Origin of the sequence: Ectopseudomonas chengduensis, assembly GCF_900102635.1 — a bacterium.
Classification (GTDB): Bacteria; Pseudomonadota; Gammaproteobacteria; order Pseudomonadales; family Pseudomonadaceae; genus Aquipseudomonas; species Aquipseudomonas chengduensis.
In genome coordinates, this window is the sequence record NZ_FMZQ01000012.1 from 1 (window position 1) to 111,658 (window position 111,658).

The following is a 111,658-nucleotide window of genomic DNA, read 5'->3' on the forward strand; positions in this document are numbered from 1 at the left end:
GTGCAGACGACTCCTGATATTGGGCTGTCAGGAGCCGTATGCACACCAGGCGTTACATCCAGTCAGATGGTGCGGTCGTCTTCTGAAAACGACATTTCTCATCGGGACGGAGCTGGCTGTATAGCTCGGAGAGGTAACGCTTCTTTGCTGCGGCCAGCTTTGAAATCTGGGCCGCAGCACTGCGTAGATGTTGCGGAATCGGGTTGCCAGAGCTTTTCTCAACGGCGTTTAGTAGAACGGCCCCCATCGGCGCGATCAAGCTCGATTGATAGGTGCTTTCGGACTCTACGCTCTCTGGAGCTGTGAGCAGCAGTTGGCTCGACCACTGAAGATAGACGCCTGACATGATGGTGCAGAGCTCGATGTACCGGTCGACTTCGGAATCGTATGTGGCTCGCTCCGCTTCTGTTAAACCTTCGAGGAACGCTTGGTACGCCCGATCATCAAGGCCGAGAATGTCCTTGATGCTCTGGAGAGCACGACCCTTTCGGGCCAGCTCTCCATCAGCGAGTTTTTGTGCTCCTTTGTCGTTCATAGCTTAAGACCGTGAGTGGTTAGTAGGCTGGAGCCGCTACAGGCAGCGCTTCGAGAATGGCGCGAGTGCGTTTGCCCAGCTCCTGACCGCCGAGTACGCCTAGAGTGTAATCGTCGATGGCGATAGCTTCGCGCATGGCATCACGGAAGCAGGTTTCAGGTTTTACCTCCTGGATCGCCTGGGCAAGAGCGTTCAGGTAGTCGGGCTCAGGGAAGTTCTGTCGAGCCTGCTGCAGGTGATAGGAGTCTTTTAGTGCAGACCAGCCAGTTGAAGCGGATTTACGGATCATGGATTTACCTCGGGGTTAGCGTGGGTTGTTGTTGCCCTCAGAGTGTCCATCGATCCAGCAACGACCTTCGAGCAAGGAATCCGATTTAATTTTCAGGCACCTTTCACATGCCAAGATCTAAGCTCTGACCGGTCCAAGGTGAGCCCGATGTCGAGAGGATTTCTGCTTTGGTACGTCTGCGTAATGATTCACAAACCGCACGTTAACGCTGCTTCCGGGCTTAATGCGTCGAATGTGGGTGTCAAACATTTTGTGCTGTAAGACCTGACGTGCTCTGGTAGATCTGTCAAACCTCCTCTTGATTGGCGTCATTTTTTGTCAATCAATGGGGTTGAGTTTGACGGTCAATGGAGAGTCGCCGAAATAGCATCATAGGTAGGGATTACGGGCGATTGGGCGGTGTCAATCGATGGAACGTAATTTGATACCACCCACTACTGGCCTGACGACCCGCTGATTGCCGAACCCACCGCGCGGGCCAAACCGAGAAAATGAGAAGTCTATGCTGACCCTGGACGTCGGGCCCTTGGCCCTTGGTGTTTCCCATGTGCTGCTGTTCGGCAGCCTGCTGCTGGCCACACTGGTTGGCTGGTTGATCGGTCGTCGCCACGGCTGCAATCCGGAAAGTCAGTTGTTTCGCATGCTGATGCTGGGGTTGCTGGTGGCGCGGCTGGCGTTCGTGCTGGTGTATGCCGAGTATTTCCGCGATGAGCCGTGGCGGGTGGTGGATATCCGTGATGGCGGCTTCATCGCCTGGCCGGGTGTGCTCGCGGGACTTGCGCTGGGCGTCTGGTATCTCTGGCGCCAGGCACAATTGCGCCGGCCGTTGGGCGTGGCGATGGGCGTGGCGATGGGCGTCGGTCTGGCGCTGTGGCTGGGTGGCAACCTGCTGTTGCATGCGCTGGAGCAGGGCACGCGACTGCCTGATCTGCAGGTGCGGGATATGCAGGGCAATCCGGTGAACCTGCGTGACTACGCCGGCCAGCCGCTGGTGGTCAACCTGTGGGCCACCTGGTGCCCGCCATGTCGACGTGAGATGCCGGTGCTGATGCAGGCGCAGCAGCGTGAGGCTGCTATCACCATCCTGTTCGTCAATCAGGGGGAAAGTGCTGCGCTGGTGGGTGAGTTCCTCGCCGCGCAGCAACTGAGTCTGGACAATCTGCTGCTCGACGAGCAGGTGCAGCTGGGTCAGTTGGTGGGCTCGCGGGCGTTACCCACCACGCTGTTCTACGATGCCGAGGGCCGGCAGGTCGGCAGTCACCTGGGCGAGCTGTCGCACGCCAGCCTGGAGCGTGCGCTGGCCAGGCTGCGCGGCGATTGAAGGGTCAGTACAGCTGCAGATCCTCGCCGGCATCCTGCAAGCGCTGATAGGCCCGGTCCAGATCATCGCGCAGGCGCTCGGCATCAGGCGCACGTCGCGAATAGATCAGCCGCAGCGGCAGACGCTGTACCTCGACGAAGGGCAGTTCACCCATGCCCAGTGTGCGTTTGGCCTGTTCGACGGGGGCCTCATAGTCCAGCAGGTAGTCACCGCGTCGGCGCTGGAGCATTTCCAGGGCCGAGGTGTGGTTGGCGGTACGGTGATGAGTGATATTGCGCGCCGGATCTGTCAGCCATTGATTGACGTCCTGCCAGTAGCTGTAGCCGGTGATCAGGATCACCCCACGATCCTGCAGATCATCCGGAATGCGCGGTGCAGGTGTGTCGTGGCGAAAATACAGGTTGAGGGTGATCTCCCCCAGCAGGTGCTTGCCTTCGAGGGTGTGCTCGACCAGCTCCGGCTTGCCTGAGGCGCCGGCCCAGATATGTATGCTGCCGTCGAGCAGACCGCTGTAGAGGCGGGCGCCGGGGTAGGAGCGAAAGTCTGCCTGGTATCCCGCTTCGTCGAGCAGGCGAGCGGCCAGCTCCAGGCCTGAGCCGCTGGGCTGGCCTTGCGCGTCGGTATAGGAATAGGGCGGAAACTCGTAGTAACCCACGTGAACGCGTTGCCTGGCCTCGGCAGCATGAGCGGCGTGTAGCCATAGCAGGGCGATGAATATCAGGCAGAAGCGTCTTGGCATCCGGTTATCGCGGCTCTTCGCCGTCTTTTCGTTGTTATCGAGTGGTGCCTAACGAGCATGGACAAGTCGCGGTGGATTTGTCCAGTCCTGCACGGTTTATTCCTGAGTTGGCAGGAAAAAGCGACCGATCACCGGCAAATGATCGGAGATCGCCAAGGTATCGCGCTGGCGAACCTGGCTGGCGAGCGGGGTCAGGCGTGGGCTGTAGAACAGGTAGTCGAGGGTGCGATCCGGGCCGCTGGCGGCTGGATCGTTGGGGTAATGGGTGTACCACTGCGCCTGCTGTGCGCCGCTGGCCTGTTGCAGGCTGGGGATCATCGGGTAGCGACGGGCCAGGTCCTGCAGTTCGCTGTCGGCGGCGTACCAGCTACGTTGATCCTCCGGCAGAGGCTGGAACTGACCGGGTGGCAGCAGGTTGAGGTCGCCGCCCAGCACCCAGGTTTTGTCGCTGGTTTGCAGCTGCTGGAGCAGGCCGTCGGTCATCTCCACCTGGCGCTGCATGGTGTCCTCGCCCTGGGCGAAGGCATCGAAATGGGTGTTGATCGCCACCAGTTCGTCGCCACCACGAATCGGCAGGTAGCTGACCAGCAAGGCGCGCTTGAGCTGGAACTGACGGCTCAGCAGGTCGCTCTCGAGCATGGGCAATTGCAGGCGTTCGGCGCGGGCGATCTGGAAGCGACTGAGGGTGCCGAGTTTCATGCCGACGCTGCCGAGGATGCGCGGGTGCGGAACGAAACCGGCCTTCCAGTAGAAGGCCTCGGTGCTGCAGGGGTAAAGGTCGCTGAGGCGCGCTTGCAGCAGGGCCAGCTGATCCTGGTAGTCGCTGGCCTTGGCCTTGTCGTGCAGCTCCTGCAGCAGTACGACATCCGGTTGTTCGTCGCGCAGCACGCGCACCACTTCATCCAGGGTGACGGCCAGGTCGGCGCTGCTCGGGCGCTCGTCCGGTCCATCGCCGCCGGGCAGGTCGTACCAGAACACGTAGCGCTTGCCGGCCAGGTACTGCACGTTCCAGGTCATCAGCTTGAGTGCCTGGCCGGGCTGCAGCTGCGCCACCTGCCCGCTGCATGACACGGCTGCTTCTTCATGGGGCAGCGGGCGCCAGGTCAGGCTGTACACCAGCGCAATCAGCACAGCGAGCAATGGCAACACAATGAGCAGGAGCAGGCGAAGCGGGCGAGGCAGGGACATGGCGAAACGGGCGACTATGCTGGAAGGAGGCGAGGATACCTGACTGCGGCCTGTCGGCCCAGGCATGCGCGATCCTGCCGGGAGGTTGCGATGAACCAGCCGCTGATCGCTCAGCGTGGCCCCTACGCGGTGGATGTGGAGGCCGGTCGGGATTATTTCTGGTGCCGTTGTGGGCGCAGCGCCAGCCAGCCATTCTGCGATGGCAGCCACAAGGGCAGCGGACTGACGCCACTGAAGTACCATGCCGAGCGCGCCGAACAGGTATTTTTCTGTGGCTGCAAGCACACAGCCACGCCGCCCTGTTGCGATGGCAGCCATAACAGGTTGTAGTGTCGCCGAGGCCAGGGTAGCGGGAGCAACGCATGTATCGCAAGGTATTCGCCAACAAGGTGTTCGACCGCAAGGTCGTACTCATCACGGGTGGATGTGCCGGCATCGGTCGCGCCTTGGCGATGCGCCTGGCCCAGGCTGGTGCGCGCCTGGTGATTCTCGATCTGCAGCAGGCAGCGCTGGACAGCCTGGTGCAGCACCTGGCCGATCATCACAACGCCGAGGCGCTGGGGCTGCTCTGCGACGTGGCTGACGCCGAGGCGGTGCAGCGCGCGGTGGCGCTGGCGGTGGAACGTTTCGGCGGTATCGATGTGTTGGTCAACAATGCCGGCATCACTCATCGCAGCACCTTCGCCGAGACCAGTCTGGAAGTGTTCCAGCGGGTCATGGCGGTCAACTATTTCGGCGCGCTCTACTGCACCCAGGCAGCGCTGCCCAGCCTGATTGCCCGCGGCGGGCAGATCATCGTCCTCAGCTCACTATCGGGTATCGCGCCGTTGCTCTATCGCAGCGCTTACAACGCCAGCAAGCACGCGCTGCATGGCTTGTTCGAGACGCTGCGCTTTGAGCTCAAGGGCTCGGGTGTGAACGTGATGCTGGTGTGCCCAGGTTTTACCGCGACCGACCTGCGCAAGAACGCTCTGGTCGGTGACGGCTCGGTGGCTGCCCAACCGCCCTTGGCGATGGGCAAGGTGGCCTCGCCGCAGGATGTCGCCGAGGCCATCTATCATGGGGCACTCAAGCGTCGGCGGCTGCTGGTGTTGTCCAACGTCGATTGGCGCGCCCGGGTGCTGGCGCGCTTCTTCCCGAGGTTGTTCGAGCGGGTGTTGCTACCGCGGCTTTCCGGGTTGCGGCCACAGCGTTCGGGGCGCAATTGATGCGTCTTTGGCTACTCGCACTGTTGATTCTGACGCCTCTGTGCCGGGCTGGCGAAGGCGAACCCCTACGGGTGATGACCGACCTCTGGCCGCCCTTTCGCATGGAGGACGAGAACGGTCAGTTGCAGGGGCTGGATATCGATCTGCTGGCCGAACTGTCACGGCGCTATGGGCTGCGTTTCGAGGTGGAGCGCGCGCCCTGGGCGAGAGGTCTGGCTGCGCTGGAGCAGGGCAAGGCCGATCTGATGACCGGGTTGGCCAGGACGGTGGAGCGTGAGCGCTATATCCAGTATCTGGAGGCGCCGTACTACGCCTGCTCGCCGCGTTTCTACGCCAATCCGGCGCTGGCCACGCGCCTGGATAGCTACGAGAAACTTCGCGGGCTGCGCATCGGCCATGTGCTGGAGTCGGTGTAGTTCCAGCGGTTCGATGGCGATCAGCAGTTGAACAAGGTCGGTGTCAGTAACGAGAGCCAGTTGCTGCAGATGCTCGCACGTGGCCGCATCGACGTACTGGTGGGCACCGACTGTCAGGTCGACTACGCCTTGCTTACCCCCGAACTGGGCGGTCGCATCGTCAAGGCAGCCTACCGTCCCGAGGCGCGCACCGAACTCTATATCGGCTTTTCCCGTCAGCGCCTGGAGCGTCTGCCGCAGCTTGCGGCGGCGCTGGAGACCCTGCTACGCGAGGGCTGGGTAGCGCGAGCGGCACGGCGCTATCAAACGGTGGTTGCGCATCAATAGCAGACCTTTGAAAACTACCTGCGTTGGCAATACTGCGTTAAAAACAGCCTCGCGTGCGAGCCCAGTCAAAATGCTCATTTACAGCACGTAAAGTCGAGCGCGACTCCGACCGTTTTTCGGCTGTTTTTGCGGGGCCGCCATCGGTATTGTCTTGCCTGCCTCGCCTACGTTTTTCAAAGGCCTGCTTGCTAGTGCCGTGTCAGCCATGCTCGTGCGGCTCGACGTACAGCTCGTACATCAGCTCCATATCCCAGTAAGCCGCCTCGATCTTGTGACCGTCGAGGTCCCTGACGAAACACCCGTAGTAGGGCTCGCCGTAGTCCGGGCGTGGGCCTGGCTGGCCTTCGTCCTGGCCGCCGGCTGCCAAAGCTGCCTCGTGAAAAGCATGCACCGAGGCCTTGTCCGGGGCGACGAAGCCGAAGTGACTGCCGTTGCCGAGGGTCGCCGGCTGACCATTGATTGGCGTCTGCACCCAGAACTCCGGGTAATCGCGGCCGAAGGCCACCGCCCCAGGATGGCGCATGATTTCCCGACAACCGAGGGTGGCCAGCACCTTGGCGTAGAAGGCGCTGGCGGCATCGAAATCGTTGGTGCCGATGGACACGTGGGACAGGATGCTGGGGTTCGTTTCGCTCATGGCGCTCTCCTTACACTGGCCAAAGCTGCAAGCCTAGTCGCTGTTATCACTATTCGCCGCCTGCTGCGGTTCGAGCAGCATGAACAGGCGGAACAGCACCACGATGGCGAACAACTGCAGGAAGCCGTTGCCGGTCTGATGCAGCACCCATAGCAGGGTGTCGCTCTGGCTTGGCTGTGTCCACCAGTCGAGCAGCCACAATGGCACCAGCACGTTGGCCAGGCAGGTGAACACCGGCCAGAAGCGCCCCTCGGTTAACGTGAAGCTGGCCTGCAACGCGCGTAGCGGCGGCTCCTGGCGCAGTACCAGAATCAGTTCGGAGAAGGCCAGGCGCATCATGATCCAGATGCCCGGCACGATGAACAGCGACAGGCCGAGCATGATTGCCAGGGTGCTCAATCCGGTCATCAGGGCGAAGGTCGGCCATAGTTGCAGGCCGGCCGCGAACAGCTGCGCGTTGCCGGGCGTCTGGCCGATGCTGCGTGCATGCAGGAAGAGAATCAGCGGTGCGGCATACAGCGGGTAGAAGAGAATGCCGAGCAGCACACCATAGGCCGGGTTGGCGCCTTCGCCGAGCTGGGCGGCGAGGATCGTCTGGGCGATGGCTTCGAGCAGCAATAGCGGCAGGGTCAGGCGGGCAATGGCCAGCAGGTTGTGGCTGGAGAAAAACCAGGCGTCGCGCAGGACGGACAGAGGCTTCATCGGCAGGTTACCAGGTGTGAGGGCGTGGGCGCTCTGGCCGTTCGCCGGGGCAGTCGAATGGGTTCAAGAGTACTCCAGCTGCGCATTGGGCTGCGCCTTGAGCAGACGCGGCAGTTCGCTGCCGGGCACTTCCAGGGTCAGTTCGGGTGGGCCGGGTGAATACAGCAGGAAGTCGCAGGCCAGCACCGCGCGGTCGATCAGCAGGGTGATGCCGGCGTCATGGCCGAACGGACAGGCACACATCGGTACGCAGCCGGTTTGCTCGATCAGCTCCTCGTCGCTGGCGATGCGCGGGCGACTGCCGAGCAGCGCTTTGAGCCTGGCCCAGTCGGCGCGAGCGCCCTCGAGGCTGATCAGCATGGCGTAGCGCTGAGCACCGGTGCGCAGGAACAGGCTCTTGCTCTCCACGCCGAGCAGGCCGAAACGTTGGCGCACGGCATGGGCGGTGGGGTAATCCAGCACCGGCTCATGCTCGACCAGGCGGTGGCTGATTCCCTGGCTCTGGAGCAGGTCGAGGTTACGCTGGCACAGCTGTTGTAGAGGCGTCATGGCGCCAAGGATAGGGGCTGCGCCACGCCTGGGCCAGCCCCGGCCGCATCCGCGGCCCAGCTCTGGCATACTGGTGCCTTCGTCGCCCCCGAGGACTCCCGGTGAAGAAGATCGCCGTATTCGCCGATGTGCAGAACCTCTATTACACGGTGCGCCAGGTCTATGGCTGCCACTTCGACTACAGCGTGCTGTGGGCCGAGGTCAGCCGCCGTGGCGTAATCGTCGAGGCGTACGCCTATGCCATCGACCGCGGCGACGCCAAGCAGCAGCAGTTCCAGCAGATCCTGCGCAAGCTGGGCTTCACCGTGAAGCTCAAGCCCTACATCCAGCGCAGCGACGGTTCGGCCAAGGGCGACTGGGATGTCGGCATCACCATCGACGTGCTCGACGCGGTCGAGCGGGTCGACGAGATCGTCCTGGCCTCCGGTGACGGTGATTTCGACTTGCTGCTCGAGCGCGTGCGCAGTCGTGGCGTCGAGGCCATCGCCTATGGCGCGCCGGGGCTGACGGCGCAGTCGCTGATCCGTGCCGCCAGTCTGTACGTGCCCATCGAAGGTGACCTTCTGTTGCGCAATCACTGAAGTTCTGAGGTTTTACGTGGAATCCATTGCAGTAATCGACTTCGAAACCACTGGCGTGTCGCCGACCCAGGCGCGGGCCACCGAGATCGGCGTGGCGATCATCGAGGACGGGTGCATCGTCGACCGCTACCAGAGCCTCATGAATAGCGGCGCCTGGGTGCCGCCATTCATCGAGCAGCTCACAGGTATCAGCAACGCCATGCTGCGCAAGGCGCCGCCGTCGGATCAGGTGATGAACGAGGTGGCCGACTTCATCGGCGAAAGGCCGCTGCTGGCGCATAACGCGTCCTTCGACCAGAAGTTCTGGGATGCCGAACTGGCGCGCGTACGCCGTCGTCGTGCGCAGCCCTTCGCCTGTTCACTGCTGCTGTCGCGCCGTCTGCTGCCCGAGGCGCCGAGCCACAAGCTGGGCAACCTCAACGCCTGGGCCGGTCTGCCGGACACCGGCCGCGCTCACCGCGCCCTGGCCGATGCCGAAATGGCAGCGAACCTGACATTGCACCTGTTCGGTCTGTTGCGCGAGCGCCATGGCCGGCACCAGGCCGATCATGCCTTTCTCTGCCAGTTGCAGAACCTCTCCGCCGCCAAGGTGCGTGCGCTATTGGCCGCGGCTTAGCCGTTGTAGCCCGGATGCAATCCGGGGGCCGCTATTCCCGGATTACATCCGGGCTACAGAGCGGTGCTTTACGGGCACGAACGGGTAAACTACGCGCCAGCTTTCCTACTTCCTTCGGTTACCTTCCATGACCTTTGCCTCCCTCGGTTTGATCGAGCCGCTGCTGCGCACCCTCACCGAACTCGACTACCAGACCCCGACCCCGGTACAGAGCCAGGCCATCCCGGCCGTGCTCAAGGGCCGTGATCTGATGGCCGCGGCGCAGACCGGCACCGGCAAAACCGCTGGTTTCGCCCTGCCGCTGCTGCAGCGCCTGACCCTGGAAGGCCCGCAGGTCGCCAGCAACAGCGTGCGCGCGCTGGTGCTGACGCCGACCCGCGAGTTGGCCGAGCAGGTGCTGCAGAGCCTTTTGAGCTACGGCCAGCACCTGCCGCTGACCAGCTATGCGGTGTACGGCGGGGTCAGCATCAACCCGCAGATGATGAAGCTGCGCAAGGGCGTCGATGTGCTGGTGGCCACGCCGGGGCGACTGCTCGACCTGTATCGGCAGAACGCGGTGAAGTTCTCCCAGTTGCAGACCCTGGTGCTGGATGAGGCCGACCGCATGCTCGACCTGGGTTTTGCCCGCGAGCTGGACGAGCTGTTCAGTGCACTGCCGAAAAAGCGCCAGACCCTGCTGTTCTCCGCCACCTTTTCCGATGCCATCCGGCAGATGGCCGGCGAGCTGCTGCGCGACCCGCTGTCGGTGGAAGTGAGCCCGCGCAACGCTGCTGCCAAGACCGTCAAGCAATGGCTGATCCCGGTGGACAAGAAGCGCAAGAGCGAGCTGTTCCTGCACCTGCTGCAGGAAAAACGCTGGGGCCAGGTGCTGGTGTTCGCCAAGACCCGCAAGGGAGTCGATCAGCTCGAACAGGAGCTGCTGGCCATGGGCGTGTCAGCCGATTCGATTCACGGCGACAAGCCACAGCCGAGCCGCCTGCGCGCACTGGAACGCTTCAAGGCTGGCGAGGTGCAGATTCTGGTGGCCACCGACGTGGCCGCGCGTGGCCTGGATATCGATGACCTGCCGCTGGTGGTCAACCTCGACCTGCCGATCAACGCCGAAGACTACGTGCACCGTATCGGTCGTACCGGCCGCGCCGGCAGTACGGGCGAGGCGATCTCCCTGGTCTGCGCTGACGAGGTGGATCAACTGGCGGCGATCGAGAACCTGACCCAGCAATTGATCAAGCGTGTCGATGAGCCGGACTTCATCCCCGATCACCGCGTACCGCTGACGGCGGTCGGTGGCCAGGTGCTGAAAAAACCGAAGAAACCCAAGCAGAAGCTGATCCCCGGTGCGGGCACCGCGAAGAGCGGCGGCAGGGGCAATATTCACCTCGGCCGCTGGTTCGAGGAAGAGGACGCCAAGCCCAAGGCCAAGGCGGTGCGCAAGGTGCCAAGTTTTGGCAGCAAGCCCAAGGGTGGCAAGAAGTAGTTGGAATCTCTGTTGGCGGGTTGCACCCGCCCTACGGCACGCCGCAGTCGTCTCGTAGGGCGGGGGCACCCCGCCATTGCTCTCAACTATTCTGCGCTATTCGCCACAGCACGCCGCTGGGATCGAACACCATGAACTCGTGCATGCCCCAGGGCTGATCCTGCGGCGCGATCAGTCGCGTGCCGAACCGCTCATCCAGGCGGGCTGCCTGAATCTGCTGCCACCACGCATCGACTTCTTCCACCAGCAGGTGCATGACGAAGTTCTCCGCCTGTTCCTTCACGTAGAAGTTCTGCAGCAGAAAGGCGCAGTGCTCGCCATGGCTGAAATAGGCCATCTGTTCGTCCGACCAACCGCGCTTGAAGCCCATGGCCTGGTAGAAATCCATGCTCAGGGCGAAGTCCCGTGCCGGGACGAAGGTTTTCAGTTCAACGCTGCGCAGCATGTAAATCCCTTTTTCGTCAGAACCGTAGCCCGGATGCAATCCGGGAGCACCTGGCACCGGCCCCGGATTGCATCCGGGCTAAGGCGTTTTTATCGAGCCGGTTGCGCCAGTGCCGCCACAGCTGCAGCGGTCATATCGTAGATCACCAGGCACACATGCTCCACCGGCTGGCCGGCCAGCGGCAGCAGGGTGACGTTCTGGTACATGAAATCGGCCTGGCCGGTGATCGGCTGGTAACTCTTGAAGCGCATCAGGTAGGGGCGTTGCTGCCACAGGCTGAAGGCACGGGTGCCCAATTGCACTACGCTTTCCACCTTGCGCTCCAGCCAGGGGCGGTCAATGTCCGGGAACAGCTCGAACAACGAACGCCCCTGTACCTGGTCCGGCCCCAGCCCGGAGTGGTTCTCCATGAAGGCATTCCACACTTCGACGCGGTATTGGCGGTCGAGCACCACCACGCCGACGTCGATGCATTGCACGATGTCGAGCAGCCAGTGAACTTCCTTGATATCGATCTGTGCGGGCATCGCCTCACTCCATCAGGTAGCCGATCTTGTCGGTCAGGCGTTTGATCGAATCTTCGGTGAACAACAACAGCAGGTCGAAGTGGATGGCATGGCCTTCCAGGCTGTAGCTGATCTCCACGGCCAGGGTCTTGCGCCAGCGCTGGCGGTTGACCTGGATCAGCTGGTCGAGACTGGCATGCTGGCCGAGCAACTGCGGGTGGCCCTGGGAGAAGCGCAGGTCGAGTTGCTCGGCGACGCCGGCCAGGCAGGCACCGATCAGAATGCTGGCCAGATCCAACAACATCTCCGAGGTTTGCGCTTCGTTCTCCGGCTGCCAGCCGAGCAGGCGCGCCATGTCGTCCACTTCCGAGTCATGGAACAGCAGCAGCGCCTCTCCGGCGATGGCCTCGCCGATGAAACCCTGGCAGATGGCGCTGAAGCGCTCGCCGCGTTGGGCGTCGAGCAGGGTCATGTGCAGCTCGCTGACTTCGAAGATATTCACCTGCGGCACCGGCAACTGCACGAATACACCCAGTACCTTGGCCAGCAACGCGGCGGCGCGGCCCATGGCGACGTTGCTGACTTCGCGCAGGGCATCGCGGAAGCTGACCTTGAGTTCTGACAGCGCAGCGGCCTGGGCCTGTGCCGCTGGCGTGGCCTGCGGGTCGAACAGCTTCAGGTCGATCAGCGTCTGGCGCAGGATCTCGGGGTCGGCGGGTTTCTTGATGAAGGCCAGGGCGCCCAGCTCACGCACGCGGCGAACGGCTTCTTCCTGCACGTCGCCGGACACCACGATGACCTTGCTGCTGAGCCCTTCTGCGCGCAGCGCGGCCAGGGTCTGGTAGCCATCGAGCACCGGCATGGTCAGGTCGAGCAGCATGACCGGGCCCAGCCCCTGACGGATCAAGGCCAGCGCCTCCTCGCCGTTGTTGGCTTGGCTGAGGGAAACCGGCCATTCCGGCGGCAGGGCGCGGATCAGTTGCTTGCGCGCCATATTGGAGTCATCGCAGACCAACAGCGGGATCACGGCGGGGAATTACCTGTGTGGGAAGCGCCAATTCTGAGCATAGACGCAGCCCATGTGAGGGCACAGCGGTTTTTCAGGCGTAGGGCGGGTGCAACCCGCCAGTCCGTAGGGTGGGCTTCAGCCCACCAACAGCGGCCAGTCTTGGTGGGCTGAAGCGGAACGCCGCCCGGCCCACCCTACAGCTGTTACCTGTATTCGTTCGCGATGCTCGCTCCTGCAAGGTATGCAATCACTCCCTGTGCCGCCACCCGCCCGCTGGCGAAGCAGGCGGTGAGCAGGTAGCCGCCGGTGGGCGCTTCCCAGTCGAGCATCTCGCCGGCGCAGAACACGCCGGGCAGGGCCTTGAGCATCAGGCCTTCGTTCAGCGCCGCGAAGGGGACGCCGCCAGCGCTGCTGATCGCTTCGTCCAGTGGCCGGGGGCGCAGCAGGGTGATCGGCAGCGCCTTGATCCAGGGCGCCAGAGCAGCTGGTTCGGCAAATGCGGCAGCCGGCGCCAGCTCACGCAGCAGGGCAGCCTTAACGCCGTCCAGCCCGGCCTGGCGATGCAGGTGCTTGGCCATCGAGTGCTTGCCGCGTGGCTTGGCTAGCGCCTGCTGCAGCTTGACCAATGGCATCTGCGGCAACAGGTCGAGGTGAATCACGGCCTGGCCGTCAGCCTCGATGGCGCGGCGGATATCGGCGGAAAAGGCGTACACCAGGCTGCCTTCGATGCCGCCTGCAGTCAGCACGAACTCGCCGATGCGAGGCGCCTGGCCAGGCAGGCTCAGCGCTACGTTCTTCAGCGGCGCACCGGCGAATTTCTCCCTGAGATACTCGCTCCAGTTGGCGACCTCGAAACCGCAGTTGCTTGGCTTCAGAGCTGCCACTTCGATGCCGCGTGCCTGCAACAGGGGCACCCAGGCACCGTCGGAGCCCAGGCGCGCCCAACTGCCGCCGCCCAGTGCCAGCAGGCAGGCATCTGCAGCCAGTGCACGTTCGCCATCTGCGCCTGCGATACGCAGGCTGCCGTCCGCGTTCCAGCCCAGCCAGCGGCTGCGCGTGTGGATCGTTACGCCCAGTTCGCGCAGGCGGCGCAGCCAGGCGCGCAGCAGCGGCGCGGCCTTCATGTCGCTGGGGAATACGCGGCCGGAGGTGCCGACGAAGGTGTCGATGCCCAGGCCATGAATCCAGGTGCGTAGGGCATCGGCATCGAACTCGTGCAGCAGCGTCGCGACTTCGGCCTGGCGCTCGCCGTAACGGCCGATGAAGGTGTCCTTGGGCTCGGAGTGAGTGATGTTCATGCCGCCGACGCCGGCCAGCAGGAACTTGCGCCCCACCGAGGGCATGGCATCGAACAGCTCCACGCGCACGCCGCCTTGAGCCAGCACTTCGGCAGCCATCAGCCCGGCAGGGCCGCCGCCGATGATGGCGACGTGATGAACATTGGGCTGGGTGTTTGTGGTCATGGCGGTGAGCGGCAGGAGAAAGGCTGCGCATTCTACCCGAGTGCTCCCTGGCCTTGTCATTTGCACAGGGTTAGTGCAGGTTCTGGTCGAACCTTTTTGGCTGGAGTCCGTTATGTCCCAAATCTGCCCCGACATCGATCCTGATGGCCTGCTCGAATATTCGGTGGTCTACACCGACCGCTCGCTGAACCATATGTCGCAGTCGTTCCAGGGCGTGATGCGCGATATCTCCGCCACTTTGAAACAGGTCTACAACGCCCATGCCGCGGCAGTCGTGCCCGGCAGCGGCACCTACGGCATGGAGGCGGTGGCGCGGCAGTTGGCGACCGATCAGAAGTGCCTGGTGCTGCGCAACGGCTGGTTCAGCTACCGCTGGACGCAGATCTTCGAGATGGGCCGGATTCCCGCCGAGGCCCATGTGCTCAAGGCGCGTCCGGTCGCGGACGGCCCACAGGCGGCCTTCGCCCCGGCGCCGCTGGAGGAGGTGCTGGCCAGCATCGCCGAGCAGAAACCGCAGGTGGTGTTTGCCCCGCACGTGGAAACCTCCTCGGGCATGATTCTGCCGGACGACTACCTGCGCGCGGTGAGCGACGCGGTGCACGCCGTCGGCGGCCTGTTCGTGCTTGATTGCATTGCCTCCGGCACGTTGTGGGTGGACATGCAGGCCTGTGGTGTCGATGTGCTGATCAGCGCCCCGCAGAAGGGCTGGAGTGCCTCGCCGTGCTGCGCCCTGGTGATGCTGAGCGATGCGGCGCAGGCGCGCGTCGAAGCGACTCAGAGCAGCAGCTTCGCCTGCGATCTGAAGAAGTGGCTGCAGATCATGCAGGCCTATGAGCAGGGCGGCCATGCCTATCACGCCACCATGCCTAGCGACGCCCTGGCGCGTTTTCGCGATGCCATGCTGGAAGCCAAGGCTCTCGGTTTCGACCGTGTACGCCAGCAACAGCAGGAACTTGGCGACCGGGTGCGTGCGCTGCTGGCAGCGCACGGCTTCAAGAGCGTCGCCGCAAAGGGCTTCGAGGCACCGGGCGTGGTGGTCTGCTACACCGATGACGGGCAGATCAAGACCGGCGCCAAGTTCGCCGCCGTCGGCCTGCAGATCGCTGCTGGCGTGCCGCTGCAGTGCGACGAGCCGGCGGACTTCCAGACCTTCCGCCTGGGCCTGTTCGGGCTGGACAAGCTGGGCAATATCGGGCGTACCGTGATGACCCTGGAGCAGGCGTTGGACAAGGTGCTGGCCGGCTAACCAAGGCTCGGCTCGTCAGCGTTTCTTCACGGCCTGCAGCGTGTAGCTCAGCGGCAGGCGCTCGGGCCGTGAACGCAGACGCCATTCGCCGTCAGCGCCTAGCTGCATCTGTCCGGGCAGCGCTTCCCAGGGCAGGCAGCCGTGTTCTTCCAGCGCGGTGAGCGTCATGCCGTGACGCAGCAGGGCCGAGATGATCTCACCCAGGCCGTGATTCCATTCGTGGGTAACGCTGGCTGTGAGCGTCGCTTCGGTCTGCACGTAGGTTTGCTCGTCATCCCAGACCAGTGGCTCGCGGTGTTCGAAGTACGGATGGGCGATGCGCAATTCATCCTCGCAGGTCTCGTCCAGGCTCAGCAGGATGGGATGTGCCTCGCGCAGAAACAGCCGCCCTCCCGGCTTGAGCAGGGCCGCGACGTTCTGTGCCCAATCATCGATGCGTGGTAGCCAGTTGAGGGCACGGATGCTCGTGTAGACCAGGTCGTAGCGCTGCTCGCCGAGCACCCGCGCCGCATCGTAGACCGAGGCTTCGACAAAGTGGATGCCCTGCTGGCAGGCCTCAGCCAGGCGGCGGGCCTGTTCCAGCGAGGCACAGGAAAAATCCAGGCCGGTGAGTTGCGCGCCCAGGCGAGCCAGCGACAAGGTGTCGGTGCCGATATGGCATTGCAGATGGAGCGCTTCCAGCCCGCGGATATCTCCGAGGCGATACAAGTCGAAGCGCACGACATCGGACAGGTGTTCGGCAGAGTCGATGAACTTCTGCACCTGATAGTCGGGTGAGTCCGCATGCAGGGCGGCGCGTTCGTTCCAGTTGGCCTTGTTCAGCTCGAATGAATCGTCCATCACGCTATTTCCATGAAGTGACAAAACGCGATTATGCCGAGGTGTCGCCAGACGTGCTGGTCAACCCAACCCGCGCGCAGCCCAAACCCTTGCCGCGCTGTGATGCAGGATACCGTGGCGGCGGGCGAGGGCGGCGTGGTCCTTGGAGTAGCCACCGCCAATCACCCCGAGTACCGGGATATCGCGGCCCAGGCAATGCTGCAGCACGGCTTCGTCACGCGCGGCCAGGCCGGCGTCGGTGAGTTGCAGGTAGCCCAGGGCATCGTCCTTGTGCACGTCGACGCCCGCATCGTAGAGCACCAGGTCCGGTTGGTAGATCGGCAGCAGGTAGTTGAGGATGTCGTCCACCACCTTCAGGTAATTCTCGTCGCCCATGCCGCGTGGCAGGGGGATATCCCAGTCGCTCTGCGCCTTGCGTGCCGGGAAGTTCTGCTCGCAATGCAGCGACACGGTCACGGCATCCGGTTCGTCTTCCAGCAGCCGCGCGGTGCCGTCGCCCTGGTGCACGTCGCAATCGAAGATCAGTACGCGGTGCACGCGGCCAGCTTCGAGCAGGTAGCGGGCGATCACCGCCAGGTCGTTGAAGATGCAGAAACCGGAGGGGAAGTCGTAGTGCGCGTGGTGCGTGCCGCCAGCCAGGTGGCAGGCCAGGCCGTGATGCAGCGCTAGTTCGGCGGTCAGTAGCGAGCCGCCCACGGCGCGCACGGTGCGTCGTGCCAGGGCATCGCTCCAGGGCAGGCCGAGGCGGCGCTGGTCCTCGTATGACAGCTCACCGGCCATGTAGCGGGCGATATAGTCCGGGCAGTGAACCAGGGCGAGAATCTCTGCCGGGCACAGCTCGGGACGTTGCAGTTCAGCATCGGTGGTCAGGCCGCTGTCGACCAGGTGATCGCGCAGCAGGCGGAATTTCTCCATGGGGAAACGGTGCCCGGCCGGGAAGGGCGGGCTGTAATCCTCGTGGTAGACCAGCGGTAGCGGCATACAGGCAGTGCTCATCGAATCGATGCCCTATGGTCGCAGCCAATCGAGGCAATCGCCATGCCCCCTGATCGAAACCTGCTCCGAGCCTGGCCCACAGTACTGGCTAGTGTCAGCGCTGTGGGCGTGGCCTGGTGGGCAGCGACTCAAGTGGTGCAATCGGCGATCAAACCGTCAGAGCACTGATAGTGGGGTCGCTTATTCTCCCGGCCACACGCGCATCACGCGATAAGGCGGTGTGCCGCTGTCGGCGCCACCGGTGAAGGCCGGGGTTTTGTACAGCTGATTGACCGAGATATACAGCCAGCCGTCGTGACCTACATGTACGCTGTCCGGCCAGTCCAGTCGGGCATCACGTACCAGCGGCTTGAGCGTGCCATCGGTATCTAGCAGGTCGATGCCATTGTCGTTGAGGTTGGTAAAAAAATGCCGGCCCTTGGCGTCGGTGGCGGCACCGTCGGAAACCGGCTTGGCACCGACTCGCTGGATGGCGGCCGCGATTTGCTCGTCGCTGGCGCCGTCACGCAGCAACTTGCTGGGCAATGAGTACCAGGTCTTGCCGTTCATGGCGCCGAAGTACAGGGTGGCATGGTCGGCCGACAGGGTGATCGGATTGACCGCCACGTTGGCAGGCTTGCCCTGGAACTGAATCGGCACGCCGCCGATGACCATCCTGGCGTCGGGCTCGGCTTGCAGCGCGGCATGACCGCTGAAACGCCGTGTCTTGCCGCTGCTGATTTCTACGACGATCAGGCCAGGGTTGGCAATGTCCGCCAGGTAGATCCAGCCCTCTTTGTCGTCCACGGCCAGGTCCTGGATAAAGCTGCCTTTGGGCGCGATATCGGCAGGCAGTTCGATGCGATACAGCTCATCGCCAGTCGCAACATCGAAGCCCCACAGACGGGTTTTGCCCAGGTTCAGGCCCATGTCGGTTATCCACAGGCGGTTCTTGCCATCGATGGCGATGCCCAGGGGTGTATCGATCTGTGCATCATTGGCAGCGGCAGTGCCGCGTTGCACCGCGCTGGTAGGCCAGGGTTTGTAGCTGTCGCGGCCGGTGATTTCGATCAGTTGAGCGGCAGCGGGCGCGCCGAAGGGATGGACGGTGGCAAACACCCGGTTGTCCGCGCTGGGGGCGACGTTGCCGGGGCGGATAGGCAGTTCGGCGACCACTTCCAGGTCGCCGACCTTGGCAGCAAGGGCCGGGTTGAACAATGGTATGGAAAGAGCCAGCAGTGTGGCGCTGGCCGCACGGCGGATGGGGCGAGAAAGAGACGTCATTGCAGGTGTCCTGTGGTGCGCTGGGAAGGGCGAATGCGCTATACAAGCGTTATCCGCCGTTGCGGCTGCCTCGGTGATCAATAGCGGCGAACATTCACCCTGAGGCCGGCAGGCAGTGAGGCTCAGTGTGGCTTTATCAGCAAAGGCGAAAAAGACTGGCCATGTTGAACGTCTTTCAATCGGCGCAAGAAAGTCATCACAGCACATAGAGCAGGATCGCCACGAAGTGCAGCAGGCTGCCGGCCATGACGAACAGGTGCCAGATGCCATGCCAATGGCGAAAGCGGCTGTCGTAGGCGAAGAAGATGATGCCCACGGTGTAGAGCACGCCACCAGCCGCCAGCCATTTGAAGCCAGTCATACCCAGGGCGGCGATCAAGGGCTTTACCGCCACCAGCACGATCCAGCCCATCACCGCGTAGATGATCAACGACAGCACGCGTGCTTCGGAGCGAGGTTTGATTTCCTGCAGCATGCCGATCAGCGCAAGGCTCCATACGATGCCGAACAAGGTCCAGCCCCAGGGGCCGCGCAGGGTTATCAGGCAGAACGGGGTGTAACTGCCGGCAATCAGCAGGTAGATCGACAGGTGATCGAGTTTTTGCATCACCCGTTTCGCCGGGCCGCGCATGCTGTGGTAGAGGGTGGAGATGCTGTACAGCAATAGCAGGGTGACGCCGTAGATGGCCACTGCGACGATCTTCCACAGGTCGCCCGTGGAACTGGCCAGTGCCAGCAGCCATACCGCACCGATGGCCGCCAGAACGGCGCCGATCAGGTGGCTCCAGGCGTTGAATTTTTCTCCGTGGTACATGCTATCTGTCGTCGTCCGTTATGCCTGGCTTTGCCAGATCTTTTCTGCGCGGGTTCTCGTATGACAGCTCGCCAGCCATGTAGCAAGCGATGTAGTCGAAGGGCGAGGGCCTCGGCCGGAGACAGTTCGGGCCGATGCAGCTCGGCATCGGTGCTCAGGCCGCGGTCACCCAGGTGATCACGCAGCGGGCGGAATTTCTCCATGAGGAAGGAGGCCTGGCCGCGAAGGGCGGGCTGTATGCGGCATACAATAAGTGTCATCGAGTCGACGCCATATGGTCGCAGCCAATCGAGACAATCGCCATGCCCCTGATCGAAACCTCCACCGAGCGCCTCTTGCTGCGTGTCTGGCGCGACAGTGACCTGCCGGCGCTGGTCGCACTCAATGCCGATGCCGAGGTGATGCGCCATTTTCCCGCGCCTATGGACGCCGAGCAGAGCGCACAACTGCTGGCGCGCATCCGGGCGCATTTCGATGAGCACGGCTTTGGCTTCTGGGCGCTGGAGCGGCGCGATACGGGCGAGCTGATCGGTGTCACCGGGCTGGCACAGGTCGGCTTCGACGCGTTGTTCGTACCGGCTGTGGAGATCGGCTGGCGTCTGGCGCGGGCGCACTGGCGTCAGGGTTATGCCAGTGAGGCGGCGCGCGCTTCACTGGCCGTGGCCTTCGAGCAGCTTGGGTTGGACGAGGTATTGAGTTTCACCGTGCCGGCCAACCTGCCATCGCAGGCGGTGATGCGTAGCATCGGCATGCAGCGCGACGAGAGCGGCGATTTTCTCCATCCGCGCGTGTCGTCTGGTCATCCCTTGCAGCCGCACGTGCTCTACCGCATACGCTGCGAGCAGTGGGAGGCGCAGCGATGACGGACGTGCTCGCCTATCACCAGCTCAGCAAACACGCCCCCGAGCGCTTCGCACCGGGGCCGGGGCAGTTGGATTGGGCGACTCAGCCGGCACCGTTTCGTCGCTACGACGGTGCCCGGCTGATCGAGCTGTACCACCGCCCGCTGGAAGAGGGGCCGGCTTACGATGTTGCATTCGCCGGACCGCAGACGCCGCCCGCACCATTGAATCGAGCCAGCGTCTCGCAACTGCTGTACGACAGCCTGGCCATTTCCGCCTGGAAAGAGGCTGGCGGTAGCCGCTGGGCGCTGCGGGTCAATCCGTCATCCGGCAATCTGCACCCGACAGAAGCCTATCTATTGCTGCCGCCGGGTATCGTGGATGAGGACGGTGTGCTGGCCCACTACGCGCCGGATGTCCATGCCCTGGAGGTACGTAGCGAACTACCGCCGCCGCTCTGCCAGCAACTTGCCGACTGCCTGCCGCCGGGCGGTTTTCTCCTCGGCCTGAGCAGCATTGTCTGGCGCGAAGCCTGGAAGTACGGCGAGCGGGCTTATCGTTATTGCCAGCACGATCTGGGGCACGCCCTGGCGGCGCTGGCCATCGCCGCCAGCGTGCAGGGCTGGCAGGTGCGTATGCTCCACGGCGTGGCCGAAGTGCGTCTGGACGGCCTGCTGGGGCTGGATGATGAGGGCTTTCACGAGGCCGAACACGGCGACTGTCTGCTATGGATAGGTCCGGCGCAGAAGCTGGAGTTTGCGCTGCCCGAGACCCTGCTGACGGCGTTGGCACAGCTTGAGCGGAGCGGTGCGCCCAATCGCCTGTCCCGTGAGTATCGCCACTGGCCCGAGTTGCAGCGTATACATGGGCTATGCCGTGCGCCGGCACGTCCTCGCGCCGCCTGGAGCGTAGATGCTGCTGGTGTTCGCAATGACAACCCCGGCCTGCCCTTGAGGCCCATCCTGCATCGCCGGCGCAGTGCGCAAAGCATGGACGGCCGCAGCGGTATTCAGGCTGCACTGCTGCTGGCCTGGCTGCGCCGCCTGATGCCGCAGCAGTCACCAGTACCGTTCGCCGTGACTGGTGAGCCGAGCGAGATCGACCTGCTGCTGTTCATCCATCGCGTGCAGGGGGTTGCGCCTGGCCTGTACTGGCTGGATCGCACGGGCAGCGGTGTGCAGCCGCTACGCGAGGATTACCTGTGGCAGCGGGTGGACGAGGAACTGCCGCTGTATCGTCTGCTTGAAGGCGATGCGCGTAGTCTGGCGGGGTTTCTCAGCTGCGGCCAGGACATTGCCGCCGACGGCTGTGTCGCCTTGGCCATGCTGGCACGGGTGGAGCGCGCCGTGGCGGATGGCGCCTGGCGTTATCCACGGCTCTACTGGGAATGTGGCCAGATTGGTCAGTTGCTCTATCTGGAAGCCGAGGCGGCCGGGCTTTCGGGTACTGGCATCGGTTGTTATTTCGACGACGCTTTGCGGGAATTGCTCGGCGATGCCGACAGCGGCTGGCAAAGTCTTTACCATTTCACCCTTGGCCGCGCTGTATGGGATGAACGCCTGACGTCCCTGCCGGCCTATTCCCAACCGCGATTACCAACCCCTGCACAAGGAGAGACTCCATGACCCAGGTACTCGACGATCTGGTCGCGCTGCTGAGCCTGGAACAGATCGAGGAAAACCTGTTCCGTGGCCGCAGCCAGGATCTTGGTTTTCGCCAGCTGTTCGGCGGCCAGGTGCTTGGCCAATGCATTTCCGCCGCCAGCCAGACGGTCGAGGAGGCGCGCCACGTGCACTCCATGCACGGTTACTTCCTGCGCCCGGGCGATGCCAGCCTGCCGGTGGTCTATCAGGTCGAGCGCACCCGCGATGGTGGCAGCTTCAGCACCCGCCGCGTGGTGGCGGTGCAGAAGGGCCAGCCGATCTTCTTCTGCAGTGCGTCCTTCCAGTACGACGAGGAAGGCTTTCATCACCAGAACCAGATGCCGGACGTTCCCGGCCCCGAGGGCCTGAAGTCGGAAACCGAGCTGGCGCGCATGGTGGCGCCGATGATTCCCGAGCGCATGCGTGAGCGCTTGACCAGCGACAAGCCGATCGAAATTCGCCCGGTCACTCTGATCAACCCCTTTGCCCCGCAGCCCTGCGAACCGGTCAAGTACGTGTGGTTCCGCGCCGCCGGCGAGCTGCCGGACGACCCGCAACTGCACAAGTACCTGCTGGCCTATGCCAGCGACTTCAACCTGCTGACCACCTCGATGCAGCCCCACGGCGTGTCGGTGTTCCAGAAGTTCATGCAGGTCGCCAGCCTCGACCATTCGCTGTGGTTCCACCGCAACCTGCGCATGGATGACTGGCTGCTGTACGCCATGGACAGCCCCTGGGCCGGCAACGCCCGCGGCTTCTCCCGCGCCAGCATCTACAACCGCCAGGGCGAGCTGGTGGCCTCGGCAGCCCAGGAAGGTCTGACGCGCGTGCGTGAGGACTGGAAGTGAGAACACTGCGCGAAGCACGTCACTGGGTGTTCGATATGGACGGCACCCTGACCCTGGCAGTGCATGATTTCCCGGCGATCAAGCGGGCGCTGGGCATTCCCCAGGAGGAGGACATCCTGCATCACCTGGCGGCGCTACCGGCAGAGGAGGCCGCGGCCAAGCATGCCTGGCTGCTCGAGCACGAGCGCGAACTAGCGGTGGCCTCGCGCCCGGCGCCGGGCGCCATCGAGCTGGTGCGCACCCTGTGCGAGCGTGGCTGCCAGCTCGGCATCCTCACGCGCAATGCTCACTCGCTGGCGTTGCTGACATTGCAGGCCATCGGCCTGGATGACTGCTTTGCCAGGGCGGACATTCTTGGCCGCGACGAGGCTCCACCCAAACCGCATCCGGGTGGGCTGCTGCACCTGGCCGAGCGCTGGAGCGTTACGCCGCGTGAGCTGGTAATGGTCGGCGACTACCGCTTCGACCTGGAGTGCGCCCAGGCCGCCGGTGCGCGCAGCGTGCTGGTCAACCTGCCGGACAACCCCTGGCCGGAACTGACCGGGCTGCACGCGCAGGATTGCGCGCAGCTGTTGGCGGGGTTGGGCTGAGCGGCGAGGTCTCAGTTATTGACGGCGTGTTGTCGGCTTGTGACTGATGCGGTGTCCATGCCCCGAGCCTGAGCGAGGATGGGTTGCCAGTCGCTGCGCCACTGCGTCAGTGCCGCGCCATCGCCGCGAAATACCAGGTCGAGAAAAGCCAGGCTCAGGTCGGCCGTGGCTGCCTTGGTCTTGGCGTTGAGCGAGGGGCCGCCGGTGAACGAGCGATCGGTGAAGATGCTGTGGGAGCCATCGCGAAATACCGCCAGCAATTTGGTCGGGTTGGCCACCGCATCGTAGATTGCCAGGCGGTCATCCGCGCCAGAGCGATAACCCGGAATCTGGATCACGTCATCGGTGGCGGTCACATGCAGGGTCGGTACCGAAACCTGGCCGAGCACCGCTGCCAGGTTGTTTTCACCATAGAACGGCGGGGCCGAGATGATCACCGCGGCGGCAAAGCGAGGGTCGCGGTAGCTGATGACCTGGCCATCCCTGACCACCTGTGCCCCTGCCGTGAGCAGCGCCGTGTTGGCGCCGTAGGAGTGCCCGGCGATGACGATACGTTGTGGGTCGACCGCAGCGCCCATCTTCCCTGTCGCTGCGGAAAGCATCTGGTCGAGGGCGAAGCTCACATCGCTGGCACGGGCCATCGCTTCGCTTTCCTGAGCGGCATCGTGCAGGCGCTCCACCACGGCGAACGGGTTACCCCGCCACAGCGCGGAATCACTGCCGACATGCTGCACGTGCAGGCTGGCGACGCCGTGGCTCGACCAGTGCTTGCCGAGGTAGCTGTAGCCCTTGCGTGAGCCGCCGATGCCATGGGAGAACACAACCAGCGGCACGCTGGCGCCTGGCTGCACGTTGGCCGGCCAGTAAAGGCGTACCGGAACGGCGCGCGAGCGGGTCTGATCGAGCCAGTCGAAATCGCTGATTTCGTAGGCTGGCTCCTCTGCTTCGGTGGTGTTGGCCGTGGCCGTATTCGACACGGCCAGCATGGCCAGCAATGCGCTTGCCAGCATCTTCCAGCCTCTGCGTCGTGGTTGTGCGACGAAGTCGGCAAGGTCGTCGTTGCTGGCTTGGTATTTCAGAGTCGAGTTCATCGTGGTGCGGATTCCCTGGCGGCTGTTCAGGCTATGGAAAGAGTTGGTAGGGCTTGGTGACCCGCAAAGGCGCGGCGGGAAATGACATGCCGGTGAGGCGTTCGGATTCGTTCCACAGGCGTCTGGCCATACCCAGGTCCATTGCCTGCAGCGGCGTTCTGGCGAGGACGGGGTAACCGCGGGTTTCGCTCAGCCTGTTCGGGCCGTAGTAGGCGCCGCCCTGAGCTTGCGGGGCGGTCGCGGCGAACAGCGTCGGCAGCGCGCCCTGAGCCGCTGGCTGGAACAGGAACCAGAGCAGGCGCCGGGCACTGCCGGCTGCGCTCCACTTGCCGGCGCCATTGGGCAGCAGTTCGGTACGTGACACACCCGGATGCGCCGCGATACTGCGGATACCCCAGCCAGCCGCGTTGCTGCGGCGTTGCAGTTCCAGGGCGAACATCAGGCAGGCCAGTTTGGACTGGCTGTAGGCGACCATCGGCTTGTAGCCACGGGTGGATTGCAGGTCGCTCAGGTCGATGGCGCCTTGCCTGGCAGCGATGCTGGAGAGGCTGACGACGCGCGGCTGGTCGCCCTTGCGCAGCAGCGGCAACAGCTGGGCGGTCAGGGCGAAGTGACCGAGGTGGTTGGTGCCGAACTGCAGTTCGAAGCCGTCGGCCGTCTCCTGGCGCTGCGGCGGCGTCATCACCCCGGCGTTGTTGATCAGCAGGTCGATGTGGCCATCGGAGTCGCCAAGGCGTTTGGCGAAGGCGTCGATGGAATCGAGGCTGGCCAGGTCCAACTGCTCGAAGCAGACGTCGCAGCCCGGATTGAGTTGGCGGATCTGCTCGACGGCAGCCGCGCCACGCGAAGGGTTGCGGCCGGCGAGTATCACCCGCGCTCCCGCTTCGGCCAGGGCTTTTGCGTCTTCGAAGCCGAGCCCACCGGTGCCGGTGATGACGGCGGTGCGACCGTGTAGCGAGGGAATATCGGAAGTGGTCCAGTTGGCCATGATCGTTGCCTTGCCTCAGAATGGGGCGTTAATCTGAATGCATTAATAATTGCACTGGGTGCAAACATTAGTGCACTCAGTGCAATTATCGCAATAGGCTATTGGAATGACCGAATCTCTCCCTCCCGAGGGCCATGCACCTGCCGAAGGCCTGCGAGAGCGCAAGCGCCGGGCCACTCGGCAGCGTATCGCCGAAGTCGGGCTGCAGTTGTTTCTCACAAATGGTTACGAAAGCACCACGCTCGACGCGATCGCCGCCGAGGCGGGTATCTCGCGGCGTACCTTCTTTTCCTATTTCAAGTCGAAGGATGACGTCATCCTGTCCTGGCAGGAGGCCGGCTGGGCCAGCATCCATAGCGAGCTGCTGCAGGTGTCGCCGGATATCGCGCCGCTGGACGCCGTGCGCGATGTATTGGTGAGTCATATTTCCCGCTACACCACCGAGCAGATGGCGGCCATCGACCGCCTGATGCGCTCCAGCGAGTCGCTGCTGGCGCGCAAGCAGGCGTATTACGCCGAGCAGGAGAGGCAACTGTTCGCCACGCTCTGTGAGGTATGGCGCCAACCCGAGCGGCGCATGACCCTGCGCGTGGTGGCCATGGCGTCTCTGGGCGCCATGCGCCTGGCGATCCAGACCTGGCAGGAGCAGCTGGGTCAGCCCAAGCCCGTGGCCAGTTATCTCGAGGAAGCGTTCGAGACGCTCAAGTCCGAACTCTGACTGCACTGGCAAGCGCACGTCGGGCCGAATAAAAAAGATTCTCGTGGGGAGATACGCTTGATACCGGACTGGCAACTACGTGTTAGCTGTCGATGACTTGGCACTATCCGTTAGCGTGTCGTCTGATCTGATGGGTTTCGCCCCTTACGGGCGACTCACTTTCTTTGCTTGTGCAAAGAAAGTAAGCAAAGAAACACACCCCTACATACGGCCCCGGCTGCGCCGGGGTTCCCTCGCTCCATCACCACTACACGGGCACGCCGAGAAGGGCCATCCCTGGCCCATCACGGCTCTCGCGGCATCCATGCCGCTCAACCCCTTCCACGGCGATTCCACTCGGCCTCCTGAAGGGGATTTGGGCGTCGTCTGTGAGATCGCGCTTCAAGAGCAAAAACCAAACGCTACCGACTTTGATCTTCCGGAGATTTCGCAAGCTCGCGGCCCGGTCCCCTTCAGGAGGCCGAGCGGAGGTGTTGCGTAGGGGAGCGAGCCGCATGGATGCGGCGAAAGGCTTAAAGGGCCATGGATGGCCCTTGTAAGCCGGCCCCCGGAGCAGCGCCGGAGCGAGGGACGTTTCGCGTAGCGAAACCCGGATGTCGGGGTGCCCTTCTTTGGCACACCTTTCTTGGGCAAGCAAGAAAGGTGTGGCGCCCGTAAGGGGCGCAACCCAAACGCTCAGTGGACTCGGTAATGGATAGTGCCAAGTCAGTAAGCGATACGCACACAAACATGCCAGTCCGGTGTCAACCCGCACTTTCCCCAAACTGTGTGAAAAACCAAAAAAACGCCCCCGCAAAGACTGCGGGGGCGGCGCGTTGGATAAGGTCGTCCTTGAAGCGGGTTACGCGCGGTCAACCTTGTGGGGCGTTGCTCCCCGTATTGCTCCAGCCACCACCCAGGGCCTTGTACAGCTCCACTTCACTGCTGAGCTGGGCTAGGCGGTCGGCGATCAGTTGCTGGCGCACGCTGAACAGCTGACGCTGGGCATCGAGCAGGGTCAGGTAGCTGTCCACGCCGGTGCGGTAGCGCCGTTCGGCCAGGTCGTAATAGGTCTCGGTGGTTTCCAGCAGGGCGCGCTGGGCGTCCAGTTGCTGGCGGTAGGTGGTGCGCGCAGCCAGGCGGTCAGCGACCTCCTGGAAGGCCACCTGGATGGCTTTCTCGTACTGCGCGACCTGGATGTCACTCTGCAGTTCGGCATAGTCGAGGTTGGCGCGCAGACGGCCGGCGTTGAAGATCGGCAGGCTGATCTGCGGCTGGAACAGCCAGGTACCCGAGCCGCCGTCGAACAGACCGGACAGCTGGCTGCTGGCGGTGCCGGCATTGGCGGTCAGGCTGATGCTGGGGAAGAACGCCGCACGCGCCGCGCCGATATTGGCGTTGGCCGCCTTGAGCTGGTACTCGGCCTGCAGCAGGTCGGGGCGACGCTGCAGCAGGTCGGCGGGCAGGCCAGCCGGTACCTGCTCCAGCAGTTCGGCGTTCAATGCCAGACCTTGCGGCAGGTCGGCCGGCAGGCCGGTGCCGAGCAGTTGAATCAGGGCGTTGCGATCCTGAGCGACCAGGCGCTGGTACTGCGCCAGGCTGACGCGGGCGCTGTCCACCGAGCTGCGTGCCTGGCTCAGGGCCAGGGCATCGGCGACACCGACGTCGAAGCTGCGCTGGGTCAGCTGGTAGCTTTCCTCGAAGGTCTTCAGAGTGTCCTGGGTCAGTTGCAGCAGCGCCTGATCCGCCTGCCATTGCAGGTAGGCGTTGGCGACGCTGGCGACCAGGCTGATCTGCGTGCTGCGCTGGGCCTGTTCGGTGGCCAGGTACTGCTGCAGAGCCTGCTCGCTGAGGCTGCGGATACGACCGAAGAAGTCCAGCTCCCAGGCGTTGACGCCCAGGGTGGCGCTGTACTGACCGCTGGTACGGGCTTCACCGGTCTGGCTCAGATCGGCAGGCAGGCGCTGGCGAGTGCCGGCGCCGTCGGCGGAAACCGAAGGCAGCAGGTCGGCACGCTGGATGCGGTAAAGCGCGCGATAGGCTTCGACGTTCAGCGCAGCGACACGCAGGTCGCGGTTGTTCTCCAGTGCCACCTGCACCAGTTGCTGCAGCGCCGGGTCGCGGAAGAACTCGCGCCATTGCAGGTCGGCCGCCGCACGGCTGCCTTCGCTGGCGGCGCTGCCATAGGCTTCGCCTTGCGGCCAGTCGGCGGCCACCGGAGCGTCAGGGCGCTGATAGTCGGGAATCAGGCTGCAGCCGCTGAGCAGTGCGGCGGCCACGGCCAGGGACAACAGGGACTGCCTCATTGCAGTACCTCCTTCTCGTTTTCACGGGTCGGCTCGGGGCGCTTCTTCTCGAAAATCGAGCAGACCACGACGTAGAACAGTGGGATCCAGAAGATCGCCAGGATCATCGCGCTGAGCATGCCGCCGATCACCCCGGTACCGATGGCGTGCTTGCTGCCGGCGCCGGCACCACTGGCGATGGCCAGCGGCAGACAGCCGAGGATGAACGCCAGCGAAGTCATGATGATCGGGCGCAAGCGCATGCGGCAGGCTTCGATGGCCGCCTCGGCGAAGGTCATGCCCTGTTCGTACTGGGCTTTGGCGAACTCGACGATAAGGATCGCGTTACGCGCCGACAGACCGATGGTGGTGAGCAGGCCGACCTTGAAGAACACGTCGTTGGACAGGCCACGCAGCTCGGTGAACATCAAGGCGCCGATGATCCCCAGCGGCACCACCAGCATCACCGAGAACGGGATCGACCAGCTCTCGTACAGTGCTGCCAGGCACAGGAACACCACGATGGCGGAGATCACGAACAGTGCAGTGGTCTGCGAGCCTGCCAGGCGCTCCTCGTAGGACAACCCGGTCCAGGAGTAGCCGACGCCCTGTGGCAGCTGCGAGGCGATTTCCTCGACGGCGGCCATGGCATCACCAGTGCTGTAGCCGGGCGCCGGAGCACCGAGGATTTCCACTGCCGACACGCCGTTGTAGCGCGCCAGCTTCGGTGCGCCATAGGTCCATTCGCCACTGGCGAAAGCACTGAACGGCACCATGCGGCCCTGGTCGTTGCGCACGTACCACTTGTTCAGGTCTTCCGGGCTCATGCGCGCGTCGGAGACGCCTTGCAGGTAGACCTTCTTCACTCGACCGCGGTCGATGAAGTCGTTGACGTAGCTGGCCCCCCAGGCAATCGACAGGGTGCTGTTGATGTCCGCCAGCGACAGGCCGAGGGCGCGGGCGCGCTCGTCATCGATCAGCAACTGGTACTGCGCTTCGTCGCGCAGGCCGTTGGCACGCACGCTGTCGAGCACCGGGTGCTGGTTGGCCAGTTGCAGGAACTTGTCACGTGCCTCGTTCATCACCTCATGGCCAACACCCGCCTGATCCTGCAGGAAGAAGTTGAAGCCAGTGGCGTTACCCATCTCCATCACCGCCGGCGGGGCGAAGGCGAACACCATCGCATCGCGGAAGCTGAAGAAGTGCATCTGCGCACGTTGCGCCAGTGCGGCTACGCCATTCTCGGCGCCGGGACGTTCACCCCAAGGCTTGAGCATGATGAAGGCCATACCGGAGCTCTGACCACGGCCGGCGAAGTTGAAGCCGGTGACGGTGAATACCGATTTGACCGTGCTCGCCTCGTCCTCCAGCAGGTACTGGCGCATCTCGTCGACCACCACCTGGGTGCGCTCGGCACTGGAGCCGGACGGCGTCTGCACCTGGGCGAAGAGCACGCCCTGGTCTTCCTCGGGGAGGAAGGCGGTAGGGATGCGGGTGAACATCCAGGCCATGATGATGACGATCACCAGGTACAGCAGCAGGTACGGCGTCTTGCGCTTGATCATGCCCGCCACGCCACGTTGATAGGCGTTGCTGCCGCGCTCGAAGGTGCGGTTGAACCAGCCGAAGAAGCCGCGTTTGGCCTCGTGGTGGTCACTGTCGATGGGCTTGAGCAGGGTGGCGCACAAGGCAGGGGTGAAGATCAGCGCCACCAGTACCGACAGGGCCATGGCCGAGACGATGGTGATGGAGAACTGCCGATAGATCACCCCGGTGGAGCCGCCGAAGAACGCCATCGGCAGGAACACTGCCGAGAGCACCAGGCCAATACCCACCAATGCACCCTGGATTTGCCCCATGGACTTGCGCGTCGCTTCCTTGGGCGACAGTCCATCCTCGCGCATCACCCGCTCGACGTTCTCCACCACCACGATGGCATCGTCCACCAGCAGGCCGATGGCCAGGACCATGGCGAACATGGTCAGGGTGTTGATGGAGAAACCGAACGCGGCAAGTATGCCGAAGGTGCCGAGCAGTACCACCGGCACCGCCATGGTCGGGATGATGGTGGCGCGCAGGTTCTGCAGGAACAGGAACATCACCAGGAACACCAGCACGATGGCCTCGAACAGGGTGTGCACCACCCCTTCGATGGAGGCCGAGATTACCGGTGTGGTGTCGTAGGGGAAGACCACTTCCATGCCGGCCGGGAAGAACGGCTCGAGATTGGCGATGGTTTCACGCACCGCCTTGGCGGTGTCCAGGGCGTTGGCACCAGTGGCCAGACGAATCGCCAGACCGGAGGCCGGCAGGCCGTTGAACTGCGCGTTGATGGCGTAGTTCTCGCCGCCCAGCTCGACCTTGGCGATATCACCCAGACGCACCTGGGAGCCATCGGGCTGAACCTTGAGCAGAATCTTGCGGAACTCTTCCGGGGTCTGCAGGCGCGTCTTGCCGATGATGGTGGCGTTGAGCTGATTGCCCGGCGCCGCCGGCAGGCCGCCGAACTGGCCGGAGGAGATCTGCACGTTCTGCGCCTGGATGGCGCTGCGTACGTCAACCGGGGTCAGCTGGAAGCTGTTGAGCTTGGCCGGGTCGAGCCAGATGCGCATCGCATACTGCGCGCCGAACACCTGGAAGTCGCCGACGCCCTTGGTCCGCGAGATCGGGTCCTGCAGGTTGGAGACGATGTAGTCGGACAGGTCCTCACGGGTCATGCTGCCGTCTTTCGACACCACGCCGATGACCATCAGGAAGTTACGCACCGACTTGGTCACACGGATGCCCTGTTGCTGGACTTCCTGTGGCAGCAGCGGGGTGGCCAGTTGCAGCTTGTTCTGCACCTGAACCTGGGCAATATCCGGGTTCACCCCCTGTTCGAAGGTAACGATGATCTCCATGCTGCCGTCGGAGTTGCTCGACGAACTGACGTAGCGCAGGCCGTCGATACCGTTGAGCTGCTGCTCGATCACCTGCACCACGGTGTCCTGCACCGTCTGCGCCGAGGCGCCCGGGTAGGAAACCTGAATGGCAACGGCAGGCGGCGCGATGCTCGGGTACTGGTTGATCGGCAGCTTGAGGATGGACAGGCCACCCGCCAGCATGATCACCAGGGCGATCACCCAGGCGAAGATCGGCCGGTCGATAAAGAATCTGGACATTCAGTACTTCTCCGTTAGTCCTGGCCGCTGGCTTGTTCGGCGTCTTGGGCAGGCTGTTCGGTCTTGACGTTGCTGGCCGGCACGGCCTTGACCTCGGCGCCAGGCTGTACGAACTGCAGACCCTCGGTGATCAGGCGGTCGCCTTCGTTCAGGCCTTCCTCTACCAGCCAGGCACTGCCGGCGGTGCGATCAGCCTTGAGCACGCGCAGTTCAACCTTGTTGTCTGCACCCACCACCATCGCCGTGGGTTCGCCGCGCTGGTTGCGGGTCACACCTTGCTGAGGGGCGAGAATGGCGTTCTGCTTGACGCCGGAGAGCAGCTCGGCATGCACGAACATGCCCGGCAGCAGCAGGTGATCGGGGTTGGGGAACACCGCGCGCAGGGTCACCGAGCCGGTGCTTTCGTCCACTGCCACCTCGGAGAACTCCAGCGTGCCTTCATGGGCGTAGCGGCTGCCGTCTTCCAGTTTCAGCGCGACCTTGGCGGCGCTGTCGCTGGCCTTCTGCAGACGGCCCTCGGCCAGGTCACGGCGCAGGCGCAGCAGTTCCTTGCTCGATTGGGTGACGTCGACGTAGATCGGGTCGAGCTGCTGGATGGTGGCCATGGCGTTGGCTTGACCGTTGCTGACCAGTGCACCTTCGGTCACCGCGGAGCGGCCGATGCGACCGCTGATCGGCGCCATCACCTTGGTGTAGCGCAGGTCGATGCGCGCCTGCTCCAGTGCGGCATCGGCCTGCAGACCGGCAGCGCGGGCTTCGTCATAGGCCTGCTGGCTGACGGCCTTGTCGGCAACCAGCAGCTTGTAGCGATCAGCCAGGGACTTGGCGGAAAGCTGCGTGGCTTGCGCGCTCTTGAACGTTGCTTCGTAGGTGGCCGGGTCGATCTGGTACAGCTGCTGGCCCGCCTTGACCTCGCTGCCTTCGGTGAACAGGCGCTTCTGAATGATGCCGTTGACCTGTGGGCGCACCTCGGCGATGCGATAGGCGCTGGTGCGCCCCGGCACTTCACTGGTCAGTGCAAAGGGTTTGGCTTCGAGCGTGACCACTCCGACTTGCGGGGTTTGCTGGGTCTGTGGGGCGCTGGATTCCTGGCAGCCGGTGAGACTGAGCATTGCCACGGCGATGGCGGAAACCAAGACAGCGAAGGCTGGCTTCGAGTGCATCTGAGAACCTCGTTTTTATCGAATCATGGCCCAAGGGGCGCGAAGGGGACGAAGGCAGGGAAAAAATCGATGCAGGAATATACTTACGTACGTGAATGTTTGTAAATGCCTAAAGCTGCCTGCATACTCTCGCCCGTCCTTCCTTACCGAAGGGTTACGGCAATGCGACAGTAGGTGACAGATGGCCAGAAGAACCAAAGAGGAAGCGCAGGCGACGCGGGTGCAGATACTCGATGCCGCCGAGCGGGTGTTCCATGCCCAGGGCGTTTCCCGTGCGTCTCTGGCCGAGGTAGCGAAAGAAGCCGGCGTCAGCCGCGGCGCCATCTATTGGCATTTCGAGAACAAGATCGATCTGTTTCAGGCGATGCTCGAACGTCTGCGCCTGCCGCTCGAGGAACTGGCGCGTGCCAGCGAGAGCGAGGACGAGCCTGACCCGCTGGGCTGCATGCGTGAATTGCTGATCAAGGCACTGACGCGCCTCGCTTGCGAGCCGCAGACCCACCGCACCCACGACATCCTGCGTTACAAGTGCGAATACACCGGTGAGCTGCTCGGCCTGCGCGAGCGCATGCAGGCGCTGAGCATTGAGTGTGATCAGCGCATCGCCAAAGCGCTGAGCAACGCGGTCAACAAGGGCCAGTTGCCGAGCGACCTGGACTGCGCGCGGGCTGCCGTCTGTCTGCATGCCTATATGGAAGGTATCGAGTCCAACTGGTTGCTGGTGCCCAACTTCGACCTCGCGCAGCAGGCGCCAGCGCTGGTCGATACCGTGCTGGACATGCTGCGCAGTCCGGCGTTGCGCCTGATGCCGGTCAGTCAGGCGTCAGGCGAGAAGTAGGGTGCACTGTGCGCTCCAGGGGCTAGCCCGTTTTTTCGCTGCGCAGCGCACCCTACGACATTGCTATCAAGGCTGAGATTCAGCCCGCCTGACGCTGCACGGGCCAGTCGGGCAGCTTGTGTGGCGCGCGCAAGCGGGCTTCGAGCCTGGCGGCGAACTGGCGGGCCTCCTCTTCGCTGCGAAAACTCACGCAATGTTGATCCAGTCGTACCTGCCACAGGCATTCGCCGCCCTGATCACGCGGCTGAACGAGAACTTTCATGCGAACCACCTCCTTAAGCTGCGACGAGTCGCCGGTGCTTGTTGGGGACAATCAGGATAGTTCGCTTGCATGACCTTTTTCTGATCTAAATCAAATGGCCGACCAGCGTGATGGCCGCTTCGCGATAAGCGGTACCGCGAAGGAAACGTGACTGGGTCGGCCCACCACATCATCGCGCCTCAGAACCCTTCGAGCACGATCTTGCCCTTGGCTTTGCCACTCTCCAGCAGCGCATGAGCGCGACGCAGGTTGGCGGCATTGATGGTGCCGAAATGCTCACCGAGGGTGGTCTTGATCACGCCGGCGTCGACCAGATCGGAGACCCGCTCCAGCAGACGATGCTGCTCGATCATGTCTTCGGTCTGGTACAGCGAACGGGTGAACATCAGCTCCCAGTGCAGCGACAGGCTCTTGCGCTTGAGCTGCATCACATCCAGCGGTTGCAGCGGGTCGTCGATCAGCGCCAGGCGTCCCTGCGGCTCCAGGGATTCGACCAGTTGCGCGTAGTGCTGGTCGGTCTGGGTCAGGCTGGCGACATGGGTGACCTGGCCGATGCCAATGCGCGCCAGTTCCTCGCTCAGCGGCTTGCTGTGATCGATTACATGATGTGCGCCCAGATCACGGACCCAGGCTTGGGTTTCCGGGCGCGAGGCAGTACCGATCACGGTCAGGCCGGTCAGGTTGCGCGCCAGTTGGGTGAGAATCGAACCGACACCACCGGCGGCGCCGACGATCAGCAGGCTCTGGCCTTGATCGGCCGAGCCCTCGGCAACCTGCAGGCGCTCGAACAGCAGTTCCCAGGCGGTGATGGCAGTCAGCGGCAGGGCTGCAGCTTCGGCGAACGACAGGCTGCCCGGCATATGGCCAACGATGCGTTCATCGACCAGGTGCAGTTCGCTATTGGCGCCGGCACGGTCGATGGCGCCGGCGTAGAACACCCGGTCGCCGGGCTGGAACAGAGTGACTTCGCTGCCCACGGCCTTGACGACGCCGCTTGCATCCCAGCCCAGCACCTTGGCGGCACCATTCTCCGGCGTAACGCCGAGGCGGATCTTGGTATCGACCGGGTTGACCGAGATGGCCCGAACCTCGACCAGAAGATCGTGTGCACCCGGAGTGGGTTCGGCCAGCTGCACGTCCTGCAGTGCTTCGGGATGGTCGGCAGGCAGGGATTGGTAGTAAGCGACGGCTTTCATGGAAATGGTCCTCTGTGAGAAATCAGGTAAGGGGTTGCAGCGGGAGCAGATCGATACCCGCAAGCCGCTCGCCGAATGCGTTGGTGAAGTGTAGGAAGTGCGGCGCTGCACGATGCTGGTCCAATGCCTCGGCGTCGCGCCATTGTTCGATCATCACGAACTGGTGCGGGTCCAGCTTGTTGCGGTGCAGCGCGTACTGCAGGCAGCCGGGCTCCGCGCAGGTTGCAGTGACCAGACGTTGCAGGCCTGCGGCCACCGCCTCGGCATGACCAGGCAGGGCCTTGATGGTGGCGATCAGTGTGAGAGCAGTGGTCATGGCGGGCTCCGGTAGGTAATTGAAGCCATGCTCTTTTATTTGTGTGGAAAGAAAAAGAAGCGGGTAATAGAGTCTCTTTCATCATTATTTTGAAAGTGAGCGGCCATGCTGCGTTTCGACGACCTGCAACTCTTCGTGCGAACTGCCGAAACCGGCAGCCTGTCCGCTGCGGCGCGGCTGCTGGATGTTTCGCCAGCCGTGGCCAGCGCGGCCCTCAAGCGTCTTGAGCAGCAGCTGCAGGTGCGCCTGCTGGCGCGTTCGACGCGCAGCCTGCGCCTGACGCCCGAGGGCGAGCTGTATCTGGTGCATGCCCGGCTGGCGTTGCAGAGCCTCGAGGAGGGGCGCCAGCAACTGGTCGGCAGCCAGGAGGGGATTTGCGGTGTATTGCAGCTATCGGCGCCGTCGGATCTGGGGCGCAATACGTTGTTGCCCTGGCTCGACGCGTTCCAGGACGAGCATCCGCAACTGCAGCTGCGTCTGCTGCTGGCCGACCGGGTGACCGACCTGTTCCGTGAGCCGGTGGACATCGCCCTGCGCTACGGCGCACCGGAGGATTCCAGCCTGGTGGCACTGCCGGTGGCAGCGGACAATCGTCGGGTGCTCTGCGCTTCACCTTCCTATCTCGCCCGGCACGGTTCGCCGCGCAGCGTGGAGGAGCTGCATCAGCACAACTGCCTGCTCTATATGTTGCATGGCCGAGCGTATGATCGCTGGCGCTTTCAGGATGGCAAGCGCGAGGTACTGATGAACGTCGCGGGTGACCGGGTCTGCGACGATGCCGATGTCACTCGGCGCTGGGCCGTGGCCGGGCGGGGTGTGGTGTACAAGTCCTGGCTGGATGTCGCCGAAGACGTGCGCGAAGGGCGCCTGCAGGTGCTGCTGCCGAACTGGCTGGGCGAGCCGACGCCCCTGTATCTGGTGTGTGCGCACCGTGCTCAGCTGAGCAAGGCGGTGCATCTGCTGCGCGAATTCGTGCAACTGCGCTGCCAGCGTTTGCTGGACGCTGCGCCATGGCGTTAGCACTTGATGCGATAAAGCCAGCAAGCCCTGCTAGACTCTCGTACGCAGTGCCTGCGGCAACGCACCGCAGTGTCGCGCTGCCATCCTCTGTTTAGAGTCGCGCCCCATGAAACTGGCCCGCAATGACCGCTCACTGACCGCTTGGGTGCTGTACTTCAGCATCCTGTTCAGTGCGTTCGTCTGCGCGATCAGCCACGGCCAGATGGCCGGCATGCAGCTCAGCGGTCTGGATGGCCAGTACTGCTCGTTCGATGGCAACTTCGGCGCCGGCGCCGACCTCGACGGCTCCGGCATCGTTGCGCCCAACCCGGCTACCGGTACGGGCTGCGCCTTGGCCAGTTTGTTCAGTGCGCTCATCCTGGCGGCATTCTTCGGGCTGCTCGGCCTGCTCGTGGCCGAACGTGTGCGTCCGCTGGCGGCCCTGCATATTCCCCGTCTTACCCGCTATCGCTGGCCTCCCGCCAATCCCCGCGCTTCTCCCTTCCTGCTTCCTGCGCTCTGAAGTCGCCCGTTAAACCTGGCTTTGAGGCTAGGTCGCGTGCGGGCTTATCGAACAAAAGCCTGGAAGCCTTACATGTTTCGTATGACCACCCTGGCGCTGCTCGCCTGCAGCACCTCCCTTGCCTGGGCGCAAGATGACGCCTTGACGCTGCCTGCCAGCACCGTATCTGCCGTTGCTGCAGAGCCTGACGAGGCTACTGGCATCAACCTGGACAAAACCATCGAGAGTGGCTCGCGCCTCAACCTCAGCGCTCGTGAAAATCCGGCCTCGGTCAGCGTGGCGGATCGGGCGACCATGGAGCGTCTGGGCGTACGCAACTTTCAGGATGCTGCCAATGCCTTGCCCGGCGTGAACGCCTCGGCACCACCCGGCTGGGGCGGCTACGTGGCCTATCGAGGTTTCAATGGCGCACAGATCGGCCAACTGTTCAATGGCATCAACCTGCAATACGGCGGTTCGGCGCGTCCTGTTGGCGCCTGGATCTATGATCGCGTCGAACTGCTGGGCGGGCCGTCGTCCTTCCTCAATGGCAGTGGCGCGGTTGGCGGCAGCCTGAACTACATCACCAAGCTCGCCAGCCGCGATAAGGACAGCTTGGAAGGGCGCGTCAGCTACTCGCGCTACGACACCTGGGAAACCGCCATCGGCGTCAATCAGGCGCTCAATGAGGGCGACGGTCCGCGGCATTACGCGCGCCTGGATTACAGCCGCACTCACACCAACGGTTATATCGACCGCCAGGAAAACCAGGCCGGCAACCTGGCCTTCTCCCTGCTCAGCGACATCAACGACCAGCTCTCCCACACCCTGGCCATCGAGTACCTGGAGGAGCAGGAAGACAGCCCGTACTGGGGCTCGCCGGTGTTGCAGCCACTGAGTGGCAAGCTGCGTATCGACAAGCACAACCGCTTCAACAACTACAACGTCGAGGACGGCCGCTACGAGCAACGCACCCGCTGGCTGCGCTCGATTACCGACTACCGCCTCGATGACGCCACCCAGCTGCGCAACACCTTCTACCACTACAAGGGCCAGCGCGATTACCGCAACCTCGAGCGTTATCGCTACAACGCCGCCAATACCGAGGTGACCCGTTCTGCTGCTTACCGTCAGCGCCATGATCAGGAGGTCAATGGCGACCGCTTCGAGCTGACCCATGCCGGCGATCTGTTCGGTCTGGCCAGCGACTGGGCCTTCGGTCTGGAGTACAGCCGCAACCAGCAGACCAACTACCCGCTGTCGATCTCGGCGAACTTCGACACGGTAGACCCCAACGGTTTCGATCCAGGCGAGTTTCTCGACATCCCCGGCATGGACGCCCCGCGTACAAAGGGTCGCAGCACCTGGACCGATACCGCCTCGGCCTTCGTCGAGAACCGTACCCGGCTGACCGATCGCCTGGCGCTGATCAGCGCGCTGCGCTACGACCATATCGACTTCGAGGTGGTCGAACATGTAACCCGCGTCGAGCTGGATCGCCGCTGGGATGCCTTCACCGGACGCGTCGGTCTGGTCTATGACCTCACCGATGCCGTCAGCCTCTACACCCAATACAGCACCTCGGCCGAACCGCCAGGCGGCACCCTGACCAGCGCCTCGGTCGCCCAGGTCGCCGATTTCGACCTGAGCACCGGCCGCCAGATCGAGGTGGGCAGCAAGTTCGACTTCCTCGATGGTCGCGGCTCGGCGACGGCGGCGGCGTACCGCATCGTGCGCAAGAACATCTCGGTGCCGTCTTCCAGTGTGCCGAACACCACCGAGCAGGCCGGGCAGCAGACCTCCACCGGTGTCGAATTGGCCGCCTCGTTCAAGATCACCCCGCAGTTGCTCGCCGCCGGTAACTTCGCCTGGGTACGTGCCGAATACGACGAGTTCAACGAAAACGTCGGCGGTGTGGCGGTATCGCGCAAGGGCAAGAACCCGGTGAACATCCCCGAGCGCGTGGCCAACCTCTGGTTGACCTACGACGTTGCACCGGACTGGCAGGTGGGGGCCGATGCGCGTTATGTCTCCTCGGTCTATGCCAACACCGCCAACACCATGTGGGTGCCGTCGTACACCGTCTACGGGTTGTTCCTCAAGCACGACCTGGATACTCACACCGAGCTCAGCGCGCGGTTGCGCAACCTCACCGACGAGACCTACGCCCGCTTCATCCACCAGAGCAACACCCAGTACTACCTGGGCGAGCCGCGCAGCCTGGAAGTGGCTGTGCAATGGCGTTACTGATGGCGCTGAAACGCCAGCTGTACCTCTGGCATCGCTGGCTGGGTATCGGCCTGTGCCTGCTGATGGCGCTGTGGTTCGTCTCCGGGGTGGTGATGCTGTATGTCGGCTACCCCAAGCTGACCGGCAGTGAGCGCCTCGGGCATCTACCGGCACTGCCCGCGAGCTGCTGCGCCGAGGTGCCGGCGCAATGGGCACAGCTGCCGTTGCGGCGCCTGCGTCTGAGCAGTCTGGGCGGCCAGCCGTTCTATCTGCTGGAGTTGGCCGACGGGCGCCGCGTGACCCTGAATGCGCGTAGCGGTGAGCCGCTGCAACGTGCCGACGAAGCCTGGGCGCTGGCTGGCGCTCGGCAATATGCCGGCGATGTGCCGCTGCGCTATCGCGGCCAGTTCGAGGAGGACGTCTGGACGCATTCGCGTGCGCTGGATGCCGAGCGCCCGTTGCATCTGGTCGAGCTGGGCGATGCCGAGCGTACCTGGCTCTACCTGTCGGGCAGAACTGGCGAAGTGGTGCGTGACGCCAGCCTGCAGGAGCGGCGCTGGAACTGGCTGGGTGCCTGGTTCCACTGGCTCTATCCGCTACGCGGTGGCTTCGGTTTCGACAATGGCTGGCGCGTACTGGTGATCGGTTTGTCCCTGCTGGGCACGGCCATGGCCGTGCTGGGCATGGTGGTTGGCCTGATGCGTTGGCGCTTTCGCAAACCCTATCGCAACGGCTCCCGCAGCCCTTACTCCGGCGGCTGGTGGCGTTGGCACCATATCGGCGGCCTGCTGTTCGGCGTTGTGCTGATGGCGTGGATCTTCAGTGGCCTGATGTCCATGCGGCCCTGGGGCACCACCGACAGCCGTTCACGCCTCGACGCTGCGTTGATGCAGGGCGGCGCGCTACGGGCAGCGGACGTTTCGCTCTCGGTTAGCCGCGCACTGCGACGGCTGCGCTCGGAGCTGGATGTAGTCGAGGTGGAATGGCGTCGCCTCGATGGCCGCACCTATCTGGTGGCACGAGCTGCGACCGGCGAGAGCCGCATGCTGCACGGCGAGACCTTGCTGCGTCAGCTGCCCCGCGAACAACTGCTCGATACGGCCCACCTCATGGCGCCGGATGTGGCACTGCAAAGCGAGTGGCTGGAGCGCTTCGATACCTACTACTTCGCCCGCGATGCGCAAAGCATGTACGGCTCGCAGAACCGACCGCTGCCGGTGCTGCGGGTGCGCTTCGATGACCCGGAGCAGACCTGGGTCTACCTCGACCCGGCCAGCGGCGAGATGATCGCGCGGCATGACCAGCGCCAGCGCGTCGGCCGCTGGCTGTTCAACCTGCTGCATAGCTGGGACTGGCCGCCGCTGCTGGAACGCCCGCTGCTGCGCGAAGCTCTGATCATCGCCTTCAGCCTTGGCGGTCTGGTGATCTGCCTCAGCGGCACAGTGTTGGGATGGCGACGTTTGCGTCGCTCAGGAGTACCGAGCCGCAGAAGCACGCTCCTGCGAAACGAAGGAAGGTCGTAGTGAACCCCTTTCATGAAACCCCTTATGGAGGCACCTGTCATGCGTGAGTCCACCTCGTTCTACAACCTGGCCTGGCGCTGGCACTTCTATGCCGGGCTGTTCGTCATCCCGTTCATGATCCTGCTGTCGATCACCGGGATCATCTACCTGTTCAAACCGCAGCTCGACGCCTGGATGTACGCCGACCTGATGCAGGTGCCGGTCGCCGAGCAGCGCCTCAGTGCCGATCAGCAACTGGCTATCGTCCGCGAAGCCTATCCGCAGGCGACGGTCAGCAAATACCTGCCGCCCGCTGTACAGGATCGCAGTGCGCAGTTCGTGATCAATCAGGGCGGCCAGGAGCTGAACCTGTTCGTCGATCCCTACAACGGCAGCCTTCTCGGCGCCCAGGACGCCCTGTGGAATCTGCAGGCGGTGGTGCGCAAGCTGCACGGTGATCTGCTGATCGGCACCGTTGGTGACCGGCTGATCGAACTGGCCGCTGGCTGGGGCATCGTGCTGGTGGTATCCGGCCTGTACCTTTGGTGGCCGCGCGGCAGCAGCGGGGCGGGTGTGTTGTGGCCACGTCTGAGCGCAGGGGGGCGCCTGTGGTGGCGCGACCTGCATGCGGTCACCGGCTTCTGGGGCAGCGCACTGCTGCTGTTCATGCTGCTCACCGGTATGACCTGGACGGGCTACTGGGGCGCGCAGTTCGCCGGTGCCTGGAATCATTTTCCCGCCGCGATGTGGGATGACGTGCCCAAGTCCGGGCAACTGACCGGCAGCCTCAACAGCAGCAGCCAGCAAACCGTGGCCTGGGCGGTGGAAGTCACGCCGCTGCCCGCGTCCGACCCGCATGCCGCGCATCACGGCCATGCCGGGCATCGGGCCGCAGCGGCCTCCACCAGCCTGCTGCAGCATGTGGTCGATAGCGCCGCCGAGCGCGGTGTCCAGCCTGGTTACAGCATCAGCCTGCCCCAGGGCGAGCAGGGCGTTTACACCGTCGCCCTGTTCGCCGACGATCCACGCAACGATGCCACGTTGCACTTCGATCAATACAGCGGTGCGGTACTCGCAGACGTGCGCTGGCAGGACTACGGCCCGGTGGCGAAAACCGTGGAAACCGGGGTGATGCTGCACGAAGGCAAGCTGTTCGGCCTGGCCAACCAACTGCTGATGGCGGCGATCTGCCTGCTGATCATCTTCAGCTCCGTCAGCGGCCTGGTGCTGTGGTGGAAACGCCGCCCGGCCGGACGCTTCGGTGTACCGCCGCTGCGCCACGACCTGCCGCGCTGGAAGACCGCCATCGGCGTGATGATCGTGCTCGGTGTGATCTTCCCGCTGGTCGGCGCTTCGCTGCTGCTGGTCTTCGTTCTTGACTGGCTACTCTCGCGCTTTCGCCAACTGCGGCCATCGACCCGGCCGCTGGCATGAGTGAACAGTTTGATCGTCGCAAGACGTTATAGGCTCGACCCATGATTCGATTCCAAACCAGGAGGCAACACCCCATGACCCTGAAGAAAACCCTGCTCGGCCTCACCCTGCTGCTGCCGGCGCTGTTGGTGCAGGCCCACGAGTACGAAGCCGGTCAACTGCATATCGACCACCCCTGGTCGCGCGAGATGCCGCCGGTGGCGCCGACTGCTGCCGCTTATTTCGTCATCCACAACAAGGGCAGCGAAGCCGATCGTCTGCTCAGTGTCAGCACCCCGGTGGCCGGCAAGGCCGAGTTGCACGAGCATGTGCATGCCGATGGCGTGATGAAGATGCAGCAGGTGCAGGACGTGGCCATCCCCGCTGATGGCGAGGTGAAGTTCGAGCCCATGGGCTATCACGTCATGCTGTTCAACCTGAAGCAGCAGGCCAAGGACGGTGAGCGCTTCCCGTTGACCCTCAACTTCGAGAAAGCCGGTGCTGTCGAGGTTGAGGTCGCCGTGCAGAAAGATGCGCCGGCAGGCCATGATCATGCTGCCGGTCATGATGCAGGCAAGCACCAGCACTGATGCTGTTCACGGCACGCAGGCGCACGCTCGCCGCCCAGCTTGGGCTGCTGGCGTTCGTCCTTATCGTGCTGGCGCCACTGGCGTCGCAACTGCGTGCCGAGCCGGCTGACTGGCGCTGGCTGAACGAGCTTGGCTGTCATGACGGGGCGGGCAGCGTGCCGGCCCCAACGAGCAGCTCCAGCCCAGTGTTGCAGGTGGATGCCTGCGGCTACTGCTCGCTGCTCTCGCATTGTCCGGTGCTGGCCGACAATGGCTCGGTGCTCGCGAGCCGCTTGGAGTTATCTCGCGATACCACCCTGAGGTTGCCTGAGCGACCGCTGCCGGGCGCCAACTTTCCTCATGCGCTGTCACGTGCACCGCCATGCGCACCTGAAGTCACCACTCCCATGAGGCCGTTACCAGGCCTCTTCGCCAATCGACTTTTCAGGTATCCGCATGTCCGTTTCCTTCGTTTCGGGCGCCGTTTCCGTGCGCGCTCGTTTTCCCCTGTCCGTTCTGGCCGTAGCCTGCGGCCTGTGTTCCATGACTGCCCTGCAGGCTGCCGAGGAGCCTGTGCACGAACTGCCGCCCACGGTGATCACGGCAATCCAGCAAAGCTCGCCGCTGACCGTGGTGGCCGACCCCAAGGATCCACGCCAGCCGGTACCGGCCAGCGATGCGGCCGACTACCTCAAGACCATTCCCGGTTTCTCCGCGATTCGCAGCGGTGGCAGCAACAGTGACCCGGTGTTGCGCGGCCTGTTTGGCTCGCGCCTGCTGCTGCTCACCGATGGCGGGCAGATGATCGGCGCCTGTCCGGGGCGGATGGACGCACCCAGTTCCTACATCTCGCCAGAAACCTTTGATCGGCTGACCGTTACCAAGGGCCCGCAAACCGTGATCTGGGGGCCGGGCGCGTCCGCTGGGGTGGTGCGTTTCGATCGCGAGCCGGAGCGTTTCGGTGAGCTGGGCGCGCGCCTGCATGCCAGCGTGCTGGCCGGCTCCAATGGCCGTTTCGACCGAACCCTGGATGGCGCCGTGGGCAGCGAGCAGGGCTACCTGCGGGTGATGGGTAACCGCTCGCAGTCGGACGATTACGACAACGGTGACGGCGACACCATCGCCTCGCGCTGGGACAAGTGGAACGGCGACGTGGCCCTGGGCTGGACGCCGGATGCCGATACCCTGATCGAACTCACGGCTGGCCGTGGCGATGGCGAAGCGCGTTACGGTGGTCGTGGCATGGACGGCACTCAGTTCAAGCGCGAAAGCCTCGGCCTGCGCATCGAGCGCAGCAACCTCGGTGGCGTGCTGGATAAGGTCGAGGCCAAGGTCTACTACAACTACGCCGACCACATCATGGACAACTTCCGCCTGCGCGTGCCGGACCCGAGCAGCATGATGGCCGGGCCGATGGCGGCGCAGGTCGACCGTCGAACCCTCGGTGCACGCCTGGCCGCGACCTGGAAGTGGGACGACGTCGAGCTGATCACCGGCGTCGATGCGCAGCGCAGCGAACACCGCCAGCGCAGCTCCAGCGGCGGCATGATGGGCATGCCCTATGTCGACGCTGATCGCTTCCCCTGGGACAAGGACGCGCTGATGCACAACTACGGCGTGTTCGCCGAAGCCACCTGGAGCCTGGCCGAGGGTGATCGGCTGATCTCTGGCGCACGCCTGGATCGCGCCTCGGCCAAGGACTACCGGCAGAACTTCAGCGACATGATGGGCATGACCACGACCAACCCGACGGCGGGCGAGACCCGCGCCGATACCTTGCCCAGTGGTTTCGTGCGCTACGAGCACGACCTGTCCGACTCGCCGACCACCGTCTATGCCGGCATCGGCCACGTGCAGCGCTTCCCCGATTACTGGGAGCTGTTCTCCGCCGGCCTCAATGGCCCGGCCGACGCGGACAACGCCTTCGATGGCATCAAACCGGAGAAGACCACCCAGCTCGATATCGGCATCCAGTACCAGGACGACAAGCTGCAGGCCTGGGCCTCGGCCTATGTCGGGCAGATCCGCGACTACATCCTGTTCGACTACCGTGGCATGAGCACGCAGGCCGACAACGTCGACGCGCGCATCATGGGCGGCGAGTTGGGCGTGGCCTACGCCTTCGACTCCAACTGGAAGGCCGACGCGACCCTGGCCTACGCCTGGGGCAAGAACAGCAGCGACGGTGAAGCGCTGCCGCAGATGCCGCCGCTGGAAGCGCGCCTGGGCCTGACCTACCAGCGTGACGACTGGAGCGTCGGTGCCCTGTGGCGTGTGGTCGATGGCCAGGGGCGCATCGCCGAAGGGCGCGGCAACGTGGTGGGGCAGGACTTCGGCGACAGCGCCGGCTTCGGCGTGCTCTCGCTCAATGGCGCTTACCGCGTTAGCCAACAGGTCAAACTCAGCGCCGGCGTGGATAACCTGCTCGACAAGAACTACGCCGAACACCTCAACCTGGCTGGCGACGCTGGCTTCGGCTTCCCGGCCGAAACGCGTATCGACGAGCCGGGCCGTACCTTGTGGGCCAAGGTCGATTTCGACTTCTAAGCCTTAGCTAGCCCGGAGCTACGAAGCGTAGCGATCCTCTCGTAGGCGTCCGCTTGCGGGCGATTGGCGCTTGCACAATGCGGATCGCCCGCAAGCGGGCTCCTACGTTTGGCCGGGCACGGTAGCCACCTTTCCCGGATTACATCCGGGCTACGATTTTGCGTGCGCTAATAGAGTCTTAAGGTTCAGGCGCCAGAGTAGTCCCCGCAGACACACTTTCCCCTGCACCGAGAGGACTACACCATGCGCAAACTGCTTCTGCTGTCTCTGGCTCTGGCCAGCCCGCTGACCTTCGCCGCCACCGAATGCACCACTGCCGACAAGTCGCAGTGGCAGGATCAGGACAAGTTCCAGGCCGACCTCAAGGCCCAGGGCTACGAGATCAACAAGTTCAAGGTTACCGGTGGCAACTGCTACGAAATATACGGCTTCGACAAGGACGGCAAGAAGGTCGAGATTTACTTCGATCCGGTCAGCGGCAAGCCGGTCAAAAGCAACGTAGAAGGCTGATGAGCGCCGCGACCGTGCGCGTGTGGGACCCAGTGGTGCGCTTGTTCCACTGGTCCCTGGCCGGCGCTTTCCTGGCCAACTACTTCTTTACCGAAGAGGGCGAAGACTGGCATCGCTGGTTCGGCTACTACGCCGTGGCCTGGCTGGCGATCCGCCTGGTATGGGGTTTCGTCGGCACGCCGGCGGCGCGCTGGGCGGATTTCTGGCCGACCCCGGCACGCCTTGGTGCGCATTTGCGTGCGTTGATTGCCGGTCAGCCCTATCACCGTCTGGGGCATTCGCCGTTGGGCGCGCTGGTGATGCTCCTGATGATGACGCTGATGCTCGGTCTGGGCGTGACCGGCTTTCTGATGGAGGAAGTCGATTATTTCTGGGGCGCGGATCTGCCGCTGGAAATCCACGAATTCTGTGCCAACGGCCTCATGGCGGTGGTCGGCTTGCATATCGCTGCAGCGCTATTTGAGAGCTATCGGCTGCGCGAGAACCTGCCGTTGTCGATGGTGACTGGCAAGCGGCGCAAGCTGCAGGAACACTGAGCGTACAGTCGCGGCTAAAGCCCCTCCCACGGAGCGTGGGTACTGTGGGAGGCGCTTCAGCGGCGATGCTCTTGCTCAGGCCAGGCGCGCATCCAGGCTGTTCTGCGCCAGGCGCTTGGCCTGGGCTTCGGTCATGCCCAGGTGTTCGTGCAGGGCGGCGAAGTTCTCGCCGACGTAGCCGCCGAAGTAGGCCGGGTCGTCCGAGTTCACCGTCACCTTCACGCCGCGTTCGAGCATCTCGAGGATGTTGTGCTGGCCCATGTGCTCGAACACGCAGAGTTTGATGTTCGACAGCGGGCAGACGGTCAGCGGGATCTGCTCGTCGATGATGCGCTGCATCAGCCGTTCGTCTTCGATGGCGCGCACGCCATGGTCGATACGCTTGATCTTGAGCAGGTCCAGCGCCTCCCAGATGTATTCGGGTGGGCCTTCCTCGCCGGCATGCGCCACCGCGTGCAGGCCTTCGCTGCGTGCCTTGGCGAACACCCGCTCGAATAGCCGCGGCGGGAAGCCCTTCTCCGAACTGTCGAGGCCAACGCCGATAAAGGCATCGCGAAACGGCATGGCTTGTTCCAGGGTCTTGAAGGCCTCGTCCTCGGGCAGGTGACGCAGGAAGCTGAGGATCAGCCCGTGGCTGATGCCCAGCTGCTTCTCGCCGTCGAGCAGCGCTTGCTGGATACCGCGCAGCACCACCTCGAAGGGAACGCCGCGGTCGGTGTGGGTCTGCGGGTCGAAGAAGGGTTCGACATGAATGACGTTCTGCGCCTTGCAGCGTTGCAGGTAGGCCCAGGTCAGGTCGTAGAAATCCTGCTCGGTGCGCAGCACGTTGGCGCCGGCGTAATACAGATCGAGAAATTCCTGCAGGTTGTTGAAGGCATAGGCCGCGCGCAGGGTCTCGACATCGGCCCAGGGCAGGGCGATCTGGTTGCGTTCGGCCAGGGCGAACAGCAGCTCGGGCTCCAGCGAGCCTTCCAGGTGCAGGTGCAGTTCGGCCTTGGGCAGGGCGTTCAGCCATTCGGGCATGGTCGGTTCTCGTTGTCAGGCTTTGTAATTGGCAAAGTTTAACCGGTGGGACAGGATTGTGCTGCGCTGGCGAGCCAGCTGCATAGGGTGGACTGATCGTTCCCACGCTCTGCGTGGGAATGCCCTTGCAGACGCTCTGCGTCTGAAGGACGCAGAGCGTCCCTGGCTGGTCTCCCACGCCAGAGCGTGGGAGCCATCATCAGCCCTGCGCTTCCTCGCGCCGATAGGCATAGGTATCGGCGAACCTCGACAGCAGGTACGCGGCGCTGGTCACCGGTGTGTACTTGGCCGGGTTGTCCGCGCTGGAGCAGTTCGGCAGGCAGTCGATCAGCGTGTCGGGATGCGGTTCGGCGAAGAACGGCATGGAGTAGCGATCCACCCCCAGCGGGCTGATCACCCGGTGCGGCGTCGAGGTGTACCGATCGTTGCTCCAGCGCGCCATCATGTCGCCGATGTTGACCACGAAGCTGCCGGCAATCGGCGGCGCGTCGATCCACTCGCCATCGCGTGCACGTACCTGCAGGCCGCCGGCATCGTCCTGGTAGAGCAGGGTGATGCAGCCGTAATCGGTGTGTGCGCCGGCGCCTTGTTGGTCGGCACTGGTGGCGGTGTGGCGCGGCGGGTAGTGGATCATGCGCAGCACGCTGATCGGCTCATGAAAGCGCGCGTCGAAGAAATCGTGCTCGATGTCCAGCGCCATGGCCATGGCGCGCAGCAGGGTCTTGGCCAGGTCCTGCATATCGGCGTAATGCTGTTCCATCAGCTCGGCCCAGCCGGGTAGATCCGGGTGGCGATTCGGCCCTCGCAGTGGTTTGCCTGCCAGCACCTCGGGGTGATCGGCCGGCATGTGGAAACCCATGTCGAAGGTTTCCTTCAAATCGCTCGGTTTGCTTGGGTCGAGCTGTTCGGTGGCGATGGCACCGTAACCGCGGTGGTGGGCGGTCTGGGTGATATCGATCTTGAGTTTGTCGTCGGCAGGCAGGGCGAAGAAGTGCTTCGCCGCACTGAACAGGGCGTCGATGCGCTCGCTACCGATGGGGTGGCCGACGATATAGAAGAAGCCCCAGTCGCGGCAGGCGCGGTCGATCTGATCGGCCACGGCAGGCCAGGCCAAAGCGTCGTCAGCGTAGAGAGGGGCGATGTCGATGATGGGTAATGCGTTCATGTTGAGCCTCGGGTGGGCGTTGCTGCGAGTCTTCTCGTACCCAGGGCAGCGGAAAGAGATCTCGGATGAGATCCCCTTGATGCGGTTCTGCAGTGCAGGGACGGCATCGGTAGTTGCCAGGTGGCGGGTTACACCCGCCCTACAGACCGTAGGGCGGGTGTAACCCGCCAGCCAATTACTTCGGTATCTCGGCCTTCACGTTCTCCACGTAGTAGTTCATCGAGGCCAGCTCGGCATTGGTCGCGCTTGCGCCTTCGGCAATGCGCACCGCGCCGCTCTGATCCTTGATCGGGCCGGTGAAGGGGTGGAACTTGCCGCTGCGAATGTCGGCGATGATCTGCTCGGCCTCGCTCTTCACGTCAGCCGGCACCAGGTCGCTGATCGGCAGCTCGATGGTGTCCTCGGCCAGGCCGCCCCAGAAATCCTGCGGCTGCCAGGTACCGTCGATCACAGCCTGGGTGGATTTGACGTAGTGCGGGCCCCAGTCGTTGACGATGGAGGTGAGCACGGCCTTCGGCCCGAAGTGAGCCATGTCCGAGGCGTAGCCTACGGAGTAGATGCCACGGCGCTCGGCGGTCTGGATCGGCGCCGGGCTGTCGGTGTGTTGGAACATCACGTCCACGCCCTGGTCGATCAGCGCGTTGGCGGCATCGGATTCCTTGCCCGGATCGAACCAGGTGTTGACCCACACCACCTTGATCTCGGTGCCCGGGTTGTACTTGTCCAGCGCCAGCTGGATGGCGTTGATATCGCGGATCACCTCGGGGATCGGGAAGGAGGCAACGTAGCCGACCTTCTTGGTCTTGGTCATCTTCGCCGCGAGGAAGCCGCCAACGTAGCGACCCTCATAGGAGCGCGACAGGTAGGTGCCGACGTTCTTGTCCTGCTTGTAGCCGGTGGCGTGTTCGAAGGTCACCTTGGGAAATTGCTTGGCCACCTTGATGGTCGGGTTCATGTAGCCGAAGGAGGTGGTGAAGATCAGGTCGAAACCACCCTTGGCCATGTTGCGGATCACCCGCTCGGCGTCGGCGCCTTCCGGCACGTTCTCGACGAAGCTGGTGGTGACCTTGTCGCCCATTTCCTTGATCAGCATCTGCCGGCCCTGTTCGTGCTGGTAGGTCCAGCCATGGTCGCCGATGGGGCCGATGTAGACGAAGCCGACCTTCAGCGGATCGGCGGCGGAGGCGCTGAGCATGGCGCCAAAGCCCAGGGCGGCGACGAGGGTGCGCAGCAGCGGTTTCTTGCTCTTCTTGTGCATGGTGGGTGCAGCTCCAGTCTTGGTGTTGGGGTGGCCGTTGGTTGGCTGATCCCCTGACTGCAAAAAGCTGACCAACAAGACAGATAGCCTTACTGAAAGCCTTTGCGGGCAAGAGCGGAGAATGGTGTGGAGCGCTATTGGTGCGATGGCCGTGCAGATGCTGCGTTGTGGTGCGATTGCCCTGCTGCAAACCGTAGGGTGCGCCGTGCGCACCGGCAGTTTTTCGGTGCGCACGGCGCACCCTACGGTTCAGGATCAGGCGTTGACCAACTGCTTCGCTGCCTGGCGGTGATCAGCGATCAGCTGCGCCACGTCCAGCCCCTCGATCTGCCCGTCGATGACGCGCCAGGTGCCGCCGATCATCATCCGGTCGGCGCGGTCGGCGCCGCACAGCAGCAGCGCGGAGAGTGGATCGTGGCTGCCGGAGAAGCGCAGCTCGTCGAGCTTGAACAGCGCCAGGTCGGCTTGCTTGCCCACCGCCAATTCGCCGATATCGCTGCGCCCCAGCAGCTTCGCCGAACCCTTGCTGGCCCAACCGAGCACGCGTTGCGGAGTGATCTGCTCGGCGCCATAGCGCAGGCGCTGGATGTACAGCGCCTGGCGCGCTTCGAGGATCATGTTCGAGGCATCGTTGGAGGCCGAGCCGTCGACACCCAGGCCCAGCGGCGCACCGGCAGCTTCCAACTCGACACTGGGGCAGATGCCCGAAGCCAGGCGCATGTTGGAGCTGGGGCAATGGCAGATGCCGGTGCCGGCGGCGCCGAGGCGGATGATTTCCTCGGGGTTGAAGTGGATGCCATGGGCCAGCCAGGTGCGCGGGCCGAGCCAGCCGACGCTGTCCAGGTAATCCACTGTGCGTAGGCCGAAGCGCTGCAGGCAGAAGTCTTCCTCGTCGAGGGTTTCGGCCAGGTGGGTGTGCAGGCGTACGTCCAGCTCCTCGGCCAGTTCGGCGCTCTGGCGCATGATTTCCTGAGTCACCGAGAAGGGCGAGCAGGGCGCCAGGGCGATCTGGATCTGCGCGCCGTCGCCGCGCTGGTGGTACTGGCCGATCAGGCGCTGGCTGTCGGCCAGGATCACCTCGCCCTGTTGCACCGTCTGCTGCGGCGGCAGGCCACCATCGGCTTCGCCCAGGCTCATGGAGCCACGGGTGAGCATGGCGCGCATGCCCAGTTCGCGCACCGCCTCGACCTGCACGTCGATGGCATTTTCCAGGCCGCCGGGGAACAGGTAATGGTGATCGGCGGCTGTGCTGCAGCCGGACAGCAGCAGTTCGGCCAAGGCCACCTTGCTGGCCAGCGCCAGTTTCTCCGGCGTAAGGCGCGCCCACACCGGGTAGAGCGTCTTCAGCCAGGGGAACAGCGGCTGATTGACCACTGGCGCCCAGGCGCGGGTGAGGGTCTGGTAGAAGTGATGGTGGGTGTTGATCAGGCCCGGCAGCACCACGTGCTCACGGGCATCGAAGGTTTGCTCGCAGGGTGTTGAAGGCTGCTGGCCTTTGCTGAGCACTTCGGCGATGCGGCCATCCGCGATCACCAGGCCGCCGGAAGCGTCCAGGTCGTTGGCGGTGAAGATGGCAAGAGGGTTCTTGATCCAGATACGGGTAGCTGCCATGAGCAGGCTCCTCTGAGGTTGATGTCAGGTAAGCCAGCTCAGTGTTGACCCTGTCTGCTGATCCAGGTGCGTCGGAAATGACGTGCGGGGAAGATAGCTGACTCTGGAGTCAGGGGCAACAAGCCTGTTGCGGCTGAAGCCCCTCCTACAGGATGTGCGTCGCCTGTTGTAGGAGCGGCTTCAGCCGCGATTCATGGGCGAATCAATGCCCCGGCTGCCATGGCTGGCCCAGCGATACCGGCGCATACAGCCGGGTCTTGATCGCATCACGCGAGAGCAGCACCAGCACCACAATGGTGGCCACATACGGCAGCATGGCCAGCAGGTTCGAGGGGATCGACAGGCCGATACCCTGCGCCACCAGATGGAGGATGCTGGCCAGGCCGAACAGGTAGGCGCCGAGCAGCACGCGCAAGACGCGCCAACTGGCGAACACCACCAGCGCCAGGGCGATCCAGCCGCGCCCGGCGGTCATGTTTTCCGCCCACATAGGTGTGTACGCCAGCGACAGGTAGCCACCGGCCAGGCCGGCCATGGCGCCGCCGAACAATACTGCCAGGGTGCGCACGCGCAGCACCGGCAGGCCCATGGCGTTGGCGGCGTCCGGGTTCTCGCCGACGGCCTGGATGATCAGGCCGATACGGCTTTTCAGCAGCACCCAGGCGACCAGGGCGAAGAGGGCGAAGGACAGGTAGATCAGCACATCCTGGGCGAACAGCATGCGCCCGATCAGCGGGATGTCAGACAGCAGCGGAATGACGATGGGCTCGAAACCGGACAGCGGCTTGCCGACCCAGGCGGCGCCAACGAAGGTGGAAAGACCCACGCCGAAGATGGTCAGGGCCAGGCCGGTGGCCACCTGGTTGGCGTTGAAGCCCAGTGCCACGGCGGCGAACAGCAGCGACAGCAGCATGCCGGCGGCAATCGCCAGCAACACGCCAAGCCACAGGCTGCCGGTGCTGAAGGCGACGATGAAACCGATCACCGCGCCGAACAGCATCATGCCTTCCTGGCCGAGGTTGAGCACGCCGCTCCTCTCGCACACCAGCTCGCCGAGGGCCACCAGTAGCAGTGGCGTGCCGGTGCGCACCATGGCGTAGAAAATATTGGTCAACAGATCGAGATCCATGGGGATTTCCTATGCGTATAGCTTTGTAGGCGGGAGGGGAGACGACCAGTTCTTGCTCGCGATCAGTGTCGGCAGGGATCGCGAGCAAGCTCGCTCCTACAGGTTCTTTGTCAGGCCATGGCCTCGGTGTTGTTTTTGGTGTTGCGCTTCGCCCATTTCCACTTCAGCCGTGGCCGGTAGAGGATCAGCACGTCGCAGGCCAGCAGGTAGAACAGCATCATCCCCTGGAACAGTTGGGTGATCGCCTGCGGCAGGTTGAGGTTCATCTGCGCGTTCTCGCCGCCCAGGTAGAGCAGTGCCATCAGCAGGCTGGCAAACAGAATGCCGAGCGGATTGAGGCGGCCGAGAAAGGCCACGGTGATCGCTGCATAGCCGTAGCCGGGCGAGACCTGCGGCACCAGTTGGCCAATCGGCCCGGCCACTTCGCCTACACCCGCCATACCGGCCAGTGCGCCGCTGACCAGCAGGGCGAACCACACCAGACGCTTCTCGCGAAAGCCGACGAAACCGGCGGCGCGGCTGTCCAGGCCGAGCACCTTGATCTGGAAGCCGAGAAAGCTCTTGTGCAGCAGCATCCACACCGCCACCAGGGCCAGCAGCGCCAGGTACAGGCCGCCATGCAGGCGCCCATCCTCGCTGACCAGTGGCAGGCGGCTGGCATCGCCGAACATCGCCGACTCGGGGAAGTTGAAGCCGGCCGGGTCTTTCAGCGGCCCATGCACGAAGAACAGCAGCAGGTTCAACGCGATGTAGTTGAGCATGATGCTGGTGAGGATTTCGTTGGCGTTGAACTGCGTGCGCAGCCAGGCGGTAAGCCCGGCCCAGGCTGCGCCTGCGCAGGTGCCGGCCAGCACCACCCAGGCCAGTGCCCAGCGGCTGTCCCAGTCGATCAGTTGCAGGGCCATGGCGCTGCCGGCGAGGGCGCCGATCAGCAGTTGGCCTTCGGCGCCGATGTTCCAGATGCGCGCCTGGTAGGCCACTGCCAGGCCGAGGGCGCAAAGTAGGATCGGCAGCGCCTTGACCAGCAGTTCGGACACGCCGTACCAATCGCTGACCGGGGCGATCAGCAGGGTGTGCAGGGTTTCCAGCGGGTCATGGCCGAGCAGGGTGAACAGCAGTACGCCGCTCACCAGCGTCAGTACGGCGGCCAACAGCGGCGACAGCCAGAGCATGGGGCGCGACTCCTGGCCGCGCGGTTCCAGGGATAACAGCATGACGGGCTCCGTCAGCAGGCCGCAGCGGCGGCGGGTTGATCGAATTCACCGGCCATCCAGCGGCCGACTTCCACGGTGGATACCTGCGCCGTCTCGGCCAGCGGCGACAGGCGCCCGCTGCACAGCGCGCCGATGCGGTCGCTGATCTGGAACAGCTCGTCGAGGTCTTCGGAGATCACCAGGATCGCCGCGCCGGCATCACGCAGGGCGATCAGCGCACGGTGGATGGCCGCAGCGGCGCCGACGTCCACACCCCAGGTCGGGTGCGCGGCCACCAGCAGTTTCGGGTTCTGCAGAATCTCGCGGCCAAGGATAAATTTCTGCAGATTGCCGCCGGACAGGCTGCGCGCCGCCGTGTCGGCATCCGGCGTTTTCACCGCGAAGCGGCGAATGATCTCTTCAGCCAGCGCGCGTACCTTGCCGCGCTGCACCAGGCCGCCCTTGACCAGTCCCTGACTGAAGGCAGTGAGCAGGGCGTTGTCCACCAGGCTCATCTCCGGCACGGCGCCATGGCCGAGGCGTTCGGCGGGGACGAAGGCCAGGCCCAGCCCGCGCCGTGCATCGGGGTGCAGATTGGCCACCGGCGTGGCATCTATGCTGACCCGCTCGCGTTCGCCACGCGGTAGGCGGGTTTCGCCGCTGAGCAGGGCGAGCAATTCGTCCTGGCCATTGCCGGCTACGCCAGCGATGCCGACGATCTCGCCGCTGCGCACCTCCAGGCGAAGGCGTTCGAGCGAGCAGCCGAACGGATCGGGGTTGTGCCAACTGAGGTCATCTACACGCAGCCGTGGCAGGCCGCCGCTGACTTTCGGGTAACTGCTTTCCAGCCCCTCGGCATCGCCAACCATCAGCCGCGCCAGCTCCAGGTCGCTGCACTCGGCCGGCACGCAATGGCCGGACACGCGCCCGCCTCGCAGTACCGTGGCGCTCTGGCACAGCGCGCGCACCTCGCCGAGCTTGTGGCTGATAAAGAGGATGCTGCAGCCCTCGGCGGCCAGCCGGCGCAGGGTGACGAACAGTTCGTCGGCCTCCTGCGGGGTGAGCACCGAGGTCGGTTCGTCGAGGATCAGCAGTTGGATGTCCTGCATCAGGCAACGGACGATTTCCACGCGCTGGCGCTCACCGATGGACAGGCTATGCACCAGGCGCGTCGGCTCCAGCGCCATGCCGTAGCGCTGCGACACCTCGCGAATTTTCGGCTCCAGTTGCTTCGGCGTACCGGCGCCCGCGCCCATGGCCAGGGCGATGTTCTCGGCGACGGTCAGGGTCTCGAACAAGGAGAAATGCTGGAACACCATGCCGATACCCAGGCCGCGCGCCATGGCCGGATCGCGCATCTTCAAGGCCTGGCCCTGCCAGCGAATCTCGCCGCTGCTGGGCTGAGTGACGCCGTAGATGATCTTCATCAGCGTGCTCTTGCCGGCGCCGTTCTCGCCAAGCAGGGCGCGGATCTCACCGGGGGCGATGGTCAGGTCGATACGGTCGTTGGCCAGACAGCCGGGGTATTGCTTGCTGATGGCTGTCAGCTGCAGGCGTGGAGAAGCGGGTGGGGCGGACATGGGAAGCGCTCATGAACATGACTGAGCGGGGATAAAGCAAAAACTTGGCCAGTGAGTCAGAAAATCCATTTTATGGGCTCTCGCCTATGGCCGAGCGCACTGCAATGCCTGCCATTGGTGCGCGTCTCTCCGTGCGCTGCGCACAATGCACCGTATTCGCGCGTGCGCGGCTTTAAGCACCTCCCACAAACAGCTGCTGCTCTTGTGGGAGGGGCTTTAGCCGCGACCGTTGCCCGGATGTAATCCGGGGGGCACCAGAAATCACTACTTGTGGCTACCAGGGCTAGCTTCTGCGAGCAGCCCGGTTTGAGCGTTTTTACCAGGGCAAAGGATTGCCCTCGAAGTCCTGATAACTCAGGCCTGGCCGGCCGACGGCAGCACTGACCTGTTCGACCATGCCCTTGCAACTGCTGTCGATATCCAGCGGGGCGTCGGCGCCGCCCATGTCGGTGCGTACCCAGCCCGGATGCATCAGCACTACGCCGAGTTTTGGGTTGTCCTGAGTGCGCACGAAGCACTGCACGAGGTGGTTGAGTGCGGCCTTGCTGGCGCCATATAGCGGCATGCCCAGGCCAGCACCCGCCTCGATGCTGCCGAGGATCGAGCTCATGAACACGATCAGCCCGTGCCCGGCGGCCAGGTTCGGCAGCAGGCGCTCGGCCACGCGCAGCGGGGCGACGGCGTTGGTCAGGAACAGCTGACCCATTTCCTCGGCGCTGGCCTGTGCAGTGCTGTGGTGCTCGGGGCCGGCGACCCCGGCATTGACGAAGATGACGTCGAACTGCTGGTCGCTCAGGCGGTTGGCCAACTGCTCGAGGCTGTCCGGATCGGTCATCTCCAGTTGCTCTACGCGCACGCCGGGCAGTGCCTGCAGCGGCGCTTGTTGCGCGGCGCTGCGCACGGTGGCGGTCACGGCCCAGCCCTGGGCGGCGAATTCACCGGCCAGACCAAGGCCGAGGCCACGTGAGGCTCCAATGATCAGGATGGATCGGGAGGCAGTCATGTCAGGCTCCATTACGGATGAGAAAGAAGATCAGCATAGCGAATGCCGATCCGATAAGCCTGGCACGGCAATCCCCTGTAGGAGGCCAGCCCCGGGGCGAAGCTTTTCGAGTGCGTCCAGGCACGATTCGCGGCGGGGCGCCGCTCCTACATTTTTGCTGCAGTGTTATTCCGTCAACCAGGCGCCCTGGCTGCGGCCGTGACCGGTGTCGCGGTCGTAACGGCGTTCATGTTCGACATGCCGTTGCAGCGCGGCATTGGCGCGCCGGTTGGCCTGCTGTTGCAGCTCGGTGCAACTGGGGTATTCAGGTGTCGCCAGCAGCGCCGCGTCGATCTCGGCCGCCGCCGCCTGGCCGATGCGGTAATGGCCCAGCTCATGTTCGCGCAGTGCGCCCAGGTACTGTTCGAAACGCTGGCGCTGCTGTGCGTCGCCGCCACCGAGGCGGGGCAGGGTGATGGTTGCGTTCAACCGGGTGCGGGTGAGGTCGATCTGGCAGCGACCATCACGCTGTTCGCGCCACCAGAAGTTCCATTGCACCTGCCAGCGTGTGTAGGCGTGGTAGATCTGGCCGTTCTGGCGAATCGGTGAGGCCTGGTTGATGGCGCGGCTGAGGGACTCTCCGGACGCTACCTGCAGGTCGTAGTACTGCTTCTGCAACTGCTCTTGTACTTCGGCGTGGGCCGACAGGGCGAGCCACAGCAGCGGCAGCAGGGCAGCGGTCGTTCGCTTCATGGCGCTTTCAGGCTCGCGCGGCCACGGCTGATATCGCCCAGCAACCGTTCCAGCGCGGCGTGCTCTGCCGGCGCGACGGCCAAGTGCAGACTTGCGCCGGTGGCATCGTAATCCTCGCTCTCGATCAGGCTGTCCAGCTCGTTCAGACGCGCCTTGAACAGCGGCAGTTCGGCGAACTGCAAATGACAGGTGAAGGGCTGCCGCAGTACCAGTTCACGGCGCTCGCCAGCCTGCAGGCATTTCGCCGCGCTACCGCCGTAGGCGCGGGCCAGGCCGCCGGTGCCGAGCTGAATGCCACCGTACCAGCGAATCACCAGCACCACCACCTGATCGCAGTCCTGCCCTTCGATGGCGGCGAGTATCGGCCTGCCAGCCGTGCCGCCCGGTTCGCCGTCGTCGTTGAAGCGGTACTGGTTGCCGACCTTCCACGCCCAGCAGTTGTGCGAGGCGGCCAGGTCGCTGTGGCTATCGATAAAGGCTTGCGCCTCGGCCGCGCTGGCAATCGGCGCGGCGAGGGCGATGAAGCGGCTCTTGCGAATCTCCTCGCGGTATTGGCAAGGGCCGAGCAGGGTGAACGCCATCAGGCTTTGGCAGCAGGCGTCAGGCCGCAGCCCTTGAGGATGATCTGCACCAGTTGATCGGAGGCTTGCTCGAAGTCCTGTTTGGTCAGGCGCGAGCTCTGCTTCACGCGGCAGATCTGCGAGGCGAAGTCGGCGTAGTGCTGGGTGCTGCTCCACAGCAGGAAGATCAGGTGGATCGGGTCGACCGGGTCCATCTTGCCAGCGGCGATCCAGCCTTCGAACACGGCGGCACGGCCACGGAACCAGTCCAGGTAGTTCTGGTTGAAGTACTGCGACAGGCAGTCGCCACCGCTGATCACTTCCATGGCGAAGATGCGCGAAGCCTTCGGCTGGCGCCGGGAGAATTCCATCTTGGCGCGGATGTAACGCTCCAGCGCTTCGGCCGGGTCATCGTCGACGGTCAGGTTGTTGAAGGTACTGTCCCAGAGTTCGAGGATGTTACTCAATACCGCCAGATACAGGCCCAGCTTGTTGTTGAAGTAGTAGTGCAGGTTGGCCTTGGGCAGGCCGACGTTCTGCGCGATGGTATTCATGCTGGTGCCCTTGAAGCCGTGCCGGGCGAATTCTTCCTCGGCAGCCTTGATGATGGCTTCTTCGTTCTTCTGGCGAATGCGCCCGGCGGGCTTGTCGTGGGCGCTGTGGGCGGGGACTTCGAAGGTCATGGGGCGATTCCGGGCTGATCTTGGGGCAGAGCGTTTGCACTGATACCCCAGCGCCGCCTGGGTGACAAGCGCAAGTCGTGGAAAAATGGCAGGAAATACCCTCACGCCGGGCTTGTGCACCAGCTTTGTGCGCGGGCGGGCGCCCGTGCACCTGGACGCCTCAGGTTTCCTGCTCTTGTCCAGCCGTGCTCGCGCTGGCTGATTCCAGCGGCAACAGCAGGTTCATCAGGATGGCCGTCAGGCCGCCGCTGGTGATTGCCGAACCGAATACGTTCTGCACCAGCGTGGGCATCTGGCTCAGCAGGTCCGGCTGACTGGAAACGCCGAGGCCGATGCCGAAGCTGGTGGCCATGATCAGCAGGCTGCGCCGGTCCAGTGGCGCCTGGGCGAGAATGCGAATGCCGGCGGTGGCGACCGTGCCGAACATCACCAGGGTAGCGCCGCCCAGCACCGGCTTGGGAATCTGCTGGAGGATGGCGCCGAGCACCGGGAATAGGCCGAGGATCAGCAAGATGGCGCCAATGTAGTAGCCAACGTGGCGGCTGGCCACGCCGGAGAGCTGGATCACCCCGTTGTTCTGGCTGAAGGTGGTGTTGGGAAAGGTGTTGAAAACGGCGGCGATCAGCGAGCTGACGCCATCGCCGAACACCCCGCCCTTGATCCGTTGCAGGTACTGCGGGCCGTTGATCGGCTGTTTCGAGATCATGCAGTTGGCGGTCAGGTCGCCGGTGGTTTCGATGGCGGTGATCAGATAGATCAGCGCCACGGGGACGAAGGCCATCCAGTCGAAGTCGAAACCGTAGCGAAACGGGATCGGCACGCTCACCAGCGGCAATTCGGGTAACGCCTTGGGCACCAGCACACCGCTGAACCAGGCGGCCAGCGAGCCCACCAGCAAGCCGATGACGATGGCCGACAGGCGCAGCCAGGGATTGCTCAGGCGGTTGAGCACGATGATGGTCAGCAGCACCAGGGCGCCCAGAGCCAGGTTGACCGGTGCGCCGAAGTTCTCCGCCTTGGCACCGCCGCCGACATCGGTGATGCCCACCTTGATCAGGCTGACGCCGATGATGGTGATGACGATACCGGTCACCAGCGGCGTGATGACACGTTGCAGACGACCGATGAAGCGGCTCAGCACCATCTCGATGAAGGCGCCGAAGAAGCACACGCCGAAGATCATCGCCAGTATGTCGTCCGGGCTACCGCCGCTTGCCTTGACCATCAAGCCTGCCGCCAGCACGGCGCTGAGGAAGGCGAAGCTGGTGCCCTGCACGCAGATCATCCCGGCACCGATGCCGAACGGGCGGCGCGCCTGGATCAGGGTGCCGACGCCGGACACCATCAGGCCCATACTGATCAGGTAGGGCAACTGTTCGTGCAGGCCGAGCACGCCGCCGATGATCAGGGTGGGGGTGACGATGCCGACGAAGCAGGCCAGTACATGCTGCAGCGCGGCGAAGAAGGCCGGCAACGGCGCAGGGCGGTCGTCCAGGCCGTAGAGCAGTTCGGACGATGTCGGTGATTCGGTGGTCATGGCGAGTTCTCGCAGCAGAGGGCGCTCGCCCTTATGCAAGAAGCTGTCCATGTGATCAGTTTTTTGGAGTTCTGCGCAGCAGCATGCTTTTCATTGGGTACAGATACCTGATCTGCTCGCGTCCGGCAGTCTTGTCATGTCCGCAATGCACCGCGCTGGCTCGGCATGCGCGGCCATGGTGCGGGCTCAGGCTTCGGCCAGGGCGTCGAGAAAACTCTCCAGCACCAGGTGCGCGCGGCGGCCCTTGCGCGTCACCGCTGCCAGGTTGATGTCGTAGTAGCGAGTGGACGCCTTGAGCGCGCGCAGGCGACCCTGCTGCACCCAGGCCTGGGCGTAGTGGTCGGGCAGGTAGCCGATATAACGCCCGGTGAGGATGAGAAAGGCCATGCCCTCGCGGTCCGAGGCGCTGGCAGTGCAATTGAGCGCCTGGTAATGGCTCTGCACCTCGGGCGGCACGCGAAAGGTCGGGGCGATGGCCTCCTGGGCGTTGAGTCTTTCGTCCTCGAGCTGCAGATCATCGACGTAGAACAGCGGGTGGCCGACCGCGCAGTAGAGCAGCGAGCGCTCGTCATAGAGCGCCTGGTATTCCAGACCGGAGAGGGCGCCGACCTGCGGCACCACGCCGATATGCAGGCGACCATCGAGCACGCCCTGTTCCACTTCCGACGGTGGCGTCATGCGGATGTGGATGCGTACGTCCGGCCCCTGCACCTTGAGGCGCGCCAGGGCATTGGTGATGCGCATGTGCGGGATGGTCACCAGGTTGTCGGTCAGGCCTATATTCAGTTCGCCGCGCAGGTGCTGGTGCAGGCCGTTGACCTCGGTGCGAAAGCTCTCCAGCGCCGCCAGCAGTTGCAGGGTGCTCTGGTACACCTCGCGGCCTTCCTCGGTCAGGGCGAAGCCGGCGCGGCCGCGCTGGCAAAGGCGCAGGCCGAGGCGTTGTTCGAGGTCGCTCATCTGCTGACTGATGGCCGAGCGGCCAATCCCCAGGGCACTTTCCGCCGCGGAAAAACCGCCACATTCCACCACGCTGCGAAACAGCTTGAGCAGGCGGATTTCAAAGTCGCTGACCTGGGCCAGCGGATCGGGACGGCGGCTGCTCATTTGTTTAGTAAGCCTTGAACTGAAGATAAGAAGAGTGCTGTTTTACTGACTCTATGCCCGTGGCACCTTTGCTGGCAACTGATTCAATTCCCTTGTAGGAGTGGCTTCAGCCGCGATTGCTGTCGATCTTCGCGGCTAAAGCCCCTCCCACGACACCGTCGAGTGCGAGGCTCCTCCAATGAACATGCCGCAGACCGCAACCCCGTCCCTGGCCAGCCAGCTCAAGCTGGATGCGCACTGGATGCCGTTCTCCGCCAACCGCAACTTCCAGCGCGACCCGCGTCTGATCGTCGGTGCCGAAGGCAGCTGGTTGGTCGATGATCAGGGCCGCAAGATCTACGACAGCCTGTCCGGCCTGTGGACCTGCGGCGCCGGTCACTCGCGCAAGGAAATCCAGGAAGCCGTGGCCAAGCAGCTCGGCACCCTCGACTATTCGCCGGGCTTCCAGTACGGCCATTCGCTGTCGTTCAAGCTGGCCGAGCAGGTCGCCGATCTGATGCCGGGTGAGCTCAGCCATGTGTTCTTCACCAGCTCCGGCTCCGAGTGCGCCGACACCGCGGTGAAGATGGCCAAGGCCTACTGGCGCCTGAAAGGCCAGGCGTCCAAGACTCGCTTCATCGGCCGTGCCCGTGGCTACCACGGCGTCAACATCGCCGGCACTGCCCTTGGCGGTATCGGCGGCAACCGCAAGATGTATGGCCAACTGATGGACGCCGACCACCTGCCGCACACCCTGCAACCGGGCATGGCCTTCACCAAGGGCATGGCCGAGACCGGCGGCGTGGAACTGGCCAACGAACTGCTCAAGCTGATCGAACTGCACGATGCCTCCAACATCGCTGCGGTGATCGTCGAGCCGATGTCCGGCTCGGCCGGTGCCATCGTGCCGCCGGTGGGCTACCTGCAGCGCCTGCGCGAGATCTGTACGCAGCACAACATCCTGCTGATTTTCGACGAAGTGATCACCGGCTTTGGCCGCATGGGCAAGTGGAGCGGCGCGGAGTTCTTCGGCGTCACCCCGGACCTGATGAACGTCGCCAAGCAGATCACCAACGGCGCCATCCCGCTGGGTGCGGTGATCGCCAGCAGTGAGATCTACAACACCTTCATGCAGCAGCCGTCGCCGGAGCACATGATCGAGTTCACCCATGGCTACACTTACTCGGCGCACCCGGTGGCCTGTGCCGCCGGTCTGGCGACGCTGGAGCTGCTCAAGCGCGAGAACCTGATCCAGCAGTCCGCCGAGCTGGCGCCGAAGTTCGAGGCCGCGCTGCATGGCCTGAAGGGCACCAAGCACATCGTCGATATCCGCAACTGTGGCCTGGCTGGCGCCCTGCAGATCGCCCCGCGTGATGGCGACGCGGTGATCCGTCCGTTCGAGGCCGGCATGGCCCTGTGGAAGGCCGGCTTCTACGTGCGCTTCGGTGGCGACACCCTGCAGTTCGGCCCAACCTTCAACGCCAAGATGGAAGACCTCGACCGCGTCTTCAACGCCGTCGGCGACGTGCTGAACAAGCTGGATTAAGAGCGAGCGCACCCATTTCTGTAGGAGCCCGCTTGCGGGCGATGTTGTAAAACGGATCGCCGGCAAGCCGGCTCCTACCCACAATAATTACGTCTAGGAGCTTCCCCATGAGCCATATCCCTCACCTGATCAACGGCGAGCGCGTTGCCGGCAACGGTCGCAGTGCCCCGGTATACAACCCGTCCACCGGCGACTCCACCAGCGCCATCGGCCTGGCTGATCGCGCCACCATGCAACTGGCCATCGACGCCGCCAAGGCCGCCTTCCCGGCCTGGCGCAACACCCCGCCGGCCAAGCGCGCGCAGATCATGTTCCGCTTCAAGCAACTGCTGGAGCAGAACGAGAACGAAATCGCCGCGCTGATCAGCGCTGAGCATGGCAAGACCATTGAGGACGCCGTCGGTGAACTCAAGCGCGGTATCGAGAACGTCGAGTTCGCCTGCGCCGCCCCGGAAATTCTCAAGGGCGAATACAGCCGCAACGTCGGCCCGAACATCGACGCCTGGACCGACCTGCAACCCATTGGTGTCGTGGCAGGCATTACCCCGTTCAACTTCCCGGCCATGGTGCCGCTGTGGATGTACCCGCTGGCCATCGTCTGCGGCAACTGCTTCATCCTCAAACCGTCCGAGCGCGACCCCAGCTCCACCCTGTTCATCGCCGAGCTGCTGAACCAGGCCGGCCTGCCCAAGGGCGTGCTGAACGTGGTCAACGGTGACAAGGACGCGGTCGACGCGCTGATCGAAGCGCCCGAGGTCAAGGCCCTGAGCTTCGTCGGCTCGACCCCCATCGCCGAATACATCTACAGCGAAGGCACCAAGCGCGGCAAACGCGTGCAGGCCCTGGGCGGCGCCAAGAACCACGCCGTGCTGATGCCCGATGCCGACCTGGACAACGCTGTCAGCGCTCTGATGGGTGCGGCCTACGGCTCCTGCGGCGAGCGTTGCATGGCCATCTCCGTGGCCGTGTGCGTGGGCGACCAGATCGCTGACGCGCTGGTGGATAAGATCGTCCCGCAGATCCAGGCGCTGAAAATCGGTGCCGGCACCTCCTGCGGGCTGGACATGGGCCCGCTGGTCACCGCTGCTGCGCGTGACAAGGTCAAGGGCTACATCGACGCCGGGGTCGAGCAGGGCGCCAAGCTGGTGGTCGATGGTCGTGGTCTGGTGGTGCCGGGTAACGAGAACGGCTTCTTCGTCGGCGGCACCCTGTTCGATAAGGTGACCCCGGACATGACCATCTACACCGACGAAATCTTCGGCCCGGTGCTGTGCATTGTTCGCGTCGGCAGTCTGGAAGAGGCCATGCAACTGATCAACGATCACGAGTACGGCAACGGTACCTGCATCTTCACCCGTGACGGTGAAGCGGCGCGCCTGTTCTGCGACGAGATCGAAGTGGGCATGGTCGGCGTCAACGTGCCGCTGCCGGTACCGGTGGCCTACCACAGCTTCGGCGGCTGGAAGCGCTCGCTGTTCGGTGACCTGCACGCCTACGGCCCGGATGGCGTGCGCTTCTACACCCGCAAGAAGGCCATCACCCAGCGCTGGCCGGCACGCAAGAGCCACGAAGCGGCGCAGTTCGCCTTCCCCAGCAATGGCTGAGTGAGCTGCTGCTTTGAATGAAAAGGCCGATCACTAGATCGGCCTTTTTGTTGTCAGGCGGCGCGTTGCTCGTTGCAAGCAGCGCTCCGCTGGAGACGCCGTTCACTGCGCCTGATCGATGGCCTCCTGCAGGCGCTGAGTGTTCGCCGCATTGGCTTGGTCGATCTGTTGCTTGAGCTGCTCCATCTGCTGCTGAGCCTGTTTGGCCTGCTCAGCCTGGAGTGTCGCCGTAGCGGCCGTCTCACCGGCGCCGCAGCCGCCAAGGGTGAGTAACAGGGAAAGGGTGCAGCAATGGCGCAGGTACATCATGGAGTCCTCGGGCAAGCTCGTGCGGTGAGCGATAGATTGGCGCATTTGTGCCGGTTTGTGTGTGCCGGCTGCCGCAAACCGAAAGCGCTGATTCAAGCTCGCTACGCGGCTCGTTGCATATCGTCTATCCACGGCCTCTGGTAAAACAGCCGGCAGGTAGAAAAGGGAGATGCACGATGACCGAGCCATTCATGCTGGATCTACACACATACCTCGAGCGCCTGGGTTACTCGTCGGCGCCGCCACCGACCCTCGACACCCTGCGCGAGCTGCAGGCGCGGCACACCGCCGAGTTCCCCTTCGAAACCCTGGCGAGCATGCTGCGCGTGCCGGTGGAGGTCGAACCCGCCGCGATCCAGGACAAGCTGCTGCGTCAGGGCCGTGGCGGCTACTGCTTCGAACTCAACCGTCTGTACCTGCTGCTGTTGCAGGCGCTGGGCTTCGACGCGCGCGGGCTGACCGGGCGTGTTGTGATGGGCGGGCCGGAGGATGCCCTGCCGGCGCGCACCCATATGCTGGTGCTGGTGACCCTGGGTGGCGTGCGCTACATCACCGACGTCGGCTTCGGCGGCATGGTGCCGACCGGTCCACTGCTGCTCGACAATGAGGCCGAGCAGTCCACACCGCATGAGCCCTATCGCCTGACGCTGGTGGATGGCACCTACACCCTGCGCGCGTTGGTGGCGGGTAGCTGGCGAGCCATGTACGTGTTCGATCTGCAGAAGGTGGCGGATATCGATTACGTGGTGGGTAACTGGTACGTGTGCACCCACCCGGATTCGCCTTTCCGCGGCCAGATGATCGCCGCCCGCACCGGGCCAGACCTGCGCAAGACGCTGAACAATGGCAGCTTCGCCATCCACCGCCTGGGGCAGGCGAGTGAGCGGGTGCAGTTGCAGAGTGTCGATGAGGTGCTGAAGGTTCTGCGCGAGGAGTTTGGGATTCGGGTGCCGGAGCATCCTGAGCGGCGGGAGATCATCGAGCGGTTGATTGTGGGGGCGTGAAGGCAAGGCCGCTGGTATCGCCACGTTCTTGTGGGAGGGGCTTCAGCCACGACCCGAAGCCACCCAAATCTGTAGGAGCGGCTTCAGCTGCGAAAATCTTTCAGCCAACCGAGATTGCTGACGGAACAGCGATCAATTCCCCTCTCCCGCTTGCGGGAGAGGGGCTAGGGGAGAGGGCGCTCTTGGCTTTTGTACTCCGACGCCGCACATTCGTTATCTGAAATTACGGTTTCGCCCTTACGGCGACTCACTTTTTTCAAACGCCAAAAAAGTAAGCAAAAACGCTATGCCCCGCCATCCGGGTCTCGCTGCGCTCGACTTCCCTCACTCCATCATTGCTCCGAGGGCCCGCCGCGGAGGGCCATCCCTGGCCCATCGCGGCTCTCGCGGCATCCATGCCGCTCAACCCTCTACACAACGATTCCGTTCGGCCTTCTGAACGGGGCAATTGGTGCAGGACTGATAGATCGTTGCACCGCAGGATAGGGTGGACAAGCTTCGCGTTGTCCACCCTACTTGCTAGGTGGCGGCTAACGCTTACAGAACCACCAGCCATTTAAGTAGTACAGTTAGCGGTCTAGATCGCGAAAAACTTCATTTCCATTAGCATCGAAGACGACACCATCAACCTGCTCCATTAAAGCCCCTCGCTTAATAAGAGTTTTGATAGCCCTGCTTACTCTAAGAGGCTTTGCGTCAAGTTTTTCTGCAACAATCATGTGGACACCAGGCTTCCACGGCTGTGGTGGCAGTAAATTATGAACAGAAGTCAAGAAATCCTCACTTTCCGTATAGTCGGGTTCAATGTTCTTTATCGGACGTTGGATTTCCCGCCTCCCATCGGTCCAATCGCCTTTGATGCCCCATGCTATTGCAGCAGCATTAGCAATACTTAACATCATTGCATCAGTGAGCCTTGCAGATTTTTTGCGCCCCGTAGTTTGGCTAATCACTGCCCAGCACTCATCCATAAATTTTTCTGTAACTTTCGACAGATCCATTGATATTAGATCTCGATGTTGATAAGAGTAGGTTCCTATAGAGCGAACTGCTGCAATATAAGCCAATACACCCCGCCACGCAGATAAAATTCCCGAATAAGGTCCACGCTTGGATTTTTGCGCCTTTATTATCGATAATTCAGAATAGCGAATCAAAGCCGCTATAACCGGCCATGCATTCATAGGGAATGATTCAGAGTATACGGATTGGTAAGCCTCTGTTGTTCGCAAATGCTTTTGCCTCAGCTTTGATGACCTAACAGGGTTTTTAAGAAGCAAGGCAGTAGATGCTGCAGCAATAGTCAGAGGGGAAAGTATGCGATTCTCAGGCTTCCCTTCGTTCTTATAAAAATTGGTCCGCCGCTCATAGAACCAATCATGCCGGATCAAGATCTCTTCAATGCTACGTTGAATTTTTTCGGTCGCATGGAGTGCGGCTGGCTCGACAGAACTTTGGTTGTTTGTCGCGCGAATAACTTGATCGCGGATCGACTCATCTTGAGAAACAATAACTTTGACGAGGAGGGTTCTTGAATCACTCTCCAACTTCGAAGAGGACGTATAATGTTTATAAATTGACTCTGTTGTTTGGAGCCCGTTAACGATCTGAATGTCTCTAAGCTTTAGAGTCTTCCCTACGATCGACGCACTGGTTGCCAAAATTGTGACACCATTGTTAAGCCACCAAAAATTTGGTGCCGAGATGTCATTGAGTGTATTGTGAATATCAGCGTTTACGAGATTTACTCCAAGGTAAGCTCGCACGTTAGAGTCAAATAGGTATCGCCTTAGATTTCCCTTTTCGTCTTGCACAAACGCACTATAATCTTTCAGTTTGGCAAGTACCACGTAACCTTCCTGACCTGCAGTGAGGCATTCTTGGACTGGTAGATCTAGTGCAAAACTTCGAACTTGGCGATAACGTTCGACCAGCTCGGCTGAACCCAATGCGGTAAAGGTGGATGTCGAGGCACTGAAATAGGAATTCAGCAAGCTTGTTAATTGGTTTGCTCGGGCCTTTATGCTAGTACCAAGTAGATCTACATTACCCCTTGACGCATATACGATATCGAATACAATCGTTGGGCGTAAAAGTGAAAGCTGCTTAAATGCGGTCACAAACAAGTCACGACATTGCTTGATCTTGGCAGAGTACTTGCCGGATAACTCAGAGTTTGTAAGTGATAAATCAAAAATGTCTTGCGTTGTTGCTAATAGTGAGTCAAGGGGGGACTGCTGAAAAGTCTCATGATGCTTACAGGTTATAATATAAACCTGTATTTCTGCTCCGCTTCGAGGCCAGGAAAAGTCCGTAGAATCCGTTAAAAGTCGTCCATTAATTAATATATAGAATCCATCGATCCCCCCATCTAGCGAACCATCAGTCCATCCGAAGTCGATCTCTTCCGTAGAAAGATCATAACTTTTTAATATTTGATCCAATGCAAATCTTTCAAATATATCTCCTATGTCCCCTGGAGTTTTCTCTTGCATCTGCTGCAAAAGAGAATCTATCAGTATAGTGTCATTTCTGGCCATTTCTGAGCTCTTTATTTAAAGAAAATCAAGCATTATATTAATATTCGACAAGCCCCGCCCCCACGCTGGAAAATTAATGCTTGGATGAGGAAGTTATAAGCATCGACACTTTTACTCCTAGGTACCACAACCCACCATTTATTTTCGGATCTGCTGAGATCGAGAATACCGGCAAGAAATAATTTTTCAGAAATTTACCATGCCAACATTTAGTCTGTAGTGTGGGCAACGCGTAGCTTGTCCACCGTTTTATCGGATTCAATAAAGTCTTCAGCGATAACGACCAACGCATTATCCGCATCGATCAAAACAGCGAGGTGTTTGTGCTGGCGGGAGGGGGAGGGCTTGTTGGCCATGGTGCATCCTTGCTAGGGCGATGCACCGACCTTACTGCGAAATGATGGCTCTGCGCCATAGCCCGAAAGGCTATGGCGCTTTGCGTTGGATCAGGCGTTGCAGCTGCTCAGTTGCCAGGTGCCTTTGCCATCAGGTCGAGCAGGTGGCTGTGGAGGCCGCCGTCAGGCGCTCAGGCCAGTGCCGTGCGCTGCCGACCTTCCACGCGGCGTTTCAACGCCGCGCCTTCGACGATCTCCAATCCGCCACCCTGGGCGCGGGCGGAGCGGCCCCAGTCTTCCAGAAGTTCCATGCAGGCATGGTCGATATAGCTGACCCGCGCCAGGCTCAGGTGCAAACGGGTGCCTGGCTCGACGCTGGCCAGCAGTTTGGCCAGTTGTGGCACGCGGAGGAAGGTGGCGGCGCCGCTCATGCGCAGTTCGGCGCTGTTCGGGCCGGTGGGCACCAGTTTCACGCGCAGGCGCGAGGCGCTCCACACCAGTTTCAGCAGGGTCAGGGCGAAGCCCACCAGCACGCCGGTCAGCAGGTCGGTGAAGACGATGCATAGCGCCGTGGCGGCGTAGATGAACACCGGGGCACGGCCGTACTGGCCGAGGTTGCGCATGGCCTTGGGGTCGACCAGTTTGCAGCCGGTGTACACCAGTACCGCACCGAGGCTGGCCACCGGGATGCTCTGCAGCACGGCGGGCAGCAGAGCGACCAGGGCCAGTAGCCAGGCGCCGTGGAGGATGGTCGAGGCACGGCCGCGAGCGCCGGCTTGCACGTTGGCCGAGCTACGTACGATCACGCCGGTCATCGGCAGGGCGCCGACTGCACCGCAGAGCATGTTGCCGATGCCCTGGGCGGACAGTTCGCGGTTGAAGCGCGCACGCGGGCCATCGTGCATGCGATCGACGGCGGCGGCAGACAACAGCGTCTCGGCACTGGCGATAAAGGCCAAGGCTAGGGCGGCGATCAGCAGTTGCGGATCGGCCAGGCTGGCCAGGCCCTGTGGGGTGATCCAGTCGATGGCATCGCCGAGATTGGCCGGCAGCTCGACGCGCTTGACCGGCAGTGTCAGCCACAGGCTGGCAAGAGTGGCGAGCGTCACGCCGACCAGCGCGCCGGGTAGAAAGCGCAGCGGTGCCGGGCGAAAACGCTCCCACAGCCAGATGCTGGCGATGGTGCCGAGGCCCACTGCACCGGCGATCATGGCGTTGCTGCCGAGCAGGCTCAGCGCATCACGCACGGCGCCGGGGAAGGCCAGCAGGTTGTCCAGGCCGGAGGCCTTGGGCGCGGCATCGATCATCACGTGCACCTGCGACAGCACGATAAGGATGCCGATGCCGGCGAGCATGCCGTAGACCACCGCCGGCGCGGTGACGCGAAACCAGCCGCCCAGGCGCAAGGTGCCGGCGACCAGCTGGATCAGTCCGGCCAGCAGCAACACCGGGCCTAGCGCAGCCATGCCGTGAGTACGCACCAGCTCGAACACCAGCACGGCGAGGCCGGCAGCCGGGCCGCTCACCTGTAGTGGCGCGCCGGCGATGAAACCGACCACCAGACCGCCGATGATGCCGGTGATCAGTCCCTTGGCCGGCGGCATGCCGGAGGCGATGGCGATGCCCATGCACAGCGGCAGGGCGACGAGAAAGACCACCACGGACGCCAGCGCGTCCCGTGGCAGTGTGCGAAATACAGTCATGAATATCTCTCCTTGCCCGATCTACGGGCAAAAGCAGCCCATGCCCGCGCCATCCAGGGGCGCAGGCTCAGGGAAATGGGTGGATCAGACGCTGGCGTAGCGCGGTTGCGGGGTAGCGCAGGGCTGCTCGTCGCCATCGAGCGCGAGGAAGTGCCCCGAGGCGGCGTCATAGGCGCGGATGCCGCCACTGTCGATGTCGTAGACCCAGCCATGGATCTGCAATTGGCCGCTGGCCAGACGGGCGGCGACGGAAGGGTGAGTGCGCAGGTGGTCGAGCTGGGCCACTACGTTCTCTTCGGTCAGCACGCCGAGGGTTTCGTGGGCGCTGCCGCAATTGCAGTTGTCCGCCACCACGCTGCGCGCCACCTCGGCGTGGCGCAGCCAGGCGCGCACGGTTGGCATGCCGTCGAGGCTGGCCGGGTTGAGCACGGCCTTCATCGCGCCGCAGTCGGAATGGCCACAGACGATGATGTGCTGCACGCCGAGCGCCAGTACGGCGTACTCGATGGCGGTGGACACGCCGCCGTTCATCTGTCCGTAGGGCGGTACCACGTTACCCACGTTACGGGTGACGAACAGAGTGCCGGGGTCGCTCTGGGTGATCAGCTCCGGCACGATGCGCGAGTCGGCGCAGGTGATGAACATTGCGCTGGGCGACTGCGCCGAGGCCAGACGCTTGAACAGCGCCTGCTGCTGCGGGTAGACCTTCTGGCGGAAACGCCGAAAGCCCTGCAGCAGTTGTTGCAGGGCGGCCTGCGCGTTGTCCTTGGTGACGGGGCGCAGGGTGTTGCCGGTTCGGGAAGCGGTTGAGTTCATCGTTGCATCTCCTGTGATTTTCATCGGTGACGTTCTCGACTGCCAGCCAAACGCCTGTGACCGTTCGGTCACTTCCAGGGCAACGATAAAGATTCTTACTTAATCAAAACTGAACGAGAGGCTCTAAAACGCCACTATGCGGACATTTTCAGGGATGTAGCCTGTGGGGCCAGAGGCATGAGCGAGTAATAGGAGTATCGAGGAGCAGAACGGGTGCCGAGCTGCACGGGTGTGAGCGCCAAGAGGCAGCGCCTGGCGGGCCACCTGCTGATGCAGGTCAGCCCGCTGGGCGAGGGGTGACCATGGGTGTGGCTTAGTGCTCGCCCTTCATCGCGCCACTGAGGCCGAACATCAGCACCAGCAGGTTGGCATCGGGTTTGGCGGCGGGCTGCACTTGCTTGCGCAAAGGCGCGGTGGGGCAGGGCTCTGCGGCGGTGCAGGCTTGCGCTTCCAGCACGCGTGGGCCGGGCTCCTGCCAGGCTGCGGCGGCGATTGCCGTTACGCTGAGGGCGAGGCCCAGGAACAAACCTCGTGCTATTTCTAATTTCATTTTGCTAACCCCTTGAAAGCGCTGCCAAACGCTGTTCGCTAAACCTAGATCACCCATTGCCTTGTCGTCGTCTCATGCGACGAACGGTCTTAGCGCGTAGCTGGCACCAGCCGGGGCTGTGCTGGGACACGGGCCTTGTCGGTTGGTTCAACAATGCTGCGGGTAACGTATCGACGTAACCTTAGGTGCCCGTTAAGGCCCCCTGTAACAGCCGGCCCTGGCAGTTGCAGTCGCCTGCAGCTCTGCTTGCTACCCAGCGCAAAGGTGCAAGGTAGAGCCACTTCCTGGTGGGGGTGATGCGAATGGAGCGAGGTGTTGCGGGAAAAACACTGCCGGCCCTGGGCCGGCAGTCGTTTGTTCAGGCAATAGCCGTGCCGAGGCCTTTGGCACCATCGGCGAAGATCTGGCGATAGCCCTGCAGCAGTTGCTGCCAGTCGGCGTCGGACCAGGGGCTGTGGCGTCGTAGTTGAGGCAGGTCGTGCTGAGCGGCCTGGGCGCGTGTCAGGCGGCGACGGCTTTTCTCCAGATCCAGCAGGGCAACCTGCGGCGTTTCGCCGGCAACGTTAACGAATACATGTTTGGCATACAGGCAACCGTGCTGCCAGCGCCCCAGGTGCATGCGCGCCAGAGTCGCGCCAACAAGTTGCAGCAACTCGGTGTGTACGGCTTCACCACAGGCTTCGCGGCCGCCTTTGGCGTACCAGCTTTCGATGTCCATGAAGCCTTCGAGCTCGGCGGTCACCAGCAGGCCCCGCCAGCCCTGTTGTGGGTCGCGTTCAACGCCGCAGTAGATCAGCTTGGGAACGGGCACGCCGAGTGCGTCCAGGGCCAGCAATGCACTGCGTTCGCGCAGTACGGTCGGGCGTCCCTGTGGGTGCAGCAGGCTGCGGTAGATATGGCCGATCTGTTTCTTGGCGTAGAGCACGCCGGTTTCATCCAGCAGGCGCTGCACGCCACTTTTGCCGCCGCGGCGAGCGTTGGGCTCTTCGACCCAATCACCTTGCTGTTGCCACCAGTATTGGAATACCTGCTGAGGAATCTCGTTTGTACTGCAAAGGGCCATATTTTTGTTCTTCTATTGGAGGTGTGCGCAGCACTCGTCTCGTGAACGGGGACTACGTCGTTCAGGGTTGTAACAAAACATAAGCAAACAACGTTCCCGAGTCCATCGGTAATGTCATCGGATTTTTCGGCCTGTATCGCTTTTCGTCGGGCATAAAAAATTTCCGGGAGAAATTTTTAACGTCGCGTAGCGACGGCCCTCAGGGTGGCCGCCATGGATGGCAGGCCAAAAAAAACCCCGCGACTGGCGCGGGGTTCTTGGTACTGCTAAGGAGCCGGGTGGCTTACATCATGCCGCCCATGCCACCCATACCGCCCATGCCACCCATATCAGGCATGGAAGGAGCCTTGTCGTCAGCCGCTTCGGCAACCATGGCCTCGGTGGTGATCATCAGGCCGCCGATGGAAGCAGCAGCTTGCAGGGCCGAACGGGTGACCTTGGCCGGGTCGAGAATACCCATCTCGATCATGTCGCCGTAGGTGTCGGTCGCGGCGTTGAAGCCGAAGTTGCCCGAACCCTGCTTGACCTTGTCGACCACTACGCTCGGCTCGCCGCCGGCGTTGGCAACGATCTGACGCAGCGGCGCTTCTACAGCGCGACGCAGCAGAGCGATACCGACGTTCTGGTCTTCGTTGTCGCCTTTCAGCTCGTCGATTGCCAGCAGAGCGCGCACCAGGGCCACGCCACCGCCAGGTACCACGCCTTCTTCCACGGCAGCGCGGGTAGCGTGCAGGGCGTCTTCAACGCGGGCTTTCTTCTCTTTCATCTCGACTTCGGTGGCAGCGCCAACCTTGATCACGGCAACACCGCCAGCCAGTTTGGCCAGACGCTCTTGCAGCTTCTCTTTGTCGTAGTCGGAAGAGGTTTCTTCGACCTGCTTGCGGATCTGTGCAACGCGGGCTTCGATGTCGACCTGGGCACCAGCACCATCGATGATGGTGGTGTTGTCCTTGTTCAGCACGACGCGCTTGGCGTTACCCAGGTGCTCCAGAGTGGCGCTTTCCAGGGACAGGCCAACTTCTTCGGAGATCACGGTACCGCCGGTGAGGATGGCGATGTCCTGCAGCATGGCCTTGCGGCGGTCGCCGAAGCCCGGAGCCTTGACGGCAGCGACTTTGACGATGCCACGCATGTTGTTGACGACCAGGGTAGCCAGGGCTTCGCCTTCGACGTCTTCAGCCACGATCAGCAGCGGACGGCCAGCCTTGGCAACGGCTTCCAGCACCGGCAGCAGTTCGCGGATGTTACTGATCTTCTTGTCGACCAGCAGCAGCAGCGGGCCTTCCAGCTCGGCAACCATGGTGTCCGGCTTGTTGATGAAGTACGGCGACAGGTAGCCACGGTCGAACTGCATGCCTTCTACGACGGACAGTTCGTTTTCCAGGCCCGAGCCTTCTTCAACGGTGATGACGCCTTCTTTACCGACCTTTTCCATGGCTTCGGCGATGATGTCACCGATGGAGCTGTCGGAGTTGGCGGAGATGGTGCCGACCTGGGCGATGGCCTTGGTGTCGGTGCACGGCTTGGCCAGTTCTTTCAGTTGGGCAACGATGGCGATGGTGGCCTTGTCGATGCCGCGCTTCAGATCCATCGGGTTCATACCGGCAGCGACGGACTTCAGGCCTTCGTTGACGATGGCTTGAGCCAGAACGGTAGCGGTGGTGGTGCCGTCACCAGCAGCGTCGTTGGCCTTGGACGCAACGTCCTTGACCAGTTGGGCGCCCATGTTTTCGAAGGCGTCTTTCAGTTCGATTTCCTTGGCAACCGACACACCGTCTTTGGTGATGGTCGGGGCGCCGAAGGATTTGGCCAGCACCACGTTACGGCCTTTCGGGCCGAGGGTGGCTTTGACGGCGTCGGCCAGTACGTTGACGCCAATGAGCATTTTCTTGCGGGCGGAATCGCCAAACTTGACTTCTTTAGCAGCCATGTTGATCAGTCCTCAAATTCTTGAAGGTTAAACGGAGATTCGTGGGAATCAGGCTTCGACGACAGCGAGGATTTCGTTCTCGCCCATTACCAGCAGGTCTTCGCCGTCGACTTTGACGGTGTTGCTGCCGGAGTACGGGCCGAATACCACCTTGTCACCGACCTTGACGGCCAGCGGACGGACTTCGCCGTTATCCAGAACCTTACCGGTACCGACGGCAACGACTTCACCCTGGTTCGGCTTCTCGGCGGCCGAACCCGGCAGCACGATGCCGCCTGCGGTTTTGGTCTCTTCTTCGCTGCGACGGATCACGACGCGGTCATGCAGAGGACGAAGCTTCATTGTCGATCTCTCCTAACAATTGAATGGCCAACTTGCCGACTCTTGAATGGTCGGCGGGTTTGTAAAATCCGGCGAGGCCGGGCGCGGCACGCTGGGCGCACCGCGAAAGTCGGACTGCCTCAGCGGGCAGGCACCTTGCGGTGACTGCTACATGTGGGCGAGCAAGGGTATTTCAAGGGGCGGGGATGAAATTTTTTGCGTTTCAGAGGGGGCAGCACTCGCGGTAAGCACCGCAGCCTGACGACTTTGCGTAGGAGCCGGCTTGTCGGCGATCAGCCAGAGAGAGATCGCCGGCAAGCCGGCTCCTACAGGTGCTGTAGGGATCAGTCTCGGCGCTCGTACTCGCCTTCGAGCACGTTGGGGTTGGTCTTGCCGGTGCGGGCGGCCTGGTCATCGAAGAAGGCGCGCTGACGCAGGGCCTGCTCCTCGGCGCGGCGGCGGATCTTGCCCACCAGCAGGCGGCGGGTGAAGGGAAGCAGGCAGAGCACGCCGAAGATGTCGCTGATGAAACCCGGCAGCAGCAGCAGGCCACCGCCGACGGCGATCAGCAGGCCTTCGAGCATTTCCTGCTCGGGCAGCTCACCACGCGAGAGTTTTTCGCGGGCGCGCCAGGCAGTGGCCACCCCGGCGACGCGCAGCAGCACGCTGCCGAGAACCGCGGTACCGATCACCAGCATCAGCGTGGGCAGCACGCCTATGGCGCTGCCGACCTTGATCAGCAGGGCCAGCTCGATGATGGGAAAGAGCAGAAAGAGGAACAGAAACACGCGCATGAGTCGAAGTGTCCTTGGCGGAAGACGGGCTTCCCGTAGAAGTTAAATATGGCGTTTCGCGCTTAATTCAAGCTGAAGACTCGCCATTGGTCGGCCAGCTCTCGGCTCTGGCCAGTTGCACCAGCGCCTGGCGCACGGCGCCGGGATTGCTGCAGGGTGCGGGAAAGGGCAGCCAGTACAGGCTCTGGCCGATGCGCAGATGAAAACCTTCACTGTCGACACCGGCCATCTGCGCGGGTTCGTGTTGCGGCAGGCCGGCCAGTTCGACGTAATGGGCGATGGCGCTGGCGTGGTCGTCGTTCATGTGCTCGACCATGCTCGCTTCGCTGCCGTCCGCCGCGAAAGGATTGGCCAGGGCCACCTGGTCGAGCCAGTGAATGGCGCCGAAGCCGCCGATGAAGCGCCAGCGCACCGGCTCCAGCCGCCAAAAATCGAAATCATGCGCCCGATGGTAGTCGCGCGATTGGGGGAAAAAGCGGTAATAACGCTGTGCGGCCGCTTCGATTTCGTCCTCGTCACGCAACTGTCGTGCTTCGGCGAGCAAAGTGAGGCGGCCGACCGCCTGCACATCCTCTGCGCCACGTTCGCCGACCAATAGCGAACATTTGGCGTCCTGCCCGAGATTATGGGTGTGCTGGGCGATGCGGCTGATCAGGATCAGTGGGCGACCCTCGGCGTCCAGGCAGTAGGGCACCACCGATCCGAAAGGGAAACCCGGCATGGCCTTGGAGTGGGTGCTGAGCACGCCACGGTATTCCTTGAGCAGCAATTCTCGTGCATGCTTGCCGGCTTTAACGCTCACCTATATGGCTCCTCGCAAAGAATCCGTAGGAACCTGTTCACGGTCAGCTGCGCGTCGGCGCTACTGCGTTAAAAACAGGCTCGGAATGCTCATTTACAACTCGTAAAGTCGTGCGCGACTCCGAGCGTTCCTCGCCTGTTTTTGCCTTGTATCGCTCTAGCTCGCAAGACCGCGAACAGATTCCCAATAAACGGACAGACGCCCTAGCATAGCGGTTAGCGGGCATCAGCGGGGTCGGTAAATGCTGCACCTTGAGGGGATAAAGCGATGCAACTGAAAGACAAAGTCATCATCATCACTGGCGGTTGCCAGGGACTGGGCCGCGCCATGGGTGAGTACCTGGCGGCCAAGGGCGCCAAGCTGGCACTGGTCGACCTGAACCAGGAAAAACTCGACGAAGCCGTGGCTGCCTGCAAGGCCGCCGGTGGCGATGCCCGCAGCTACCTGTGCAACGTCGCCGATGAAGAGCAGGTGACCCATATGGTCGCCCAGGTGGCCGATGACTTCGGCGCCATCAACGGTCTGGTCAACAACGCCGGCATCCTGCGCGATGGCCTGACCATCCGCGTGAAAGATGGCGAAATGACCAAGATGAGCCTGGCGCAGTGGCAGGCGGTGATCGATGTCAACCTGACCGGCGTGTTCCTCTGCACCCGTGAAGTGGCGGCGAAGATGATTGAGCTGGGCAACCAGGGCGCCATCGTCAACATTTCCTCGATCTCCCGTGCCGGCAACATGGGCCAGGCCAACTACTCCGCAGCCAAGGCGGGCGTGGCTGCCGACACCGTGGTCTGGGCCAAGGAACTGGCGCGTTACGGCATCCGCGTCGCGGGTGTGGCGCCGGGCTTCATCGAAACCGAAATGACCGGCAGCATGAAGCCGGAAGCGCTGGAGAAGATGACTTCGGGCATTCCGCTCAAGCGCATGGGCAAGCCGGCCGAGATCGCCCATTCGGTGGCCTACATTCTGGAAAACGACTACTACACGGGTCGCATTCTGGAGCTGGACGGCGGCCTGCGTCTGTAATCCGCCAGGCCTGAACGCAAAACGCCCCGACTGGTTCGGGGCGTTTTTGTTTGTGGCGGTGCCGTGTATCGCGAACCCGTAGCCCGGATGTAATCCGGGAATGGTCATATCCCGTAAACCCGCCCCGGATTGCATCCGGGCTACCTGTCTCGATTTCGTCGGGCTTAGTGCGTGCGCGCCACGGCGAAACGGCTCAGCTCGATCAGTGCATCGCGATATTCGCCGGCCGGCAGCACTTCCAGGCAGGCAATGGCGCGTTCGGCGTAGTCGCGGGCGAGTTGTGCGGTGTACTCCAGAGCGCCAGCGGCATCCACGGCGGCGCGGATGCTTTCCAGGTCTTCGATACCGCCTTTCTGAATCGCGCGGCGTACCAAGGCGGCCTGTTCCTCGGTGCCTTCACGCATGGTGTAGATCAGTGGCAGGGTCGGTTTGCCTTCGGCCAGGTCGTCGCCGACGTTCTTGCCCAGCTCGACCGCATCGCCCTTGTAGTCGAGCAGATCGTCGACCAGCTGGAAGGCGATACCCAGGTGGTCGCCGAAGGTACGCAGGGCTTCGCGCTGCGCCTCGTTGGCGCCGGCCAGGGCGGCGGCACTGTGGGTCGAGGCCTCGAACAGCATCGCGGTCTTGCCGCGAATGACTTCCATATAGGTCTCTTCCGTGGTGCTGGCGTCGCGCACCTTGGACAGCTGCAGCACTTCGCCTTCGGCGATCACGCGGGTAGCGTGGGAGAGAATCTTCATCACCGGCATGGAGCCGAGCTCGACCATCATTTCGAACGAGCGTGAATAAAGGAAGTCGCCCACCAGCACGCTCGGTGCGTTGCCCCACTGGGCGTTGGCGGTGCTACGCCCGCGGCGCATGTCGGACATGTCGACCACATCGTCATGCAGCAGGGTGGCGGTGTGCAGAAACTCGATGGTGGCGGCCAGCAGGCGTAGGTCGTCGGCCTGGTAGCCCAGCGCGCGACCGCTGAGCAGCACCAGCAACGGGCGCAGACGTTTGCCACCAGCGGAGATGATATAGTCGCCGATCTTTTCCACCAGCGGCACGCGGGAAACCACCTGTTGGCGAATGATGCCATCGACGGCGGTGAAATCGTCCGCTACCACGCGGTAGAAAGCCTGGGGTTGCATCGGCGACTGGTGCTCCTTTGAGGTTGCGCGGCATGCTAGGTGGCGGGGTAGGGGCTGTCAAGGCAAGCACTGACGCCCCTTGCGAAGCGTTCGGCGCTTGCGTACAATCGCGCACCCTGAACTTCCCCCTGGGCATTTCCCTGCCTTACGCAATTGCAAGGGTGTCACTTCCGGCCCCAAGCAGCCATGCCAGCCAATAACGACTTTTCTAAAGCGCTGGGTGAGCAGGATCAACGGAGATTTACCATGTACGCAGTAATTGTTACTGGTGGCAAGCAATACAAAGTCACCGAAGGCGAATTCCTCAAGATCGAGAAGCTCGAAGTCGCTACCGGCGAAGCCGTGACTTTCGATCGCGTTCTGCTGATCGGCAATGGCGACGACGTTCAGATCGGCGCTCCGGTCGTAGACGGCGCTAAAGTGGTTGCCGAAGTCGTGTCGCAAGGCCGTCACGATAAAGTGCGTATCATCAAGTTCCGCCGTCGTAAGCACCACATGAAGCGTCAGGGCCACCGTCAGTGGTTCACTGAGATCAAAATCACCGGTATCCAGGCCTGATTCGTCGGCCCCGATCCTTTATAGGAGTATTGACTCATGGCACACAAAAAAGCTGGCGGTTCTACCCGTAACGGCCGCGATTCCGAAAGTAAACGCCTTGGCGTGAAAATGTATGGTGGTCAGGTCATCAAGGCCGGCAACATCATCGTTCGTCAGCGCGGCACCGAGTTCCATGCCGGTTTCGGCGTGGGCATGGGCAAAGACCACACCCTCTTCGCTAAAGTCGAAGGCGTGGTCAAGTTCGAAGTGAAGGGCGCTTTCGGCCGTCGCTACGTGAGCGTCGTTCAGGCCTAATCGCCTACGCGCTGGAAAAGCCCTGTCCGTAGGACGGGGCTTTTTTGTTTCTGTATCCTTGGGTTCTTGCCCGATCACCCGTAACGCCACGCTGTTTGCGTGGGGTCATCCGGCAAGGGCCTTTACGTTGTTCTGTTGACCCGCAGCGCTTGCGGGAGGCGTATCCATGAAATTTGTCGACGAAGTTTCGATTTTTGTAAAAGCCGGTGACGGCGGTAACGGCATGATGGCCTTCCGTCGCGAGAAATTCATCGAGAAGGGCGGCCCCAACGGCGGCGACGGTGGCGACGGCGGCTCGGTATTCCTCGAGGCCGACGCCAACCTCAACACCCTGATCGATTACCGCTATACGCGTAAATTCAACGCGCAGAATGGCGAGAAGGGCGGCAGCACCGATTGCACCGGCGCCAAGGGCGAGGACCTGATCCTGCCGGTACCGGTCGGCACCACGGTGATCGACGTGGCCACCCAGGAAGTGATTGGTGACCTGGTCAAGCCCGGTCAGCGCCTGATGGTCGCTCAGGGCGGCTGGCACGGCCTGGGCAACACCCGCTTCAAGTCCAGTACCAACCGTGCGCCGCGCCAGACCACGCCGGGCAAGCCGGGCGAGTCGCGTGATCTCAAGCTCGAGCTGAAAGTGCTGGCCGACGTCGGTCTGCTCGGTCTGCCCAATGCCGGCAAGAGCACCTTCATTCGCGCCGTTTCCGCGGCCAAGCCGAAGGTCGCCGATTACCCCTTCACCACCCTGGTGCCAAACCTGGGCGTGGTCAGCGTCGATCGCTTCAAGAGCTTCGTCGTTGCCGACATCCCGGGGCTGATCGAAGGCGCTTCGGACGGTGCCGGCCTGGGTATTCGCTTCCTCAAGCACTTGGCGCGTACCCGCCTGCTGCTGCACCTGGTGGACATGGCGCCGCTGGACGAGAGCGATCCGGCCGAGGCTGCGCAGGTGATCATCGACGAGCTGGGCCGTTTCAGCCCGGCGTTGGCCGAGCGCGATCGCTGGCTGGTGCTGAACAAGATGGACCAGGTGCCCGAGGACGAGCGTGAGGCGCGCAAGGCCGATATCGTTGCCCGTCTGAACTGGCAGGGCCCCGTTTACGTGGTCTCGGCCATCAGCCGCGACGGCACCGAGCGCATCAGCCGCGACATCATGCATTACCTGGAAGTGCGTGCCGAGCGCATCGCCGAGGACCCGGTATTCGCCGAGGAGCTGGCCGAGCTGGATCAGCGCATCGAAGACGAGGCGCGTGCCCGTCTGCAGGCGCTGGACGATCAGCGTGCGTTGCGTAAATCCGGTGTGCGCAGTGTCGACGATATCGACGAGGACGATGACTTCCTCGACGAAGAAGACGACGATGGCCCGGAAATCATTTACGTCCGGGATTAAGCAAATTTCCAACGCCGCTTAATTGCGGCGTTTTTGTAGGTGGGGTGGACCCCATCACTTTCTGGCTAAGGTTGGAAGATCATGCGTGACAAGGTGACCGGCGCGCGGCGCTGGGTGGTGAAGATCGGCAGCGCGCTGCTGACTGCCGACGGGCGTGGCCTGGATCGTGCGGCCATGGCGGTGTGGGTCAAGCAGATGGTCGCGCTGCGTGAGCAGGGCGTGGAACTGGTGCTGGTATCTTCCGGCGCGGTGGCAGCCGGCATGAGCCGCCTGGGCTGGACCAGCCGACCTAGCGCGATGCACGAGCTGCAGGCCGCTGCCGCCATTGGCCAGATGGCCCTGGTGCAGGCCTGGGAGTCGAGCTTTGCCGAGCACAGCCGGCGTACCGCACAGGTGCTGCTGACGCACGACGATCTCTCCGACCGCAAGCGCTATCTCAACGCGCGCAGCACCCTGCGCACCTTGGTGAATCTCGACGTGATCCCGGTGATCAACGAGAACGACACCGTGGTCACCGATGAAATCCGCTTCGGCGACAACGACACCCTGGCCGCGCTGGTGGCCAACCTGGTGGAAGCCGATCTGCTGGTGATCCTCACCGACCGCGACGGCATGTACAACGCCGACCCGCGCCACAACCCCGATGCCGAGCTGATCTTCGAAGCCCGCGCCGATGATCCGGCACTGGATGCCGTGGCAGGTGGCGTCGGTGGTGCGCTGGGCCGTGGCGGCATGCAGACGAAGTTGCGTGCTTCGCGTCTGGCTGCGCGCTCCGGCGCGCATACGGTGATCGTTGGCGGTGCCATCGAGCAGGTATTGGCGCGGCTCAAGGCGGGCGAGCGTCTGGGCACGTTGCTGGCGCCCGAGCGCGGCTTGCTGGCGGCGCGCAAGCAGTGGCTGGCTGGCCACCTGCAGACCCGTGGCACCCTGGTGCTGGACGCCGGTGCGGTGAAGGCGCTGAGCCAGGATCGCAAGAGTCTGCTGCCGGTGGGGGTGAAGGCGGTGCAGGGTAGCTTCCGCCGTGGTGAGATGGTGGTCTGCGTATCGCCTGACGGCCGTGAGATCGCCCGTGGCCTGGTCAACTACAGCGCGCTGGAAGCACAGAAGATCATCGGCCAGCCGTCGGACGCCATCGAGAAGCTGCTGGGCTATGTTGATGAGCCGGAGCTGGTGCACCGCGACAATCTGATCCTCGTCTAAGGAGCATGTATGCGTCTGTTCAAGGGATATGTGCTGAGCCTGCTGATGCTGCCCAGCTTGGCGCTGGCCGAAACCATCGGCGAGGTGTCGACGGTATTCAAATGGGTTGGGCCGAACGACAAGATCGTCGTCGAGGCCTTCGATGACCCCAAGGTATCGGGCGTGACCTGCTACCTGTCGCGTGCCAAGACCGGCGGGGTGAAGGGTGGTCTGGGCCTGGCCGAGGATCGGGCCGAGGCTTCCATTGCCTGCCGCCAGGTCGGTCCCATTGCATTCAAGGGCACGCTCAAGGACGGCGAGGAGGTGTTCAAGGAGCGCACTTCGCTGGTGTTCAAGACCATGCAGGTGGTGCGTTTCTTCGACAGCAAGCGCAACACCCTGGTGTATCTGGTCTACAGCGACCGGGTGATCGAGGGTAGCCCGCAGAATGCGGTGACGGCCATTCCGATCCTGCCTTGGGGTCAGCCGTAACCCGATCAACACCTATAAAAAAACCGCCCCGAAGGGCGGTTTTTTGTGCGTGACGATCAGGCGCTGGGGATGTCGAGCTGCAGGCGCTGATTCGATTGCGTCTGCACTTCGTGGTAGCGCGCGGCGTCGCTGGACAGAACATCGGCCATGGCCGGGAAGATCTCGTCCAGCTTGCTGCGCCAGTCGTCGCTCTTGGCCTGCTCGGGGAAGCAACGGCGAATCAGGTCGAGCATGATCGACACGGTGACCGAGGCACCCGGCGAGGCGCCGAGCAATGCGGCGATGGTACCGTCGGCTGCAGCCACCAGTTCGGTGCCGAACTGCAGCACGCCGCCGTTCTTGCTGTCCTTCTTGATGATCTGCACGCGCTGGCCAGCGACTTCCAGGCGCCAGTCCTCTGCCTTGGCTTCGGGGTAGAAGCCGCGCAGGGTGTTCAGGCGCTGCTCCTCGGACTGCATCACTTCCTTGATCAGGTAGCGGGTCAGGTCCATGTTGTCGCGCGCCACCGCCAGCATCGGGCCGAGGTTGTTGGGGCGTACCGACAGCGGCAGGTCGAGGAACGAGCCGTGCTTGAGGAACTTGGTGGTGAAGCCGGCGTAGGGGCCGAACAGCAGGGATTTTTTGCCATCCACCACGCGGGTATCGAGGTGCGGTACCGACATCGGTGGCGAGCCCACGGCAGCCTGGCTGTAGACCTTGGCCTGGTGCTGCTTGACGATCTCAGGGTTGTCGCAACGCAGCCACTGACCACTCACCGGGAAGCCGCCAAAGCCTTTGCCTTCGGGGATGCCGGACAGTTGCAGAAGCGGCAGTGCGCCGCCGCCAGCGCCGAGGAAGACGAACTTGCTCTTGAGCTTGCGCGTGGCGCCGGAGCGGGTGTCCTTGATGTCCACCAGCCAGCCTTCACCGTCGCGCTTGAGGTCGGTGACCTTCTGGTTGCAGGTGACCTTGGCGTCGGGCTGGGTGGTCAGGTAGGCGAGCATCTGCTCGGTGACCGCACCGAAGTTGACGTCGGTGCCGGCCTGCACACGGGTCATCGCCAGCGGTTCGCTGGCATCGCGGCCCGGGATCAGCAGTGGCGCCCACTCGGCGATGGTGCCACGGTCCTCGGTGTACTCCATCTCGGTGAAGGCGTGATGCTGACGCAGGGCCTCGAAACGCTTTTTGAGGAAGGCGATGCCGCTTTCGCCGCGCACGAAGCTCATGTGCGGGACCGGATTGATGAAGGTCTTCGGCGAGTTGATCGCGCCTTTTTCGATCAGGTAGGCCCAGAACTGCTTGGACTCCTCGAACTGGGCGTTGATGTTCACCGACTTCTTGATGTCGATGCTGCCGTCCGCGCCTTCCGGGGTGTAGTTCAGCTCGCACAGCGCGGCGTGACCGGTGCCGGCGTTGTTCCAGGGGTTGGAGCTTTCCACTGCGCCGGACTCGCGCAGCTCTACCACTTCCAGCGTGATGCCGGGGTTGAGTTCCTTGAGCAGTACGCCCAGGGTCGCGCTCATGATGCCAGCGCCAACCAGCACCACATCTACGCTTTGGTAATCGTTATGCGCCATTAACCTCTCTCCAAGAAAAACTGCACCAGACGGACGGCCGTTCGGCCTTTCAGGGCGATACCGGCAGACTCAGGCGTGATGCCCTGTCGTTCGGCGGGGAGGGTCAAGGCTGGGATTTGCGGACGCAAAACTGTTCATCTGTTCGCCACACTCTTGTGAAGTTTGTAAAAACCGTTTTTTTCACGCTCTTTTGGAGCGGTGAACCTCAAAAGCTCGACTGCCTCGGCGCGCTTTTGCCCGTGCAAATCATGCAATGCATGGCTGCTATCGGCTCTGCATATGGGCTGAAAGCGGCTGACCGGAAGCGGCAGCTCGAAGTGGGCGACTCTCTGGGGCGGGGCGATGACGTTGCATCGGCGAGGTCGTGCGGCCCGATCAGGAGACGTCCTTATAATCGGGGCGCGATTATAACGGTGAATGAGGGGAAATTGATCGCCCCTGCGTGACTTTTATTCTTCCACCGGTCAGGCCGCCAACGGGCGAGCGGCTGGTGCGTGTGTGACGACCGGGGTGATCCGGGCACTGGCGGGCAAGGGGGAACCCAGCCAGGAGATGCTCGGCTCGCGAACTTCCACCCAGTCAGCCTGGCTCGGGTGTTCCTGCATCTGTCGCAGGGCGCGGCAAATTCCCTCTCCATCGATCAGGGCAAAATGGCGCATCGGGCGAGCACGGCTGAACAGACGGCGCAATAGCATGGTGAAGGCTCCAGCGTGATGACGGGTATCTTTATGCCAGGGCGTGGTGACAGGCTGATGACAGGAACCGCAACGCTGTGCTGACGGTCCTATGCTGCACCACTGTCGGCCTCAGGCCGCGCTGGGTATACTGCCGGCCACTTTTACCTCACTCGGAGAGATGAGCATGCTGCACCGTGCGTTGATCGCCTTGCTTGCTGCCGCCAGCCTGACTCTGGCCGGTTGCGCCCTCAGCCCTCAGCAACTCACCCCGCAACCCAAGCTCACCAGCTCATTGACTCCCGTGGGTCAGGGCCAGCCGGTGGTGGTGCGCGTGGTTGATGGCCGTCCTTCGCCTGTGCTTGGCACCCGCGGTGGTCTGTATCCGGAAACCAGTTCCATCAGCGTCAGCCCCGAGTATGTGCTGCCCAAGCTGCAGGCTGAGGCCGAGGCTGCTGTGCGTCTGCTCGGCTTCACCCCGTCGGCCAACGCCTACAACGCGCCGCAACTGACCATCACCCTGGCGGAACTGAAGTATCAGTCGCCTAAAGAGGGTATGTATGTCACCGAGGCAGATATCTCCGCTTCCATTCGCGCTGACGTGCAGGGCGGTAGCCGCCGCTACACCGGCCGCTACGGCGCTTCGCTGAATCAGCGTTTCGGCAGCGCACCGAACCAGCAGACCAACACCAAGCTGGTGGGTGATGTGCTCAGCGACGCGCTGACCCGTGCGTTCAAGGACCCGACCATTGGCCAGGTTCTACTGCAGTAATTTCTAGCGTCACCACGAAAAACGCCCCGCATTGCGGGGCGTTTTCATTTGTCCTGGGTTTTCATGCCGCTTCGGCGTAGAACTCCGGCAGGCTCATGCCGGTGCGGTTGTCGATGTCCGGCAGGTCGTAATGCTCGTGGCCGCCAAGGGCGCAGTACACCAGCCAATGCTGGTCCTGTACATTGAAGGAGAGTTCGTCGACCACGGCGTCCACTTCATCCAGCGAGTCGATCAGGTAATCGCGATCCAGCGGTTGTGAATTAAGCATGGCAGGTCCTCCAGGGACGTTGAGGTTTGGCTCCAGCAACAGTCGTGACTGTTTGGTCACTATTGGAGATACAAACCCTAGGCCAGGCATATGACAGTTTTCAGACGATTTCGGGATAGCAGGCTGCGTTCGTCGGAAACGAACCTTATAAAAGCGCTAGTTCAGTACACTGCGCGACGACTTTTTGAGGGTCGAGACGCACCGTTTCTCGGCCGAAATCCCCATTCTGGTGCGGTGGCGGGGTTGCTGCACCATGCTGTTCTCGAGGTGTTGCATGTCGCTGCAGATGTTGTGGTCGCTGTTCCTCGCCCATCCGGCCGGAGCGGTGAATTCGTTGGCGTTGTTCTTCGCGTTAGCGGGAGCCTGGCTGTGTCTGATGACCCGCTTGCGTGAGCAGCGCGGTATGGCGCGCGTGCTGGCTCAGGGTGAGCTGGACGAAAGCGAAGCACAGGATGAGCGCACTGTGCGCATCAACCGCTTCTTCTACCGTTTCGGGGCCATATGCCTGGGCGCAGCCCTGCTGCTGTCCTGGCTCAGCACGCGGCTTTGATGCCTGAGCGATAAACGAGAACGGCAGCCTGATGGCTGCCGTTTTCGTTTGTAGCGCGGGCTTCTTACAGAGGCAGACCCGCCTTGATCCGGTACTGATTGCGCACCGGATTGGCGTACTGCAGGATCAGGAACGGCTTTTCTTCGGCGCTGCAGGCGGCCAGGCGTTTGTTCCACTGCGCTTCGGCCTTGGCCAGTTCCGCGGCATCGAATACGTCGCTTGCTGCTGGCACGTTCAGCTCGGCCTCGCGGCCTTCCCACATGGCGTAGGCCAGGTAGTGCACGGGGAACAGGCGATACTGGCCGAGAATGTGACGATCCATCTCCTGGGCAAGCTGCTTGGTGTCCTCCAGGCCGGCGACAGGCGGACTGAAGTGCAGATGCACGCGCCCTTTGTAACCGGTGATGCCCAGGGCGATGCTGGCGTCGTCTTCGCCCGGCGCCTTGGTATAGCTGCCCGTGGCGGCGCGCACGCAGAGTTCGCGGGCCTTGGCCAGGTCGCAGGGATCGTACTCGTAGCTGATCGACACCGGGATCAGGTTCAGCGAGTCGATGACCTCGGCGAACGGTTCGTCCTTGCGGCTCATGTGGAACATCTTGAGGATGGCCGAGTCGGTACGGTCGTCACCGTCCTTGGCGCGGCCCTCGGCCTGGGCGATCCAGATCGACTCGCCATCTTCGCGAATCGAATGGTTGATATAGGCGGAGAGCAGTTGATAGGCCGCCAGCTTCTCGCGTCGCCCGCTGATCGAGCGGTGCACGATGAAGCTCTTGTTCAGGCGCATCAGGTCGCTGACGAAGGGGCGCTGCAGTAGGTTGTCGCCAATGGCGATACGTGGCGTCTGCAGGCCGGCGTGGTAGACGGCGTAGTTGACGAAGGCCGGGTCCATGACGATATCGCGATGGTTGGCCAGGTACAGGTAGGGTTTGCCCGGTTGCAGGTGTTCCAGGCCGGAGTAGCTGATGCCATCACTGGCATGCTCGATGGTGCGATCGATATAGGGCTCGATCTTTTCCTGCAGCTTGGAGACCGAATCGATGCTGGCGAACTCGCTGCGCAGCCGCGCGGCGATCAGCGGCTTGAGCAGCCAGCCGAGTGGCCCGGCCAGGCGCGGGAAGCGAAAACGGGTGAGGGTGCCGAGAAACGCCGGGTCGGCGAGCAGGCGCGCCAGTACGGGGCGCACTTCTGCATCGGCATAGGGTCGGATGGCATCGAATGCGCCCATCATGCTCTCTTGTTCTAGAACGGCTAAGGTTGAAAGGGGGTCTGCTTAAACAGGGTGAGCAGTAGACCGGCGATTATAACGCCAAGTCACAAGGAGGCCGCGATGCTGGAAAGCGAGACGTATTATTGCCCCTATTGCGGTGAGCCGGCCGAAGCGCTGCTGGATCTGTCGGGTGGTGATCAGTCCTACATCGAAGATTGTCCGGTGTGCTGCCGGCCGATCGAGTTCGAGCTGCGTACGGACGGCACCGAGTGGGAGTTGGACGTTCGCGGGGAGAACGACTGATGCAACGAATCTACGAGCCGGAAAACCTGCTGGAAGGGCAGATGCTGGTGGACATGCTGGCCAGTGAGGGCGTCGAGGCGCACCTGCTCGGTCAGCATCTGGTCGGTGCGGTGGGGGAGTTGCCGGCATGCGGCCTGCTCGGTTTGGTCGTCGCTGATGACTACGCCGAGCAGGCACGGATGCTGATCGCTGAGTACAATGCGGCGCAACCTGTGCCTGGCGATGAGCCAGAGTCCTTTCAGGGCGTGTTGCTCTGTTGACGCGCCCCCTGCCTGTCGAGTCGTTTCATGTGTGGACGTTATGCCCTGTTCCGCTGGTCGCCCGCTTTTGCGGCGTTGCCCGGCTTTCCCGCTGACCAGAAGCCGCACTGGAACCTGGCGCCCAACGGTCAGGTGCTGATGTTGCGTGCTGGCGAGCAAGGGCCGCAGGCGGCTGCGGCACGTTGGGGGCTGACGCCGGCCTGGCTCAAGGATCTGTCCAAGACCCCGGCTCATGCCCGCGCCGAAACCCTGGCCGAGCAGCCGATGTTCCGTGAGCCCTTTCGCCAGCGTCGTGCGCTGCTGCCGGCCAATGGCTTTTATGAGTGGCGCGGGGGCGCGCGCAAGCGGCCTTACTGGATGAGCAACGGTGAGCCGCTGATGTATTTCGCGGCGTTGTGGGAGCTTTATCCGGTGGGCGGGCAGGAGTACCTGAGCGTGGCGCTGATCACTCAGGAGGCTGCCACGCTGCGGCGGCCCTTGATTCTCGGTGAGCACGAACAGGCGTTGTGGTTGAGCAACGACACGCCGTCCGAGCAACTGGCAGCGCTACTGCTTAAGCCGCAGATGGCGCTGCGTGAGCGCGCGCTGGCAACGCTGGTCAACGATCCGCAGCTGGATGCGCCGGAGTGCCTCACTCCGGCTTGAGCCTGCGCAGGGTGTCGAGGGGCTGCCCCGGCTGAACACGCGGTGCACCCTACCTGATGAAGTCCCTTACACCTTGAACTGGTTGATCAGTCTGCGTTGCTGTTCGGCCAGCTTGGTCAGTTGGGCGCTGGCCTGGCTGGCTTCGTCGGCACCGCTGGCCACCTCGTTGGCGACCTGGCCGATATTGGTGACGTTGCGGTTGATGTCTTCGGCTACCGCACTCTGTTGCTCGGCTGCGCTGGCGATCTGCGTGTTCATGTCATTGATCACCGACACCGCCTGGGTGATGGACTCCAGCGATTGAGCGGCCTGGTTGGCGTGCTCCACGCTGTCGTCGGTCTTGCTCTGGCTCTGCTCCATCACCTTGACCACTTCGCGGGTGCCCTGCTGCAACTGCTGGATCATGTTCTGGATTTCTTCGGTGGCTTGCTGGGTCTTCTGTGCCAGGTTGCGTACCTCGTCGGCGACCACGGCAAAACCTCGACCTTGTTCGCCAGCGCGGGCTGCCTCGATGGCGGCATTGAGGGCGAGCAGGTTGGTCTGCTCGGCAATGCCGCGTATGGCGACGAGGATGGCGTTGATGTTCTCGCTGTCCTTGGCCAGGTTCTGCACCACGCCCACGGCGCGGCCGATTTCGCTGGCCAGGGCGGCGATGGCGGTGGAGGTTTCCTGCACCACCTGCTTGCCCTGATTGGCCGCGCGGTCGGCGTGGTTGGCCGCCTCGGCAGCATGAGTGGCGTTGCGCGCGACGTCCTGCGCGGTGGCCGTCATCTCGTGTACCGCCGTGGCCACCAGTTCGATCTCGGCCAGTTGCTTCTGCACGCCCTGGTTGGTGCGGATGGCGATGTCGGCAGTGTGCTCGGAGGAGTCGCTGACCTGCTGCACCGAGGTCACCACGGAGGCGATCATCGTCTGCAGTTTGGCCAGGAAGGCATTGAAGCCTTGAGCGATCTGTCCCAGCTCGTCCGTACGGTCGACCTGTAGGCGCACGGTCAGGTCGCCGTCGCCCTTGGCAATGTCATCGAGCATGCCGACCATCTGCCGCAGTGGGCGGGCGATGCCGTAGCCGACGAACCAGATCACCAGCAGACCCAGGCCGGCGATCAGCAAGCCCACCAGTGTCATGCCCAGGGTGTCGCCGTCGCGTTGGGTGACGAGCTCAGCCTGCAGTTGGCGCAGGTCTGCCATCACGGTATCCAGCGGCAGTACCAGCATCAGCACCCAGCGAGCGTCGGTCTGGCCGATGGTGAAGCTGAGAAATAGCTCGATATGGCTGTCGGCGGGATCGTCCTCGACATGCACGTCGTACTTCGGCATGCCGGGCTGCAGGCTGCTCAGGTTGGCCAGTTCGTTGGCGTCGAGCAGCTCGGTAGCGGGCTCGCCGAGCTTTTCCGGTGCCTGGGTCGAAGCGACGATACGGCCATTGCTGGCGATCAGGGCGATCTCGCCAGCGCCGCCATAGAGCTGGGCGTCGGCCTTGACCAACAGTTCCTGGATGAAATTGACCGCCAGATCAGCCCCGGCGATACCAAGAAACTCGCCGTTGACCAGAATTGGCGAGGTGAAGGAGGCGAGCATGGTCATCTTGCCGCCGACGTCGTAGGGGGCTGGATCAATCACGCAGGGGCGTTTGCGTTCCTTGGGGCACAGGTAGTACTCGCCCGCGCGCACGCCGGTCGGCAGCAACTCCTCGCTCTCGGTCGAGCCGATGGCGTCGACGCCGAGGCTGCCATCGGCATTGCGGTACCACCAGGTCAGGAAGCGGCCGGTGCCGTCGTAACCATTCTCCTTGCTGCCGGCGTAGATATCGTCGCTGGCGTCGAAGGCATTTGGCTCCCAGCCCAGGTAGCTGCCGAGCAACTTGGGATTCTGCGCCGTGGTTTCACGCACCAGGTTGGCCAGTTCTTCGCGGCTGATGCTGAGCAGTGGGCTGCCGCCGGCATCGGTCATGCCGAGCATGGCGTTGACGCGCGCCAGGTCGGCGGTGATCTGCAGGGGCGCTTCCAGTTCTCGCTGGATTTCGCTGACCTGGGCCTGCGCCAGCGAGGAAAGACGCTGCTCGATGACCTGCTCGAGCAGGACCTGGGTGCGTTGCTGCACCAGGTTCTGGGTTCGTTCGCTGGCGAACAGGGCGTAGAGCACCAATGCCACGACCACTGCCAGCACACTGGCCCCGGCGAGGAATGCGACGGAAAACTGGATCGACTTGAACTTCATGGGAGCTCCCGAGCGCAGTGTGTCCTGTTACGGGCTATCGGCCGTGACAGGGGAAAACCTTAATAGGCTGATGCGGAGCATCTGGCTGCTGTTGCATTTAGCAAAGATGGCGCACGGCTATCGCGCAAGTGACGCGGTTGCTCGTGCCACGGGGGCGGCCTAGCATAGGGCGTCCGATTCAAGGAGAAGGCTCGATGAGCAAGGTTCTATATCTGAGTGGCCTGGCTGCTGCCGTGCTGCTGGCAGGGTGTCAGGCCGTCAATACCACCAGTGGTGGTGCGGTTGGCGTGGAGCGCAAGCAGTACATGTTCAGCATGCTGTCAGCCGACGAAGTCAATCAGATGTACGCGCAGTCCTATCAGCAGACGCTGAGCGAGGCGTCGAGCAAGGGCGTGCTGGACAAGACCAGCAACAACGCCAAACGCCTGCAGGCCGTCGCCGATCGCCTGATTCCGCAGGCGCCGCGCTTTCGTCCGGATGCTGCCAACTGGCAGTGGGAGGTCAATCTGATCAAGAGCCCAGAGCTCAATGCCAACTGCGGGCCAGGCGGCAAGATCATCTTCTACAGCGGCATCATCGAGCAGTTGAAGCTGACTGACGATGAAATCGCCGCGATCATGGGCCACGAAATGGCGCATGCCCTGCGTGAGCACAGCCGTGAAGCGATGTCCAAGGCCTACGGTATTCAGGTGGCCAAACAGGGCGCCAGTGCCCTGCTCGGACTGGGCGAGAGTGGGATGGCCATGGCGGATACGGTGGTGCAGTACAGCCTGACCTTGCCCAACAGCCGCAGTAACGAGAACGAGGCCGACCTGATTGGCCTGGAGCTGGCCGCCCGCGCGGGCTACAACCCGAATGCGGCCATCAGCCTGTGGCAGAAGATGGAGGCCGCCGGTGGTGGTGCACCGCCCGAGTTCATGAGTACCCACCCGTCGTCCAGCAGCCGTATCGCCTCACTGCAGGCGGCGATCCCCAAGGTGATGCCGCTGTACGAGCAGGCCAAGGCCGGGCGTTAATTTGGGGCCAGGAAACGGCGCGGCGTGATGGTTCACGGCGCGCCGTTTGCGTTTCAGGGCAGGGCGGTTTCGGCAAGTGGACGGGTTTGCAGACCCAACTGAGCGCGGAAGCTTTCCATGTCGAACATGGTGCAGATTTCCTGGATTTCGTTGCCGGGGGTGAGCGTCCAGAACGCCATGGCCGAGATGCTCAGCACCTTGTCGCTGGGCGGGTAGCCCAGTGCGGGTTTCTGGATGGTGCCGATCAGGGTGCTCCAGGTCACCACCTTGTAGCCTTCGGCGATGCACTCCTCGACCACCACTTGCAGGTCCGGCATTGCAAGGCGGATGTCCTGCACCATCTGCACGAAGCCGGCGCTGCCAAGCGGCCTGCCAATGAACGAGCTCTTGTAGAGGAAATCGCGGCTGTGCAGTTGTTCAGCCAGCGCCAGGCGCCCCTTGTTCCAGGTCAGGTCGATGTGCTGGCACACCACCTTCTTGCGATCATCCAATGACATGCTGTCCTCCCGGCTGCAGGCCGTCTCCATGTGACGTGGCAGGCACTTTAGCAGCAGGGAGGAGGGGGCTGGGATTGGCCGAAATGCCGGCTCGTTGACGTCAGTGATTCGTCAGATCAGGCCGCTCAGCTTCAGCGCCTGGTAGCCGGCATAGATTGCCAGCGCGGCGAAGGCGCAGGCGGCCAGGCGGCGGATCAGGGTCAGCGGCAGGCGTTCGGCTGCGAAATTGCCCGCCAGGACCACCGGTACGTTGGCGATCAACATACCCAGTGTGGTGCCGACCACCACCAGAATGAAGTGCGGGTACTGCGCGGCCAGCATCACGGTCGCAACCTGGGTCTTGTCGCCCATCTCGGCGAGGAAGAAGGCGATCAGCGTGGTGAGGAAGGGACCGTATTTCTTCAGGCCGGATGCTTCGTCGTCGTCGAGTTTGTCCGGTACCAGGGTCCAGGCCGCCACGGCGACGAAACTGGCAGCGAGAATCCAGCTGAGAGTGGCGGGGGAGAAGAAACCGGCGACCCAGTTACCGACGGCGCCAGCGGCGAAGTGGTTGGCCAGGGTGGCGACGACTATGCCCCAGATGATCGGCCAGGGTTTGCGAAAACGGGCGGCCAGCAGCAGGGCGAGCAACTGGGTCTTGTCACCGATTTCGGCGAGGGCAACGATCAGGGTGGGGACGAACAGCGATTCCAGCATCAGGTTTCCTACAGGGGGCGGGTCGACACGGCTTATGACACGAACGACCTTCCCGCCCCGGGTATAGGTTGTGCGTGTCATAGGTCTTGTCAAACCGCAGGCCTCTCTATGTAGGCCTTGGGTCGTATACGCCATGCTCTGCGGAGCAAGTGTGTTGACGTATACCGGGCGAGCAGGGCGCTCGCGGGAGACTACTCCCCTAGGACGGGCGCAATTGTGCCCAAGCGCCGCGTTGGGAGCAACCCCAATTCAGCGTCGGGCGCTGTAGATGCGGAATCCATCGGCGTCTGCCAGGGTGCGGCAGGGGCCGAGATGACGCTCGATCAGGGGGGGATACTTGAGGAAGCTGTTGGCCACCAGACGCAGCTCGCCACCTTTTATCAAGTGGCGAGCCGCCTGGCTCAGCAGGTTCTCGCTGGCCTGGTAGTCGGTATGCACGCCCTGATGGAACGGCGGGTTGCTGACGATGGCGCTGAGTCCCTCGGGTGCCGATTCGATGCCGGTGCCGGCGATCAGGTTGGCTGGCAGGCCATTGCGCGCGAGGGTCAGGCGGCTGCTTTCCAGGGCGAAGGCGTCGACATCCAGCAGGCTCAGCTCGCTATCTGGGTAACGCTTTTTGAGCACGGCGCCGAGCACGCCGGCGCCGCAACCGAAATCGAGCAGGTGGCCGCTGGGCAGGTCATCCAGATGCTCCAGCAGCAATGCGCTGCCGCGATCCAGGCGGCCATGGGCGAATACGCCGGGCAGGGTAACGATCTCCAGTGCGCCGTCGGCCAACTGCAATGGGTAGCTCTGTGCCAGGGCATGCAGATCGGGTACTGCTGGTGCTTGATCCACCTCGACGCACCAGAGTTGGCAATGTCGCGCGCTGTCGAGCTTGCGCGGCTTGCCATAGGCGGCCAGCTGTTTCGCCGCGCGCTCGATGCCGCCACGTTTTTCTCCGACCAGGTACAGCGGCTTGCCTGCCAGGCGCGAGGCCAGCGCTTGCAGCAGGTAATCGGTCAGCTCGCGTGACTTGGGCAGGAACAGCACAGCGGCGCGGTAGTCGCCTTCCGGCAGGCGTGTGTCGAAGTGGCTGCGACCGGCAAAGCGTGCGGTGAGCAGTGCCTGATCGCCCGCATGCCAGTTCCAGCCATGTGCCTGCGGCAGGGCGCCAAGCAGGTCGTCAGCCGGCAGGCCGGCCAGTAACAGCTCGCCACTGAACAGCTCGGCCTGGCGCAGGAGAACTTCGCTTCGCGGGTCCATGGTGCTTCCTGAAATCTGTGATGCGGAAAAGTAAGAGGTACGGGAGCGATCTCGGCTCGCGAAACCTGGGCATCGCTGCTGCAGCGCAGCGCTGGCCCGTCGCTCCCTAAAAAAGCTGCGCAGCTTACCCGACGACTCGCAGCGGCGCACCGGCGAAGAAACCAGCGGCGTTTTCCACGACCTGGCCGACGATGCGCTGGCGCGCTTCCTGGCTGCCCCAGGCGCTGTGCGGGGTGACGATCAGGCGGGGAACGTCGGCGGCCAGCAGCGGGTTGCCGTCCTTCGGTGGCTCCTGCAGCAGTACGTCGGTTGCAGCGCCGCCCAGATGACCGCTGCGCAGGGCATCGGCCAGTGCCTGTTCGTCGACCAGGCCGCCACGCGCGGTGTTGATCAGGAAGGCGCGCGGTTTCATCAGCGCCAGTTCCTGCGCGCCGATCAGGTTGCGCGTCTGTTCGTTGAGCGGGCAGTGCAGGGTCAGGGCGTCGATCTGCGGCAGCAGTTCGTGTAGCGGCAGGCGATCGGCACGGGGCGGGCGACCGGGCAACTGGCCGAGCAGTACGCGCATGCCGAAGGCTTCGGCCAGGCGTGCAACGGCGCCGCCCAGTTCGCCATGGCCGAGCATGCCCAGGGTCTTGCCTTCGAGTTCGACGATGGGGTGATCGAGCAGGCAGAACTGGCTGGCCTGCTGCCAGTGGCCGGCGGCGATGTCGCGCTGGTAATCGGGCAGGCGCGTGGCCAGGGCCAACAGCAGCATCAGGGTGTGTTGCGCCACCGATGGCGTGCCGTAGCCCTGGCAGTTGCAGACGGTCACCCCATGGGCGCTGGCGGCTTTCAGGTCGATGTTGTTGATGCCGGTAGCGGTTACCAGAACCAGTTTCAACTCTGGGCAGGCAGCGAAGGTGGCGGCGTCCAACGGCACCTTGTTGCTGATGGCGACCTGAGCGCCTTGCAGGCGTTCGGCGACCTGATCCGGACGCGTGTGTGCGTGCAGGGTCAGCTCGGCGAAGGCCTGATGCAGCGGTTGCATGTCGAGGTCGCCAAGGTCGAGGGAGGCGTGGTCGAGAAACACGGCGCGTGGGCTGTTGCTCATCAGCTGTACCTTTTCGCAGGAGGGTCGCAAGAGTAGATTGGCGAGCCTACCAGACCTTCACCGTCGCTGCGGAGCCACCATGTACTGGACCGAATTTCTCACCGTTGCCCTTATTCACCTGCTGGCAGTGGCTAGCCCCGGGCCGGATTTCGCCATCGTCGTGCGCGAAAGCGTCGGCTATGGTCGCCGCGCCGGCTTGTTCACAGCCTTCGGTGTGGGCAGCGGGATTCTGGTCCACGTGACCTATTCACTGCTCGGCATCGGCCTGATCGTGTCGCAGTCCATCGTCCTGTTCAATGCGCTTAAATGGCTGGCGGCAGCTTATCTGCTGTACATCGGCATCAAGGCGCTGCGCGCCCGCCCAGCCGACCCGGCCAGCGCCGAGCTGAACCTGGCAGCAGGCGAGCGCAGCGGCCGTGGTGCTTTCGTCACGGGGTTCATCACCAATGGCCTGAACCCCAAGGCGACGCTGTTCTTCCTGTCGCTGTTCACCGTGGTGATCAACCCGCATACCCCGGTGCTGGTGCAGGCCGGCTATGGCCTGTATCTGGCCTTGGCTACGGCGTTCTGGTTCTGTCTGGTGGCCTGGCTGTTCAGCCAGCAACGTGTGCGCGCCGGCTTTGCCCGCATGGGGCACTGGTTCGACCGGCTGATGGGCGCGGTGCTGGTGGGGATCGGTGTGAAACTGGCGCTGAGCGAAATGCGCTAAACCAAAGAGCCCCGCAACTGCGGGGCTCTTGGGTGATGGGCTGGCTTACAGCAGTTCGATGGCGACTGCCGTGGCTTCGCCGCCGCCGATACACAGCGAGGCGACGCCGCGTTTGCCGCCTTTCTTCTGCAGGGCATTGATCAGGGTGAGGATGATCCGCGAGCCGGTGGAGCCGACCGGATGGCCCTGGGCGCAAGCACCGCCGAAGACGTTGACCTTGGCGTGATCCAGGCCGTGCTCGCGCATGGCGAGCATGGTCACCATGGCGAAGGCTTCGTTGATCTCGAACAGATCGATCTCATCCTTGCTCCAGCCGGTCTTCTTCAGCAGGTTGCCCATGGCGCCGATGGGGGCCAGGGTGAACTCGCTCGGGTCCTGACTCTGGGTCGCATGGGCAACCACCTTGGCCAGCGGCTTGAGACCGCGCTTGGCGGCTTCATCAGCAGTCATCAATAGCAGTGCGCTGGCGCCGTCGGAAATAGAACTGGCGTTGGCGGCGGTGATGGTGCCGTCCTTCTTGAAGGCGGGTTTGAGCGCAGGAATCTTGTCCAGGTTGGCCGTCAGCGGCTGTTCATCATCCTTGACCACCACTTCACCCTTGCGCGAGGTGACGGTGACCGGGACGATCTCCGCGTCCAGCGAGCCGTCCTTGATCGCCGCCTGCGCGCGGCGCAGCGATTCGATGGCATAGGCGTCCATTTCCTCGCGGGTGATGCCGTACTGGTCGGCCGTTTCCTGGGCGAAGGAGCCCATAAGGCGGCCAGTGCGCGCGTCTTCCAGGCCGTCGAGGAACATGTGGTCCTTGATCTCGCCATGGCCCATGCGCAGGCCGGTGCGGGCCTTTTCCAGCACATAGGGCGCGTTGGACATGCTTTCCATGCCGCCGGCGACCATGACCTGGTTGCTACCGGCCTTCAGCGAATCGAAGGCCATCATCACCGCCTTCATGCCCGAGCCGCACAGCTTGTTGATGGTGGTGCAGCCGGTGGCAGATGGCAGGCCGGCATTGAGCGACGCCTGGCGCGCCGGGCCTTGCTTGAGGCCGGCGGGCAGCACGCAGCCCATGATTACTTCCTGCACGTCGGCTGGCTCGATACCGGCGCGCTTGACTGCTTCACGAATGGCAGCAGCACCCAGATCGACGGCCGGCACGCTGGCCAGGCTGCCTTGAAAACCGCCCATGGGAGTGCGGGCGCCGCTGACGATGACGATATCGGACATGGTGTTACCTCTAACGAGAGTTTGGCTTGGTGCAGCCGTTTTCAGAACTGGCTGATTGTCTCGATTCTAGCCTGTGACCAAAAGTGGCCATAGGGTCACGTGGCAAATCATTCTTTGGGCTGATTTAGCGCTGCGTGAGCCGCTCTAGAGTCGCTGCATACCTATTCCTAGCGTGCCTCAAGGTGACTTCATGCTGCAGACCCGACTGATCCCCTCCGCCGAAAACGCTCATGCCTATCCGCTACTGATCAAGCGTCTGCTGCTATCCGGCAGCCGCTATGAGAAGACCCGCGAAATCGTCTATCGCGACAAGCTGCGCTACAGCTATGCCACCTTCAACGAACGTGTCGCCCGTCTGGCCAACGTGCTCAGCGAGGCCGGGGTGAAAGCTGGTGACACCGTGGCAGTGATGGACTGGGACAGCCACCGCTATCTGGAGTGCATGTTCGCCATCCCCATGCTCGGCGCGGTGCTGCACACCATCAACATTCGCCTGTCGCCGGACCAGATCCTCTACACCATGAACCACGCCGAAGACCGCTTCGCGCTGGTCAACAGCGAGTTCGTGCCTCTGTACAACGGTATTGCCGGGCAATTGACCACTGTCGAGAAGACCCTGCTGTTGACCGATGGGGAGGACAAGAAGGCCGACCTGCCGAACCTTGTCGGCGAGTACGAAAGCCTGCTGGCGGCGGCCAGCCCGCATTACGACTTCGCCGACTTCGACGAGAACTCGGTAGCCACTACCTTCTATACCACCGGCACCACCGGCAACCCCAAGGGCGTGTACTTCACTCATCGGCAACTGGTGCTGCACACCCTGTCGATGGCGACCACCATGGGTGGCCTGGACAGCATCCGTCTGCTGGGCAACGACGATGTCTACATGCCCATCACGCCGATGTTCCATGTGCACGCCTGGGGCGTGCCGTACGTGGCCACCATGCTCGGGGTCAAGCAGGTGTACCCGGGGCGCTACGAGCCGGACATGCTCTGCCGGCTGATCAAGGAAGAGAAGGTCAACTTCTCCCACTGCGTACCGACCATCCTGCAAATGGTGCTCAATGCCGAAGGCGCGCAGGGCCATGACTTCGGCGGCATGAAGATGATCATCGGCGGCAGCGCGCTGAACCGTTCGCTGTACGAGGCAGCCAAGGCGCGCGGCATCCAGCTCACCGCCGCCTACGGCATGTCCGAAACCTGTCCGCTGATTTCCTGCGCCTACCTCAATGAGGAGCTGCGCGCCGGCGGCGAGGACGAGCGCACCACCTACCGGATCAAGGCCGGCATTCCGGTGCCGCTGGTGGAGGCGGCGATCATGGATGCGGACGGTAAGCTGCTGCCCAGTGACGGCGAGTCGCAAGGCGAACTGGTGCTGCGCGCGCCCTGGCTGACGCAGGGCTATTTCCGCGAGCCGGAGAAGGGCGAGGAACTGTGGGCCCACGGCTGGCTGCATACCGGCGATGTGGCGACCATCGATGGCATGGGCTTCATCGAGATTCGTGATCGCATCAAGGATGTGATCAAGACCGGCGGCGAGTGGATTTCTTCCCTGGAACTGGAGGACCTGATCAGCCGGCACCCGGCCGTGCGTGAAGTGGCCGTGGTCGGCGTGCCGGACCCGCAGTGGGGTGAACGCCCGTTCGCGCTCCTGGTGCTGCGCGACGAGCACGGGCTGGATGCCAAGGGCCTGAAGGAGCACCTCAAACCCTTCGTCGAGCAGGGCCACATCAACAAGTGGGCGATTCCCACGCAGATCGCGCTTGTTACTGAAATTCCCAAGACCAGTGTCGGCAAACTGGACAAGAAGCGCATCCGCGTGGAAATCGCCCAGTGGCAGGAGGCTGGCAGCGCATTCCTGTCCACGCTGTGAGGTGCGAATTGACTGGGCGGTGAAAGTGACCGCTCAGTCAAACAAGCGTTTGGCTTGCTAATTGCTGTTTCACGTCCATGCTTGGCTAGGGGCAGGGTCTGAAACCTGCGAGCCAGAGTGGCTGGGGGCTGCAAATCACACTTTCGAGGGATCAAGCAGTACCACCTGCTGGCTATAGTCCAAGCATCCATAACAAAAAACACATGGAGTAGCGTCGATGACAACAAAAACAAAACCCTACTGGCGCCTGGCAAAACTGCCGCTGGCCGTCAGCCTCGCTTCCACCCTTGCCGCTCCGGCATTCGGCGTCACTTTCAATATCGGTGAGATCGAAGGGCAGTTCGATTCGTCGCTGTCGGTGGGGGCGAGCTGGTCGACCGCCAAACGGGATCGTGACCTGATCGGTTCGTCCAATGGCGGTACCGGCTTCACCCAGACCGGTGACGACGGCCGCCTGAACTTCAAGCGCGGCGAGACCTTCTCGAAGATCTTCAAGGGTATCCACGATCTTGAACTTAAATACGGCGACACCGGCGTATTCGTGCGCGGCAAGTACTGGTATGACTTCGAACTGAAGGACGAAAGCCGCCTTTTCAAGGACATCAGCGATAGCAACCGCAAGGAGGGAGCACAGTCATCGGGGGCCGAGATTCTCGACGCCTTCATCTACCACAACTACGCGATCGGTGACCAGCCTGGATCGGTACGTCTGGGCAAGCAGGTGGTGAGCTGGGGTGAGAGCACCTTCATCATCAACGGCATCAACGCGATCAACCCGGTCGACGTCGCCGCCTTCCGCCGCCCAGGTGCCGAGGTCAAGGAAGGCCTGATCCCGGTCAATATGCTCTATGTGGCTCAGAGTCTGACCGACCGGTTGTCTGCCGAGGCCTTCTACCAGTTGGAGTGGGACCAGACGGTCGTCGACAACTGCGGTACCTTCTTCGCCGTCGACGTGCTGCAGGATGGTTGTGCCAGCAACTACCATGTGCAGAGCTATCCCGCGGGACTGGCCGGCGCCCTGGGCGCCGTGGGAGCCGCCGGCAGCTCCGAGGGTGTCATGCTGCGCCGTGCCGGAGACAACGATGCGCGCGACAGCGGCCAGTGGGGCGTGGCCCTGCGCTGGCTGGGCGACGAGGCCGAATACGGCCTGTATGCGCTCAACTACCATAGCCGCACGCCGAACGTGAGCTACATCAATGCCGATGCGGCATCCATTGCCGCCATCGCGACTACCGCGGGAGGTCTTCCGGCGGCTTTCCAGACGCCATTCGTTTCCCTGGGCCTGCTGGGAACCGGCAGCTACTTCCTGGACTACCCGGAAGACATCCGCCTGTATGGCGCCAGCTTCTCGACCACCCTGCCCACCGGCACCGCGTGGCAGGGCGAGATCAGCTACCGGCCGAACATGCCGCTGCAGATCAATACAGTCGACACTACCGGCTGGTTGGCCAGCGGCATCGGCGGTGCGCTGGCCGTCGGCAACGTATCGGCGGCGCTGGCCCAGGCCGGGCAGGCGCACCGAGGTTACAACCGCAAGGAAGTCACCCAGTTGCAGACCACCTTCACCCACTTCATCGATCAGGTACTCGGCGCCGAGCGGATGACCCTGGTCGGCGAGATCGGCTACACCCGCATCGGTGGCCTGGAAAGCCTGGACAAGGTACGTTATGGCCGCGATGCGATCTACGGCGGTTACAACGATGCGAGCGCCATCGCCATGAACGGCCGGCATGGCTTCTACACCTCCGGCTCCTGGGGCTACCGGGCGCGTGGCATCCTCGACTACAACAACGTGTTCGCCGGTATCAACCTCAAGCCGAATGTAGCCTGGTCCCATGACGTGGACGGCTATGGGCCGGTGTTCAACGAAGGCGCCAAGGCCATCAGCATCGGACTCGATGCCGAATACCAGAACACCTACACCACCAGCCTCTCCTACACCAACTTCTTCGGCGGCGACTACAACACTTTGGTCGACCGCGACTTCCTGGCCGTCAGCTTCGGCGTGAGCTTCTAAATGCGAACGAGGAATAAGGACACTATGCAGATGAACGTGAAAAAAAACCTGTTGCAATCCGGCGTGCTGACCCTGTCTCTGCTGGCGACCAGCGTGATGGCGGCAGTGTCGCCTGACGAGGCTGCGAAGCTGGGCAACACCCTGACTCCGGTAGGCGCCGAGATGGCAGGCAATGCCGATGGGTCGATCCCAGCCTGGACTGGCGGTCTGCCGGCCAACGCCGGTGCGGTCGATCCGCGTGGCTTTTTGGCCGATCCGTTCGCCAACGAGCAGCCGCTGTTCACCATCACCGCGCAGAACGTCGACCAGTACAAGGACAAGCTGACTCCCGGCCAGCTGGCGATGTTCAAGCGCTACCCGGAAAGCTACAAGATGCCGGTCTACCCGACTCACCGTTCGGCCAGCCTGCCGGCTGCGGTGCTGGAGGCGACCAAGCAGAACGCGGTGAACACCAATATGGTGGAAGGTGGCAACGGCCTGGAGAACTTCCAGACCGCCAACCCCTTCCCGATCCCGCAGAACGGTCTGGAAGTGATCTGGAACCACATCACCCGCTACCGCGGTGGCAGCGTGCGTCGTCTGGTGACCCAGGCGACTCCGCAGGCGAACGGTTCCTACTCGCTGGTCTACTTCCAGGACGAGTTCGTCTTTCGCGATGCGTTGACTGATTACGACTCGAGCAAGTCCAGCAACGTGCTGTTCTACTTCAAACAGCGGGTGACTGCGCCTTCGCGTCTGGCTGGTAACGTACTGTTGGTACACGAGACGCTCGATCAGGTGAAAGAGCCGCGTCTGGCGTGGCTGTACAACGCCGGTCAACGTCGCGTGCGCCGTGCGCCGCAGGTGTCCTACGATGGCCCGGGCACCGCAGCTGACGGCCTGCGTACCTCGGACAACCTCGACATGTACAACGGTGCGCCGGATCGTTACGACTGGAAACTGGAAGGCAAGAAGGAGATCTATATCCCCTACAACGCCTACAAGCTCGATTCGCCCAGCCTGAAGTACTCCGACATCATCAAGGCTGGCCATATCAACCAGGACCTGACTCGTTACGAGCTACACCGTGTATGGCACGTGACTGCGACCCTGAAGTCGGGTGAGCGCCACATCTATGCCAAGCGTGACTTCTACATCGACGAGGACACCTGGCAAGCTGCTTTGATCGACCACTACGATGGCCGTGGCACCCTGTGGCGCGTAGCTGAGGCGCATGCCCAGTACTACTACGACAAGCAAGTGCCGTGGTACACCGTGGAAACCCTTTACGACCTGCTGTCCGGTCGCTACCTGGCCCTGGGTATGAAGAACGAGGAGAAACAAGCCTACGACTTCAACTATAAGGCCTCGGGCAGCGACTTCACCCCGGCGGCTCTGCGTCAGGCTGGCGTTCGCTAAAACCTGCCTCAGGCAACACGATGAAGCCGGCCTTGTGCCGGCTTTTTCGTTACGGACTGTAGCGGGCGCTTCAAATGGCTATTGCAAGTCGCTAGGCTGGGTTCAGATCGAGCCCGCCGATGCATATAGAAGACTTCCAAGAATAGGCCGATGACAGATCTCCCCCGCTTGCCAGGTTTTCCCTACACGCCGGCCACACCGGTGGAAGCGCGTTTCTATCGCCCGCCACTGCCGGCAGGACATATGCCGCGGGCCAGGCTGTGTGAGCGTCTTGAAGAGGGTCTGCAAGGGCGATTGCTGCTGGTCAGTGCGCCAGCAGGTTTTGGCAAAAGCTCACTGGCCATAGAGTTCTGCGAGCGACTACCTAATCACTGGCACAGCCTCTGGCTCGGGCTGAGCGAGCGCGATCATGATCCGGGGCGCTTTCTCGAGCGTCTCCTGAACGGGCTGCAGCAGCTCTACCCTGGCCTCGGCGAGGAAGCGCTCGGGCTGTTGAAGATGCGCCAGCGCCACCAACCCTTCGCATTCGAGCAGTGGCTCGACGGTTTACTTGATGAGCTGACCCAGCAGCTCGATGATGGTCAACCGCTGTTGCTGGTGCTGGACGACTACCATCTGGCGCAGGGGCCGGTGCTGGATCGTTGTCTGCAATTCTTTCTCAACCATTTACCCCCTGGTGTGCTGCTGTTGGTCACCAGCCGTCAGCGGCCTGACTGGCACCTGGCGCGCCTGCGTCTGTCGCGACAGTTGCTGGAGCTCAACGAGCAGGATCTGCGTCTGACGGCTGCCGAGCTCGACGCGCTGTTGGCAAGTCAGGGCGCGCGCCTCGAGAAGGAGCAGGTCAGCGGGATTCTGCAGCGCAGTGAGGGATGGATCGCTGGTTTACGCCTCTGGCTGTTGGCTGTCGAGGAGTTGGCGGAAGCTGGCGAGGCGCTTCAACTGCACGGCGGTGAAGGGCTGATCCGTGAATACCTGCTCGAGGAAGTCATTGAGCGACAGCCCGCCGAAGTGCAACAGTTCCTTTATGACACCGCCTGCATGGAGCGCTTCTGCGCTGAGCTGTGCGATGCGGTTCGTGACAGCCATGACAGTGCCGCGATTATCCGTCATCTGCAGGCCAATCAGGTGTTTCTGGTGCCGCTTGATGAACAGGGGCGCTGGTTTCGCTATCACCACCTGTTCTCCGACCTGCTCAATGCGCGCTCTGCCGACGGACTGAGTCGTTCGCACGGTAGCGCTCATCTGCGCGCCTGTCGCTGGTTCACCGCGCAGGGCATGCTGGATGCCGCCATCGAGCAGGCGCTGCTGGCAGGGCAGGCCGACGTGGCCGCCAGCCTGGTGCAGAACCTGTCCGAGGAGCAGATGCTGGCGGAACAGAACATCGCCATGCTGCTGCGCTGGAAAACCAATCTGCCGGACGATCTGCTGGCCAGCACACCACGACTGATCATGCTCTATGGCTGGGCACTGGCATTGGCCTGCCAGCTGGATGCCGCACAGGAGTTGCTTGATCAGCTCGCACGCTTCCTGCCGGCTGCCGAGCCTGCCACCCAGCGCAGCCTGCTGGCGCAATGGCAGGCGCTCGATGGGGTCATCGCCCGTGGCCGTGGCGATGGTGTGCGTGCCGAACTGCAATGCAGCGAGGCCTTGGCCGGTTTACCGGCGGAGCGTTATGGCCCGCACTTCATGTGCCTGTCGACGTTGTCCAACCTGGCCATGGTGCGTGGCGATCTGTGGCGTGCGCGTGGACTGAACCGCGACGCCCTGGAGCTGGCGCAGCGTATCGACAATCCTCTGCTCGAGGCGCTTGCCCATTACGAGCGCGCCCGCGTACTGCAGGCCCGTGGTGAGGTGCTGCGCGCGCAGGAGGAGGTGCACCAGGGATTGCTGCTGGTGCAGCGTTTGCCGGCACAGCGTAGTTACTCGGTGCGGGCGCGATTGACGATTTATGAGGGCTATCTGCTTAGTTTGCGTCTGCAGCCTCAGGCCGTGGAGCGCTTACGGGTGGGGATTGCCGAAGCCAGGGCTTGCCGCGACGTCGGTGCGTTGATTGGCTATTGCGTGCTGGCCAGCCTGGAAGGGCGTGATGGACGGCCAGCCGAGGCGTTTGCCCTGCTGGGTGAGGCCGAACGCTTGATGCATGTCTGGGATGTGCCGGCGATCTATTACCTGGCGATGATCACGCTGATCAAATGTGAGCTGTGGCTGCGGCAAGGACAGGTCGAGTTGGCTGCCGCCTGGTTGCCTCAGTTGGCGGAAACCTATGGTGAGCAGGGGCGAGCATTGGCGCCGGAGTTTCACCCGCAGCTGGCGTTGCATATCGATCTGCAGCAAGCGGCTCTGGAGCGTTTGCAGGGCGAGCTGGAGCATGCGGAGCGCCGTCTGCGTGCGTTGCTGCAGCGTGCACAGGGGCTGGGCGGTCACTTGGTCGGCCTGGCGGCGCAGGCGCAGCTCGCCCAGTTACTGAAGCAGACCGGGCGAGAGCGAGAGGCACAGCAGCAGCTCGACAGTTGCCTGGATCTCGCGCAGGGCGGTGCGCTGCTGCCTTTCATCGAGCTGTTGCAGCATCAGCCGCGCTGGCTGCGCGAGCGTCTGCAGTTGCGTCCGCCGTGTCCGCTGCGCGAAGCACTGCTCGCGCAGTTGCCAGGCAGTGGGGATTCGGACGAGGAGGTGGTCGTAGAGGCGGGCGGCCTGACGGAAAAACTCAGTGGCCGCGAGTTGGCCGTGCTGCAGTTGATCGCGCGTGGCTGTTCCAATCAGGAGATCAGCGAGCGTCTGTTCATCTCCTTGCACACGGTCAAGACCCACGCCCGTCACATCAACAGCAAACTTGGCGTCGAGCGGCGTACACAGGCGGTGGCGCGGGCCAAGGGCCTCGGTCTACTGCGCTGATCTGGGCGTTGCAGCAGCCGATCAAGACGGTGCTTGGCTCAACCTAGGTTGGGCGGTGTTTGGCTTCTACTCATGCTCTGATCGCGGATACCTACTGCAAGTGTCGAGGTATAGCGCATGTCTGCCAATAGACTGTCTCTGCAACCGCCGTTGGCTGCAGGCTTTGCCCGTTTGGGCTTCGGGTCTCTGCCACTGGAACGCCTGAAATCGCGTTATGGCAATGCTGCTCAGGGTTCTCGCTATGTCGAGATTGACGGCTTCAATGTCCATTACCGTGACGAAGGCAGCCGTGACAAACCGGCGTTGGTACTGATCCACGGCGTGGTCGCTTCGCTGCACACCTGGGACGGGTGGGTGCAGGCTTTCGCCCCGCATTACCGCATCATCCGCTTCGACGTTCTGGGGTTCGGCCTCACTGGTCCGGCGCGCGACGGCGTCTATTCGGTCGAGCGCATGATGCACGTGCTTGGCCAACTGCTCGATTACCTGCAGGTGGACAAGGCGGATATCGCCGGCAACTCCCTTGGTGGCTATATCGCCTGGAACTTCGCCCTGGCTCAGCCGCAGCGCGTCGGCAAGCTGGTGCTGATCGACCCGGCCGGTTATCCCATGCACAAGGTGCCGTGGATGATCGCTGCGGCCGCGCTGCCCGGTGCGACTGTCGCCATGCCGATGTGGATGCCGCGCGCCTTGATCGCCCAGGGCATCAAGGAGGTGTACGGTGAGCCAGGGCGAATCAAACCAGGCGTGGTCGACCGCTACTACGACCTGTCGCGGCGCCCAGGCAACCGCCGCGGCATGATGGATATCTTCCGTGTGCTGTTGAAGGTCAACAAGGAAGAGCTGCACACGACGCCAGAGCGGGTCGCGCTGATCAAAGTGCCAACTCTGCTGATGTGGGGCGATCGCGATCGTTGGATCTCACCCAGGCACGTGCCGTTGTGGCAGCGCGATTTGCCGGGCATTCAGGTCAAGGTCTACCCCGGTGTCGGGCACATTCCCATGGAAGAGATTCCCGAGCAGAGCGCGGCCGATGCAATGAGATTTCTGCTGGGTTGAGTTTGCCCTGGAAAGGCCCAGAGAAAATCCGGGCCACGAAACAAGCCCGGACAGATTCCGTAATGCTGTTCACTTAAGAAACGGTCGAGCTCGATCAGTCCCCTCGCCCCTCCGGGGAGAGGGTTAGGGAGAGGGGGAAACTGGCAGTTTTGCGGTGTTTTCTGCCCTCTCCCCCAGCCCCTCTCCCATAAATGGGAGAGGGGAGCCAAACGTGTGCAACCTTAAGTGAACAGGATTACGGACAGATTCCGGGCTTGTTTGTATTACGTGGCAGGTGCCGCGTTTCAGGCGGCTCCGGCCTGAATCAGCGGGGGACCGTCAAACTCCTCGCGAGTGGCGTACAGCAGATCCAGGTTGTTGTGCTTCCAGGGATGGAAGCCGTCCTTGAAGAAGTCCAGATACGTGCTGATCAGCGGGCGGAACACGCCTTCCTTGCCCCACATCCAGCGGATGCCGTCGCGCCACACGCGCCAGTTCCACAACAGGCCGTCCACTTTGAGCATGTGCGCCAGGCCGCGCGTAGTGTCGAGCACGAAGAAGAAGGTGCCCATGAGCATCGCCCGGCGCAGCAGCTTGCGGCTGCCGCATACCTGGTTGTAAACGTCGAAAGCCACCGCCTTGTGCTCGGTCTCCTCGAGCGCATGCCAACGCCACAGGCGAGCCAAGGCCGGGTGAGCGTCGGCCATGTACGCGTCATTTCTCAGCAAGCCATCTGCCATGATCGCGGTGATGTGTTCCAGCGCCGCGGTCGCGGCCAGCTGGCGTTGTGGTGAGAACTTCTTCTGGGTGTAGCGGATGCGCGTCCGGGCGCGTTTCTCGATGCGCTCGACGTCGTAACCCAGGTCACGCAGGCGCTGGCTGTACTCGAGATGCTCACGGCTGTGATGGCCTTCCTGGCCGATGAAGCCGCGAATCTGTTCATTGAGCACCGGGTCGTCGATGCGGTCGCGGAACTGGCGCACCGAATCGATGAAGAACCGCTCGCCATCGGGAAACAACACCGACATGGCATCGAACAAATGGGTCTTGAAGGCGTCGCCGCCGTTCCAGTGGCGCGGCAGCGGGTTGGGCAGATCGAAATCCATGTGCCTGGGACGAATCTGCAATCCTTCCGGTGTAGTGCTGGCCATGAGAACTCCATTGCGCTATTTGACTGGTTCCCACTATGGGCGTCATGCACCGCTAGGCACAGGTTCGTAACAGCCAAGGTGACAGTCATATCCGGCCAGTGCGTTATTCCAGCAGAAAGTTGGGGCAGCAGCAGGGCAGCGAGCATGGATTCGCTGAGCTAAGGTTCGCAATCGGGAAGGTCATTTACGGCCAGTCGCCAGAACAACGAACTCATGAAACAAACCCTCAACTTCACCGCCGAACTGGTTCCCGTTGCCTACGCCGAGGCATTGCTGGCGCTGGCCGAAGAGCTCGGTCTGGCACGTGCCGAACTGTTTGCCGCCGCGCGCGTACGCCCAGAAGTGCTTGGCAGTCCCAATGCCCGCCTGTCCTTTATCGACTTTCACCATCTGACTCAGGCTGCGCTGGAGCGGTGCGGCGAACCGGCGCTTGGCCTGGTGCTGGGCCAGCGCCTGAACGTCTCTACCCACGGCATTCTTGGCTACGCGGTGCTGTCCAGCGCCAATTTGGGCAAGGCGCTGCAGTTCGCCCTGAAGTACTATCGCGTGCTCGGTCTGTCCTTCGAACTGGAGCTGGTGGAGCAGGGCGAGGACATGGAATTACGCGCCGTCGAGTCCTTCCCCATGGGGCCGCAATCGCGCTTTACCGCCGAAGGCCTGCTGACCAGCATCCATACCATTGCGCGCTTTCTCCTGGGGGAAGAGTTGCAGGGCTTGGCCGTCGGCTTCGCTCATCCTGCACCAGACTACGCCGAGCGCTATGCCGAGGTGTTCGGTGTGGCCGCACAGTTCGAACAGCCCTTTCATTGGCTGCGCTTGCCCCAGCACTACCTGCAACGGCCGATGGCACTGGCCAACCCGGCCACGGTACAGATGTGCGAGCAACAGTGCGAAGCGCTGCTGGCCAGTCTCGATGTGCAGGACGGCCTGCTCACACGGGTGCGACGCCTGTTGTTGGCGCGCCCCGGCGATTTTCCCGACCTGGAAAGCGCCGCCAGCGCCCTGCACACCAGCGGCCGTAGCCTGCGCCGGCACCTGACGCAGATGGGTACCAGCTACCAGCAGGTGCTCGACGACGTGCGCAAGCGCCTGGCCCTGCAGTACCTGACCACCACGCATTTGCCGCTGTATGAAATCGCCCAGTTGCTGGGTTTCAGCGACCCGTCCAACTTCCGCCGTGCATTCCGCAAATGGACCGGTAAACTGCCCGGCGATTACCGCGCTGAGGAATGAGGCGAGGTCTGTATGGATGACTGCAGTTCTCAGGTGTGCAGCGGAATGTCGGCGCGGTGAGATTAAGGTGGCGCCAGGCAGCAGTTGACGCAATGGCGTAGCTGCCTAATAATCGTCAGCAACACGGCCCCTGTCGGTTGATGCGCTCCGGCGCTGAGATTGCTCAGGGGTTTTTTATTGCCTGCGATTTACCAGTCTCTCGCCTTCCAGCCATCGTCCACGCCCATCCGATCCAGCCCAAGATCCAGGTGAGCCAGGTCTGGGAAGTCATTTTCCAGCAACGCTTTCAGTCGAACCCCCCAGCTCGATGAGGGATTGATGATTTTCATCAGATGTTGGGTCATGCACAGCAGCATGAACGGGCGCGCCTGCCGCTGAGGATCGCTATGAAACGTTGCCAATGAAGGTACTTGAGCCACTGGCGGCAGTTTCGGCTGATCAACGATGTTGCGATTCCACAGCCGGCTGTGGTGTGCGCATACGTTGCGCAGGTAGTTCAGGCTGCGCAGCCAACTGGCGAAAATGCGGCCATTGCTGATGTTGTACTGCGACGAAATAGCGTCCTGATCCGCTTCGGTCATGCCGTCGAATAGCGTCGACAGTGTGCCGAAATCCCAAACCTCGCACGCCACCCACACGGCCAACGGTAGGCCGTACTTTTCTTTGTTATGGCGTATGAAATCTTCTTTGGAGCGGCTGATCAGCGCCGCATGCTTGCTCAGCCAGCCATGGTGTTTGGTCAAGCCTGTTTGGCCATCCAGCTTGCTGGAGAAGCTCTCGTGAAACAGCTCCGGTTGCAGGTAGGCGAACTTGTGGTGTTTCCCCAGGCTATGAGAAATGTCGACACGCAGGGCTATTTCAACGCGTTCCAGTGCATCCAGCACGAGCAGCCGCAGTTTCTTATCGAACACATATAGGTCTACAGCATTCTGGAAGGTTGTACCTGGGCGGAAGTCATCGAGCGGTAGCCGGTCTTGTTTGACCTTTTTGGGCTTTTTCCCGCTATGCGGATCGAGAGGGCAGCAGAATTCTGTCCGCTCACGGAAGGCAAACCAATAGCCGCTTAGCCGGTAATAACCGATGCGCTCCAGGTAATCCAATGCTTTGGCGTTATCCGTGACGGTCATGCCGCGAGCGATTAGTTGGTCGAGCTGCTCCTGGTAGCTTTTCCAGGGCTTTGGATAGGTCTGGGTCACGAGAGGAGGCAAACCTTCACGATTGATAAGCGCCTACCTTACCTGAAAGTATGATGGGCTCAGATTCAGAGCCTGTGGCCTCTTGGTGAAAGCGTGTGCATTTCCAGGAGTTGAACCAGTAACTGACCGATAGCACGGCACAAGCTTGAAAAGCTCGACCTGATAGGTATTGTCGTCGGTCGCAGTTGTTGCATTTTTTGCAATTACTACATGGAATCCCAGCTCTCCTTCGGCAAATACGCTATGCAGGCGGCTTGAGATAATGCACTTGTCTCGGGCGAAGAGTTACGCCATTTGCTGCAGGCATCCAGATATTTTGCACCGGAGCTCTAGGCGGACTCGTTCTCGACTCGGGTGGAGAACCCGTTAGTCTCACTATCCCACCAGTCTGGGTTACCGCGATTTTTTCGACACACTTGGGTAGTTATTGGAGTAGTTCTTTACGCTGGCCATAAACCAAACCTTTCCAGTACCTGCCCCTGCATGTCCCAGCCGGCCTTGGCGATGGCTGGTGCTATGTACTTGCTGCAGATGTCCCGCTCGGAAAGCGACTTCTTGTCCATTACTCCAGGTTCCTTGCAAAGCTGCGGCTCACTCCGCGCTGCTATGGCCGGCCGTGTTCAGTGATGGCAAATGTACATGCTTTGCTGCTTCAGGTGTTCCAGCGGGCGGGTTCGATGGTCGCTGGAGGGAGTCAATCTCGCTGTGCCAAGATTGAGTCATCGATCACTCCAGGTTCTACCTCATGACCAGTAAATCCGTGCTAATCCGCGAAACCTTCCCTGTCGGCCCCTTGCAGTGCAACTGCACCATCATCGGCGACCCGATTACCAAGAAGGCCATCGTGGTCGATCCAGGTGGTAATCCCGATCTGATCATGGCGCGTCTGGAGGCTCATGGCCTCAAGGTGGTGAGCATCATCCACACCCATGCGCACCTCGATCACTTCCTTGCCTCGGGGCAGATGAAGGAGAAGACCGGCGCCACCTTGCACCTGCACAAGGAGGATCAGTTCCTCTGGGACAATCTGGAGATGCAGTGCAGCATGTTCGGTGTGCCTTACACGCCGGTGCCGGCACCGGACAAATGGCTGGCCGATGACGAGGAGTTGGCCTGTGGCTGCGGCGTGGCCTTGCATACGCCAGGGCACACGCCGGGTTCGATGAGCTTCTGGTTCGAGGGTGCCAAGCTGCTGATCGCCGGTGACACTCTGTTCCGTCGCGGTATCGGCCGTACCGATCTGTGGGGCGGTGATTACGCGACCATCGAGCGTTCGATCAAGCAGCGCCTGTACAGCCTCGACGAGGATGCCACCGTGGTTACCGGCCATGGCCCGGACACTCGCCTGGGCGATGAGATGCGCGAGAACCCCTTTATTCGCGCGTGAGAGGGCACTAATGGCGGCGTGATGACTCAAAGAGCCATCACCCACCGTTCATGGAGACGCCTTCATGTTTCGCCTGCCTGTTATTGCCCTTTGCACCTCTGCGCTGCTGCTTGGCGGTTGCGCCTCGCAGAACCCCTACGATCAGAGCGCACCGAGCTCCAACCGCACCGCCACCTACGGTGGTATCGGTGCGCTGGCCGGCGCGGCTGCCGGTGCGCTGATCAACCATGACAACCGCGGCAAGGGCGCGCTGATCGGCGCGGCCGTGGCCGGTGCCGCAGCGGCAGGTTATGGCTACTACGCCGACAAGCAGGAAGAGGAACTGCGCCGCAGCATGCAGGGCACCGGCGTCGAGGTGCAGCGCCAAGGCGATGTGATTCAGTTGATCATGCCCGGCAACATCACCTTCGCTACCGACTCGGCGCAGATCGCCAGCAGCTTCTATCAGCCGCTGAACAACCTGGCCAATTCCTTCCGCCAGTACAACCAGAACAGCATCGAGGTTGTCGGGCATACCGACAGCACCGGCTCGTATAGCTACAACATGGAGCTGTCGCAGCGTCGCGCGCAAAGCGTGGCCGACTATCTGTTGGCGCAGGGTGTCGACCCCAGTCGCTTGAGTACCCGTGGTATGGGGCCGGATCAGCCCGTAGCCAGCAACGCCACCGCTGAAGGCCGTGCGCAGAATCGCCGTGTCGAAGTGATACTGC

Annotated in this window: 106 protein-coding genes, 3 pseudogenes and 1 riboswitch (1 of these 110 cut by a window edge); of the genes and pseudogenes, 48 read left to right on the forward strand and 61 right to left on the reverse strand. The window is 62.8% G+C overall.

Annotation, left to right across the window (positions count from 1 at the left end; all coding sequences use genetic code 11):
- Positions 1-52 precede the first annotated feature (52 nt).
- Both BLS08_RS26395 and BLS08_RS17825 read right to left on the reverse strand, forming a co-directional pair.
- Positions 53-535: a hypothetical protein gene (locus BLS08_RS26395; protein ID WP_090337080.1), complete on the reverse strand. Its 483-nt coding sequence runs from the start codon at positions 533-535 to the stop codon at positions 53-55.
- 19 nt (positions 536-554) lie between these two features.
- On the reverse strand, positions 555-824 hold the full coding sequence (locus BLS08_RS17825) for a hypothetical protein (protein ID WP_090337082.1): 270 nt from the start codon (positions 822-824) through the stop codon (positions 555-557).
- Positions 825-1,326: 502 nt separating this feature from the next.
- Here BLS08_RS17825 and BLS08_RS17830 point away from each other — a divergent pair.
- Entirely contained in the window at positions 1,327-2,145 is an 819-nt protein-coding gene (locus BLS08_RS17830; protein WP_090337083.1) for a TlpA disulfide reductase family protein, read from the forward strand.
- A 4-nt stretch (positions 2,146-2,149) separates the two neighbouring features.
- Here BLS08_RS17830 and BLS08_RS17835 read toward each other — a convergent pair whose 3' ends face one another.
- Together BLS08_RS17835 and BLS08_RS17840 are read right to left on the reverse strand one after the other, a co-directional pair.
- On the reverse strand, positions 2,150-2,884 hold the full coding sequence (locus BLS08_RS17835) for a substrate-binding periplasmic protein (protein ID WP_090337085.1): 735 nt from the start codon (positions 2,882-2,884) through the stop codon (positions 2,150-2,152).
- Positions 2,885-2,980: 96 nt separating this feature from the next.
- Positions 2,981-4,072, reverse strand: coding sequence for an endonuclease/exonuclease/phosphatase family protein (locus BLS08_RS17840; RefSeq protein WP_090337087.1), 1,092 nt, complete (start codon positions 4,070-4,072; stop codon positions 2,981-2,983).
- 90 nt (positions 4,073-4,162) lie between these two features.
- On the opposite strand from BLS08_RS17840, the gene BLS08_RS17845 reads away from it, so the two are divergent.
- The 3 genes and pseudogenes from BLS08_RS17845 to BLS08_RS17855 all read left to right on the forward strand — a co-directional run bounded on the left by BLS08_RS17845 (position 4,163) and on the right by BLS08_RS17855 (position 6,023).
- Positions 4,163-4,402, forward strand: coding sequence for a CDGSH iron-sulfur domain-containing protein (locus BLS08_RS17845; RefSeq protein WP_004424658.1), 240 nt, complete (start codon positions 4,163-4,165; stop codon positions 4,400-4,402).
- A 32-nt stretch (positions 4,403-4,434) separates the two neighbouring features.
- Positions 4,435-5,280 (forward strand): SDR family oxidoreductase, encoded by an 846-nt coding sequence (locus BLS08_RS17850; RefSeq protein WP_004424655.1) that lies wholly within the window; start codon positions 4,435-4,437, stop codon positions 5,278-5,280.
- A pseudogene (locus tag BLS08_RS17855) lies at positions 5,280-6,023 on the forward strand (substrate-binding periplasmic protein). The gene BLS08_RS17850 and the pseudogene BLS08_RS17855 overlap by 1 nt, the downstream one beginning before the upstream one ends.
- 199 nt (positions 6,024-6,222) lie before the next feature.
- Here BLS08_RS17855 and BLS08_RS17860 read toward each other — a convergent pair.
- From BLS08_RS17860 to BLS08_RS17870, 3 genes are all read right to left on the reverse strand, one after another.
- A complete protein-coding gene (locus BLS08_RS17860; protein WP_021489437.1) occupies positions 6,223-6,660 on the reverse strand; it encodes a VOC family protein in 438 nt (145 codons plus the stop codon).
- A 33-nt stretch (positions 6,661-6,693) separates the two neighbouring features.
- A complete protein-coding gene (locus BLS08_RS17865; protein ID WP_045736282.1) occupies positions 6,694-7,362 on the reverse strand; it encodes a YciC family protein in 669 nt (222 codons plus the stop codon).
- 63 nt (positions 7,363-7,425) lie between these two features.
- On the reverse strand, positions 7,426-7,911 hold the full coding sequence (locus tag BLS08_RS17870; protein WP_055986916.1) for a YbaK/EbsC family protein: 486 nt from the start codon (positions 7,909-7,911) through the stop codon (positions 7,426-7,428).
- Between the two features lie 101 nt (positions 7,912-8,012).
- Between BLS08_RS17870 and BLS08_RS17875 the strand changes: the two genes are divergently transcribed.
- From BLS08_RS17875 to BLS08_RS17885, 3 genes are all read left to right on the forward strand, one after another.
- Positions 8,013-8,492, forward strand: coding sequence for a LabA-like NYN domain-containing protein (locus BLS08_RS17875; protein WP_021489435.1), 480 nt, complete (start codon positions 8,013-8,015; stop codon positions 8,490-8,492).
- A 16-nt stretch (positions 8,493-8,508) separates the two neighbouring features.
- A complete protein-coding gene (locus BLS08_RS17880) occupies positions 8,509-9,108 on the forward strand; it encodes a 3'-5' exonuclease (RefSeq protein WP_055986918.1) in 600 nt (199 codons plus the stop codon).
- Positions 9,109-9,235: 127 nt separating this feature from the next.
- Entirely contained in the window at positions 9,236-10,585 is a 1,350-nt protein-coding gene (locus BLS08_RS17885; protein ID WP_090337089.1) for an RNA helicase RhlE1, read from the forward strand.
- An 82-nt stretch (positions 10,586-10,667) separates the two neighbouring features.
- On the opposite strand, the gene BLS08_RS17890 is transcribed toward BLS08_RS17885, so the two are convergent.
- From BLS08_RS17890 to BLS08_RS17905, 4 genes are all read right to left on the reverse strand, one after another.
- The gene (locus BLS08_RS17890; protein ID WP_075749677.1) at positions 10,668-11,030 is read right to left on the reverse strand and encodes a VOC family protein; all 363 of its coding nucleotides are present in this window, start codon (positions 11,028-11,030) and stop codon (positions 10,668-10,670) included.
- A gap of 89 nt (positions 11,031-11,119) precedes the next feature.
- Positions 11,120-11,557 (reverse strand): PAS domain-containing protein, encoded by a 438-nt coding sequence (locus BLS08_RS17895; protein ID WP_045736286.1) that lies wholly within the window; start codon positions 11,555-11,557, stop codon positions 11,120-11,122.
- Positions 11,558-11,561: 4 nt separating this feature from the next.
- Entirely contained in the window at positions 11,562-12,563 is a 1,002-nt protein-coding gene (locus BLS08_RS17900) for a response regulator (RefSeq protein ID WP_090337090.1), read from the reverse strand.
- Positions 12,564-12,748: 185 nt separating this feature from the next.
- On the reverse strand, positions 12,749-14,008 hold the full coding sequence (locus BLS08_RS17905) for a TIGR03862 family flavoprotein (RefSeq protein WP_055986926.1): 1,260 nt from the start codon (positions 14,006-14,008) through the stop codon (positions 12,749-12,751).
- A gap of 112 nt (positions 14,009-14,120) precedes the next feature.
- On the opposite strand from BLS08_RS17905, the gene BLS08_RS17910 reads away from it, so the two are divergent.
- A complete protein-coding gene (locus BLS08_RS17910; RefSeq protein ID WP_055986928.1) occupies positions 14,121-15,254 on the forward strand; it encodes an aminotransferase class V-fold PLP-dependent enzyme in 1,134 nt (377 codons plus the stop codon).
- 15 nt (positions 15,255-15,269) lie between these two features.
- On the opposite strand, the gene BLS08_RS17915 is transcribed toward BLS08_RS17910, so the two are convergent.
- From BLS08_RS17915 to trhA, 4 genes are all read right to left on the reverse strand, one after another.
- The gene (locus BLS08_RS17915; RefSeq protein ID WP_055986929.1) at positions 15,270-16,094 is read right to left on the reverse strand and encodes a class I SAM-dependent methyltransferase; all 825 of its coding nucleotides are present in this window, start codon (positions 16,092-16,094) and stop codon (positions 15,270-15,272) included.
- A 60-nt stretch (positions 16,095-16,154) separates the two neighbouring features.
- Positions 16,155-17,075, reverse strand: coding sequence for a histone deacetylase family protein (locus BLS08_RS17920; RefSeq protein WP_055986931.1), 921 nt, complete (start codon positions 17,073-17,075; stop codon positions 16,155-16,157).
- A gap of 195 nt (positions 17,076-17,270) precedes the next feature.
- The gene (locus tag BLS08_RS17925) at positions 17,271-18,353 is read right to left on the reverse strand and encodes an L-dopachrome tautomerase-related protein (protein WP_055986933.1); all 1,083 of its coding nucleotides are present in this window, start codon (positions 18,351-18,353) and stop codon (positions 17,271-17,273) included.
- Between the two features lie 196 nt (positions 18,354-18,549).
- Positions 18,550-19,167, reverse strand: coding sequence for a PAQR family membrane homeostasis protein TrhA (gene trhA / locus BLS08_RS17930; protein ID WP_055986935.1), 618 nt, complete (start codon positions 19,165-19,167; stop codon positions 18,550-18,552).
- Positions 19,168-19,469: 302 nt separating this feature from the next.
- Between trhA and BLS08_RS17935 the strand changes: the two genes are divergently transcribed.
- From BLS08_RS17935 to BLS08_RS17950, 4 genes are read left to right on the forward strand one after another with little or no spacing between them, the layout of a single operon-like run.
- The gene (locus BLS08_RS17935; protein WP_055987060.1) at positions 19,470-20,030 is read left to right on the forward strand and encodes a GNAT family N-acetyltransferase; all 561 of its coding nucleotides are present in this window, start codon (positions 19,470-19,472) and stop codon (positions 20,028-20,030) included.
- Entirely contained in the window at positions 20,027-21,634 is a 1,608-nt protein-coding gene (locus tag BLS08_RS17940) for a SagB/ThcOx family dehydrogenase (protein WP_055986936.1), read from the forward strand. Before BLS08_RS17935 ends, BLS08_RS17940 begins: the two co-directional genes overlap by 4 nt.
- Positions 21,631-22,500 carry an acyl-CoA thioesterase II gene (tesB, locus tag BLS08_RS17945; protein WP_090337092.1) on the forward strand — a complete coding sequence of 290 codons (870 nt, stop codon included), beginning with the start codon at positions 21,631-21,633 and terminating at the stop codon, positions 22,498-22,500. Before BLS08_RS17940 ends, tesB begins: the two co-directional genes overlap by 4 nt.
- Positions 22,497-23,090, forward strand: coding sequence for an HAD family hydrolase (locus BLS08_RS17950; RefSeq protein WP_090337094.1), 594 nt, complete (start codon positions 22,497-22,499; stop codon positions 23,088-23,090). Before tesB ends, BLS08_RS17950 begins: the two co-directional genes overlap by 4 nt.
- 11 nt (positions 23,091-23,101) lie before the next feature.
- Here the strand turns inward: BLS08_RS17950 and BLS08_RS17955 are convergent, their stop codons facing one another.
- On the reverse strand, positions 23,102-24,181 hold the full coding sequence (locus BLS08_RS17955; protein ID WP_055986938.1) for an alpha/beta hydrolase family protein: 1,080 nt from the start codon (positions 24,179-24,181) through the stop codon (positions 23,102-23,104).
- A gap of 31 nt (positions 24,182-24,212) precedes the next feature.
- Positions 24,213-25,169, reverse strand: coding sequence for an SDR family oxidoreductase (locus BLS08_RS17960; protein ID WP_055986940.1), 957 nt, complete (start codon positions 25,167-25,169; stop codon positions 24,213-24,215).
- A 106-nt stretch (positions 25,170-25,275) separates the two neighbouring features.
- Here BLS08_RS17960 and BLS08_RS17965 point away from each other — a divergent pair, with 106 nt between their 5' ends.
- The gene (locus tag BLS08_RS17965) at positions 25,276-25,887 is read left to right on the forward strand and encodes a TetR/AcrR family transcriptional regulator (protein ID WP_055986943.1); all 612 of its coding nucleotides are present in this window, start codon (positions 25,276-25,278) and stop codon (positions 25,885-25,887) included.
- Positions 25,888-26,738: 851 nt separating this feature from the next.
- Here the strand turns inward: BLS08_RS17965 and adeC are convergent.
- Genes adeC through BLS08_RS17980 form a run of 3 tightly spaced genes read right to left on the reverse strand, consistent with a single transcriptional unit; the run spans position 26,739 to position 32,475 of the window.
- Entirely contained in the window at positions 26,739-28,172 is a 1,434-nt protein-coding gene (gene adeC, locus BLS08_RS17970) for an AdeC/AdeK/OprM family multidrug efflux complex outer membrane factor (protein WP_017675440.1), read from the reverse strand.
- A complete protein-coding gene (locus tag BLS08_RS17975) occupies positions 28,169-31,312 on the reverse strand; it encodes an efflux RND transporter permease subunit (RefSeq protein ID WP_017675439.1) in 3,144 nt (1,047 codons plus the stop codon). The genes adeC and BLS08_RS17975 overlap by 4 nt, the downstream gene beginning before the upstream one ends.
- A gap of 14 nt (positions 31,313-31,326) precedes the next feature.
- Positions 31,327-32,475 carry an efflux RND transporter periplasmic adaptor subunit gene (locus BLS08_RS17980; RefSeq protein WP_055986944.1) on the reverse strand — a complete coding sequence of 383 codons (1,149 nt, stop codon included), beginning with the start codon at positions 32,473-32,475 and terminating at the stop codon, positions 31,327-31,329.
- Between the two features lie 181 nt (positions 32,476-32,656).
- Between BLS08_RS17980 and BLS08_RS17985 the strand changes: the two genes are divergently transcribed.
- Positions 32,657-33,313, forward strand: coding sequence for a TetR family transcriptional regulator (locus BLS08_RS17985; RefSeq protein ID WP_055986946.1), 657 nt, complete (start codon positions 32,657-32,659; stop codon positions 33,311-33,313).
- 79 nt (positions 33,314-33,392) lie between these two features.
- Here the strand turns inward: BLS08_RS17985 and BLS08_RS17990 are convergent, their stop codons facing one another.
- The 3 genes from BLS08_RS17990 to BLS08_RS18000 all read right to left on the reverse strand — a co-directional run bounded on the left by BLS08_RS17990 (position 33,393) and on the right by BLS08_RS18000 (position 35,087).
- On the reverse strand, positions 33,393-33,575 hold the full coding sequence (locus BLS08_RS17990) for a hypothetical protein (RefSeq protein WP_017675436.1): 183 nt from the start codon (positions 33,573-33,575) through the stop codon (positions 33,393-33,395).
- A gap of 179 nt (positions 33,576-33,754) precedes the next feature.
- Positions 33,755-34,771 (reverse strand): zinc-binding alcohol dehydrogenase family protein, encoded by a 1,017-nt coding sequence (locus BLS08_RS17995; RefSeq protein WP_055986948.1) that lies wholly within the window; start codon positions 34,769-34,771, stop codon positions 33,755-33,757.
- Between the two features lie 22 nt (positions 34,772-34,793).
- Positions 34,794-35,087 carry a putative quinol monooxygenase gene (locus BLS08_RS18000; protein WP_021489414.1) on the reverse strand — a complete coding sequence of 98 codons (294 nt, stop codon included), beginning with the start codon at positions 35,085-35,087 and terminating at the stop codon, positions 34,794-34,796.
- A 105-nt stretch (positions 35,088-35,192) separates the two neighbouring features.
- Between BLS08_RS18000 and BLS08_RS18005 the strand changes: the two genes are divergently transcribed.
- From BLS08_RS18005 to BLS08_RS18050, 10 genes and pseudogenes are all read left to right on the forward strand, one after another.
- Complete coding sequence (locus BLS08_RS18005) at positions 35,193-36,107, forward strand: LysR family transcriptional regulator (RefSeq protein ID WP_017675433.1); 915 nt, start codon at positions 35,193-35,195, stop codon at positions 36,105-36,107.
- A gap of 106 nt (positions 36,108-36,213) precedes the next feature.
- On the forward strand, positions 36,214-36,609 hold the full coding sequence (locus BLS08_RS18010; RefSeq protein WP_017675432.1) for a DUF2946 domain-containing protein: 396 nt from the start codon (positions 36,214-36,216) through the stop codon (positions 36,607-36,609).
- 72 nt (positions 36,610-36,681) lie between these two features.
- Positions 36,682-38,838 (forward strand): TonB-dependent receptor, encoded by a 2,157-nt coding sequence (locus tag BLS08_RS18015; RefSeq protein ID WP_017675431.1) that lies wholly within the window; start codon positions 36,682-36,684, stop codon positions 38,836-38,838.
- A gap of 5 nt (positions 38,839-38,843) precedes the next feature.
- Positions 38,844-40,340: a PepSY domain-containing protein gene (locus BLS08_RS18020; protein WP_026088434.1), complete on the forward strand. Its 1,497-nt coding sequence runs from the start codon at positions 38,844-38,846 to the stop codon at positions 40,338-40,340.
- Positions 40,341-40,379: 39 nt separating this feature from the next.
- Complete coding sequence (locus tag BLS08_RS18025; RefSeq protein ID WP_017675429.1) at positions 40,380-41,753, forward strand: PepSY-associated TM helix domain-containing protein; 1,374 nt, start codon at positions 40,380-40,382, stop codon at positions 41,751-41,753.
- Positions 41,754-41,827: 74 nt separating this feature from the next.
- Entirely contained in the window at positions 41,828-42,322 is a 495-nt protein-coding gene (locus BLS08_RS18030) for a copper chaperone PCu(A)C (RefSeq protein WP_017675428.1), read from the forward strand.
- Positions 42,322-42,672, forward strand: a pseudogene (locus BLS08_RS18035) (DUF2946 domain-containing protein); the annotation flags it as partial. The gene BLS08_RS18030 and the pseudogene BLS08_RS18035, both read left to right, overlap by 1 nt.
- Before the next feature lie 85 nt (positions 42,673-42,757).
- Positions 42,758-44,848 (forward strand): TonB-dependent copper receptor, encoded by a 2,091-nt coding sequence (locus BLS08_RS18040; RefSeq protein WP_017675427.1) that lies wholly within the window; start codon positions 42,758-42,760, stop codon positions 44,846-44,848.
- Positions 44,849-45,091: 243 nt separating this feature from the next.
- Positions 45,092-45,358, forward strand: coding sequence for a PepSY domain-containing protein (locus BLS08_RS18045; protein WP_017675426.1), 267 nt, complete (start codon positions 45,092-45,094; stop codon positions 45,356-45,358).
- Entirely contained in the window at positions 45,358-45,894 is a 537-nt protein-coding gene (locus BLS08_RS18050) for a cytochrome b/b6 domain-containing protein (protein ID WP_017675425.1), read from the forward strand. The genes BLS08_RS18045 and BLS08_RS18050 overlap by 1 nt, the downstream gene beginning before the upstream one ends.
- A 75-nt stretch (positions 45,895-45,969) precedes the next feature.
- Here the strand turns inward: BLS08_RS18050 and BLS08_RS18055 are convergent, their stop codons facing one another.
- The 13 genes from BLS08_RS18055 to BLS08_RS18115 form a co-directional block, all read right to left on the reverse strand.
- A complete protein-coding gene (locus tag BLS08_RS18055) occupies positions 45,970-46,917 on the reverse strand; it encodes an adenosine deaminase (RefSeq protein WP_017675424.1) in 948 nt (315 codons plus the stop codon).
- A 199-nt stretch (positions 46,918-47,116) separates the two neighbouring features.
- Positions 47,117-48,082 carry a 2-oxoglutarate and iron-dependent oxygenase domain-containing protein gene (locus BLS08_RS18060; protein WP_017675423.1) on the reverse strand — a complete coding sequence of 322 codons (966 nt, stop codon included), beginning with the start codon at positions 48,080-48,082 and terminating at the stop codon, positions 47,117-47,119.
- 175 nt (positions 48,083-48,257) lie between these two features.
- Positions 48,258-49,340: a BMP family ABC transporter substrate-binding protein gene (locus BLS08_RS18065; RefSeq protein WP_017675422.1), complete on the reverse strand. Its 1,083-nt coding sequence runs from the start codon at positions 49,338-49,340 to the stop codon at positions 48,258-48,260.
- Positions 49,341-49,595: 255 nt separating this feature from the next.
- Positions 49,596-50,951, reverse strand: coding sequence for an 8-oxoguanine deaminase (locus tag BLS08_RS18070; protein WP_017675421.1), 1,356 nt, complete (start codon positions 50,949-50,951; stop codon positions 49,596-49,598).
- A gap of 202 nt (positions 50,952-51,153) precedes the next feature.
- The gene (locus tag BLS08_RS18075) at positions 51,154-52,080 is read right to left on the reverse strand and encodes an ABC transporter permease (RefSeq protein ID WP_017675420.1); all 927 of its coding nucleotides are present in this window, start codon (positions 52,078-52,080) and stop codon (positions 51,154-51,156) included.
- Positions 52,081-52,190: 110 nt separating this feature from the next.
- Entirely contained in the window at positions 52,191-53,294 is a 1,104-nt protein-coding gene (locus tag BLS08_RS18080; protein WP_017675419.1) for an ABC transporter permease, read from the reverse strand.
- Positions 53,295-53,305: 11 nt separating this feature from the next.
- A complete protein-coding gene (locus BLS08_RS18085; protein WP_017675418.1) occupies positions 53,306-54,853 on the reverse strand; it encodes an ABC transporter ATP-binding protein in 1,548 nt (515 codons plus the stop codon).
- Between the two features lie 316 nt (positions 54,854-55,169).
- The gene (locus tag BLS08_RS18090) at positions 55,170-55,856 is read right to left on the reverse strand and encodes an SDR family oxidoreductase (protein ID WP_017675417.1); all 687 of its coding nucleotides are present in this window, start codon (positions 55,854-55,856) and stop codon (positions 55,170-55,172) included.
- A 165-nt stretch (positions 55,857-56,021) separates the two neighbouring features.
- Positions 56,022-56,588 (reverse strand): DUF922 domain-containing protein, encoded by a 567-nt coding sequence (locus BLS08_RS18095; RefSeq protein WP_017675416.1) that lies wholly within the window; start codon positions 56,586-56,588, stop codon positions 56,022-56,024.
- Entirely contained in the window at positions 56,585-57,169 is a 585-nt protein-coding gene (locus BLS08_RS18100; protein ID WP_017675415.1) for an IMPACT family protein, read from the reverse strand. Before BLS08_RS18100 ends, BLS08_RS18095 begins: the two co-directional genes overlap by 4 nt.
- Complete coding sequence (locus BLS08_RS18105) at positions 57,169-57,831, reverse strand: TetR/AcrR family transcriptional regulator (RefSeq protein WP_017675414.1); 663 nt, start codon at positions 57,829-57,831, stop codon at positions 57,169-57,171. The genes BLS08_RS18100 and BLS08_RS18105 overlap by 1 nt, the downstream gene beginning before the upstream one ends.
- 160 nt (positions 57,832-57,991) lie before the next feature.
- Positions 57,992-59,368 (reverse strand): uracil-xanthine permease family protein, encoded by a 1,377-nt coding sequence (locus BLS08_RS18110; protein WP_026088433.1) that lies wholly within the window; start codon positions 59,366-59,368, stop codon positions 57,992-57,994.
- 186 nt (positions 59,369-59,554) lie between these two features.
- A complete protein-coding gene (locus tag BLS08_RS18115; protein ID WP_017675412.1) occupies positions 59,555-60,472 on the reverse strand; it encodes a LysR family transcriptional regulator in 918 nt (305 codons plus the stop codon).
- Between the two features lie 178 nt (positions 60,473-60,650).
- Here BLS08_RS18115 and BLS08_RS18120 point away from each other — a divergent pair, with 178 nt between their 5' ends.
- The gene (locus BLS08_RS18120) at positions 60,651-61,997 is read left to right on the forward strand and encodes an omega-aminotransferase AptA (protein WP_055986950.1); all 1,347 of its coding nucleotides are present in this window, start codon (positions 60,651-60,653) and stop codon (positions 61,995-61,997) included.
- Positions 61,998-62,104: 107 nt separating this feature from the next.
- Positions 62,105-63,601, forward strand: coding sequence for a CoA-acylating methylmalonate-semialdehyde dehydrogenase (locus tag BLS08_RS18125; RefSeq protein WP_055986953.1), 1,497 nt, complete (start codon positions 62,105-62,107; stop codon positions 63,599-63,601).
- Between the two features lie 102 nt (positions 63,602-63,703).
- On the opposite strand, the gene BLS08_RS18130 is transcribed toward BLS08_RS18125, so the two are convergent.
- Complete coding sequence (locus tag BLS08_RS18130) at positions 63,704-63,910, reverse strand: hypothetical protein (RefSeq protein ID WP_169886852.1); 207 nt, start codon at positions 63,908-63,910, stop codon at positions 63,704-63,706.
- Between the two features lie 176 nt (positions 63,911-64,086).
- Between BLS08_RS18130 and BLS08_RS18135 the strand changes: the two genes are divergently transcribed.
- Positions 64,087-64,914 (forward strand): arylamine N-acetyltransferase family protein, encoded by an 828-nt coding sequence (locus BLS08_RS18135; protein WP_055986958.1) that lies wholly within the window; start codon positions 64,087-64,089, stop codon positions 64,912-64,914.
- A gap of 569 nt (positions 64,915-65,483) precedes the next feature.
- Here the strand turns inward: BLS08_RS18135 and BLS08_RS18140 are convergent.
- The 10 genes and pseudogenes from BLS08_RS18140 to BLS08_RS18180 all read right to left on the reverse strand — a co-directional run bounded on the left by BLS08_RS18140 (position 65,484) and on the right by BLS08_RS18180 (position 75,768).
- A complete protein-coding gene (locus BLS08_RS18140; protein ID WP_090337096.1) occupies positions 65,484-67,454 on the reverse strand; it encodes an AIPR family protein in 1,971 nt (656 codons plus the stop codon).
- Between the two features lie 257 nt (positions 67,455-67,711).
- Positions 67,712-67,810: pseudogene (locus tag BLS08_RS26400) on the reverse strand (NYN domain-containing protein); the annotation flags it as partial.
- A 170-nt stretch (positions 67,811-67,980) separates the two neighbouring features.
- Positions 67,981-69,492: a SulP family inorganic anion transporter gene (locus BLS08_RS18145; protein WP_055986961.1), complete on the reverse strand. Its 1,512-nt coding sequence runs from the start codon at positions 69,490-69,492 to the stop codon at positions 67,981-67,983.
- 84 nt (positions 69,493-69,576) lie between these two features.
- Positions 69,577-70,308 carry a carbonic anhydrase gene (locus BLS08_RS18150; protein WP_055986963.1) on the reverse strand — a complete coding sequence of 244 codons (732 nt, stop codon included), beginning with the start codon at positions 70,306-70,308 and terminating at the stop codon, positions 69,577-69,579.
- Positions 70,309-70,621: 313 nt separating this feature from the next.
- On the reverse strand, positions 70,622-70,858 hold the full coding sequence (locus BLS08_RS18155; protein WP_004424563.1) for a hypothetical protein: 237 nt from the start codon (positions 70,856-70,858) through the stop codon (positions 70,622-70,624).
- Positions 70,859-71,216: 358 nt separating this feature from the next.
- On the reverse strand, positions 71,217-71,921 hold the full coding sequence (locus BLS08_RS18160) for a lipopolysaccharide kinase InaA family protein (protein ID WP_017675402.1): 705 nt from the start codon (positions 71,919-71,921) through the stop codon (positions 71,217-71,219).
- Between the two features lie 283 nt (positions 71,922-72,204).
- A complete protein-coding gene (groL, locus tag BLS08_RS18165; RefSeq protein ID WP_021489386.1) occupies positions 72,205-73,851 on the reverse strand; it encodes a chaperonin GroEL in 1,647 nt (548 codons plus the stop codon).
- A 48-nt stretch (positions 73,852-73,899) separates the two neighbouring features.
- Complete coding sequence (locus tag BLS08_RS18170; protein ID WP_017675400.1) at positions 73,900-74,193, reverse strand: co-chaperone GroES; 294 nt, start codon at positions 74,191-74,193, stop codon at positions 73,900-73,902.
- 323 nt (positions 74,194-74,516) lie between these two features.
- A complete protein-coding gene (locus tag BLS08_RS18175; protein ID WP_004424556.1) occupies positions 74,517-74,966 on the reverse strand; it encodes an FxsA family protein in 450 nt (149 codons plus the stop codon).
- 67 nt (positions 74,967-75,033) lie between these two features.
- Complete coding sequence (locus tag BLS08_RS18180) at positions 75,034-75,768, reverse strand: HugZ family pyridoxamine 5'-phosphate oxidase (RefSeq protein ID WP_045736327.1); 735 nt, start codon at positions 75,766-75,768, stop codon at positions 75,034-75,036.
- A 267-nt stretch (positions 75,769-76,035) separates the two neighbouring features.
- Between BLS08_RS18180 and BLS08_RS18185 the strand changes: the two genes are divergently transcribed.
- The gene (locus BLS08_RS18185; protein WP_004424551.1) at positions 76,036-76,794 is read left to right on the forward strand and encodes an SDR family oxidoreductase; all 759 of its coding nucleotides are present in this window, start codon (positions 76,036-76,038) and stop codon (positions 76,792-76,794) included.
- A gap of 164 nt (positions 76,795-76,958) precedes the next feature.
- Here BLS08_RS18185 and BLS08_RS18190 read toward each other — a convergent pair whose 3' ends face one another.
- On the reverse strand, positions 76,959-77,927 hold the full coding sequence (locus BLS08_RS18190; RefSeq protein ID WP_090337098.1) for a polyprenyl synthetase family protein: 969 nt from the start codon (positions 77,925-77,927) through the stop codon (positions 76,959-76,961).
- A 246-nt stretch (positions 77,928-78,173) separates the two neighbouring features.
- Here BLS08_RS18190 and rplU point away from each other — a divergent pair, with 246 nt between their 5' ends.
- The 5 genes from rplU (at position 78,174) to BLS08_RS18215 (ending at position 81,837) form a co-directional block, all read left to right on the forward strand.
- Positions 78,174-78,485: a 50S ribosomal protein L21 gene (gene rplU / locus BLS08_RS18195; RefSeq protein WP_004424548.1), complete on the forward strand. Its 312-nt coding sequence runs from the start codon at positions 78,174-78,176 to the stop codon at positions 78,483-78,485.
- 36 nt (positions 78,486-78,521) lie between these two features.
- Positions 78,522-78,779 carry a 50S ribosomal protein L27 gene (gene rpmA, locus BLS08_RS18200; RefSeq protein WP_004424545.1) on the forward strand — a complete coding sequence of 86 codons (258 nt, stop codon included), beginning with the start codon at positions 78,522-78,524 and terminating at the stop codon, positions 78,777-78,779.
- Positions 78,780-78,945: 166 nt separating this feature from the next.
- The gene (cgtA, locus tag BLS08_RS18205; RefSeq protein WP_017675396.1) at positions 78,946-80,166 is read left to right on the forward strand and encodes an Obg family GTPase CgtA; all 1,221 of its coding nucleotides are present in this window, start codon (positions 78,946-78,948) and stop codon (positions 80,164-80,166) included.
- 81 nt (positions 80,167-80,247) lie between these two features.
- Positions 80,248-81,366, forward strand: coding sequence for a glutamate 5-kinase (gene proB / locus BLS08_RS18210; protein WP_045736328.1), 1,119 nt, complete (start codon positions 80,248-80,250; stop codon positions 81,364-81,366).
- 9 nt (positions 81,367-81,375) lie between these two features.
- On the forward strand, positions 81,376-81,837 hold the full coding sequence (locus BLS08_RS18215; RefSeq protein WP_017675395.1) for a CreA family protein: 462 nt from the start codon (positions 81,376-81,378) through the stop codon (positions 81,835-81,837).
- Between the two features lie 56 nt (positions 81,838-81,893).
- Here the strand turns inward: BLS08_RS18215 and mqo are convergent, their stop codons facing one another.
- Entirely contained in the window at positions 81,894-83,393 is a 1,500-nt protein-coding gene (gene mqo / locus BLS08_RS18220) for a malate dehydrogenase (quinone) (RefSeq protein ID WP_021489382.1), read from the reverse strand.
- 464 nt (positions 83,394-83,857) lie between these two features.
- Positions 83,858-84,088 (reverse strand): hypothetical protein, encoded by a 231-nt coding sequence (locus tag BLS08_RS18225; RefSeq protein ID WP_021489380.1) that lies wholly within the window; start codon positions 84,086-84,088, stop codon positions 83,858-83,860.
- A 166-nt stretch (positions 84,089-84,254) separates the two neighbouring features.
- Here BLS08_RS18225 and BLS08_RS18230 point away from each other — a divergent pair, with 166 nt between their 5' ends.
- Positions 84,255-84,839 (forward strand): YajG family lipoprotein, encoded by a 585-nt coding sequence (locus BLS08_RS18230; RefSeq protein ID WP_031306642.1) that lies wholly within the window; start codon positions 84,255-84,257, stop codon positions 84,837-84,839.
- Positions 84,840-84,900: 61 nt separating this feature from the next.
- Here the strand turns inward: BLS08_RS18230 and BLS08_RS18235 are convergent, their stop codons facing one another.
- Positions 84,901-85,107 (reverse strand): hypothetical protein, encoded by a 207-nt coding sequence (locus BLS08_RS18235; RefSeq protein WP_004424534.1) that lies wholly within the window; start codon positions 85,105-85,107, stop codon positions 84,901-84,903.
- A 274-nt stretch (positions 85,108-85,381) separates the two neighbouring features.
- Here BLS08_RS18235 and BLS08_RS18240 point away from each other — a divergent pair, with 274 nt between their 5' ends.
- On the forward strand, positions 85,382-85,657 hold the full coding sequence (locus tag BLS08_RS18240) for a hypothetical protein (protein ID WP_021489378.1): 276 nt from the start codon (positions 85,382-85,384) through the stop codon (positions 85,655-85,657).
- Positions 85,658-85,721: 64 nt separating this feature from the next.
- Here BLS08_RS18240 and BLS08_RS18245 read toward each other — a convergent pair whose 3' ends face one another.
- Entirely contained in the window at positions 85,722-86,885 is a 1,164-nt protein-coding gene (locus tag BLS08_RS18245; protein WP_055986976.1) for a 1-acyl-sn-glycerol-3-phosphate acyltransferase, read from the reverse strand.
- 99 nt (positions 86,886-86,984) lie between these two features.
- On the opposite strand from BLS08_RS18245, the gene BLS08_RS18250 reads away from it, so the two are divergent.
- From BLS08_RS18250 to BLS08_RS18260, 3 genes are read left to right on the forward strand one after another with little or no spacing between them, the layout of a single operon-like run.
- Positions 86,985-87,167 carry a CPXCG motif-containing cysteine-rich protein gene (locus tag BLS08_RS18250; RefSeq protein ID WP_021489376.1) on the forward strand — a complete coding sequence of 61 codons (183 nt, stop codon included), beginning with the start codon at positions 86,985-86,987 and terminating at the stop codon, positions 87,165-87,167.
- Positions 87,167-87,427 (forward strand): putative signal transducing protein, encoded by a 261-nt coding sequence (locus tag BLS08_RS18255; RefSeq protein ID WP_090337100.1) that lies wholly within the window; start codon positions 87,167-87,169, stop codon positions 87,425-87,427. Before BLS08_RS18250 ends, BLS08_RS18255 begins: the two co-directional genes overlap by 1 nt.
- Before the next feature lie 27 nt (positions 87,428-87,454).
- Positions 87,455-88,072, forward strand: coding sequence for an SOS response-associated peptidase (locus tag BLS08_RS18260; RefSeq protein ID WP_090337102.1), 618 nt, complete (start codon positions 87,455-87,457; stop codon positions 88,070-88,072).
- A gap of 66 nt (positions 88,073-88,138) precedes the next feature.
- Here BLS08_RS18260 and BLS08_RS18265 read toward each other — a convergent pair whose 3' ends face one another.
- The gene (locus tag BLS08_RS18265) at positions 88,139-90,289 is read right to left on the reverse strand and encodes a methyl-accepting chemotaxis protein (protein ID WP_090337104.1); all 2,151 of its coding nucleotides are present in this window, start codon (positions 90,287-90,289) and stop codon (positions 88,139-88,141) included.
- Between the two features lie 194 nt (positions 90,290-90,483).
- Between BLS08_RS18265 and BLS08_RS18270 the strand changes: the two genes are divergently transcribed.
- Entirely contained in the window at positions 90,484-91,305 is an 822-nt protein-coding gene (locus BLS08_RS18270) for a M48 family metallopeptidase (protein WP_017675385.1), read from the forward strand.
- A 53-nt stretch (positions 91,306-91,358) separates the two neighbouring features.
- On the opposite strand, the gene BLS08_RS18275 is transcribed toward BLS08_RS18270, so the two are convergent.
- The 4 genes from BLS08_RS18275 to BLS08_RS18290 form a co-directional block, all read right to left on the reverse strand.
- Positions 91,359-91,802 carry a ketosteroid isomerase-related protein gene (locus BLS08_RS18275; protein WP_055986985.1) on the reverse strand — a complete coding sequence of 148 codons (444 nt, stop codon included), beginning with the start codon at positions 91,800-91,802 and terminating at the stop codon, positions 91,359-91,361.
- A gap of 111 nt (positions 91,803-91,913) precedes the next feature.
- The gene (locus BLS08_RS18280; RefSeq protein WP_088339292.1) at positions 91,914-92,495 is read right to left on the reverse strand and encodes a TMEM165/GDT1 family protein; all 582 of its coding nucleotides are present in this window, start codon (positions 92,493-92,495) and stop codon (positions 91,914-91,916) included.
- A gap of 94 nt (positions 92,496-92,589) precedes the next feature.
- Positions 92,590-92,710: riboswitch (yybP-ykoY riboswitch) on the reverse strand.
- 37 nt (positions 92,711-92,747) lie between these two features.
- Positions 92,748-93,743 (reverse strand): class I SAM-dependent methyltransferase, encoded by a 996-nt coding sequence (locus tag BLS08_RS18285; RefSeq protein ID WP_055986987.1) that lies wholly within the window; start codon positions 93,741-93,743, stop codon positions 92,748-92,750.
- 124 nt (positions 93,744-93,867) lie between these two features.
- A complete protein-coding gene (locus BLS08_RS18290; RefSeq protein WP_090337106.1) occupies positions 93,868-94,833 on the reverse strand; it encodes a 2-hydroxyacid dehydrogenase in 966 nt (321 codons plus the stop codon).
- Positions 94,834-94,912: 79 nt separating this feature from the next.
- On the opposite strand from BLS08_RS18290, the gene BLS08_RS18295 reads away from it, so the two are divergent.
- Complete coding sequence (locus BLS08_RS18295; protein WP_090337108.1) at positions 94,913-95,542, forward strand: LysE family translocator; 630 nt, start codon at positions 94,913-94,915, stop codon at positions 95,540-95,542.
- 45 nt (positions 95,543-95,587) lie between these two features.
- Here the strand turns inward: BLS08_RS18295 and BLS08_RS18300 are convergent, their stop codons facing one another.
- Complete coding sequence (locus BLS08_RS18300; RefSeq protein ID WP_090337110.1) at positions 95,588-96,763, reverse strand: thiolase family protein; 1,176 nt, start codon at positions 96,761-96,763, stop codon at positions 95,588-95,590.
- A 190-nt stretch (positions 96,764-96,953) separates the two neighbouring features.
- Between BLS08_RS18300 and BLS08_RS18305 the strand changes: the two genes are divergently transcribed.
- The 5 genes from BLS08_RS18305 to BLS08_RS18325 all read left to right on the forward strand — a co-directional run bounded on the left by BLS08_RS18305 (position 96,954) and on the right by BLS08_RS18325 (position 106,002).
- Positions 96,954-98,636, forward strand: a complete 1,683-nt coding sequence (locus BLS08_RS18305; protein ID WP_090337111.1) for a fatty acid--CoA ligase — start codon at positions 96,954-96,956, stop codon at positions 98,634-98,636.
- A gap of 217 nt (positions 98,637-98,853) precedes the next feature.
- On the forward strand, positions 98,854-100,653 hold the full coding sequence (locus tag BLS08_RS18310; RefSeq protein WP_004424494.1) for a DUF1302 domain-containing protein: 1,800 nt from the start codon (positions 98,854-98,856) through the stop codon (positions 100,651-100,653).
- A gap of 30 nt (positions 100,654-100,683) precedes the next feature.
- On the forward strand, positions 100,684-102,051 hold the full coding sequence (locus BLS08_RS18315) for a DUF1329 domain-containing protein (protein ID WP_090337162.1): 1,368 nt from the start codon (positions 100,684-100,686) through the stop codon (positions 102,049-102,051).
- Positions 102,052-102,201: 150 nt separating this feature from the next.
- A complete protein-coding gene (locus BLS08_RS18320) occupies positions 102,202-104,943 on the forward strand; it encodes a winged helix-turn-helix domain-containing protein (protein WP_090337113.1) in 2,742 nt (913 codons plus the stop codon).
- Positions 104,944-105,060: 117 nt separating this feature from the next.
- Positions 105,061-106,002, forward strand: a complete 942-nt coding sequence (locus tag BLS08_RS18325) for an alpha/beta fold hydrolase (protein ID WP_090337114.1) — start codon at positions 105,061-105,063, stop codon at positions 106,000-106,002.
- A 284-nt stretch (positions 106,003-106,286) separates the two neighbouring features.
- Here the strand turns inward: BLS08_RS18325 and BLS08_RS18330 are convergent, their stop codons facing one another.
- Complete coding sequence (locus BLS08_RS18330; RefSeq protein WP_090337116.1) at positions 106,287-107,132, reverse strand: metal-dependent hydrolase; 846 nt, start codon at positions 107,130-107,132, stop codon at positions 106,287-106,289.
- Between the two features lie 213 nt (positions 107,133-107,345).
- Between BLS08_RS18330 and BLS08_RS18335 the strand changes: the two genes are divergently transcribed.
- The gene (locus tag BLS08_RS18335) at positions 107,346-108,365 is read left to right on the forward strand and encodes an AraC family transcriptional regulator (protein ID WP_090337117.1); all 1,020 of its coding nucleotides are present in this window, start codon (positions 107,346-107,348) and stop codon (positions 108,363-108,365) included.
- A gap of 188 nt (positions 108,366-108,553) precedes the next feature.
- Here BLS08_RS18335 and BLS08_RS18340 read toward each other — a convergent pair whose 3' ends face one another.
- Both BLS08_RS18340 and BLS08_RS26735 read right to left on the reverse strand, forming a co-directional pair.
- Positions 108,554-109,561, reverse strand: coding sequence for an Abi family protein (locus BLS08_RS18340; protein ID WP_055987006.1), 1,008 nt, complete (start codon positions 109,559-109,561; stop codon positions 108,554-108,556).
- Positions 109,562-110,001: 440 nt separating this feature from the next.
- A complete protein-coding gene (locus tag BLS08_RS26735; protein ID WP_256581161.1) occupies positions 110,002-110,124 on the reverse strand; it encodes a hypothetical protein in 123 nt (40 codons plus the stop codon).
- Between the two features lie 182 nt (positions 110,125-110,306).
- Here BLS08_RS26735 and BLS08_RS18345 point away from each other — a divergent pair, with 182 nt between their 5' ends.
- Positions 110,307-110,948: an MBL fold metallo-hydrolase gene (locus BLS08_RS18345; protein WP_090337119.1), complete on the forward strand. Its 642-nt coding sequence runs from the start codon at positions 110,307-110,309 to the stop codon at positions 110,946-110,948.
- A gap of 64 nt (positions 110,949-111,012) precedes the next feature.
- On the forward strand, positions 111,013-111,658 hold the 5' portion of the coding sequence (locus tag BLS08_RS18350) for a YiaD family glycine zipper/OmpA-like lipoprotein (protein ID WP_004424484.1). 23 nt of this gene lie beyond the right edge of the window; 646 of the gene's 669 nt are visible here — the first part of the coding sequence; the start codon lies at positions 111,013-111,015; the stop codon falls past the right edge of the window.

What these genes read in the sequence shown, in the direction of transcription:
- BLS08_RS26395 (WP_090337080.1), bottom strand. Translation starts at nt 535, where the DNA reads ATGAACGACAAAGGAGCACAAAAACTCGCTGATGGAGAGCTGGCCCGA.
- BLS08_RS17825 (WP_090337082.1), bottom strand. Translation starts at nt 824, where the DNA reads ATGATCCGTAAATCCGCTTCAACTGGCTGGTCTGCACTAAAAGACTCC.
- BLS08_RS17830 (WP_090337083.1), top strand. Translation starts at nt 1,327, where the DNA reads ATGCTGACCCTGGACGTCGGGCCCTTGGCCCTTGGTGTTTCCCATGTG.
- BLS08_RS17835 (WP_090337085.1), bottom strand. Translation starts at nt 2,884, where the DNA reads ATGCCAAGACGCTTCTGCCTGATATTCATCGCCCTGCTATGGCTACAC.
- BLS08_RS17840 (WP_090337087.1), bottom strand. Translation starts at nt 4,072, where the DNA reads ATGTCCCTGCCTCGCCCGCTTCGCCTGCTCCTGCTCATTGTGTTGCCA.
- BLS08_RS17845 (WP_004424658.1), top strand. Translation starts at nt 4,163, where the DNA reads ATGAACCAGCCGCTGATCGCTCAGCGTGGCCCCTACGCGGTGGATGTG.
- BLS08_RS17850 (WP_004424655.1), top strand. Translation starts at nt 4,435, where the DNA reads ATGTATCGCAAGGTATTCGCCAACAAGGTGTTCGACCGCAAGGTCGTA.
- BLS08_RS17860 (WP_021489437.1), bottom strand. Translation starts at nt 6,660, where the DNA reads ATGAGCGAAACGAACCCCAGCATCCTGTCCCACGTGTCCATCGGCACC.
- BLS08_RS17865 (WP_045736282.1), bottom strand. Translation starts at nt 7,362, where the DNA reads ATGAAGCCTCTGTCCGTCCTGCGCGACGCCTGGTTTTTCTCCAGCCAC.
- BLS08_RS17870 (WP_055986916.1), bottom strand. Translation starts at nt 7,911, where the DNA reads ATGACGCCTCTACAACAGCTGTGCCAGCGTAACCTCGACCTGCTCCAG.
- BLS08_RS17885 (WP_090337089.1), top strand. Translation starts at nt 9,236, where the DNA reads ATGACCTTTGCCTCCCTCGGTTTGATCGAGCCGCTGCTGCGCACCCTC.
- BLS08_RS17890 (WP_075749677.1), bottom strand. Translation starts at nt 11,030, where the DNA reads ATGCTGCGCAGCGTTGAACTGAAAACCTTCGTCCCGGCACGGGACTTC.
- BLS08_RS17895 (WP_045736286.1), bottom strand. Translation starts at nt 11,557, where the DNA reads ATGCCCGCACAGATCGATATCAAGGAAGTTCACTGGCTGCTCGACATC.
- BLS08_RS17905 (WP_055986926.1), bottom strand. Translation starts at nt 14,008, where the DNA reads ATGACCACAAACACCCAGCCCAATGTTCATCACGTCGCCATCATCGGC.
- BLS08_RS17910 (WP_055986928.1), top strand. Translation starts at nt 14,121, where the DNA reads ATGTCCCAAATCTGCCCCGACATCGATCCTGATGGCCTGCTCGAATAT.
- BLS08_RS17915 (WP_055986929.1), bottom strand. Translation starts at nt 16,094, where the DNA reads ATGGACGATTCATTCGAGCTGAACAAGGCCAACTGGAACGAACGCGCC.
- BLS08_RS17920 (WP_055986931.1), bottom strand. Translation starts at nt 17,075, where the DNA reads ATGCCGCTACCGCTGGTCTACCACGAGGATTACAGCCCGCCCTTCCCG.
- BLS08_RS17925 (WP_055986933.1), bottom strand. Translation starts at nt 18,353, where the DNA reads ATGACGTCTCTTTCTCGCCCCATCCGCCGTGCGGCCAGCGCCACACTG.
- trhA (WP_055986935.1), bottom strand. Translation starts at nt 19,167, where the DNA reads ATGTACCACGGAGAAAAATTCAACGCCTGGAGCCACCTGATCGGCGCC.
- BLS08_RS17935 (WP_055987060.1), top strand. Translation starts at nt 19,470, where the DNA reads ATGCCCCTGATCGAAACCTCCACCGAGCGCCTCTTGCTGCGTGTCTGG.
- BLS08_RS17940 (WP_055986936.1), top strand. Translation starts at nt 20,027, where the DNA reads ATGACGGACGTGCTCGCCTATCACCAGCTCAGCAAACACGCCCCCGAG.
- tesB (WP_090337092.1), top strand. Translation starts at nt 21,631, where the DNA reads ATGACCCAGGTACTCGACGATCTGGTCGCGCTGCTGAGCCTGGAACAG.
- BLS08_RS17955 (WP_055986938.1), bottom strand. Translation starts at nt 24,181, where the DNA reads ATGAACTCGACTCTGAAATACCAAGCCAGCAACGACGACCTTGCCGAC.
- BLS08_RS17960 (WP_055986940.1), bottom strand. Translation starts at nt 25,169, where the DNA reads ATGGCCAACTGGACCACTTCCGATATTCCCTCGCTACACGGTCGCACC.
- BLS08_RS17965 (WP_055986943.1), top strand. Translation starts at nt 25,276, where the DNA reads ATGACCGAATCTCTCCCTCCCGAGGGCCATGCACCTGCCGAAGGCCTG.
- adeC (WP_017675440.1), bottom strand. Translation starts at nt 28,172, where the DNA reads ATGAGGCAGTCCCTGTTGTCCCTGGCCGTGGCCGCCGCACTGCTCAGC.
- BLS08_RS17975 (WP_017675439.1), bottom strand. Translation starts at nt 31,312, where the DNA reads ATGTCCAGATTCTTTATCGACCGGCCGATCTTCGCCTGGGTGATCGCC.
- BLS08_RS17980 (WP_055986944.1), bottom strand. Translation starts at nt 32,475, where the DNA reads ATGCACTCGAAGCCAGCCTTCGCTGTCTTGGTTTCCGCCATCGCCGTG.
- BLS08_RS17985 (WP_055986946.1), top strand. Translation starts at nt 32,657, where the DNA reads ATGGCCAGAAGAACCAAAGAGGAAGCGCAGGCGACGCGGGTGCAGATA.
- BLS08_RS17990 (WP_017675436.1), bottom strand. Translation starts at nt 33,575, where the DNA reads ATGAAAGTTCTCGTTCAGCCGCGTGATCAGGGCGGCGAATGCCTGTGG.
- BLS08_RS17995 (WP_055986948.1), bottom strand. Translation starts at nt 34,771, where the DNA reads ATGAAAGCCGTCGCTTACTACCAATCCCTGCCTGCCGACCATCCCGAA.
- BLS08_RS18000 (WP_021489414.1), bottom strand. Translation starts at nt 35,087, where the DNA reads ATGACCACTGCTCTCACACTGATCGCCACCATCAAGGCCCTGCCTGGT.
- BLS08_RS18005 (WP_017675433.1), top strand. Translation starts at nt 35,193, where the DNA reads ATGCTGCGTTTCGACGACCTGCAACTCTTCGTGCGAACTGCCGAAACC.
- BLS08_RS18010 (WP_017675432.1), top strand. Translation starts at nt 36,214, where the DNA reads ATGAAACTGGCCCGCAATGACCGCTCACTGACCGCTTGGGTGCTGTAC.
- BLS08_RS18015 (WP_017675431.1), top strand. Translation starts at nt 36,682, where the DNA reads ATGTTTCGTATGACCACCCTGGCGCTGCTCGCCTGCAGCACCTCCCTT.
- BLS08_RS18025 (WP_017675429.1), top strand. Translation starts at nt 40,380, where the DNA reads ATGCGTGAGTCCACCTCGTTCTACAACCTGGCCTGGCGCTGGCACTTC.
- BLS08_RS18030 (WP_017675428.1), top strand. Translation starts at nt 41,828, where the DNA reads ATGACCCTGAAGAAAACCCTGCTCGGCCTCACCCTGCTGCTGCCGGCG.
- BLS08_RS18040 (WP_017675427.1), top strand. Translation starts at nt 42,758, where the DNA reads ATGTCCGTTTCCTTCGTTTCGGGCGCCGTTTCCGTGCGCGCTCGTTTT.
- BLS08_RS18045 (WP_017675426.1), top strand. Translation starts at nt 45,092, where the DNA reads ATGCGCAAACTGCTTCTGCTGTCTCTGGCTCTGGCCAGCCCGCTGACC.
- BLS08_RS18050 (WP_017675425.1), top strand. Translation starts at nt 45,358, where the DNA reads ATGAGCGCCGCGACCGTGCGCGTGTGGGACCCAGTGGTGCGCTTGTTC.
- BLS08_RS18055 (WP_017675424.1), bottom strand. Translation starts at nt 46,917, where the DNA reads ATGCCCGAATGGCTGAACGCCCTGCCCAAGGCCGAACTGCACCTGCAC.
- BLS08_RS18060 (WP_017675423.1), bottom strand. Translation starts at nt 48,082, where the DNA reads ATGAACGCATTACCCATCATCGACATCGCCCCTCTCTACGCTGACGAC.
- BLS08_RS18065 (WP_017675422.1), bottom strand. Translation starts at nt 49,340, where the DNA reads ATGCACAAGAAGAGCAAGAAACCGCTGCTGCGCACCCTCGTCGCCGCC.
- BLS08_RS18070 (WP_017675421.1), bottom strand. Translation starts at nt 50,951, where the DNA reads ATGGCAGCTACCCGTATCTGGATCAAGAACCCTCTTGCCATCTTCACC.
- BLS08_RS18075 (WP_017675420.1), bottom strand. Translation starts at nt 52,080, where the DNA reads ATGGATCTCGATCTGTTGACCAATATTTTCTACGCCATGGTGCGCACC.
- BLS08_RS18080 (WP_017675419.1), bottom strand. Translation starts at nt 53,294, where the DNA reads ATGCTGTTATCCCTGGAACCGCGCGGCCAGGAGTCGCGCCCCATGCTC.
- BLS08_RS18085 (WP_017675418.1), bottom strand. Translation starts at nt 54,853, where the DNA reads ATGTCCGCCCCACCCGCTTCTCCACGCCTGCAGCTGACAGCCATCAGC.
- BLS08_RS18090 (WP_017675417.1), bottom strand. Translation starts at nt 55,856, where the DNA reads ATGACTGCCTCCCGATCCATCCTGATCATTGGAGCCTCACGTGGCCTC.
- BLS08_RS18095 (WP_017675416.1), bottom strand. Translation starts at nt 56,588, where the DNA reads ATGAAGCGAACGACCGCTGCCCTGCTGCCGCTGCTGTGGCTCGCCCTG.
- BLS08_RS18100 (WP_017675415.1), bottom strand. Translation starts at nt 57,169, where the DNA reads ATGGCGTTCACCCTGCTCGGCCCTTGCCAATACCGCGAGGAGATTCGC.
- BLS08_RS18105 (WP_017675414.1), bottom strand. Translation starts at nt 57,831, where the DNA reads ATGACCTTCGAAGTCCCCGCCCACAGCGCCCACGACAAGCCCGCCGGG.
- BLS08_RS18110 (WP_026088433.1), bottom strand. Translation starts at nt 59,368, where the DNA reads ATGACCACCGAATCACCGACATCGTCCGAACTGCTCTACGGCCTGGAC.
- BLS08_RS18115 (WP_017675412.1), bottom strand. Translation starts at nt 60,472, where the DNA reads ATGAGCAGCCGCCGTCCCGATCCGCTGGCCCAGGTCAGCGACTTTGAA.
- BLS08_RS18120 (WP_055986950.1), top strand. Translation starts at nt 60,651, where the DNA reads ATGAACATGCCGCAGACCGCAACCCCGTCCCTGGCCAGCCAGCTCAAG.
- BLS08_RS18125 (WP_055986953.1), top strand. Translation starts at nt 62,105, where the DNA reads ATGAGCCATATCCCTCACCTGATCAACGGCGAGCGCGTTGCCGGCAAC.
- BLS08_RS18130 (WP_169886852.1), bottom strand. Translation starts at nt 63,910, where the DNA reads ATGATGTACCTGCGCCATTGCTGCACCCTTTCCCTGTTACTCACCCTT.
- BLS08_RS18135 (WP_055986958.1), top strand. Translation starts at nt 64,087, where the DNA reads ATGACCGAGCCATTCATGCTGGATCTACACACATACCTCGAGCGCCTG.
- BLS08_RS18140 (WP_090337096.1), bottom strand. Translation starts at nt 67,454, where the DNA reads ATGGCCAGAAATGACACTATACTGATAGATTCTCTTTTGCAGCAGATG.
- BLS08_RS18145 (WP_055986961.1), bottom strand. Translation starts at nt 69,492, where the DNA reads ATGACTGTATTTCGCACACTGCCACGGGACGCGCTGGCGTCCGTGGTG.
- BLS08_RS18150 (WP_055986963.1), bottom strand. Translation starts at nt 70,308, where the DNA reads ATGAACTCAACCGCTTCCCGAACCGGCAACACCCTGCGCCCCGTCACC.
- BLS08_RS18155 (WP_004424563.1), bottom strand. Translation starts at nt 70,858, where the DNA reads ATGAAATTAGAAATAGCACGAGGTTTGTTCCTGGGCCTCGCCCTCAGC.
- BLS08_RS18160 (WP_017675402.1), bottom strand. Translation starts at nt 71,921, where the DNA reads ATGGCCCTTTGCAGTACAAACGAGATTCCTCAGCAGGTATTCCAATAC.
- groL (WP_021489386.1), bottom strand. Translation starts at nt 73,851, where the DNA reads ATGGCTGCTAAAGAAGTCAAGTTTGGCGATTCCGCCCGCAAGAAAATG.
- BLS08_RS18170 (WP_017675400.1), bottom strand. Translation starts at nt 74,193, where the DNA reads ATGAAGCTTCGTCCTCTGCATGACCGCGTCGTGATCCGTCGCAGCGAA.
- BLS08_RS18175 (WP_004424556.1), bottom strand. Translation starts at nt 74,966, where the DNA reads ATGCGCGTGTTTCTGTTCCTCTTTCTGCTCTTTCCCATCATCGAGCTG.
- BLS08_RS18185 (WP_004424551.1), top strand. Translation starts at nt 76,036, where the DNA reads ATGCAACTGAAAGACAAAGTCATCATCATCACTGGCGGTTGCCAGGGA.
- BLS08_RS18190 (WP_090337098.1), bottom strand. Translation starts at nt 77,927, where the DNA reads ATGCAACCCCAGGCTTTCTACCGCGTGGTAGCGGACGATTTCACCGCC.
- rplU (WP_004424548.1), top strand. Translation starts at nt 78,174, where the DNA reads ATGTACGCAGTAATTGTTACTGGTGGCAAGCAATACAAAGTCACCGAA.
- rpmA (WP_004424545.1), top strand. Translation starts at nt 78,522, where the DNA reads ATGGCACACAAAAAAGCTGGCGGTTCTACCCGTAACGGCCGCGATTCC.
- cgtA (WP_017675396.1), top strand. Translation starts at nt 78,946, where the DNA reads ATGAAATTTGTCGACGAAGTTTCGATTTTTGTAAAAGCCGGTGACGGC.
- proB (WP_045736328.1), top strand. Translation starts at nt 80,248, where the DNA reads ATGCGTGACAAGGTGACCGGCGCGCGGCGCTGGGTGGTGAAGATCGGC.
- BLS08_RS18215 (WP_017675395.1), top strand. Translation starts at nt 81,376, where the DNA reads ATGCGTCTGTTCAAGGGATATGTGCTGAGCCTGCTGATGCTGCCCAGC.
- mqo (WP_021489382.1), bottom strand. Translation starts at nt 83,393, where the DNA reads ATGGCGCATAACGATTACCAAAGCGTAGATGTGGTGCTGGTTGGCGCT.
- BLS08_RS18225 (WP_021489380.1), bottom strand. Translation starts at nt 84,088, where the DNA reads ATGCTATTGCGCCGTCTGTTCAGCCGTGCTCGCCCGATGCGCCATTTT.
- BLS08_RS18230 (WP_031306642.1), top strand. Translation starts at nt 84,255, where the DNA reads ATGCTGCACCGTGCGTTGATCGCCTTGCTTGCTGCCGCCAGCCTGACT.
- BLS08_RS18235 (WP_004424534.1), bottom strand. Translation starts at nt 85,107, where the DNA reads ATGCTTAATTCACAACCGCTGGATCGCGATTACCTGATCGACTCGCTG.
- BLS08_RS18240 (WP_021489378.1), top strand. Translation starts at nt 85,382, where the DNA reads ATGTCGCTGCAGATGTTGTGGTCGCTGTTCCTCGCCCATCCGGCCGGA.
- BLS08_RS18245 (WP_055986976.1), bottom strand. Translation starts at nt 86,885, where the DNA reads ATGATGGGCGCATTCGATGCCATCCGACCCTATGCCGATGCAGAAGTG.
- BLS08_RS18250 (WP_021489376.1), top strand. Translation starts at nt 86,985, where the DNA reads ATGCTGGAAAGCGAGACGTATTATTGCCCCTATTGCGGTGAGCCGGCC.
- BLS08_RS18255 (WP_090337100.1), top strand. Translation starts at nt 87,167, where the DNA reads ATGCAACGAATCTACGAGCCGGAAAACCTGCTGGAAGGGCAGATGCTG.
- BLS08_RS18260 (WP_090337102.1), top strand. Translation starts at nt 87,455, where the DNA reads ATGTGTGGACGTTATGCCCTGTTCCGCTGGTCGCCCGCTTTTGCGGCG.
- BLS08_RS18265 (WP_090337104.1), bottom strand. Translation starts at nt 90,289, where the DNA reads ATGAAGTTCAAGTCGATCCAGTTTTCCGTCGCATTCCTCGCCGGGGCC.
- BLS08_RS18270 (WP_017675385.1), top strand. Translation starts at nt 90,484, where the DNA reads ATGAGCAAGGTTCTATATCTGAGTGGCCTGGCTGCTGCCGTGCTGCTG.
- BLS08_RS18275 (WP_055986985.1), bottom strand. Translation starts at nt 91,802, where the DNA reads ATGTCATTGGATGATCGCAAGAAGGTGGTGTGCCAGCACATCGACCTG.
- BLS08_RS18285 (WP_055986987.1), bottom strand. Translation starts at nt 93,743, where the DNA reads ATGGACCCGCGAAGCGAAGTTCTCCTGCGCCAGGCCGAGCTGTTCAGT.
- BLS08_RS18290 (WP_090337106.1), bottom strand. Translation starts at nt 94,833, where the DNA reads ATGAGCAACAGCCCACGCGCCGTGTTTCTCGACCACGCCTCCCTCGAC.
- BLS08_RS18295 (WP_090337108.1), top strand. Translation starts at nt 94,913, where the DNA reads ATGTACTGGACCGAATTTCTCACCGTTGCCCTTATTCACCTGCTGGCA.
- BLS08_RS18300 (WP_090337110.1), bottom strand. Translation starts at nt 96,763, where the DNA reads ATGTCCGATATCGTCATCGTCAGCGGCGCCCGCACTCCCATGGGCGGT.
- BLS08_RS18305 (WP_090337111.1), top strand. Translation starts at nt 96,954, where the DNA reads ATGCTGCAGACCCGACTGATCCCCTCCGCCGAAAACGCTCATGCCTAT.
- BLS08_RS18310 (WP_004424494.1), top strand. Translation starts at nt 98,854, where the DNA reads ATGACAACAAAAACAAAACCCTACTGGCGCCTGGCAAAACTGCCGCTG.
- BLS08_RS18315 (WP_090337162.1), top strand. Translation starts at nt 100,684, where the DNA reads ATGAACGTGAAAAAAAACCTGTTGCAATCCGGCGTGCTGACCCTGTCT.
- BLS08_RS18320 (WP_090337113.1), top strand. Translation starts at nt 102,202, where the DNA reads ATGACAGATCTCCCCCGCTTGCCAGGTTTTCCCTACACGCCGGCCACA.
- BLS08_RS18325 (WP_090337114.1), top strand. Translation starts at nt 105,061, where the DNA reads ATGTCTGCCAATAGACTGTCTCTGCAACCGCCGTTGGCTGCAGGCTTT.
- BLS08_RS18330 (WP_090337116.1), bottom strand. Translation starts at nt 107,132, where the DNA reads ATGGCCAGCACTACACCGGAAGGATTGCAGATTCGTCCCAGGCACATG.
- BLS08_RS18335 (WP_090337117.1), top strand. Translation starts at nt 107,346, where the DNA reads ATGAAACAAACCCTCAACTTCACCGCCGAACTGGTTCCCGTTGCCTAC.
- BLS08_RS26735 (WP_256581161.1), bottom strand. Translation starts at nt 110,124, where the DNA reads ATGGACAAGAAGTCGCTTTCCGAGCGGGACATCTGCAGCAAGTACATA.
- BLS08_RS18345 (WP_090337119.1), top strand. Translation starts at nt 110,307, where the DNA reads ATGACCAGTAAATCCGTGCTAATCCGCGAAACCTTCCCTGTCGGCCCC.